We start from the raw sequence: 115,343 nt of genomic DNA on the forward strand, positions 1-115,343 counted from the left end.
TCGATAAAATACATGTATCTATATACACTATATCTATTTTTTGACTTTGCAGGATACAGTTTAATGGCGGTAGGAAGTAGTAACATCTTAGGTATAAAAACACCTATGAACTTCGATAAACCATTTTTAAGTATAGACATAAAAGACTTTTGGAATAGATGGCACATAACACTATCAACATGGTTAAGAGATTTTGTATTCTCAAGAGTCTTTATGGAAGCAACAAAGAAGAAAAGATTTAAGAAGAGACTTAATACAGCGATGTATGCCTATATGGTAAACATGGTACTAATGGGATTCTGGCATGGATTAACTATAAGTTATATAGTATATGGATTCTATCACGGAATATTAATGGCGGGATTTGAATACTATCAGAAGAAAAGTAAATTTTATAAGAAGAATAAAAATGAAACATGGTATAAAGTACTTAGTTGGTTCATAACGATAAATCTAGTAATAATAGGTTTATATATCTTTTCAGGAGAACCATATAAACTAATAAGCCATGTACTAAAAAAATAATATAGAGTTAGGAGAACAAACATGATAAAAGAACAAGTATTAGAGATGTTAGAAGAAATCTGTGAAGATGAAGTTGTAAGAGAAGATTTAGATATAAATATGAAAGAAGAAGGACTAATGGACTCATTAGCTTTCGTAGAAATGTTAGTGAAAATTGAAGAAATATTTGGATTAAGTATAGCGCCAACAGAAGTAACATATGAAGAAATCGATACACCAAATAAAGTAATTGCATATATAGAAAATAGGAAATAGAGATGATAAGATTAAAAGCATTTTTAATATCAATAGTATTGGTATTAATTACACTTGTAATTTTAAATAAGACGTATATAAAAAAGATAGAAGACTATTATAAAGTAAATGATAATAGTGTCAGATATAGTACGGCTTTTGAGAAATATAAGAGTAAGGATATAATCCTTGAGAATATTACTCCTAAAACATTAGTATTATTAGGTTCGTCGGAATTAACTACAACAATAAATGAAGAATATCATCCAAAGAAAATCTTTAACTATGAAGATTTTAATATCATGCAGATTGGGGTAGGTAATTCTCAAAACATTATACATGCGGCAACGATTGGAGCTATAGGAAATGATGTTAGAAATAATGAAATTGTCATGATTCAATCAATTCAGTGGTTCGATAATAAAAATGGTATATTAAAAGATGCATTTTTATCAAGAATTTCTAGTGAACATGTTTATAACACTATGGCTAATGATAAAATTAGTAAAGAAACAAAAGAAAAATTTATCAATAGAGTAATTGAACTTTCATCAACTAATAAAGTTCTTAATAAGAAATATAGAAGTTATAAAAAATATTTTGTACAGGAGCAAGGGAATTTTATCACAGGGGAATTTTTAAAACTGGATAATTACTTTTATAAACTGAAGAATAAGTATGAGTTTTTTAAAAATAAAGGTAGAGAAAATTATCCATTAAGTGGTGAAAAAACACCTGATTATGACTGGAAAGAGTTAGATGAAAAGGTAACTGAACAAGCCAAAGAAAGAACTAATAACAATGATTATCAAATTGACAATACATACTACGATAAGTATATTAAAACAAAATATGATCAATTGAAAAATAGTTCTAAAAATACAAAATATGATGAGTCTAAGGAATATGATGATTTAGATATACTTTTATCAATAGTAAAAGACTTGAATCTAAATATGAAATTCGCAATACTTCCTGCTAATGGTAAATGGAGTGATTATACAGGAATAGATAGTGAAAAAAGACAGGTTGCATATAATAACTTAAAAGAAATTGCTAAAAAGAATAATATAGAAGTAATGGATTATTCTAGTAAAGAATATGAGGAATATTATATGTACGATGCAATGCATTTAGGTTGGAGAGGATGGATTGATTTTGAAAGAGATCTTTACAAGCTTAAAAAATAGAATGAATGAAAACCAAAAATTGATGTTATGGATATTTTTCTTTTATATTATAATAATGGGAATAATAATATATTCATTTATCACTGATTTTTCTAATGTTCAAGAATATGTATACAGTGAATTTTAAGGTGAAAATAACGGGTTGTTTTATGCAATCCGTTTTTGTTTTATTTAGCAATTTATAATAAATTTATATTCAAAATGCATATTCTGTTATGATTTATTATGAAAATAATATGTTAAAATTAATTTTTCAGAAAAAATACAGAAAATAACACTCAATTGATTGATTTTATATGAGAAATATTGTAGAATTATAGCTATAATAATAATTTAAAAGGAAAAAATTAATGAATAGAGATGCGTATTTTTATTTAGAGATGAAGGAGCATGAGTTAAAAGTTCCTTATACGGGGAAAAATCGTCGTATTAGAGTTCTTTTGCCAAAAGGGTATGCTCAAGATGAACATAAACATTATCCAGTAGTTTATATGAATGACGGTCAAAATGTTTTTTATAGTGGAGAATCTTTTAGTGGACACTCATGGAAAGTAATTCCGGCGATAAAAAGAAACCCAGATATGCCAAAAATGATAATAGTTGGTATTGATAATGATAATGAAGGAAGAATGAATGAATATGCACCTTGGAAATTCTCAAGTTTACCTATATTAAATTTTGGTTTAACATTAGGTGGATTAGGATCTGAGTATGCAGACTTTTTTGTAAATGTTGTTAAACCATTTATTGATAGTACATATCGTACAAAACCACAGCGTGAATACACAGCGATGATTGGTAGTTCTTTAGGAGCTAATATTTCACAATATATAGGATTAGAACACAAAGATGTAGTAGGATGTCTAGGAGTATTTTCATCAGCAAACTGGTTAAATAAACCTGAATTTGATAGATATATATCAAAACATAAAGTTTCTGATCAGAGAGTATATATTGAAGTAGGAACAAATGAAGGTGATGATACAGATAAACAATTGGCAAATGGTAATTTAAAACAACTATATATAGATGCAAGTTTAGACTATTATAGACAACTAATTGATGCTGGTTTATCAACCAGTGAGCTTAAGTTAAATGTAGTAGCTAATGGTGAACATAGTGAAGAATGTTGGGCTAAATATTTACCGGAATGTTTAAGGTTTATTAGTGAAAACTGGTAAAAGTATTTTATAGAAAATGGAGGTTATTTAATTTGAATATAGAGAATCTAAGTCATTATAGTGGAAATTTAGGAAGAGAAATGGTTCTTAATAGATATGGACATGCAGGATTACCGATTGTTGTTTTTCCATCATCTGGGGGAACACACAATGAGTATTATGATTTTGGTATGATACATGCTTGTGAAAGATTTATCAATGAAGGGAAAGTACAATTTTTCACATTATCAAGTGTCGATAGCGAATCATGGCTATGTGATTGGAAAAATGGTCATGATAGAGCATTAGCACATACACAATATGAAAAGTATGTAATTGAAGAAGCCATACCATTTATTAAGCATAAAACAGGTTGGTTTGGTCAAATGATGGCTACAGGTTGTAGTATGGGGGGATATCATTCTTTTAATATCTTCTTACAGCATCCGGATGTATTTGGAAAAGTCATTGCTCTAAGTGGAGTTTATGATGCTAGATATTTCGTAGGTGAATATGGTAATGATGAGTTAATCTACAGAAATTCACCTAGTGATAATATTTGGAATCAAAATGATGGATGGTTTATAGATCACTATAGAAATGCAGATATTATTGTTTGTACTGGTTTAGGGCCGTGGGAACAAGATGGTCTACCATCATTTTACAGTTTGAAAAAAGCATTTGAAGAAAAAAATATTCCAGCATGGTTTGATGTTTGGGGCGATGATGTTGCACACGACTGGCCTTGGTGGAGAATCCAAATGCCATACTTTTTAGATAAATTAAATTTATAATAATAAGAGGAGAAAGTATTTATGAATTACATAGTTATATCACCATATTACCCACATAATTTTCAAAAGTTTTCTATAGAATTAAAGAATCAAGGAATAAATGTACTAGGAATTGGAGAAGAACCGTACGATCAACTTGATCAAAGATTAAAAGAAGCTCTAACTGAATATTTTAGAGTTAATAGCTTAGATGATGTTGATGAAGTTAAACGTGCAGTGGCGTTTTTATATCACAAACATGGCCATATTGATAGAATAGAATCGCAAAATGAGCACTGGATGGAACTTGATGCTGCTTTACGTACACAGTTTAATGTATTTGGTTTAAAAGAACATGATCTTAAGAAAACAAAACACAAATCAGAGATGAAAAAATACTTTGAAAAAGCTGGAGTTCCTGTTGTACCAGGTTTCTTAGTGAAAAAAGAAGGAGACATCGAAAAAGGTGTAAAAAAATTGAAACTTCCATTAATTGCTAAGCCTGATAATGGAGTAGGTGCTTCTGCAACTTATAAACTTAAAGATAAGAAAGATGTAGAAAACTTTAAAAAAGAATGGGATGGTACTACTCACTACTTCTTAGAACCTTTCGTTGATAATTCTGACATTGTAACTTTTGATGGATTAGTAGATGCTAAAGGAAATATCGTATTTTATACAAGTATTGTTTACTATCACACTCCATTAGATTTACTGAATAACAATACTCTAGATTGGGTATATTACATTGATAAAGATTTAGATCCAAAATTAGTAGAGTATGGTAAAAATTCTGTTAAAGCCTTTGGAATGAAAGAACGTTTCTTCCATATTGAATTCTTTAAAACTAAAGATGATTATATTGCAATAGAGTATAATAACCGTCCAGCAGGAGCGTTTGCTGTAGATGTTTATAACTTTGCACATTCAACAGATTATTTCAGAGTATATGCTGAGGTGGCTAATGGAACATTTAATGGTTTAAATGTTGATGAAAAATATGGGTTAGCTTCAACACGTCGTGATTATAAAGATTATGTACACTCTGATGAAGAAATTAGAGAAAAATATCAAGATAAACTGAAAGCTGTTCTAAGAATGCCAGAAGCCTTTGCTGAACTTCAAGGAAACACAATGTATGTTCTTGTAGCTGATACACTTGAAGAAATGAAAGAAATGGAAAGATTTGTAGGGAAGTTAAAATAGAGTAAAATATATAAAATAGAAATTAACTCGAAGTTGATTTCTATTTTTTTGTAAAACTATTCTATTAATATACATTATTAAGTTTTAAATTACGAAATAACGTGTAATAATACTTGAATTATATTTGGAAGTATGTTAAGCTTTAACTGAAAAAAGTTAAAAAAAGGAGACCAACATGAATATATCTAGGGAACATTTAGAATTATTATCTCAAAATTTTAAAAATATTGATGAAACTACAAAGGAGATAATAAACTTAGAAGCAATATTAACATTGCCAAAAGGAACAGAACACTTTTTAAGTGATATTCACGGAGAATACGAGGCCTTTGATCATATTTTGAGAAATGGCTCAGGTATTATTAAAGAAAAACTTAAAGAAGTGTTTGGAAACAGACTACCTAAAAAAGATTTGAATTTACTGGCTACTATAATCTATTATCCAGAAGAAAAATTAAATCTTTTAAGAAAAGAATATGATGTATGTGATTATAAAGAATTTCAAAAAATTATTCTTCTTCGTTTATTAGAAGTAACACAGGTAGCCGCAAGGAAGTACACAAGATCTAAAGTAAGAAAAATCTTGCCGAAAGATTTTAAGTATATTATTGAAGAATTACTTTACAAAATGCAAAGTAGTGATAAAAATGACTACTATGATAGAATTCTTGAAAATATAATTGAATTAGGTGCTGGTGATAAATTCATTATTGAATTATCATTAAGTATTCATAAGTTAATCATAGATCATTTACATATTGTAGGTGATATTTATGATAGAGGTCCGTTTCCAGATAAAATTATGGATAGATTGCTGAATTATCATTCGCTTGATATTCAATGGGGAAATCATGATATGCTATGGATAGGGGCTTATCTTGGAGATAGAATATCATTAGCAAATGTTATAAGAATATGTGCGAGATATGATAATTTGGACATTATTGAAGATAGATACGGAATTCCACTTAGAAATTTATTAAATTTTAGTGAAACATATTATAAAGATGATAATTGTAAAGAGTTTTTACCAAAACTATCTAAAAATGATGAGTTAAAATATAGTGAACATGAGATTATGCAAATAGCAAGAATGCATAAAGCTATGGCGATAATTCAATTTAAACTAGAAAAACAAATTATCGACAAACACCCAGAATTTAAATTGCAAAGACGAGCATTACTAGATAAGATAAACTTTAAAAAACAAACAGTAAAAATTAACGGTAAAGAATATCCATTAACTTCATGTAATTTCCCGACAGTAGATGAAAAAAATCCTTATCAATTAACAGAAGAAGAAGAGAAGATTATTAATAGATTAAAAGAATCATTTATAACGAGTGAAAAGTTGAAAAAACATGTTGAATTATTTATTAACAAAGGCGGTATGTATTGTTGCTATAATGGAAACCTGCTGTTACATGGTTGTATGCCAGTAGATGAGAAAGGTAACTTCCAGGAATTTTCTTTTGAAGGATATAAGTATTCTGGAAAAAGATTACTAGACTTTTTTGATAAGAAAATTCGCAGCATATTTTATTGTGATCGTAGAGAAGATAATGGCTTGTTCTTTTATCTTTGGCAAGGACAATTTTCTCCGTTATTTGGTAAATGTGATATGACAACTTTTGAGAGATATTTTATCGAGGATAAGACCACTCATGAGGAAGTAAAAAATGCTTATTACAAACTTAGAGATAATGAAGAGTTTTGTATTAAGTTATTAAATGAGTTTGGTTTAACTAGTGAGGGTCACATTATAAATGGACACACTCCAGTTAAGGAAACAAAAGGAGAAAATCCGATAAAAGCTAATGGTAGAACGATAGTTATCGATGGAGGAATGTCTAGAGCATATCATAAAACAACAGGGCACGGCGGATATACTTTAACTTATAACTCTTATGGTTTACAAATAATGAGTCATGATATATTCCAAAGTAAAGAAGAATCAATCAAAAATGAGACAGATATAATTTCAACTAAGAGAGTAGTAGACAAATTATGTAGAAAAAAAGTGATTGATACTGATAGTGGTGTTAAGATACTTAAACAAATTGAATTATTGAAAATTCTATTAGAGGAGTATAGACAAGGTACGATTTGTGAGAGATAAGTTAATTAAAAGGAGGTTCTAATCTCCTTTTAATTGTATTTATAAAAATAATCGAAAATATCTAAATAGAAGATTTTGGGACTTTCCTATTTTTAGTGAGGTATACTATGTATTTGATTGGAAATATTAAAAAAATAAAATTTTTTATTGACAATATAAGCAAATTATATTATACTAATTTTTAGTTAATTGAATATGTACCTCACAAAATAAGTGAGGTAGAGGTTGCGATTTTTATCAGTAGAGTAATTGAAAGTGTAGGGCTTGATGAGATTACTTGAAAGGAAACGTCGCCGAAATGATATTAATCCTATGTTAATATTGTTGGGCCTATATTGAACTAAGTATAGGACTGTCATAGTCGTGAGGCTATGTTGCGCTACTAATATCTTGTTTTGGAGAGATAATGTGAAGTATAACTCCGTGCAAATATGGTAGAAGTTATGCTTTTTTATTTTATCAAGGAGGTTTTTATTATGACAAACAACAGCAATAACAATAATGCAACAGAAGTAAAAAGAAATTTACGATCACGTCATATTAGTATGATTGCTATCGGTGGATGTATCGGTAGTGGGTTGTTCATGACAAGTGGTCAAGCAATTCAAAGTGCCGGACCTGGGGGAGCTATTGTAGCTTATCTATGTATCGGGCTTATGGTGTATTTCTTAATGACATCATTAGGAGAAATGGCAACATATCTTCCTACATCAGGGTCATTTAGTACATATGCAACACGTTATGTGGATCCTTCATTAGGATTTGCTTTAGGATGGAACTATTGGTTTAACTGGGTAATTACAGTAGCAGCTGACGTAGAGCTATCTGCATTAGCAATTAGTTATTGGGAGCCTATGCGAGTACTTCCTCACTGGGCTTGGAGCTTATTATTCCTAGTTATTATTATCGCTTTAAACTCACTTAGTGTTAAAGTTTATGGTGAAAGTGAATACTGGTTTGCACTTATTAAAGTAGTAGTAGTAATCATTTTCCTAGTAGTTGGATGTTTAACTATCTTCGGGATTTTAGGTGGAGAATACATTGGATTCAAAAACTTAACAATTGGTGATGCACCATTCGTTGGAGAAGATTCTTCATTATCAGGACAAATTCTTGCAACTCTTGGAGTATTCTTAATCGCTGGATATTCATTCCAAGGTACTGAGTTAATCGGTATTACAGCTGGAGAAAGTGAAAACCCAGAGAAAAGTATTCCAAAAGCAGTAAAACAAGTATTCTGGAGAATTTTAATTTTCTACGTACTAGCTATCTTAGTTATCGGATTATTAATTCCTTATACTTCACCAGATTTATTAGGTGCTGCAAGTGCAGAAGAAATTGCTAAATCACCATTTACAATCGTCTTCAAAAATGCAGGATTTGCTCTAGCGGCAAGTGTTATGAATGCGGTAATCTTAACATCAATTTTATCAGCTGGTAACTCAGGTATGTATGCCTCAACAAGAATGCTTTATGCAATGAGTAAAGAAAAACTTGCGTATCCAATTTTTGGACGTGTTACAAAATATGGAACACCGGTTATCTCATTAATCGCAACAGCTGTAGTAGTATTCTTAATCTTCTTAATCCAACTTACAAGTGCTAATGCGTATACTTATATCGTTGCGGCTAGTGGATTAACTGGATTTATCGCTTGGTTAGGTATTGCATTAAGTCACTACAGATTTAGAAGAGCTTATATTGCTCAAGGTAAAGATTTAAATGATCTTAAATATAGAGCAAAATGGTTCCCAGCGGGTCCAATTATCGCTTTAGTATTATGTATTATTGTTATTATCGGTCAAGATACAGAGCTTATTACTAAAGGTGTTGTAAATTGGAGCGGAATGTTAACAACATATATGGGAGTTCCGATTTTCTTATTCTTCTATCTATATCACAAAATTAGATATAAAACAAAAGTGATACCTTTAGATAAAGTAGATTTATCACAAGATGTAGATACTAAATAATAAATAAAAAAGTTCTAGTTCGTGTTGAACTAGAATTTTTTTTGTTTATAAAGTAAAAAGATACATTATAATTTTATTGTCGAGAATTTCTATCAATTGAATCATTAATATAGTTTTTAATAACTAATTAAATAAATTATGAAAATACTATAAAATTGTAATATTTTTAGTTAAATCACGGGAAATTTTCCTTGATTTGTGGTATTATAAAGGGTAGATTAAATTTTGATAGAGGAGGAATTTCTGTGAATCTTGAATATCCATATAGTTATGAAAATGTAGAAGATATGGCGAGTAAATATTTACCAGAAGAGCAAATAAAAACAATAAGAAAAGCTTATGAATTTGCAAAAGTTGCTCATGAAGGACAATTTAGAAAATCAGGGGAACCATACATATTACACCCAGTTCAAGTTGCAGGAATTTTAACTGAGCTTAAATTAGATTATGCAACAATTTGTGCAGGATTTTTACATGATGTAGTGGAAGATACTAAGTATACATTTGATGATATTAAAGAAACATTTGGTGAAGATATAGCTGTAATAGTTGATGGTGTTACAAAATTAGATAAAGTAAAATTCCGCTCTAAAAAACAATCACAAGCAGAAAATCATAGAAAACTATTTGTATCTATAGCAAAGGACTTGCGTGTAATTTTCGTTAAGTTAGCAGATAGGCTACATAATATGAGAACTATGAAATATATGAGAGAGGAAAAACAACGTGAAATCTCTAGTGAAACACTTGAGATTTATGCACCTTTAGCTCATAGACTAGGGATAAGTTCGGTAAAATGGGAGCTAGAAGATACTTCACTTAGGTATTTACATCCATCTCAATATTTCTCAATAGTAGGAATGATGAAACAGAAAAGAAGTGCTAGGGAAGAAAGCATAAAAGATGCATGTTCAAGTATTACCTCGATTTTAGCGGAAAACAATATTAAAGCCCAAGTTACTGGTAGACCAAAACATATTTATAGTATTTATAAAAAAATGGTTAAACAAAATAAAACTTTTGACCAAATTTATGATCTATTAGCTGTTCGTGTATTAGTTGATAGTGTAGCGGATTGTTATGCTACTTTAGGTCTAGTGAATAATCTTTGGGTTCCTATTCCAGGTCGAATAAAAGATTATATTGCTATGCCAAAACCTAATATGTATCAATCATTACATACTACGGTGATAGCACCAGATGGACAAACTCTAGAAGTTCAAATTAGAACTTATGAAATGCATGAGATTGCAGAAAAAGGGATTGCCGCTCACTGGGCTTATAAAGAAGGTAAGAAAGTAAATAAAAATAATAACTTCTATGAAAAATTAAATTGGTTCCAAAAAATCGCTGAAAATGATGAAACTGAAGCGACAGCAGAAAGCTTTATGGAATCATTAAAAGTAGATTTACTAAGTGATAAAATCTATGTATTCACACCAAATAGTGATATTATAGAATTACCAAAAGGATCATGTATTGTGGACTTTGCCTATGCGATTCACTCGGAAGTAGGTAATAAAATGGTAGGGGCAACAGTAAATGATAAAATAGAACCATTTGATTATGTACTTTCTACTGGTGAAATTTGTGATATTCGTACTAGTAAAAACTCTACAGGGCCAAAACGTTCTTGGTTAGAAATTGCGAGATCATCACAAACTAAATCAAAAATTAAAGCATTTTTCAAAAAAGCTGCTCGAGAAGAAAACTTAGTTAAAGGTGAAATATTATTAAAAGATGAGATTAAAGCAAATAACTTTGATGTTGATGAAGTGTTAACGGAAGAAAATATTGCAGTTGCACTTAATAAATATAAATTTGCTAATCTTGAAGAAATGTATGTTGCTATTGGTTATGGTGGTATAACAGCTAATAAGATTTTTGCTAGGTTGACAGAGAAAATCAGAAAAGAAAAGATGACTCAAGAAAAAATTGAGAAACTTTTCAATGCAGAAGAAACTAAAAAAATAGTGACTGAAACAGGTGTTTATGTAAAAGGTGTTGATAATATTCTTGTTAGATTATCAAAATGTTGTCAGCCTATACCTGGAGATGAAATTGTAGGATTTATTACTAAAGGACGTGGTGTTACTGTTCATAGACATAACTGTCCTAATTTAACAGAAGAGGACAAAGCCAGACTACTTGAAGTTGAATGGGTAGAAAGCTTAAATGCTCGTCGTTATAGTGTTACATTGCAAATACACGCTTTTGATAGAGATTTATTATTACAAAATGTACTATTAACATTAAGTGAGAGCAGAGTAGAAATAAAAAAATTAAATTCTGAATCTAAAGTTGATAAAACTTGCGTAATAACTATTGGAATATATGTGAAAAATGTTAGTGAATGTGAATTCATGATTAAAAAACTTAGACAAATTCCAGATGTTTATAGTGTAGAAAGAATAGTTAAATAGGTGGAAATATGAAAATTGTATTGCAAAAGGTTAAAAAAGCTAGTGTAAGTGTAGATAATAAAATAGTGGGAAATATCGATAAAGGATACTGTCTTTTAGTTGGAGTCCATAAAGAATCAACAGAAGAAGATGCTAGATATTTAGCTAAGAAAATAGCTCAAGCTCGTTTATTTGAAGATGAAAATGATAAAATTAATCTAAGTCTAAAAGATGTAGGTGGTAGTATATTATCAGTTTCACAATTTACTTTATATGCCGATACTAAGAAAGGTAATAGACCTAGTTTTACGAGTGCTGCAGGTGCAGAAAAAGCTAATGAATTATATGAAAAATTTAATGAATATCTAAGAGAAGAAGGTGTAAAGGTAGAGACTGGAATTTTTCAAACAATGATGGAAGTGAATATTGTTAATGATGGTCCAGTAACTATTGTTTACGAAAAACTATTAGCAGGAAATTAATATGAGAATAAAAAGAAGAAATGGAAATGGAGTATTATTAGTAATATTTGCACTACTATTATTATTAGTAATAGGAGGGCTTATAAACTTCATTGGAGAAAAAATGAATCCTTCGGCTGGTGCTCAGAATAATATTACTATTTCTAAAGAAATAGAGCTGAGAACAGGTCCGGATGATACATATCCAGTATTAAAAAAAGTAACTGCTGGGGATAATGTTGAAATGCTAAGTAAGTCGGATACTTGGTATGAGATTAAGACAAATGATAGTTTTGTTGGATGGGTACCAGGATGGAGCATTTTGGGAAGTGGACAGAAGAGCCCTGAAGATCAAAATAAAGAAAAGCTAAAATCTTATTCAATATTATTAAATCCAGTAACAAAACAAGATGAAGGTGTTGATTATAAAGGAGTACACGCTAAGTCTTATAATCTAAAAGTCGCTAAACAGTTAAAAGAATTATTAGAAAAAGATGGTATAAAAGTGATTTTAACTAGGGACAATGATGACGTTTCTCCTACAAAAGAAGAAATAACAAAAATTGCCGCAGAAAATTCAATAGAATTGTTAATGGACATAGATACTATAAATACTAGCAATAAAGATAGTTTCGGAGTAAAAATATACTACGGAACTCAACAGTCTGCAATAGTAGCGAGAAGCATCGAGAAAAATCTTTCAGATCACTATTTATCAAAAGTATCGTCTTCTGAAAAACAAGGGAATTTTTCTCAACTTAGTGATAAATTACCACAAGTAAAAGTTATATCAGCAAATTTAGATAAAAAAGTTGATGTAGACCTATTGAATAATGAAACTGTGAATAAGCAGTATATAGATTCATTAAAAGAGGGAATCAAGGGTTACCTATATTATCTAATAAATGTAGATAATTATAATGCTAAGAGAAAAGAACAGCTACTAAACTTACCTCAAAAAGGTCTTTCTGTTCCTATGTATTATATGAAACAAGATGCATATAAAAATATTTCATATGGATTAGATAGTAAGAAAACAATCGAGACTAATGGAGATGCTATTCTTTCACTTGCTATGATTGCAAAGTACATAGGTAAAGATGAAGCAACAGTAGAAGAACTTGCGTCTTGGGCAGGAAATAAATACTATATTAAAAATCAAGGAACACAACCTACAATTGTCCCAGCTTTCGCAGATAAGTATAATCTTAAGGTTGAAAGAGTTGAGATGGACAAATTAATTGAAAATATAGAGAGTGCTATAAAAGACAATAAGCCAGTTCTTGTTAGATTAAAATCTGGTGTATTCGGTGATAGAGTAACGTACAAAGTTATTAGAGGCTTTGAAGATGATAAATTCTATATAAATGATCCAAATGATGATGATGTAAAACTTACAAGTTATAATGGATTTACAGAAAATGATCTAAAAAATAATATTGCTCAAGCATGGGTGTTTAGTAAATAAAAATATAGATTAACTTAGATAATCTCGGTTGTATACTAAATCCGGGGCATGGAAAAATTCCAGCCCCGGATTTCAATTTTTATATACAAAAAGACAAATACCCAATATAATTAAAGTGTAGAAAAATAATTAACTAAGAAAGGATATTTGTCATGTCTAATTTTATCACAAATTTACTATTAATAAAAGACCAAAATATAACTATGGATGATAAACTTGATTTAATTAATGTAGACGGTCAAGATACATTCGTATTTCATGGGACTTTATCATACAATCCAAAGTGTTGTACAAACTGTGGTTGTATAAAAGAAGGAAATAATATAGTTAAAAATGGATTCACAGATCCATTAAAAGTAGCTTTATTAAAGATATCAGAATGCCCTACATATCTACGATTAAAGAAACAACGCTTTAAATGTAAAGAATGTAATTCTAAGTTTTGTGCTGAAACATTATTTGTACAAAAACACTGCAGTATATCTAAAAATCTTATATTTCACATTATGAAGAATCTTTCTAAGACAATATCATTTAAAGATATAGCTGAATTAAGTAATGTATCAGTATCTACAGTAGTAAGAGTAATGAAATCATGTAGAGAAGCCGTAGAAATTAAGACTCATTCAAACCTACCAGAACACCTATGTTTTGATGAGATAAAGTCAACTAAAGACAGTAAAAATGGAATGAGCTTCGTATTCTTAGATGCTAAAACACATGATTTTATAGATATTGTAGATGGAAGAACTCAACATATATTAAAACAGTACTTTATGAGATATCCAAGGAAAGTAAGAAAGAAAGTAAAAACAATCTGTATAGATATTTACCCTCCTTATATGAATATGATTAGAGAGATGTTTCCTAACGCTAAAATAATTATAGATAGATTCCATATGGTACAAAATATTAATAGAGAATTAAATAAAGCTAGAATAAAACTAATGAACCAATATAAGAATAAAAAAAGTTCTACTTACACTATTTTAAAGAACTTCTGGAAAGTAATATTAGAAGATAGAGATAAAGTAAATTCAACAAAAACATTCTATTCTAGAAGCTTTAAACGCTATGTAACTAGAAAAGAAGTATTAGATTATATATTAGCTATAGATGATGAATTTACACCTAGCTATGAGAGAGTGCATGAGATAAGAGAAGCTATTAAGGCTAAAGATTCTGTAGAATTAGAGAAGTATATAGATATGGATACTAGAGGATTATCTAAAGGTGTATCTAAAGCTATAAATACTATGAAAAAGCACAAAGAGTATATGCTTAATGCTGTTAAATATAAGTATTCTAATGGTCCATTAGAAGGATTTAATAATAAAATAAAACTACTAAAGAGAGTATCTTATGGATATTCTAGCTTTAGTAATTTCAGATTACGCATTTTAATTATGTCTAGATTATTTGTTTCTGAGTATAAAAATAATGTCAAACTTAAAGAAAACAAGAAAAAATCTAAGCAGCAAAATGCTGCCTAGATTTCATTTCCTATTTTTCTCCATGCCCCGAATTTGACAAAGAGCCATAATCTCTAGGTTAATCTTTTTTTATTAAAATCAAAATTTCTATTGACTAAAAGTGTAAAATAAAATATAATAGTTAACATGATTAACTAATTAGTTAATATTGTGAACTATTATATTTAATAAAGGAGGTAGAAAATGAGCAAGAGTGAAATATCATATCATCAGGCAATCGATATGATGGAAGAATTCAGACAAATAATGAAAAGAATTCATAAAAAAAATAATGCACCTATTAGAAAACCAGAGTTTCAAGCAATGTTATTTTTATCATGTAAAGAAAAAATTACAATGCAAGAATTGGGTGAAGAATTATGTGTGACAAAGCCTAGGGTAACAGCTCTAGTAAGTGAGCTATTAGAAAAAGATTTTGTAGTTCAAAGTATAGATGAAAAAGATAAAAGGAAAAAATATATAAAGTTATCTGAAAGAGGAATCGAATATCTTGAATCACATAAAAAAGCTTATGAAGTATGGTTCAAATCTATGTGGGATAAATTTGATGCTAGAGAAAAGGAAGCTTTTAATATACTATTAACAAAAACAAATCTAGTATTACGAGAAGAAATACAAGATAAGGAGGATAACAATGAAACTAATTAAATATTTAAAGGGTTTCTTAGTGCCGATGATCTTTCTAGTTGCAATATTGGGGGTTCGTGTTGTTGCAGAGCTTGCGCTTCCAACTTACACAAGTAATATTGTCGATAAAGGTATTCAACAAAGTGGTATTGAAGATGCCGTTCCGGAAAAAATAAGTGAAAAATCATTTAGAGAATTGCAATTATTTATGACTGATGATGAAATTAAAAAAGTTTTATCTAAATATGCAAGAGACGGTGATGTTTATAAACTGGATACTATAAATGATAAAGAACGTAGTGAATTAAATGATATATTAAAAAATACTATGACTGTAGTATCTGGTGCAAAATCTGAAAATCTAGACTTAGCTAAGGTCGAAGAAGGAGTAAAACTAGGTTTAGTTAAAAAAGCTAGCTTAATTGAACAAAAAAATAAATCAATTAGTGATTTAGGAAGTTCAGCCGATATGATTACAAAACAAGCTGGAATTCGTTATGTTAAAGAAGAATATAGAAATAATGTTGGTATTGATACTAATGAAATTAGAAAAAATTATCTAAAAGAAGTTGGAATCATGATGATAATCGTAACATTTATTTCAGGTGTTGGAAGTGTTATTTCGAACTTTATAGCGAGTAGAATTTCTTCAAAGATAGCTTATAATTTACGTGAAAAACTGTATAATAAGGTATTATCATTTTCTAAACAAGATATCGATAAGTTTTCAACTGCTTCATTAATCACAAGAAGTACGAATGATATTCAACAAATTCAGAATGCTTTAAATATGATGTTATTTATTGCAATTTATGCTCCGATGATGGCAGTATACGGAGTATACAAAGTTACACAAACAGATACAGGTATGACATGGATAATTGCGTTAGGTGTAGGTATCCTAGGTTTAACATTAGGAATAATCTCATTCTTAGTAATGCCTAAATTCAAAATTATGCAAAAACTTATTGATAGAGTTAACTTAGTAACTCGTGAAGCATTAACTGGTATATCTGTAATTCGTGTTTTCGGTCGTGAAAAATATGAAGAAGAAAGATTTGATAAAGAAAATATTGTTCTTAAAAATGAACAACTTTTCATCAACAGAACATTGTCAGCACTTATGCCGATGATTATGTTAATAATGAATGGAATTGCATTATTAATAATCTGGGTTGGTGGAAAGAATATAGATGCTGGTAGTATTCAAGTTGGAGATATGATGGCATTTATAACTTATACAATGCAGATAGTAATGTCATTCTTGTTCTTTACATTCTTAATGATGCAACTACCTCGTGCTGAAGTTGCTGCTGGTCGTATCAATGAAGTATTGGCTACTGATGTAACTGTTGTAGATAGCGAAAACATTGATGACAGTAAACTACAAGATGTGAAAGGAAATCTTAAATTTGACAATGTTAGCTTCACATTTGATGGTGCTGATAGTCCAGTGTTAAGTAATATTAGTTTTGAAGCAGAAGCAGGAAAAACTACAGCAATTATAGGAAGTACTGGTAGTGGTAAATCTACATTGCTTCACTTAATCCCAAGATATTTTGATGCTAATGAAGGTGAGATTTCAATTGATGGAGTTAATATCAGAGATATAAGCTTAAGTAAATTAAGAGACATATTAGGATTTGTTCCTCAAAAAGGAGTATTATTCAGTGGTAATATTGAATCAAATATTAAATTTGCTGATGAAAATATTTCAGATGAACAAATGAGAAAAGCTGCTGAAATTGCTCAAGCGATAGAATTTATTAATGAAAAAGAAGATAAATTTAATAGTGAAATTTCACAGGGGGGATCAAATGTTTCTGGAGGACAAAAACAACGTCTTTCAATTGCTCGTGCGCTAGCAAAAAATCCAAAGATTCTACTTTTTGATGATAGTTTCTCAGCATTAGATTACAAAACAGATGTTAAATTAAGAAAAACTTTAAGAGAAGAAATGGCTGGGGTAACTACTATTATAGTAGCTCAACGTATCGCAACAATTCTAAATGCTGATAAGATTATCGTAATGAATGAAGGTAAGATTGTAGGAATTGGAAAACACCAAGAACTTCTAGAAAGTTGTCCAACGTATTTAGAAATTGCAGAAAGTCAACTTAGTGAAGAAGAATTAAAAAAAGGAGGTAAACATCATGGATAGAGATACAAAAATCGAAAAAGCAACTAATTTTTCTGGAACATTAAAAAGAATTATCAAATTGATGTTTACACAGTATAAATTCTCAAGCATATTGATAGTATTCTTTGCATTAGCTAGTACTGTATTTGGTATAGTAGGACCTAAGATTATGGGGAAAGCAACTACAGAACTTTTTGAAGGATTAGTAGCTAAGATTAGTAATGAAGGTAGTATTAACTTTGAGAAAATAGCTGGAATATTGCTTACTGTATTAGGTTTATATATACTTTCATCATTATTTATGTTTATTCAAGGTTGGTTAATGAGTAATATTTCTCAACAAATGACTTATGACATTCGTAAAGATATTAGTAAGAAAATAAATACTTTACCTGTTGAATACTTTGAACAACGTACAGTAGGTGAAACTTTATCACGTGTAACAAACGACGTAGATACGTTAGGTCAATCGCTAAACCAAAGTTTTACACAAATTATTTCTAATACGGCGACTGTATTAGGTGTTCTTGTAATGATGTTTACAATAAGTCCTCTAATGACATTAATTGCGTTAGCTTTAATTCCAGTTTCGGGGATATTATTAGGTGCTATAACAAAATGGAGTCAAAAATATTTCAAAAGCCAGCAAGATATGCTTTCTGATGTCAATGGGCAGGTTGAAGAAAGCTTTGCGGGTCAAAATATCATAGCAGCATTTAACTACAAAGAAAAAAGTGTTAAAGAATTTAATGATAAAAATGAGCAATTATATACATCATCATGGAAAGCAAACTTTTTCTCAGGATTAATGTTCCCTGTGATTAACTTTGTTGGTAACCTTGGTTATGTTGGTATTGTATTCTCTGGTGGATTATTAGTTTCTAAAGGAACTATTGGTGTAGGTGATATTCAAGCCTTTATCCAATATATAAGAAACTTTACTCAGCCGATTGGTCAAATAGCTCAGTCTATGTCAGAAATTCAAAAAATGGCTGCAGCAGGGGAAAGAGTATTTGAGTTCTTGGATGCTAAAGATGAAGAAGATGCAGAAGTTCTTGAAACAGTTACTAATAAAGAAGGTAATGTTGTATTTGATAAAGTTAAATTTGGCTATGTTGAAGACCAAATAATTATTAAAAACTTCACAAGTGATGTTAAAAAAGGTGAGATGATCGCTATAGTTGGTCCTACAGGTGCTGGAAAGACTACAATGGTTAAACTACTTATGAGGTTCTATGATAATAATGGTGGAAATATCTTTATTGATGGAAAAGATATTTCTAAATTAGATAGAGCTGAGCTTCGTTCTTACTTCACAATGGTACTGCAAGACACATGGTTATTTAAAGGGACAATAATGGAAAACCTTCGCTATGGTCGCTTGGATGCGACTGACGAAGAAGTAATAGAAGCGGCAAAAGCAGCACATATTCACCACTTTATTAAAACATTACCGGGTGGATATGATATGGAATTGAATGAAGATGCCTCAAATATATCGCAAGGACAGAAACAATTATTAACAATTGCTCGTGCAATACTTGCTGATAAACCTATATTAATTCTTGACGAGGCAACTTCAAGTGTAGATACACGTACAGAAGTACTAATTCAAAAAGCTATGAATAAACTTATGGAAGGTCGTACTACATTCGTTATAGCTCACCGTTTATCAACAATTAGAAATGCAGATAAGATTCTTGTGTTAAAAGATGGGGATATTATCGAACAAGGAAACCATGATGAGTTATTAGAACAAAAAGGTTTCTATTCAGAATTATATCAAAGTCAATTTGAAGAATAATCAAGAAAGACATTTAGAGAATTATCTCTAGATGTCTTTTAATGTTATTTCTTTGACAATATAAAGTTAATAAAGTATAATTATCTCATATTCGAGATAATTGTTAAAAGAAATATTTATAGTAAAAACAGGAGAATCCTTATGAATAATGAGTTTAAAGCCGTTATCGGAATAATGAGAGCAAGCAATTTATTAGTAGATGATTTAAAGAAAACTTTAAAGAATTATCCAATTAACGCGACTGAATTTTCTGTTATGGAATTTTTATATAGTAAAGGTGAGAAGAGTATTCAAGAAATACGAGATAGAATATTGCTTGCTAGTGGTAGTGCAACTTATGTTGTTGATAGTCTTGAAAAAAAAGGTTATATTACAAGAAATGTTAGTCAAAAAGATAAAAGAGTAACTTATATAAGATTGACTGAAGAAGGAATGAAATTAATCGATGATATTTTTCCAATTCATAAAAAAAATACTAAGAGAATTTTTGAAAAAATAAATGACAAAGAGTTAGTAATATTAAAAGAAATCTTAAAAAAAATAAACTAGAGGCTTACGCCTTTTTTAATAAATAAATATCTTGAAATTGAGATAATATAGGAGGATATAAAATGATAGAGTTAGGAATTAGTACATTTGGTGAAACTACAGAAATTGAAGGTACAGGAATAATACCTGCACATGATGAACGTATTAGAAATATGATTGAGGAAATGAAACTTGCTGATGAAGTTGGTTTAGATCTTTATGCAATCGGTGAGCATCATAGAGAAGATTTTGCAGTATCAGCACCTGAGATATTACTTGCAGCTGGCGCAGCTGTTACTAAGAATATAAAATTAAGTTCAGCGGTAACAGTATTATCATCATCAGACCCAGTAAGAGTTTATCAACAATATGCAACTATTGATGCAATATCTAATGGTAGAGCAGAAGTAATGGTAGGTCGTGGATCATTTACAGAATCATTTCCGTTGTTCGGTTATGATTTAGGTGATTATGAAGAACTATTCGATGAAAAATTAGCAATGTTAGAGAAAATTAAAGCTAATGAAATGTTAACATGGGAAGGAAAACATACACAAAAGGTAGAAAATAAGGGAGTATATCCAAGAAGTGTTCAAGAAGATTTTCCAATTTGGGTAGCGACAGGTGGAAATACAGAGTCTACTATAAAAATTGCTCAAAAAGGATTACCGATAGCATATGCTATAATTGGAGGTCAATACAAAGCTTTCAAAGGTTTAATAGATTATTATAGAGCTATAGGACGTAATGCAGGTCATAGTGAAGATAGATTAAAAGTTGCTTCACATTCTTGGGGATTTGTAGCTGAAACGGATGAAGAAGCGATTAAAAAATATTTCCATCCTACAAAACAGGTTGTTGATGCAATTTCGAAAGATAGACCGTTTTGGAGACCTCTTACTTTCGAACAATATTTAAATAGCGTAGGACCAGATGGATCTATGTTAGTAGGTAGTCCAGAAACAGTTGCAAATAAACTTATCGATATGATAGAAACTTTAGGACTAGATAGATTTATGCTACATTTACCACTTGGCTCTATGCCACATGAAGATATAATGAAAGCTATAAAACTATTTGGAGAAGAAGTAGCTCCACGAGTTCGTGAATATTTTAAAAATAAATAAGTAATTGAAATATAATTTCTAATTCAAGTAAAGCTATTTTTTCTAAAAAATGATACTCTATGTTATAATAAATAGACAATAAAAAGATGGAGAGTACAGATGATTTTAGATAAGTATAAATATTTATTATTTGATTTAGATGATACTTTATTAGATTTCGGTAAAGCACAAGTTTTAGCTTTTAAAAAATTATTGAAAGATGAAAATATTGAGTATAATGATGAGTTGTTTGAAAAATATGAAACGATAAATAAATCTTTATGGAGAAGTTTTGAATGTGGAGAAATATCGAATAAAGAAGTCACTAGTGAAAGATTTATAAGATTTTTTAAGTTGTTTGATAGAAAAGTTGATGGTAGTGAAGTAGATAAAAGATATAGAGGGTATCTTGCTGAAGGAAATCAACTTTTTGATGGAATAATTGAGATGTTAGAGAAACTAACAACAACTCATAAATTATATGTAGCTTCTAATGGAATAGGTGTTACTCAACATACAAGATTAAAAAATAATAATCTTAATAAATACTTTGAGAAGATTTTTATTTCCGAAGAAATTGGAAGTAAAAAGCCAGATAAAGAATTTTTTGATATTATTTTAAAAGAAATCTGTGTTGAAAATAAGGATGAAGTTTTAATGATAGGAGATACTCTTACATCGGATATATTAGGTGCTAATAATGCAGGGATTGATAGTTGTTTAGTAGATATTCATAAAATCTTAAATCCAGAGCTAGTACCTACGTATAAAATTGAGAAGACGATAGATTTATTGGAATTAAAAAAAGGAGTCTAAGTTGAAAAAATATCAACTTAGACTCCTTTTTTTATAAACTATGATTGTTGTATTTAATATTTTCTAGCGCGATAAAGCAATGTTCAATATTATATTCTTCTTTAAGAAGTATTTTTATATTTTCTACTATTGTGTAATCTTTAGCTGTATTATACTCATTTAAAAGAATGTGCATTGCTGCGTTGATTTCATTTGTATCAGTGTGCCAAATGTGAAATTCATGAATATCTACGATGCCTTCTATTTTTTTAATCTTATTGTAAACTTCTTCAGTATCTAGAGTAGTAGCTTCCATTAAAATTACAAATGATGATTTAGTAATTTTATATCCGCCTTTAAATAATATTATACTGATAATAATACTCATAATAACGTCAACAATTTGATAGTTTGTAAAGTAAATAATTGTTGAAGAAATTATAATTCCAATTGAACTAATTAAATCACCAAGGAAATGCCATAAAGCACTTTGAATATTAAGATTATCTTCTTCTTTTAAACTTTTTGTTAAAATTATTGTTACTACAATATTGAAGATTAATCCTATTGTCGATATTATCAGCATTGATTTGAAATCAATGTCTTTAGGATTGAAAAATCTCATAAATCCTTCAAAAATTAAATAAATAGAAATACCAACTAGCATTAAACCGTTAATAAAGGCAGCTAATACTTCTAATCTCACAAAACCAAAAGTGTATTTTTTATTTGGCTTTTTTGAACTGAATATCAAAGCAATTAAACTAAAACCTAATGCGATAACATCAGAGAACATATGGAATGAGTCACCTAATAACGCTAATGAATTAGAAAGAAGCCCCCCGATATATTCTAATAATGCAAAACTTATTGTTAAAATTAATGTTGTATAAAGTACTTTTTTTGAATATGATTGAATTTTATAATGTTTTTTATGATGAAAATTTTTTTGTATCATTTTATCCTCCTTAATTTATAATATTGTTATTATAAATCATGAAGTAGAACTTTACAAAAATACTGCACTGATAACAATTATTAGTACTTTTATCATCTGGCTCTATTGCTTTTTTTATATTAGTTTGATAAAATTAAGAAGAATTTAGATGAAAAAGGTGGAGAAAATTATGCGTATTTTATGTATTGGGGATAGTAACACTTGGGGATATGTTCCAGGTGAGGATGGAGTAAGAACTGATAAACGTTGGACTAAATTACTAGCAGAATTTCGTTCTAATGACACTATTATAGAAGAAGCTCTTTGTGGAAGAACAGTTACTGCAAAAGATACGATTGTACCGGTTAGATGTGGTATTGATACACTACCAATTTTAATGTTAAGTCACGTACCTGTAGATTTAGTAATAATTATGTTAGGGACTAATGATTTGAAAAAACAATTTAATCCGAGTGCGAAACATATTGCTAGAGGGATTGAAGAATATATTAAATATATAAGAAATCCTCATTTAATCGCTGGATATAAAATTCCGAAGATTCTTGTTGTTTCACCTGTTCCATTACGTGATGAAATAGTAGAAAGACAAAGCTTATTTGGAGAATTTGATGAAAACAGTTTAAAACAATCAAAATTCTTAGCTCAAACATTTAAAGAAGTTAGTGATAAATATGAAGTAGACTTTTTAAATGCGGGGCGTGTAGCAGAGACTTCATTAATTGATTGTATTCACTTAGATGAAAAAAATCATGAAAAATTAGCGAAGTATATTGCTAGTAAAGTGTCTGAAGTGTTAGATTACGAAGAAGCAAGATAAGAAGAATCCGATGATAAACTTTCTAAATATGAAAGATTATCATCGGATTTGTTTTTTATATTGTTTAAAAGATAGTTTACTTATATATATTGTTAAAATAGCTAGAAGTATATATATCAAATTGAATTCTGAAATAATAAATTGATTAACAAAAGTTATACTAAATATTGTAAAATATATTCCGATTATGTATGTATTACCAGATTGCTTAGTTAAAGTTCGATCGATAGTTTTGAAAATTCTATTATAGATACTTAGTAAAATAATAAAAATAATACTAATTAACCAATATCTATCCACAGGGATATTAAGATTTAAATCACTTAATATCAGAGAAAGAGTAATAAAATTTGTCATAATAAATAAATGATTAGTTAAATGATTAAAATTAATATCTTTCACATGAATACTTCTAGATATGAAACTTGGGAATAGTTGACTTATCATAAAAGCAAAAAATATAAACCAATAACAATAATCAATAAATAAAAAACCTAAAAAGAGAGCTAATGTTCGACCAGTGTGAATATAACTAAACGGTTCCGTTAATTTTTTTATCATTAATTGTTTATTATCTATGAGAATGTACTCTGTAATATGTTGAACACTTAATATAACTGATAGGAGCACTAATGTTGCAAGAATGAATTTAATATCAAATGTATTTCTTATTAATAAATTTAAGACAACAAGTGTTTGAAAAATTAAAAAGAAATAATTTAGAAAACTATCTTTACCATATCTATTTAAATGAACTACTTCTATTAACCAACTATTAAAGAAAATTGTAAAAAGTAGTATAAAATGAATGAATCCATATATTGACTTATCCATATATAAATAGTCTATTGAGAATTTACTTATTAATAAAGACAATGAAATTGTGTATAAAGTTGTAAGTATAGTTTCTTTTTTTAAAATAAATTTTAACACAAAAACTTCCTCCTTATTTACATTTTACCTCACATGATTTTACAAAAAATATTGAAGTTATCCATAGCAAAATGCTAGGGGGATAACTTCAATCTTCTTTACAAAATGAAAAAAGTTATAATCATATTTTATCAAAAAAAAAATTGAATATCAATAAAATGAATGGACCTTAAAAGTCATTCATTATTAAAGAAAGAATTTTAAGATCCATTTTTTAGTTGAGTATTTGAATTTATATAGTTTAATTAAATAGTTATTTTTTGAATTTTTTATGAGTTTCTGTGTAAAATACTAAACCAAGTAATGTAATAATAACACCACTTATAGCTAATATAAATTGAGTAATAATAGCAGCGAGTACTATGTAAGCTCCACCTATGATAGAAATCCAAGGAACTATAGGGTAAAATGGAACTTTATATGGGCGTGGCATATCAGGTTCTCTTTTTCTAAGGACAAATACAGCGAAAAATGTCGCTATGAAGAAAATCCAAATTGTAAATAAAAGAAAATCTGTAAGAGTATCAAATTCTCCTGTAAACATCATCGCAATAGTTAAAACTAAAGTTACTAAAGCTGAGAAATATGGAATTGAGAATCTATTTAGTTTGATCCAGAAGTTTTTAAATGGAATCTGATCTTTCATTGCCATTGCATAAGGAACGCGAATAGCTGTCATAGTAAAACCATTCATAGTTCCGTAAACACTAATCATAATACCAATGGTTATTATTTTACCACCATTTGGTCCAAATAACTTAGTAGCTACATCATTAGGAACATTACCGTTACCTGCTATTTGTTCCATAGGCATAGTAAGTAGATACGCTACATTTATTAGTAGATAAATTGCTGTTATTACTAGTAAACCATATAAAATTGCGCGTGGTAAATCTTTTTTCGGATTTTTCATTTCACCAGCAATAGTTCCAACATTACTCCATCCGTCATAACCATACATGGCGGCTAACATTGCAGCACCAAGAGCAGCTAGAGGTGTAGAACTAGTTGATGATGAACTACTAGGAAAAAGTTCAATTGTCGTAGGATTAGGTTGTAATAATCCGAAAACAATAATTGCTATAATTGGTATAAGTTTACAAACAGTAGCAATAGTTTGAATATGACCACTCGCCTTACTACCAAGTAAGTTTAAACCTGTTACCGTAGTAGCGGCACATGCTCCTACAAGTATTGAATATTTCTTGTCAACACCAAAAAGATTTAGAAATTGTGTTGAAAAAATAGCGGCGGCTGCAGCTATACTAGCAGGATAATATATTACAGCCTGAGCCCAACCAAGTAAGTATGATATTGTTTTTCCATAAGCCTTTTCAACCCAAACTATCATACCCCCGGTTTCCGGTATAGCGGCAGCAAGCTCAGCAGTAGTTAATCCCGCACAAATACTTATAATTCCAGCAAGAATCCAAGCTAGTAGACCAAGGCTGACGTTTCCTGTAGTTTTATATATAACTGCCGCTTTAAAAAATACCCCTGAACCAATTACTACGCCAACTACTGTAGAAAAAGCTCCAAAAAATCCAATTTCTTTTCTTAAATTTTCCAAAAGAATCCCCCCCTTATATAATATGGAATATTTTTTAATAATATTTAATTTTTAAAATTTTTATGGTTGTTTTTCTTATTAATTTCTAGGCGTACTTATTATATCTTATTTTTTATATCTAAACAATAGTTTCAGAAGAAAAATTTAACAAATTATGTTAGAAAATTTCACAATATATTTATTTATGAGATTATGTTAAATAAAAGATTGAAATTAGAATATTTCAATTAATAGTACAAAGATTAAATGTTAAAAAATTTAGAAAAATTCTTCCTAAAGATTTAACAAAACGGATGAAAATGTGTTATAATAAGGAGTATCTGAATAAAATTACTAGATTATACTAGAAAGGAATTTAACATGACAGAAGAAATTAAAGTAGATGTACAAGATTTAAATGATCAAATGCTTGTTCGTCGTGAAAAAATGGAAGCTATGAGAGAAAGTGGTTTAGATCCATTTGGAACTAAATTTGAAAGAACACATCTTTCAGATCAAATCGTAGCAGAATATGATAAATTTAGTAAAGAAGAATTAGAAGAAAAAAATATTTCTGTAACAATTGCAGGACGTATTATGACTAAACGTGGTAAAGGTAAAGCTGGATTTGCTCACGTTCAAGATTTAGGTGGTCAAGTTCAAATTTACGTTCGTCAAGATAGAGTAGGAGATTCATATGAATACTTCAAAACTCTTGACCTTGGGGATATTGTAGGTGTAACTGGGGTACTATTCAAAACTAACGTAGGTGAATTATCTGTTAAAGCTGATAAATTTGAAATTTTAACAAAAGCACTACGTCCACTACCAGACAAATTCCACGGACTTAAAGATGTTGAAGAGCGTTACAGAAGAAGATACGTAGACTTAATTATGAATGAAGACAGTAAAGAAACATTTATTTTACGTTCTAAAATTATTCAAATTATGCGTAGCTACTTAAATGAACGTGGATACTTAGAAGTAGAAACTCCTATGATGCACTCAGTTGCTGGTGGAGCTGCTGCTCGTCCATTCGTAACTCACCACAATGCACTAGATATGCAGTTATTCATGCGTATTGCACTTGAATTACCTTTAAAACGTTTAATCGTCGGTGGATTAGAAAAAGTATATGAAATTGGTCGTGCATTCCGTAATGAAGGTGTATCAACAAGACATAACCCAGAATTTACAATGATTGAATTATATGAAGCTTATGCAGATTACAATGATATTATGGATTTAACAGAATCTATGATTGCTTACATCTGTAATGAAATTCACGGTACTACAAAAATTATGTATGGTGAAGATGAAATTGATTTAACTCCAAAATGGCGTCGTGTACATATGGTAGATGCTATTAAAGAAGTAACTGGAGTTGATTTCTGGCCAGAAATGACTGATGCAGAGGCTCATGCATTAGCTAAAGAACACAACGTTCCAGTTAGAAAAGATATGAAAGTTGGACACATTATTAATGAATTCTTTGAAACATTTGTAGAAGAAACATTAGTTCAACCAACATTCGTTTACGGTCACCCAGTTGAAGTATCTCCATTAGCTAAAACTAATGCAGAAGACACAAGATTTACTGATCGTTTCGAGTTATTTATCGTTAGACGTGAACATGCAAATGCATTTAGTGAGTTAAACGATCCAATCGATCAAAAAGAAAGATTCTTAGCTCAAATGGATGAAAAAGATGCTGGTAACGAAGAAGTTTATGAAATGGATGAAGACTTCGTTGAAGCATTAGAATACGGTATGCCACCAACAGGTGGATTAGGAATCGGAATTGATAGATTAGTTATGTTATTAACTAACTCAGCTTCAATCCGTGACGTACTGTTATTCCCATACATGAAGCACAAGTAAGTCGATATTGATTTATTAAAATCTGATTAAAAGAACATTATTAGGAATAACAAAAATTAAAACTCCCTAAAATTTAGGAAGCTTTAATAGAAATTAAAGGGAGCTTAGTCTCCCTTTTATTATATAAAAAAGATATATAAGGAGTATCCAATGGCAAGCTTTTTTGAAAAATTAAAAGAAAAATTTTCTGCTAAGGAAGAATTAAATGAAGAACTGATTTCGCTTGATGAATATGAAGAGTTCGTCGAGAGTCAGTTTGTAACTGAAAAATTTAAAAAAGGACTAAAAAAATCACGTGATAACTTCTCTAATGCACTTAATAACTTAATTAGTTCGTATAGAGAAATTAACGAAGAATTTTTTGAAGATTTAGAGGAATTACTTATTCAATCAGATGTTAGTTATAACACTGTATTAGAATTAGTTGATTATCTAAAAGTTGAGTCACAAAGACAAAATTTAAAAGAACCAAGTGAGCTTCAAAGTATGATCATTGAGAAGTTGGTAGATGTTTACATGGAAGGAACAGTAAAATCTGAATTAAACTATGCACCAGAAAAAGAACTTTCAGTGTTCTTATTTGTAGGGGTTAATGGAGTAGGGAAAACTACATCTATTGGTAAATTAGCTCATAACCTTAAGAAAGAAGGAAAAAAAGTACTTATAGCTGCTGGAGATACATTTAGAGCAGGAGCTATTGATCAACTTGATGTTTGGGCAAAACGTAGTGGTGCAGACATTGTAAAATCACATGAGGGAGCTGATTCAGCAGCGATTATCTTTGATGCTATTCAATCTGCTAAAGCAAAAGGTTATGATGTATTACTTTGTGATACTGCGGGTCGTCTACAAAACAAAGATCATCTTATGAAAGAGCTTGAAAAAATTGTCCGTGTAATTAAAAAAGAAGTTCCAGAAGGGCCACATGAAGTACTTTTAACAATAGATGCGACAACAGGTCAAAACGGTATACTACAAGCGAAAACATTTAAAGAAGTAAGTGATGTAACAGGTGTTATTCTTACTAAACTTGATGGAACAGCTAAAGGTGGTATAGTCATCGCTATTAAGAAAGAACTAGGTATTCCAGTTAAACTTGTAGGTTTAGGGGAAAATATCGATGATTTAGAAGTATTTGATCCTGAACAATATATTTATGGACTATTTTATCAAGAAAACTCTGATAAAACTGAAGAACAATCAGAAGCAGAATAGCAATATTGATATAGTTCAATTTATAAACTTAAAAATACTAAAAAGTTATAAAATTTTTTAAAATTTGAAGTTTTAATAAATATTTAAGTGAGATTTTTCATAAATTGGATTTACGAAATCATATTTGGAAAATCTCTCTTTTTTGTATTATTTTAAAATCAATAATTAACATAGAAATATTTTAGTATTAAATTTGAAATTATTTCCGAAAATTAATTGAAAAAATTGTAATAAAAGTATATAATATATATATTAAGAAGGTAATTATATATGGAGGATTAAGATGGGATTTTTATCTAAATTATTCGGAAAAAAAGAAGAGCAAGTAAATGAGGTTGTTTTAAGCTCATACATGAAAGGTAAAGTAGTAGATATTACAGAAGTACCGGACCCAGTATTTGCTCAAAAAATGATGGGAGATGGATTTGCTATTATTCCTGAAGAAGGGAAACTTATTTCACCAGTAGCTGGAGAAATTATCCAAGTATTCCCAACAAAACATGCTTTTGGAATTAAATCAGGAGATGTAGAAATTCTTATTCACGTTGGATTAGAAACAGTTGCTATGAAAGGTGAAGGTTTCGATGTAGCAGTATCTGCAGGAGATAGAGTTGAAGTAGGTCAAACTTTATTAACTTATGACTTAGAGTTAGTTAAAGAAAAAGCTAAGGATATTATTACTCCTTGTGTAATTACAAACATGGATGCAGTAGCAAATATCGAAGTATTAAAATTAAATGAAACTGTTGATTTCTCACAAGAAGTAGCAAAAGTAAAACTTAAATAGACCTAGGTCTATTTAAGTTTTACTATTAGTAACGAATTTATGAATGATAAAAAATTTTGGAAGATTATATACCTGTATATAACGAAATATAATTACAGTATATTATATTATCGTCCAGAAAAAAAAGATGTATGGCTTATTAATGAAGATAATGAATTAATAAGATTTATATACGGAGATAGTTTTAAATCAACAGAAATCGACAGCATTGTTTCTAATGTTATTAGAAATGAAGTTAGACTGAAAAAAATGTTTAAACTGAATAGTTTAAAAATGAAAATCCTTTATGTTTCTCCTGAATTTGATGATATTATAGAAGATTACAAAAAGTATAGAATATCAAATAGCATAATTATCGAACGTATTTTATATAATGAGAAAAATAGTAAGCTGTTTTTAAAAGAAAAAGATAAGAGTTTTATAGAAGGAACGCCTGACACTTTAAGATATAAAAATAGGGTGGTTGAATTATATAAAAGGCAAACATTAGATAGAAATGTATTTAATGTAAAATATAATATATTATCAGGTCTTTATTTAATTTTATTCTTAATAAATTATTTTATAATTTATTTATCGAATAGAAATAGTTCTGCATATCAATATATCGAGTATAGCTATCAGAAAATTATAAGCGGTCAATTTTATAGAGTATTTACTAGTGTTTTTACAGTAGATAACTCTATGAAATTGTTGGTAATATTGGCAACAATCGGGGTTAGTTCAATTCTATTTAATAAGTCTCTTAATATATTGAAAAGCCTTGGAATATTATTAATAGTTTCCTTAGTGTTCAATTTCCTGTTGATATTTGGATATTCAGGGGTGCTAGATATTGCCTTGGTTTCAAATATTGCGCTTTTAGGTTCTATTTTTATGGGACAGCTTAGTAAAAAGAATGATAATTTGAAATTCATGTATTCTAGTGCAATATCAATTGTTTATCTGGCCTTGGTTTCAATATTATTTGATACTTCTATAGTTTTATATATTTTTTCTTTTGTATTAGGAGTATTTATAGAACTATTTTTAGTTAAGAAAAGAGTTTATATAGCACTAATTTGTATGGTAGTCTTTTGTCTCCTTGGTGAAACATTTTTAATCGCAGGTGTTAATACGAAAGGTACAATTAATCGATTTAGAGTTTCGAGAGTTGATAGTAGGTTATTAAAAACATACAATGATGAAGATATATTCAATTTAGAAAAAGAATTAAACTCTAAAAATAAATCCGCTTTAACTTATTATGAGTTAGGTATGGTTAAGATGACTACAGCTACAAAACAAGATGCTAAGAAAGTTTTTCTTGAGGGAATAAATTTTGATGATTCTTTTGCACCGCTTTATTATAATTTAGCAATAATTGAACGCCAAGAAGGTAATTATTCGAAAGCAAAAGAGTATGCAGAAAGAGCTTATGAATTAGACGGAAGAGAAGCTAATAAAAATCTAGTTGATGAATTGAGTAATTTTTAAGGTGATATTAATGAAAAATTTTTATGATTTGCAACAATTTTTGAAATCATTTGGTATAATTATATATATGAAGGATAGAAAACATACATTAAGTATGGTAGAATATGAAGTGAGAGAATTAAGACGTTTAGAATTAATTTCAAAAGAAGATTTTATAAGAGCAATTGCTATAATTAGACATGAAGTTAATTATGAATTATCAAAAGGATAGGTGATAAGAAATGGAAAATAACCTAATATTTATTAAGGTTCGTAGAAGAATAGAAGAAGATGTTGTGAAGATTGAAGAAATGATTAATGCTTGTGTATCGGTAAAAGGTCAGAGAAAATGTCCGCTTTATCAAGATGTTATTGATACTCAAATCTATGGTCTTACTAAAGAAATAAACTTAGCAGTAGAAATAGGTTGCATTTCACAAGAAGCTGGGCGCATAATTCTAGCTGATTTAGAAAATAAAGCTAGCGAAATGTACTCTAATTTAGCAGAAGAAAGTAAAGCAAACTAATATGAATTTTGTAAGAAGAATACATAGATCAATTAAGCATGAACGTAGACATGTGAGATTAGATTGGGTAGTGGCATTAACACTTCTTGTATTGTTAGTCTTAAGTTGTATGATGGTTTATAGTGCTAGTATGATTGGTAATAAGTATGGGACTTTCACATCAGGTATTCCAGTAAGTGAAACATACTTCTTGCAAAGGCAGGCAATGTGGGTAGTACTCGCTTATATAGCGTTTTTAGTATTCTCAGTTGCAATACCTTTTGAAGTTTTTAAAAATAAAAGCTTTTTAATGAATGGATATCTAGTAATAGCGTTTCTACTATTTTTACCTTTGTTTATGCCATCAATCAATGGTGCTAGATCTTGGATAAGAATAGGTGCGTTCAGTTTTCAGCCATCAACTTTAGCACAGTTATTTATCATTATGTATATGGCATATATATTAGAAACTAGAAAAGTAAAATTAAGACAAATTTGTACGAGTTCAGAATTACTGAAAATGTTCGGTATACCTTTAGGATTGGTTACTATAATAGCACTACAAAATGATACTGGAATGATACTTATCACGTTGTCGGTTATGGGTATTATGACTTTATGCTCTAATATGCATTCGCAAAATATAAAAAAAATATTATCACTAGCGATAGTAGCAGGTGTGGTAGTATTAATGTTGTTTATGTTGAAAAGTGCATTATTCAGTAGTGGAACTTCATATAGAACAAATCGTCTAAAAGTATTTTTAAATCCATTTTCTGAGGATTTGGCAGCTGCAGCCGATCAGGTAATAAATTCATATGTTGCATTTGGTAATGGAGGATTATTTGGTAGAGGATTAGGAAATTCTATTCAAAAACTAGGTTATTTACCAGAAGCACATACAGACTTTATACTTGCTATTATAGCTGAGGAGTTAGGTTTTATAGGTGTTTTATTCGTAGTAACTTTATTATTAATAATCATTGGTAAAGTAATATTTTCTGGTACAAAATCAAGAAATACTTTTTCAGCGATGTACTCATTAGGATTCGCAAGTCTACTAGTAGTACAGGGAGTAGTTAATATTGGTGGAGTTACGGCCTCTATCCCGATGACTGGAGTCCCATTACCATTTATAAGTAATGGTGGTAGTTCAATTCTTGTATTAAGTATAGGATTAGGAATAGCTACTAATATCTTGGCTCATGTTAAATATTTAAGAAGTAACAAAAAATAAAATGGAAATTCGAATTGATATTATTTTATAGTATTGATTCGAATTTTTATTTATTAAATTTTAGTATTGCTAGAAATTGAAAAAATTACAATTTATTATGATGATACTTGCTAACTTAAGCTAATCAAGCTATAATAGTAAAGGTAACTTTTAAAGGAGATTATAGATGAAATTAGAACAATTTGATTTTTATTTACCAGAGGAACTTATTGCACAAACTCCTCTTTTAAAAAGAGATACTAGTAAATTACTATGTGTAGATAGAAAAAACAATACACATGAACATAAAGTTTTTTCAGATATTATAGATTATTTTAATCCTGGAGATACTTTGGTATTAAATAATACTAGGGTTATGCCAGCTCGTTTATATGGTGCTAAAAAGGACACTGGAGCTGCAATAGAAGTATTATTATTAAAAAATCTAGGACATAATGATTGGGAATGTCTAGTAAAACCAGCAAAAAGAATAAAAGAGGGAAGTATTGTATCATTTGGTGATGGTATTATGGAAGCTGTGTGTACTAAAGTTCTTGATGATGGATTTAGACATTTTGAATTTGTATATGAAGGAATATTCCAGGAAAGATTAAATGAACTTGGTACAATGCCTTTACCACCATATATTAAAGAACGATTAACTGATAAAGAAAGATATCAAACAGTTTATTCTAAAGAAGTGGGAAGTTCGGCTGCTCCAACTGCCGGTCTTCACTTTACAAATGAACTATTAGATAGAATAAAAGAAAAAGGTGTGAATATAGCATATTTAACTCTTCATGTTGGACTAGGTACATTTAGACCTGTTGCTGTAGAAAATATTGAAGATCATGATATGCACTCAGAATATTATACACTAGATGAAAAAACAGCGGAACTTATTAATAAAACAAAAGAAAATGAGGGAAGAGTATTTTCTGTAGGTACTACTACAACAAGAACATTAGAAACAATTGCTCGAGACAATAATGGAAAAATTGTTGCAGCCTCAGGTTGGACAAATATTTTTATCTATCCGGGATTTGAATTTAAATGTGTTGATGGATTAATTACTAACTTCCATTTACCGAAATCATCATTAATAATGCTTGTAAGTGCATTTTATGATAGAGAAAAAGTTATTGAATTATATAATATAGCAGTTGAAAATAAATATCGTTTCTTCAGTTTTGGGGATGCTATGATAATAATATAATTATTGAAAGGAAATTTTTATATGAGAGATGTAAAAGAAAATGCAGTTTGGTATGAACATATAAAAACATGTAAACAGTCTGGGGCAAGATTAGGTATTGTTCATACACCACACGGTAGCTTCGAAACACCAGTATTTATGCCGGTTGGGACACAAGCTACAGTAAAAGCAATGTCACCAGAAGAAGTAAAAGGTATGGGGGCTGATATTATTTTATCAAATACATATCACCTTTGGTTACGTCCTGGTGAAGAAATTGTTGAAAAAGCAGGTGGACTTCACAAATTTATGAATTGGGATGGAAGTATCCTAACAGATTCAGGAGGATTCCAAGTATTTTCTCTTAGTGAAATGAGAAAAATCGAGGAAGAAGGAGTTCATTTTAAAAACCACCTGTCAGGAGAAAAATTATTCTTATCACCTGAAAAAGCAATGCATATTCAAAATGCTTTAGGTTCAGACATAATGATGGCTTTCGATGAATGTCCTGATTATAATCACGACTATAAATATATCCGTCAATCAGTGGAAAGAACTAGTCGTTGGGCAGAAAGATGTTTAGCAGCACATAAAAATCCAAAAACTCAAAGTATTTTTGGTATAGTTCAAGGTGCAGGGTTCAATGATCTTCGTGAACAAAGTGCTAAGGATCTAGTAAGTATGGATTTTCCAGGATATGCCATTGGAGGTTTATCGGTAGGTGAACCAAAACATGAAATGTATAGAGTTTTAGAACATGTTACACCTTTATTACCAGCTAATAAGGCTAGATATTTAATGGGAGTAGGATCTCCTGATGCTCTATTTGAAGGAGTACTAAGAGGAGTAGATATGTTTGACTGTGTGCTACCTACGCGTATTGCACGTAATGGAACATGTATGACATCTGCTGGACGTGTTGTAGTGAAAAATGCTAAGTATGCAGAGGACTTTACACCACTTGATCCAGAATGTTCATGCTACTGCTGTAAAAATTATACAAAAGCATATCTTCGTCATTTATTTAAAGCTGATGAAATTTTTGGAGCGAGATTAGCAACAACACACAATATCCATTTCTTAATTAATATGATGAAAGATATTAGACAAGCTATTAGAGAAGATAGATTACTAGATTTCAAAGAAGAATTCTTTGAAAAATATGGATTAAACCAAGAAAATCCTAAGAATTTCTAGCAATTTAATAAAAAAAGAATAGAAAAGGTTTATTTTTTACTAAGTATATAGTAGAATAAACATATATTATAAATAAACGGAGGTAAAACATGCAAGGTTCATATATTAATATTATTATGATAGTATTTCTTTTTGGATTCATGTACTTCATGATTATTAGACCACAATCTAAAAGAAATAAAGAATTGAAACTTCTACAAGATTCATTAAAAGAAGGAGATAGAATCGTAACTTTCGCTGGAATTTACGGGGATATCGTTGAAGTAGGGACAGTAACAGTAAAAGTAAGAATTGCACCAAAAGTAGAAATCGAAATAGATCGTAATGCTATTCGTAGCTTGGTTGCAAAATAATAAATATTTAAGCGGATTATATTAATAATCCGCTTATTTTTTGAAAAAATTTTATTAAATAGTAGGGGTTAAGTTAAGTACATAGTATATTAATAATTTTGAAATATTATAATTTATGGAATTTCGGATTTCATTATAATAAGGTGATATTAGAAGTAAAAGTTACTAATTAAATAAATAGTGTAATAAATAAATTAGATACGTAAGAAATATCTTTCATTATCGAAACCGATAAATATAAAAATAAATAAATATTTAAGTTTGCTATATTTGATGTTTTCGTGTATACTTAAACAATGTAGGATATATAGTTAACTAAAAATAATGTTAATTAAATTCTAAATACATATATTTAAGATGGTATCTTGGAGGGAATATGTTTAAAAATAATATTGATAAAAAAATAGTAAAATATGGAATAAAGAAACTTAGTTTTGGTATAGCATCAGTAGCTATTGGTACATTAGTATTTTTAGGTGGAACAGCAAGTGCACATGAGGAAAGTAGTGTAAATAATAATAATAATAATAATTCAATAGTGCAGGAAACTCCTAAAAATGTAGAGTCAACTTCTACAGCTGATAATATTGAAAATAAAAGTGCTAAAGAGATTAAAAATATTTCTAATGATAGTACGACAACTTTAGTAAGTGAAAAAAATACAGAAGATAAAAATATAGCTACGGATTCAACTTTAACTACTGAATTTATAGGGAAAACAGATAAAAAAAAGGTTGAAATAAGCTCAGATTCTCAAAATAGTAATTTAAATGTTATTGACAAACGAGTAGATGATAGTAGTAATATTGCTGACTTATTAACTAAGATAATTAATAAAAATGTAGAAGAAAATAAAGTTACAACTGAAGAAGTAGAAAATACTGTAGAACCTGTAGAAAAAGGAACAAAAATAATTTCTAGACTGACTAGCAAATATGCTGAAGACATAGCAAAAGGTTATATTGGGTTAGAAGGTGGTAAATATGATAGTTTGATCTATAAAAAGGCAATACTAGATCCAGATGGTGATGATGATGGGGATGGTATAGCAAATAAGGATGAATTATATATTTATAAAAAAGATGGTCGTACATATCTTGGATATGATATTCATCCAAGACTTGCTGATACTGATGGAGATGGATTAAACGATAAAGTAGATAAAGATAAACTAGTATGGAATGTATCTGCTAGGGATATGGCTATGTTTATCAATTTAGTTTACGAAAATGATAAAAAAATAGACGATATACTTAATAAACAAGCTCCAATAGAAAAACTTTCAAATAATATCCAAAAGATGACTTTTAATGAACTTGGACCATATTGGAAAGTAAAAGAGACATATCATCAAGATAATGGTCTTGACGCAGTACTTTTCGAAACAACTAATAACTTTCCATTTTTAAAAGGAGATAAGATCCAAGTTCTTGCTTTTGCAGGGACAAACGTTAAACAAGCAGGGGATTTGAAAGCAGATTTAGCATTATTCTTTGGAAATGAGTCAAACCAAAGTGAAGCTGCTATTCAATTAATGAAAAAAATAAAAAATGATAGTACAATTACTAATTTATATATCACTGGACATTCACTAGGTGGATATTTATCATTAAGAGCTACAGCAACGGCTGAAAAGGAAAAATTTGGTAAGTATAAACAAACTTATACGTTTAACGCTCCAAAAGTTAAGAGTGGTTGGTTATGGGGAGTTTCTAAGGATGATGTAAAGATTACTGAGTCACTTGCAAAGAGTGGGAAGATAAAAAATTATTATACTGATAATGATAATATAATCCCTGGGAATCTTCAGCCTGATAGTAAAATTAGTATAGGTAAAAGTGCAGGAGCTCATTCATCAACATCATATTTTGAAAACAGAGTTAATACAAATCCTGATTTTAATTTTGGAAAACGTCAAGGAATGGATGGTGTAGGGTATAGAGATGAAAATATTAACAAGCTAAGCGTAATTGATCCAGAAAAGGGAACATTGAGTAAGACATTTTTACCAACTTTAGTTGATGATAGACCTGTATCTATTATGATAGGAGATAGACTTAAAGATAAGGACATAATTAATAAAGTTAATAGAAATTTATTACCAGTTAATACTAAGTTATCATTAGTCTATAAAGATGAATTGACATCTTTGGGTATGAAGCGTGCTACAGTAAGAATTGAGTATTTAGACGATAATAGTAGTAATGATATTAATGTTCCTATATCAGTAAACGAGGCGGATAAGAAAGAATTGATATCTGTAGTTAATGCTGCTCAAAAATTAGTTGAAACAGTTGTAGATTTATCTGATAAGACTAAAATAACAGCTGAAAAGTATAATTTAGCAAAATTAAGTTTAACAGAAAAATTAAAAGAAGCGGAAGCTACTATTTCGAATGTACTTTCCCCACAGCTAACTATTAATAATATTACTAAAGAACTAGCAGGACTGGGAATGAGTGTTATAAATTCACGTACTGCCTTAGAATTAACAGAAGCAGGAAAATATGAACCTAAGCTTTTAAATGATGAAAAATTATTATTACATCAAGGAAGTAGTTTGAATACAAATGATGTATTTAATAAAATTGTTAAAGAAAATCTTCCACAAAATATAAATTATGAAATACTAAATTCTACAGATTTTGGAGAATTGGGAGATGTCAATGCAAGGGTAAGAGTAACATATTCTGATGGTTCAAATGATATAGTTAATGTACCTATTAGAGTTTATACAGATTCTAAAGGCGAGCCACTAGTACAAGAAGAGAGTCCAGAGCTAGTAATAAGCGAAAAAGGCGAGCCACTAGTACAAGAGGAGAATCCAGAGCTAGTAATAAGCGAGAAGGGCGAACCATTAGTACAAGAGGAGAACCCAGAGCTAGTAATAAGTGAAAAAGGTGAATCGTTAGTTCAACCTGAGTTACCTGAATTTCATGCAGAAAAAGGCGAACCACTAGTGCAAGAAGAGAATCCAGAGCTAGTAATAAGTGAAAAAGGTGAACCACTGGTACAAGAAGAGAATCCAGAATTAGTGATAAGTGAGAAAGGTGAGCCATTAGTGCAAGAGGAGAACCCAGAACTAGTGATAAGTGAAAAAGGTGAATCGTTAGTTCAACCTGAGTTACCTGAATATCATGAAGAAAAAGGCGAGCCTCTAGTACGAGAGGAGAATCCTAAAGCCACTCTTGAATTACTAAAAAGTTCAAAACTTGGTGTGGAAGTCGAGTTGTTATCTAATATCAATAATATTTCATTGAATGTTAAAAAAATTGAAAATAGCAGTCAAATAGAAAGGATTAGTAAAGAATTATCTGTAGAAAAAGATAAAATTAGGGTATTAGACTTAAAATTATCTAAAGATAATAACGAAGTCAAACTTAAGAATGATAGAATAGTTCGCATAGCTTTATTAGAAAATGAAAGTAGTGAGATAAAGATTTATCATGTTGAAAAAAATGGAAGTTTAACATTAATTCCATCAGAAGTTAAAAATGGAATAGTCCAGTTTAATATAAACCATTTTAGTTTATTCGCAATTGTTGATTTTAGTAAAACTGCACCAAGTGATGAAAAGGATAAATCAAAAGAAATTTCATTAGATGTTAAGAAAGAGACAAGCGCTACGAATAAAATAAATAAGCAAGAAAATACAACTATAAATAGTAAAGACTTAAATTCCAAACCAAAAGAAATTTCATTAGATGCTAAGAAAGAGATGAGCACTACAAATAAAATAAATGAACAAGAAAATATAACTACATTTAGTAAATACTTAAATTCTAAACCAAAAGAAGTAACACAGGTTGTTGAGGAAAAATATATTGTAAGAAATAACCGAGAAAACTCTAGAAGTAATTTTAAAGTTTATAAACTTGAATCTTCGAATAATAATTTCAAACAAAGTTCTATACTTCCAAAAACTGGTGAAAATTCTTCAAACACAATTCCTATTGCAACTGGGTTAGGTTTAATTATAGGAGTTCTAGGTATTAGAAAATACAACAGATAAAAAATAAAAATCAAACTGGTAAAAAATATCAGTTTGATTTTTTATTTTAAATTATTTACTAAAAACGTTTTTCCATTCTGAACGTTTTTCTAAGAATTTTTTAGCTTCCATTTGAGCACCTTCTAAAGAGTGAGATGTAGCCCAACCACATTGTACTTCATTACATGCTGGTACTTCAGTAGCAACAAGAACATCTTCTAGTGTTTTTGCTAGAGCTTCTTCAACTTCTTCATAGCTATCATTGTTAATTACTGATAAGTAGAATCCTGTTTGGCATCCCATAGGTCCGAAATCTAATACATTATCAAGGTGATTTCTGATTAATTCAGCGATTAAATGTTCTAAAGAGTGAAGGTTTGGCATTTCTAGATGTTCCTTGTTTGGTTGACAGAATCTAATGTCATATTTATAAATTTTGTCTCCATTATCTCCAGAATAAACCCCAACTAACCTAATATAAGGTGCAACAACTTTAGTGTGATCTAGGTTGAAACTTTCAACATTCATTATCTTCTCAGTCATCTATGCTTCTCCATTTCTTTAATTTTATTAGCAGTTATAATTATACTATATTTTTGATGAATATAAAATTAATAAGAAATGGAGAGACTCAAAAATAGTGATTTTAAGTCCCTCCATTTAAGAATTATTTTTCTAAAGGAATAAGTTTATTCATAATAATCGCTACAATTGCACCAACAGCAATAGGAGAACCTATTAGATATTGTAATAATTGTGGAGCGCTAGCTTTTAATTCTGCTGGAATGAATAATAATCCAATTGTAAACATTAATGGTACTCCGATAATGTATAATTCTCTTTCAGAGAAGTCTAAATTTTTAACCACTCTGAATCCGTTTAGTAAGATGATGATACAAACTACAGAGAATACACCACCGATAACTGCAGAAGGGATTGAATTAATAATTGCAGAAAGTTTACCTAAGAATGATAGTCCGATAAACCAGAAAGAAGCCATAACGAATACTTTTCTACTAGCAACCCCAGTAATAGAAATAATACCAGCATTAGTTGAGTATCCAGTAACAGGAGTTGCACCAACTAAAGCAGCTGCTAAACATCCGATTCCTTCTCCGATTACACCTTTGTTAACTTGAGTATCGCTTAAAGGTTCGTTAATAACTGAACTTACCGCATACCAGGTTCCTGTTGTTTCAGCTAAGAGTACCATGTAGATAATAATCATTGTTATAATAGCAGAGATTTCAAAATGTATATTGTAATCTAAGAATAATAGTTTCGGCATTGAGAAGAAGCTAGCATCCTTAATTCCTTGAGTATTAAAACCACCCATTAAATATGCAGAAAATGTACCGATAGCTAAGGCGATAATTACTGAAGAAATTTGGAAAATTCTTTTGAATTTATCGACATAATTTCCAAATGTAGAAAATAGTATTAATGAAGCTGCTGTTATAAATGCTAATAATACATTTTGTTTCATAGTAAGACCGTTACCTTCAATGTAGATATTACTTACAAATGCTGAAGGAAGTAAAGTTAATCCTACGATCATAATTATTGTTCCACTAACGATAGAAGGTATGTAATTTTTTACTATATATTTATAAATACCAGAATATCCAAGTAAGATAACTAAAATCGCACCAACAATACTAGCTCCTAAAACAGTACCAAGGTTTTTAGTCCCCATATAGATACCAATAATAGCACCTAGGGGAATAAATGATGGACCTTGACATACAGGTAGTTTTAAATAGAATAAAACTTGAATTAATGAGGCAATCCCAGCTCCTAAGAAAGTAGACTGAATTAAACCAGTAGCATCACCAGGTGATAATGCAATAGCTGTTGCTAATATAAAAGGCGGTACATAAACGTCCATAGCTAAGACGTGTTGTAAACCTAAAATTAGGGATTGTGAAAATGGAATATTTTCTTCAACTCCTATTGTTAAATGATTTTTATTTTTTGACATAAAAACTTTTTTTTCTCCTTATGTTAAATTTAATTTTACTATTTTTTAAGAATTTGTTTACCTTGAACCCAAACTTCACGGATATTTTCTGAAGTAGAAAGATATAATATCTTTTGAAGAAGATGTTTATCTTCTTCATTATCTAAATAATTAGGAAGTTTATTGTTAGGTGTATTGATATCAATTACTTGGAAATCACAAATGTAACCTTCTTTAAAAAGACCAAGTGGTAATTTCAATGCTTCTCCTCCACCTGTAGTAGCAAGATAGAATGCTTCAAATACACTAACTTTCGAATCATGAGTACCGCGATTATTAGCATCTAGTTTATTATCGACTCCGTCATTTAGCATTCTACTAACCATGACTGTATGCTTTATATTGTCATAAAGACTAGGGGAGAATCCACCAGAAATATCAGTACCTAAGCAGATATTTAAGCCTTCTTTTTTTAGTTTATTAACAGGTAACACTGCATTGGCGAAATAAGAATTTGAGATAGGACAATGGCAAACTGATGATTTTCTATGATTAAAGATCTTTACGTCATCAGAATTAACAAAGTTGCCGTGAGCCATTATTGATTTGTCAGTTAATAGACCAAAATGATCTAAAACTTCGGTATCTCTTTTTCCAAAACGTTCGAAAACAAAATTGTGTTCCCAATCACTTTCACTACAATGACTTTGAATATAGCAATCATATTTTTTTGCTAATTTTCCTAACTCTAAAAGAGCATCGTCTGTGCAACTTGGAACAAAACGAGGAGTAATTACTGGATATACACCTTGAGGAACATCTTTTGAAAGATTATACACATCATTAATAATCTTCTCAGTATTTTCAATAGCTTCTTTTGTACTATTATCACGGTAAAAGTCAGGATTCATATTTTTATCATCCATAACGACTTTTCCTACAAAGCCTCTTTGACCTAAATTAGCACAAATTTTCGCTAATTCCAAAGTAGCTTCATTATGAATAGTTCCAAAATACATTGCTGAAGTAGTGCCATTTGCTAATAATGTTTTAACTAAATCGGTATACACTTCTCTAGCATAATTGATATCTTTATATTTAGATTCTAAAGGAAACGTGAAATTATGTAACCAATAACTTAATTCATCATCTAATGCGAGACCAGCTTGTGGCCATTGAGGTGCATGGATGTGCAAATCGATAAAACCAGGTAAAAGAACTTTATCTTTAAAATCAAAAAAGTTACTTTCATGTGAGTATTGATTTAATATTTGTTGATAGTTTTCATCTTCTTGTTTAACAATTTTAGAAATGATTCCATTATCTGTAATAAATATTATCGCCTGTTTTAAAAACTCGATTTCTCCGTATTTAGGACTATGGAAAAGAGAGGCTTTGATTATTTTTTTGTTATTCATAATATTAATTTCTCCTAAAGAATTTTTATAAATATAACACAGAAAACGAACGTTGTCAATAAAAAAATATAATATACTAAAATTAATTTAAAATAAACGAACTATTAATTGCTGGATTAAAGTATAAAGTTCGTAAAAAAACGACGAAGAGCGTTTTCTTCGTCGTTTTAAAAATTATTATATCATATTGTTATCTAAATTCTTTTCTTTCTTTAGAAACTAATGCAGTTACTCTTTCTTGAGCTTTTTCCAAATAGCTTTCTCCATTTTTTAGTAAATCACAAATGATATTTGTAATTTCAACAAAATCTTCTTCTACGTATCCTTTAGTAGTCATTGCTGCAGCACCTAGACGTAAACCACTAGTTTTCATCGGAGGTAATGTATCAAATGGAATACCATTTTTATTACATGTAATGTGTGCTTTACTTAATAAATCACTTGCATCATGACCAGTTACATTATAAGTAGAATATGTATCAACTAGACACAGGTGGTTATCACTACCATTTGAAACTACCGGAATATTGTTAGCTTTAAATGCTTCAACCATAGCCTTCATATTTTTAACTACTTGTTGTTGATATACTTTGAATTCAGGTTTAAGAGCTTCTCCAAAACAAATTGCTTTTGCAGCAACAACGTGTTCTAATGGGCCACCTTGAGCTCCTGGGAAAATCATTTTATTTATTTTTACTGCGATTTCCTCGTTATTAGTAAGGATGATTCCTCCACGTGGACCTCTTAGTGTTTTGTGTGTAGTAGATGTAACTACATCAGCATAAGGCACTGGATTAGGATGTAATCCAGCAGCAACAAGACCGGCGATGTGAGCCATATCAACTAATAAATAAGCACCAACCTCATCAGCGATTTCTCTAAATTTTGCAAAGTTAATAATACGAGAGTATGCACTTGAACCAGCAATAATCATTTTAGGCTTATGTTCTTTTGCGATACGTAGTACTTCATCATAATCTATTAAGTGAGTGTCTTTAGTTACACCATATGAAACAGCGTTGAATAATTTTCCAGAGAAGTTTACTTTACTACCATGAGTCAAGTGTCCACCAGCATCCATACTCATTCCTAAAACAGTATCTCCTGGTGTCAGTAGAGATAGATATACAGCAATATTTGCACTTGATCCTGAGTGTGCTTGAACATTCACGAATTTAGCATCGTAAAGTTCTTTAAGTCTCTCAATTGCAAGTGTTTCGATTTCATCAACAATCTCACAACCATCGTAATATCTTTTTCCAGGATATCCTTCAGCATATTTGTTTGTTAAAATACTCCCAGTAGCTTTTAGTATATCTTTAGAAACAAAGTTTTCACTAGCAATAAGCTCAATATTAGTATCTTGTCTATGTTGTTCTTTTTCAATTAATTCAAAAATTTTATCCATAATGATTCTCCTTGTTTTATATTTTTTTAGAATAACTGAGATTTATAATTTTATAAATATAAACTTATAAATAAATGTATGTTTATTAGAAACTATGTTAACTAAAAAATAGTTCTAGTTTTTAAAAATAAATATTTATAAATTAGTTGTTATTCTTTGTCTTATAATAATAGCATAGTATCAAAAATAAATAAACTAGAAAATGGAAAAAATAGTCAAAATTATTAAAAAATTTAATTGATGATGTAAAAATGCGAACATTATATGTAAAATAAGTAAAAAAATTAAAATCACTAGTACAGATTGTGAATTATTTGAAAGATTGAAAGGGGATATGAATAAAATATATAATAGTATAGTTCTATAGAAAGAGGAACATATGTAAATAGTAAAAAATTTAGTGAATTTTAATTGGTCTATACTTGATAACAGTAGAAATTATCAAATATTTATGCTATAATAATTAACGGAATACATCTGTATTACTATCGAACCAAATTTTAAGGAGAAAAGTTTAATATGCTTGTAGATAAACCATTAAAGCTGTTTTCATTAAATGCTAACATTCCATTAGCAAAACAAGTAGCGAAGTCACTAGGAGTAGAATTAAGTAAATGTAGTGTAAAAAAATTCAGTGACGGAGAGGTTTCAATTAATATAGAGGAAAGTGTACGTGGTAGTGAAGTTTTTGTACTACAATCAACTAGTGGTCCTGTAAATGACAATTTAATGACTTTATTAATTATGATAGATGCACTTAAACGTGCGTCAGTGGACACTATTAACGTTGTAATCCCTTATTATGGATATGCACGTCAAGACAGAAAAGCAAGAAGTCGTGAACCAATCACAGCAAAATTAGTAGCTAACTTATTAGAAGTAGCTGGGGCAGATCGTGTAATTGCATTAGATCTTCACGCACTTCAAATTCAAGGATTCTTTGATATTCCAGTTGATCACCTTATGTGTGTACCAATTATTGCGAAATATTTCAAAGAAAAACTTCCAGATATGGAAGAGGTTGTTGTCGTATCACCAGACCACGGTGGTGTAACTCGTGCTAGAAAATTAGCAGATGCATTAAATACGCCAATTGCAATTATCGATAAGAGAAGACCAAAACCAAATGTTGCTGAAGTTATGAATATCGTAGGTAACATTGAAGGGAAAACTTGTATCCTAATAGATGATATTATTGATACAGCAGGAACAATTACTTTAGGTGCTCAAGCACTTAAAGATAGAGGAGCAAAAGAAGTTTATGCAAGTTGCTCACATGCTGTACTTAGTGGACAAGCATTAGATAGAATTGAAAATTCTCCAATTAAAGAACTAGTATATGCTAACACAATTGATATACCAGAAGAGAAAAAATTAGATAAAATGGTACCGTTATGTGTAGGTGATTTAATTGCTAAAGCAATTTACAAAATCCACAATAACGAACCTGTAAGTGTTCTTTTTGAATAATAATTAATTAAATTAATCTTTAAAGAAGGCAGCGGTGTCCGTTGCCTTCTTTAAGTCGTATATTCGATAGTAAAAAAAGTAAAGTGAGGATAATTTATGAAATTAATAGTTGGATTAGGAAATCCAGGTAAACAATATGAAAATACAAGACATAATATCGGATTTATGGTACTTGATGAACTAGCTAAATCTTGGAATGTAAGTTTTGATAAAACAAAATTTAACGCTGAATATGCTATAGCATATCACAATGGAATTAAATATTTATTAGTAAAGCCAACAACTTATATGAATCTTTCAGGAGAAGCGGTAGGTAAGTTTTACGATTATTTTGAAATCGATATTGAAGATATATTAATAATTTATGACGATTTAGATACAAAAACTGCAAACTTTAAATTAAAAGCTAAGGGAAGTAGTGGAGGCCATAATGGTATTAAGAGTATTATAAGCCACTTAGGAACAGAGAAATTCAATAGATTGAAAATTGGAATAGATAGACCAACACCGCCGATGAAGGTAGTTGATTATGTCTTAGGAAGATTCTCAAAAGACGAAATGAGTGAAATTGAAAAAATTTATTCTAAGAGTGTAAACTGTATTGAAGATTTCTCAAAAATGAGTTTCGTAGATTTAATGAATAAATATAATTAAAAATAATCGCAGCAAAAGGTACCGTCCCAGAAGCACTATGTTTCAAAAAGTTTATATGTGAATTTATAGACGAAGTGGACTATAGATATCTAAATATTCTTCAAAAAAGTATGTTGGATAACTAATAACCTAAGTGGAGTCTCAATAAAATCGATTTTTCTGAAATCGTGATTTTTGAATCACTCCCATTTTGCTGCTATTTGTTGTAGAAAGGAGCGTATATGATAAAAGATAGTCTTTTGGAAATTGTTAATTTGCAATTTGATAAAAAGAATAAAAATATAGGTGTATATGGACAAAATTTAACAACACGTGCTTTAGAAATATATAACGAATATAAAAATAGTGGTAAGACAATTGTAGTGTTATCACAAAGCAAAGCAGAAGCTGAAGAATTGTTCGCTATTTTAAATGATTTTGAAGGTGAAACATATATTTATCCAGAAATTGATATATTAAAACGTCACACTTCTAAAAGTAATGATTTAGTGCAGAACTCTATTAAAGTTCTTGAAAATCTTGTACATAATATTCAAAGTATTGTAATTGTACCGATTGAAGCTATCTATAGAACTGTAAAAAATCCTAGTGATTTTAAAAATAATAGCTTTGAGATTAATGAAGAAACTGTTATTAGTTTTGATGAATTACAGAAAAAACTAGTTAATATGGGGTATCGTCGTGTTGAAACTGTCGATGTAGTGGGAGAGTTTTCAAAAAGGGGGAGTATAGTTGATATTTTTAGCCCTCTAAGTGAGAAGCCTATTAGGTTAGATTTTTTTGATGATGAACTTGATAGTATGAGAACTTTTGATGAACTTACACAAAGGTCATTAGAAAAAATAGATAGTGGTGTTATTTATCCTACAAGTGATTTTTTCCTTACATCTGAAGAAAAAGATGTAGTTGTTGAGAGAATACTTACTAAGTTAAACGATACAAAATTAAGAGAAGAAGAAAATTACCAAGAGATTAGTACCTATCTTCAAGAAAAAATTGAAATTTATAAAGCAACTGGTGATTTTAGCGATTTAGAAAGTTTTTCGAATTTAGTTTATGAAAATACATATAGTATTGCCGACTATTTAACAGATGATACTATAATTTTCTATGACAATTATCATAAAATCTTAGAAAAAATAGAAGGACTACGAGAATACTTTTTAACAAGTCTTCAAGAGATGAATAGAAATTATATATATCAAGATGTAATAGATAATGTAGCTTTTGAAAAAATTCAAAACTTAGATGTAAGAAAATTCTATTTATCTACCTTAAAGCTTAATGATAAAATTATAGAAAAAAACTATAATTTAGATATAATTGATTTGGCTTATTACTCAAGTGAAGAATATTTAGCTAAGGAAATACGTGAAAAATTAATGGATAATTATAAGGTAATTATTTCGTTAAATACACAAAAACAAAAGGATTATGTTGAAAAAGTTTTATTCGACAATTACTTCTATGATGATATTTATTATGGTGTTAAAGAAGGGAAAATCTTCATTGATGTGAACAAGTATCATCTAAAAGGATTAGAGGATAGGAAGAATAAAATATTTTTACTTACCCCACGTGAACTTTTTACTGAAGAAGAAAGAAAAAAACGTCGCGTAAAATTTAAATACACAAACTCAGAAAAAATTAGAAATTACCAAGAACTAAATGTTGGTGATTATATCGTTCATGTTAGTCACGGGATAGGACTATACGAAGGTATAGAGAATGTTGAAGTTGGTGGAGTATATAAAGACTTCTTGAAGATTGTCTATGATGGTGGTGATATAATATATGTAGATATAAATAATATGAACTACATCCAAAAATATACCGCTTCTACCGATAATAGAAAACCAGCATTAAATAAACTTGGTACAAAAAACTGGCAGAAGACTAAAAGTAGAGTCCGTAAAGAAATCGAGGATATATCGGAAGATCTTATTAAGTTATATATTAAACGAGAATTAAGTTCAGGTTATGCGTATAGCTTAGATGGAAGTATGCAGTCTGAATTTGAAGCTGATTTTGCATATACACCAACGGATGATCAGGTTAAAGCTACTGAAGAAATTAAAAGGGATATGGAAAAACAACGTCCGATGGATAGACTCCTATGTGGTGATGTTGGTTTCGGTAAAACAGAGGTAGCGATGAGGGTTGCGTTTAAAGCAGTTACTGATAATAAGCAAGTTGCAGTATTAGTTCCGACAACGCTACTTGCTGAACAACACTATGATAACTTTGTAAGTAGATTTGCGAATTTCCCAGTAAATATAGAAGTAGTAAGTAGATTTAAATCTGCAAAAGATATTACTGAAATTTGTAAAAAACTTGAAGAAGGTAAAATTGATATAATTGTTGGAACTCATAAACTATTAAATGACAAATTTAAATACAAAGATTTAGGTTTATTAATTATAGATGAAGAGCAACGTTTTGGAGTTAAACATAAAGAAAAAATTAAACACCTTAAAAATACAGTAGATGTTCTTACCCTTAGTGCAACGCCAATTCCTAGAACATTACATATGAGTTTAATTGGTATTAGAGATTTATCGGTGATTGAGACACCTCCAAGAGAACGTCAACCAATTCAAACTTTTGTAACAGCCCAAAATAAAATGGTTATAAAAGAAGCGGTTATGAATGAGATTAATCGTGGAGGGCAGGTGTTTTATGTTTATAATAGAGTAGAAACTATTGATGAAAAATATCTAGAGCTAAAACGATTATTGCCTGATATAAACATAGCATATGCACATGGTAGAATGAGTCAAAGAGAACTTGAAAATATTATGTCTGACGTTATAGATAGAAAATATGATATGTTAATATCGACGACAATTATTGAAACAGGTATTGATATTTCAAACGTAAATACTTTAATAGTTGAAGATGCAGATCGTTTTGGATTAAGTCAATTGTATCAACTTCGTGGTCGTGTTGGACGTAGTAGTAGAGAAGCTTATGCATACTTGATGTATGAACCGTTTAAGTCGTTAACTGAGAACTCAGAGAAGAGATTATCTGCAATTAAAAACTTTACATCTTTAGGTAGTGGTTTTAAAATTGCTATGCAAGATTTATCTATTAGAGGTGCAGGTGATGTACTTGGGGGAAGACAGCATGGTTTCATTGATTCAGTAGGTTATACATTGTATTCTCAAATGTTAGAACAAGAAATTCAAGAGAAAAAAGGAATTTTAGAACCATTATTAGAACAAGATCGAACACAAGATGTTAGTTACTATGAGAATATAATTAAAGAAGCTGCTCCGAAAATTAAGAAAGATATTTTTGAAGTCAAGACAGATGATCTAGAAATTAAACTTAATGTTGATGCCTTTATTCCAAAAGAGTATATTACTAGTGATGCAGATAAAATAGATTTCTATAAGAGATTAAATAATGTAGTTAGTGATGAGGAGATAGATAGCATTGTTGAAGATTTAATTGATAGATTCTCTGATTTTGGAGAAGAAGTTAATAACTTAATAGATATATGTTATTTGAAAGTTATGGCGAAAAATACTATGGTGACTAGCATTAAAGAGTTAGCCAATAAAGTAGTTGTAACTTTTGATAAAGACATTATGAACAGTCTTAAAGGAAAAGAACTATTTACAGCTTTAACGCCGCATAAGGATACACGTATAGTTGCAAAAGATGGATTCTTTCTTGAAATAGATAAAAAAGAAAGATATAGTATTAGACGCATAAGAGAAATGCTGGCTTTAGTAAACAATAATCTGGAGGGGGAACATGAATAAAAATAGATGCCCTTGGGCGAAAGATCCATTAGATATTGAATATCATGACAATGAATGGGGAAGAGAAACTCATAACGATCAAATGTTATTTGAATATCTAATACTAGAAGGAATGCAAGCTGGATTAAGTTGGTCATTAATACTTAAGAAACGAGAAAATTTCAAACGTGCTTTTGATAATTTTGATTATAGTATTTGTGCTAATTATACTGATGAATACCTAGAATCGTTAAGACAAGATGCTAGTATAATTAGAAATAAATTGAAAATATATTCTGTTAGAAAAAATGCTGTAGCATTTCTTAAGGTTCAAAAAGAATTTGGAAGTTTTGACAAATATATCTGGAGTTTTACAGATTATAAAAAAATCAATAACAAATTAGAAAGCTACAAAGATGCACCGAGCGAAACAGAACTATCTATAAAAATAAGTAAAGATATGAAAAAAAGAGGGTTTAGTTTTGTAGGAAGTACGATAATTTATAGTTACATGCAGGCTATTGGAATGATAAACGATCATGAAAAAGGATGTTTTTGCTATAGAGAATGTTGTTAATAAATTTGATTAAATAGGTATTTTGAATATTGTAATTGATAAGTTAACTTGTCTAATTTAGATATAACTTTACTTTATAGAAAATACCGTCTATAATATATAAGTATGTTTAATTTTAAGATTGGATTTTATAAATGGATAAGAGAACTATTAAAATTGAAGAAATAACAGACAATAAAATTTTTGTCGAAATATTTTTAGAAGAAGTAAAAAAAATACAAGAAATTCCCAAGATGCCTAAATGTGAGTTTTTGCATATAGGAGCTACAAGTACTAAGCAGGTGCTTGGGGAAAAGATTGTTGATATACTTGTTGTTGTAGAAAATTTACATGAGATAACAACATTTGATGAGAAAAGATTAAATAATATCGGTTATCATAGAATAGCTCATAATGGAACAAAAGGTGTAATAAAATATGCTAGAATTACCAATTATCTAACCATGAGCTATGATGTTGTATTAAATGTAGTGCAACGTGATACGGAAATACATAAAGATTTTATAAAAACTAAAGAAATTTTTAATGATGAAGTTTTAAAAAATGAATATAATTCATTTAAAAATAGTAATAAAGAACTTTCGTTTAAAGATTATTCAACGAAAAAAGTAATATTTATAAATGATATGTTAAAAAGGATTGAAAATAATGATTAAAATAAACAATATTGAGGAGATTCTTCAAAATAGCGAAGTACTATATAATGAACCTCTAAGAAAATATAGTTTTACGAAAACTGGTGGGAACGCAGAAGTTTTAGTAAAAATAACAAATGAACAAGATTTACAAAATATTATTAAATATAGTAATGAAAATAACATAGAACTAACTATTTTAGGAAATGGTTCAAACGTATTAATTTCTGATAATGGTATTGCAGGAATTGTAGCAATTACTAGTGATATGAATAAGATTGAATTATTAGACGGTGATGTTATTTCTTGTTATGCAGGATTAACGTTAAAAGAACTTACAGATTTTTGTATTGAAAATAGCTTAACTAATCTTGAGTTTTCATGTGGTATTCCAGGAAGTGTTGGTGGAGCAATCTTCATGAATGCTGGAGCATATGGTGGTGAGATGAAGGAAGTTGTTCAAAAAGTTGAAGTTTTCACTAGAGATGGTGAAAAGAAAATATATACTAATGAACAAATGGAATTTTCATATAGACATTCTTTAATTCAAGAAACTAAAGAAATCATTTCTAGAGTGTATTTCCAAATGAAAAAAGGAAATAAAGAAGAAATTATTTCTAAAGTAGAAGAATTAAATAAAATGCGCTCAGATAAACAACCTTTAGAATACCCTTCATGTGGATCTGTATTTAAACGACCAGAAGGTTACTTTGCAGGAAAATTAATTCAAGATGCAGGATTACAAGGATTAACTGTAGGTGGAGCCCAAGTTTCGAAAAAACACGCAGGATTTATGGTTAATATAGATTCGGCAACTTGTGAAGATTATAAAAACTTAATTAAAGAAGTTCAACAAAAAGTATTAGAAGACTCTGGTGTTGAACTTGAATGTGAAGTTAAAATATTAGGTGAATAAAAAAGGAGTGACTCAAAAATCGTGATTTCGGAGAAATCGATTTTGTCAAGTCACCCTCGCACAGTTTATTAGATATCTAAAAAGCTTTTATAAAGCGAATTTAGATATCAATAAACCACTGCGTCTATGAGTTCACATATGAACTTTGTTAAATTTCAGGGCTGGATTAGCCCTTTTTTTATTTCATATTATCTATAAATTTTTTATATTGTGCGAGATTTTGTTCATTTTTATTATTTATTTTTGGTGTGTAAAATGTTTTTCCTACTAAGTTATCAGGAAGATATTGTTGCTTGATATAGCCTGTAGGATGGCTATGTGGATATTGATAGCCGACACCACGATTAAGTTTATCGGCACCATAATAATGTGCATCTCTTAGATGATCAGGAATAATAAATTTTGGATTTGTTTTAGTTTCATGTAGTGCATTGTCGATTGCCATATAAGCACTATTAGATTTTAATGATAGAGCTAGTTGGATAACCGCATTAGCTAAAGGTATTCTTGCTTCAGGTAACCCAAGCATTTTCGCACTTTCTATAGCGGCGTGAACAAAAGGTCCGATATTTGGATTAGCAAGACCGATGTCTTCATAAGCTATAACACTCATTCTTCTATATATAGTGTCTAAATCGCCACTATCTATCAGTAGTGCTAAATAGTATAGTGAAGCATCAACATCACTTCCACGTATAGACTTTTGAAAAGCGCTAATAATATCATAAAAAGCATCACCATCTTTATCATAGGCTTTGAATTTCCCTAGAGATAAGTTTAATAGCTTCTCTTTTGTGATAATTTCACCTTCATTTGATAAATTATATAAAATTTCAAAAGTATTTAAAGAAAATCTCAAATCACCAGAAGAGTTTAAAGCGATTGTTTTAAATACATCATCTTCTATATTCAACTCTTTAGGGAATATTTCTTTATTGTTTGATATTTTTTTTAGATATTCATAAATATCATCGTTAGAAACTTGTTGTAATTCGAAAATAATTAAACGTGATCTAATCGCAGGATTCACAGTATGATATGGGTTATTTGTTGTGCATCCAATAACGTATATATTATCAAATTCGATTTCAGGAAGTAGAATATCTTGCATAGGTTTAGTTAGTCTATGAAATTCATCAAGTAGTAAAATTACTTTTTTAAATCTTTTAGATTCTTCTATTACTGCAGTTAAATCTTTCTTCGTACAATTTACAGCATTTAATATTTTAAATTTATAGTCTAGTTCATTAGCTAATGCATTAGCGATTGAAGTTTTTCCTGTTCCAGGGGGACCATATAAAATAAATGAGAACATTTTTTTGCTTTCTACTATTTTAGTGAGAACTTTCCCATCTCCAATTAAATGATGTTGACCAATAATATCACTAATTTTATTAGGTCGTAATTTATTGATAAGTGTTTCCATGGTACCTCCTTAGTTTTTATTTTATAATATAAATTATATCATAATTGAATTGGTTGTTGTTAGTAAGTTTAATTGGAAGTCGTGTTGTATTAGAAAATAATAAAATTTTACATAATATCAATTTTATGGTAAAATATAATAATCACAATTAGGGGATGTTTAGGATTCGACAGGGATGCTAGTCTTCTTGGTAGCATGTAGGAGGGTTGTCTCCTTTAACAACATATCAGTTAAATATAACTGGCGAAAAAACAAATTACGCTTTAGCAGCTTAATAAGCTAAAGGCTGATTACTTTGTTTGACTGTGACAAAGCTAATCGGTTCATTCTTAGCAGTCTACGATTTTTTTCTTCCGTTTGTAGAAAAAAATAAGAGATTAATCAAACTCGTTTTTCATTGCCTGTTTATCGGCTTAAGTGGAAAATTAAATTCAATAGGTAAACTAAACATGTAGAAGCTAAGGGGAGGTATTTTTGGACGCGGGTTCAAATCCCGCCATCTCCATTCTATTGAGATTAATCTCAAATAAAAAGTACGCAGTTAGAAACTGTGTCAACGAGACTCAAGATCTTTAAAATAAAGATTTATGAGTCTCCTTTTTTGTATATCTTAATAATATGTTAATTCGACAAATTTTATTACAAAAATCTAATTGTAACCGCTTGAAATATATATATATATATATTATAATATTAATATAGAGATAATAGTAAATTACCAAAAGGGGGAGGTGATTATGATGAAATTATTATCAATGTTTAAATTTACTAATTTAGATAATCAAGATGAGGTTTATGAAGGTGGAGTAATTTCTATTCTTTTAGCGATAGGTAGACATTTATGGTTAGGATTAACTAATATCGTTAAAGCACTAGGATATACATTTTACCTGGTAACTTGGTTATTGTATATAATAGCATTAATTGTAGGAATAGGATTTATTTTCTATTATTTGTATCTCGTTGGATTAGCTCTATTTTAGTAAAAAAAATTTTTTTAAAAACAGCTGTAACTAAAATTTATAAAGGTTTTAGTTGTAGCTGTTTATTTAGTAATGTTGGTTTGTAAATAGTTATTAGGTATGCTATAATGTAACTATAATCAAAAGGAAGTAAAAAGGATGCTAATTAAATTTTCAGATAGATTTTATTATACAAAACAACGATATATGTATTTAGAACCGACACTTGGTTATTTAAAAGGTGAATATTTTTCTGTAATGTTAGATTCAGGGAATGGTCCTATTCAAGTAGAGAATTTTCTTAATGAATTAAAAGAAAATGATTTACCGATGCCAAGTTATGTAATATTGACCCATCATCACTGGGATCATAGCTTTGGAGCGGCCTATCTAGATATTCCTGTAATTTCTACAGATAGAGCTAGAGACTCTTTAATTGAGTTATCACAACTTAAATGGGATGATGAGAGTCTGTATCAAAGGGTAAAAGATGGAACTGAAATAAAATATAGTGCGGATGTAATAAAAAGAGTTTATGAAAATAATGAAATAAAAATTAGAATACCAGATATGCCAAAAATGGCTGATTTCAATTTGAATCTTGGTGGAGTTAAAATAAATTGTATATATAATGATAACTCACATTCTAATGATGCATTTTTAATTTATATTCCAGAGGAAAAACTATTGTTTTTAGGAGATAGTCATGCTAAAAACTATTATACTAAACCGATGGCATATAATAAGCAGAAGCTCCGTGATTATATAGATAGAATATCAATTCTTGATTTTGAATATGCACTTCCTGGTCATGGAAACATATTTACAAGGGAGGAATTGCTAGAATATCTAGAAAAAGAATATACAAAAATGAGGTGATTACATATGAATTTAATGATGTCTCTCGATTGGATTCTTTTAATTACTATGTCATTAACTTTCTGCCAGCAATTATTCTCAAGAAAATTTAATTTATTTGGAATATTGTCAATAGTTAGTTTAGCGACATACATTGCCTTGCATTCTTATTCTACAGGACTTAGTATTTTTGTTCTATTGCTGTTCATTGGTGGACTTTGTTTAATAGGACTTGAAATGTTTGTCCCAGGAGGAATAGTGGGCACTGTAGGTATCATTACCGTAGTATATGCAATAATTTATGTAAATAAATCAACATATTATATTGCATTTATCTTAATAGTTTCTCTAATACTTGCAGTTATACTGTATTATGTAAATAGAAGTGTTTTCCATAAAAAGTTGGTTTTTCTAGATAGACTTGTATTAACTGATGCTATCTCAACAGAAGGTGGCTATGTAGCAAGTGAAAGTAGATTAGAACTTGTAGGTAAGAAACTTCAAGCATATACAGATTTACGTCCGGCAGGCGTCGCTGTATTTGGCGATGAAAAATTGGATGTAGTAACTGATGGAGACTTTATAGAAAAAGGTAATGAAATAGAAATTATACGTGTTGAAGGAATGCGTATAGTAGTTAAAAAAATATAAATATTTTAAGGAGGTAGTATTATGCCAGAATTAGTTTTCTCAGGTATTATCGTGATAGTAGTACTTATTGTACTATCAATATTCTTTACTTTCTTTCCACTTGGTCTTTGGATTAGTGCGATTGCCGCAGGTGTTAAGGTAAGTATCTTCACACTTGTTGGTATGAGATTAAGACGTGTAATACCAAGTAGAGTAATAAATCCAATGATTAAAGCTCACAAAGCTGGGTTAGCTGTTACTATTAATCAATTGGAAAGTCACTATTTAGCAGGGGGGAATGTGGATAGAGTAATTAATGCTCTAATCGCAGCTCACAGAGCTAATATTGTAAGTTTAACTTTTGAACGTTGTGCAGCTATTGATTTAGCAGGACGTGATGTTCTTCAAGCTGTTCAAATGAGTGTTAACCCGAAAGTTATTGAAACTCCATATATCGCTGGGGTTGCAATTAACGGTATCGAAGTTAAAGCGAAAGCTAGAATTACTGTTCGTGCAAACATTGAACGTTTAGTAGGGGGAGCTGGAGAAGAAACAGTTATCGCCCGTGTAGGTGAAGGTATCGTTTCAACAATCGGTTCTTCAGAATCACATACAGTAGTTTTAGAAAATCCTGATCGTATTTCTAAAACAATCTTAGATAAAGGTTTAGATGCAGGTACTGCATTTGAAATCTTATCGATTGATATTTTGGATGTTGACATCGGTCAAAATATCGGAGCTAACTTACAAACTGAGCAAGCTATTGCTGATAAAAACATCGCTCAAGCTAAAGCAGAACAACGTCGTGCAATGGCAGTTGCAGCTGAACAAGAAATGAAAGCAAGAATCCAAGAGATGCGTGCAAAAGTAGTAGAAGCAGAAGCGGAACTACCACTTGCTATGGCTAAAGCTTTCCAACAAGGTAATCTAGGTATTATGGATTATATGAATTATAAAAATATAGAAGCTGATACAGGTATGAGAGATTCAATTAAACGTATGTCACAACCTGAAACAGGAGCAGGTAAATAATTAGATAAAAAGGAGGATGTGAAATGTCATTTTTAATTTTCGCAGCACCAATAACATTTATCATAATTTTTGCTATTTTCGTAATTGTTTTTGCTTCTGACAGTAAAAGATACAGAAAAAATTTAGATAATTCAAAACAAATGGAATTAGACAATGCTCGAGCACAGGCTTTAAAGGCTGTTGAAGAGATGAAAAGAATTAAAGAAGCTACTGATAAAGACTCTGATGCTTTAAGAAATAGACAAAGTTCATTAAGTAATCAGCAAGTATACGAAGAAGATATTTATGAACAACAAGTTGATAGTACATCTATAAATAAATATCAACAATATTATAATGAAAATTATAATAGAGGTAAAAATAAATTTTCAATGCAGAGAAATTTCGATAATACTAATGTTGTTCAAGATAATTCAAAAAAATTAGAGTTTACACAAGAAAATATAGTTCGTGGATTGATTGCTAACGAGTATCTTAATAGGAATTCTAGGAGGGGAAGATGAGTAGTTTATACATCCCGTTAATCTTTCTATTAGTTTCATTTATTATTGATAAAGTAAGAGAAAATAATAAAACAAAAAAGGAGCCTATTAAGAAAGTTAAGAAGAGTAAGACAAAGGTAAAAAATACCATGTCTAAAGCTCAACAGCAAAAAGAAAGTCCTGTAATAAATCAGCAAACTCTAACTCGTAAATCTTTTGAGAAAAAACAAAGAGTTATAGTAGATAGAGAAAAAGAAATATTTTCAAATTCTTTAACTTTTAATAAAGAAAAAGTTGTTAATGATATAATTTTTTCTGAAATTTTGTCTAAACCAAAAAGTAAAAGATAATAAATAGGAGGTATAAGATGAAAAAATCATTTAACTATATTAGTTATTGTATCTATTCATTTATGCCTCTTTATTTTGTTTTACTTATTTATACCTTTGTAAAACAAGATTTGGACGATATATTATTGACTACACTATTAATAATAGTTTCTATTTTTTCTTTAATTATTCAAAATAGTAGTAAACCTACAAATATCTTTGTTTGCAGCAAGAAAGAACTCTCTAAACAAAAAGGAATAGATTACTATTATTTAGTTTTAATGATAATTATTACATTCTTAATTATAAATCAAAAAGTACAATTAATTTTTAAAATAGTCATACTTGTATTTATCTTTTATTTATTATTTTGCATGCTATTTAAGTACAAAAATTATACATTAATATTATTAGGCTACAAAATGTACTTGATTCGTGATAAAATAGTATATAGTAAAAAAGATCAAAAAGAATTATATAAAATATTGAAAGATAAGAAAAGTTTGCAGATATTAGAAATCTCTAATAACATATATATTGAAAACGAAAAATATAGAATGACAAATTTTTATTGTAATGATTTTTAGATGAATCAAGTAATTATATTATCTAATTCAATTAATAAAAAATAAGGAGATTAGCTATGAGAGTTGTTGATATCATAGATAAAAAGAAAAAAAATAATGAGCTAACGAAAGCCGAAATAGAGTTTTTACTGGAAGGATATCTTTCAGGTAAAGTTCCAGATTATCAGATGAGTTCATTTTTAATGTCAGTATATTTTAATAATATGACTAAAGATGAGCTTACAAACTTCACATTAACAATGAGAGATTCAGGAGATACTATTTTCTTTGATGATTTAGATCATTATTTAGTTGATAAGCACTCTACTGGTGGTGTTGGAGATAAAGTAACAGTTGTTTTAGGACCAATTTTATCAGCTGTAGGAATGGCTACAACTAAGCTTTCAGGAAAAGGTCTAGGTCATACAGGAGGGACAATAGATAAATTTGAGTCTATTAGAAACTTTAAATTTAGTACAACGAAAGAAGAGCTAGTAGAAGTTGCAAGTAAAACTGGAGTTGGATTAATGGGTTATAGTGATAATATTGTTCCATTAGATAAAAAAATCTATGCCTTACGTGATGTTACTGCAACAGTTGATAGTATTCCACTAATCGCTAGTAGTATTATGAGTAAAAAATTAGCTATTCAATCAGATTTAATTATTCTTGATGTTAAAGTAGGAGATGGTGCTTTCATGAAGACTATTGAAGATGCAAGAGAACTATCACGTCGAATGGTAGAAATCGGTAATAGTGTTGGAAGAAAAACAATAGCAGTACTAACTAACATGGAAGAACCTTTAGGATATAATATTGGTAATGCTAATGAAATAATTGAAGGTATCGAGGCTTTAAAAGGAAATTGGTCAAGTGATCTTAAGGAAGTTGTATATGAAATTGTTTATCTAGCGTTAAAACATAAAGGTGAAGTGGAGACATTCGAAGAAGCTAGTGAAAAAATAGATGAAGTTATTAATAATGGTCGTGCTTTAGAATTATTAAAACAGTTTATAGAACTTAGTGGTGGAGACGGTGAAGTATTAAATAATTATGAGTTATTACCAACACCAAAATCAGTATTAGAAGTATTTGCGCAAGAAGATGGATATGTTACTAAGATTAAAGCTGAAGAAGTAGGTAAAGCTGCTATGGTAATAGGTGCAGGTCGTGCAACAAAAGAAGATGAAGTAGATCATGCTGTAGGAATAGAGCTTAAGAAAAAAGTAGGAGATAAGGTAGAAAAAGGTGATCTTATCGCTGAAATTTATTACAATGATGATAAGAATGTAGAGTCTAGTAAAAATATGCTATTAGATGCTTATGTTATCGGAAATGAAAAAATAGAAAATATTAAAAATATATTAGAAATTATAGAATAGAGGTAAAAAATGGGATTAAATAAATATATTGATCATACAATCTTAAAAGCTACGGCAAGTAGTACCGATATCCAAAAATTATGTGAAGAAGCTATTGAACATGAATTTTATAGTGTTTGTGTTAATGGTTGTTATGTTGCTGATGCTAAGCATCTTTTACAAGGTACTGATGTTAAAGTAGCAGCAGTTGTTGGATTTCCATTAGGAGCAATGACAACAGCATCAAAAGTTTTTGAAGCAAAAGAAGCAATCGAAAATGGTGCAAGTGAAATAGATATGGTTATTAATGTTGCAAAATTAAAAGATGGTGAATTCGATTATGTAGAGAATGAAATTCGCCTAATTAAAGAAGCGATTGGTGATAATGTCTTGAAAGTTATTATCGAAACATGTTATTTAACTGATGAAGAAAAAGTTAAAGCCTGTGAATTATCGCTAGTTGCCAAAGCTGATTTTGTTAAAACATCAACAGGATTTGGAACTGGTGGTGCAACTTATGAAGATGTAAAATTAATGAAATCAGTAGTCGGAGATAATGCTAAAGTTAAGGCGAGTGGTGGAGTTAGAGATAAAAAAACTGCTCAAAAATATGTTGACTTAGGAGCTGAAAGATTAGGAACAAGCTCAGGAATTGAGATAGTAAAATAATATTATTAAGTGATTCAGAAGATTGTAAAATATTTTCTGAATCACTTTTTTATTTTCAGGAGGAAAATATGTATAGAAAACGAATAATAGGTAATAATACGGTGTTTTTTATAGCTAAATCTATGTATTTATAGTATAATAAAGGATGGTTTATTATGACGTGAAATATAAAAAGTTATTTTCAATCATTTCACGTGGAAATTGAAGATGGGGAAAACTCCCATATATTTAGATAGAAAAATCATAAAGGAGATTTTAAATGTTACCAAAGTCATTTGAACAATATAAATTTAATGAATTTGTAAATAAGGCAGTAATAGATTTAGGATTTGATAATCCGACAAAAATTCAAGAGAGGGTATTCTCACCAGTATTAAAAGGAAAAAATATAGTAGCTAAATCACAAACAGGAAGTGGGAAAAGTCATTCTTTCTTATTACCAATTTTTAGTAAATTAGATGTAGCTAAGAAAAAAACACAAAGTATTATTCTAGCTCCAACAAGAGAACTTTCAAGACAATTGTATGATATGGCATTGCATATTGCTAGTTTTTCTGAAGAAGACATTAAAATAACATTATGTATTGGTGGACAAGATTTAAATAGGGATATTGAAAGAGTATCTAATGCACCACATATTATTATCGGTACTCCAACACGTGTATTAGAGTTAGATAGAGCAAGTGCTTTAGCAATTAAAGAAGTAGAGAGTCTTGTAATCGATGAATGTGATATGATGATAGATTTAGGATTCATGGAAGATGTTGATAAAATTTCTAAGAGAGCAGCAGAAAATTGTCAATTCTTAGTATTCTCTGCAACGATACCAGCGCAAATGAATCACTTCTTGAAAAAATATCTAAAAAATGCTCAATATATCGAAGTTGATAATGCGAAATTCGGTAAAATTGAATATATTTTAATTCCAGAGAAAAGTTCGTCTCGTTTAGAAAAATTACACGAAATTACTACAGTTATTAATCCTTATTTAGCACTTATCTTTGCTAATAAGAAAACTGAGGTAGAGGAAGTAAGTAGCTATTTAATCTCTAAAGGATTAAATGTAGGTGTACTTCACGGAGATTTAACACCACGTGAACGTAAGCAAATGCAAAGAAGAATTAATAATTTAGATTTCACTTATGTTGTAGCTAGTGATTTAATGAGTCGTGGAATTGATATTGAAGGAGTAAGTCATGTAATTAACTTTAATATTCCTAATGATTTAGACTTCTTTATTCACAGAGCAGGACGTACAGGACGTGCTGGATTAAGCGGTGACTGTATTACAATTTATAACAATAAAGATGAAGAAAAATTACAAGATTTAGAAAAACGTGGTATTGAATTTAATCACCAAGATATTAGAAATGGTGAGTTCGTTGAAGCTAAAGACAGAAATAAACGTCAAAGTAGAAAGAAAGTCGTAGCTGACCATAACCTAACTGAAAAACTGAAATCAAAAGTAAAAGTTTCTAAAAAAGTTAAACCAGGATATAAGAAAAAATATAAATATAAAATGGATAAACTTAAACAAAAAGAAAGAAGAAAATTTGCTAAACGTAGTAATAAGGCAAACAGAGGTAAGTAATGAAGAACTTAAAAATTGGATCTCATGTATCAATGTCAGGAAAAGAAATGATGCTAGGTTCTGTAAAAGAAGCGGCTAGTTATAATAGTGATACATTTATGATTTATACAGGTGCTCCTCAAAATACAAGAAGAAAACCTATTGAAGAATTGAGAATCGAAGAAGCACATAAATTAATGAAAGATAAAAATATTAGTGATATAGTAGTGCATGCACCTTATATTATTAATTTAGCAAATACAGTAAAATCGGAAATCTATCAGCTTGCAGTTGATTTCTTAAGATTAGAAATTGAAAGAACTGAAAAAATTGGTGCTAAGAATATTGTTCTTCACCCTGGTTCACACGTTAAGGCAGGTGCTGATGTTGGGATTGCAAGTATCGTTAAAGGGTTAAACGAGGTGCTAACAAAAGATATGAAACCTAATATTGCTTTGGAAGTTATGGCTGGTAAAGGTAGTGAATGTGGAAAAAATTTTGATGAAATTGCACAAATTATTGATGGAGTTACTTTAAACGAAAAATTAACGGTAACTTTTGATACTTGTCACGTATTTGAAGGTGGATATGATATTGTTAATGATTTAGATGGTGTCCTTACAGAATTTGACAAGATTGTGGGATTAGATAGGATTCAAGTGCTTCATATTAATGATAGTAAAAATACATTAGGTGCACATAAAGATCGCCATGAAAATATCGGATATGGTGGCATTGGATTCGATACGATAAATAGAATTGTTCATTTAGATGAATTCGCAAATATTCCTAAAATTTTAGAGACTCCTTGGTATGGAGAAAAGAAAGATATATCACCTTATAAAGATGAAATTGAAATGTTAAGAAACAAGACATTTGTGGACTTTAAAAAATAGACTATGTAGGAGGTACTTATGAAAATATCAGAAGAAAAAGTTGATAGAATAATGAAACTTCTAAAGGAAAAAGGGTATAAATATACTGATAAAAGAAAAGCTATGGTTGAACTTTTAGTAAAAGAAGATAGATATATTAATGCAAAATATGTATCCGAAACAGTAGGTAAAATGTATCCTGGACTAAGTTTTGATACTATTTATAGAAATCTAAGTACTTATGAAGAAATAGGTATTTTGGAAACTACAGAAATTAAAGGGGAAAAATATTTTAAAATTGGATGTTTGGAAACAGATCATCACCATCACCATCACATATGCTTAAAATGTGGAAAAGCAAAAATAATACATGTACACGTATGTGATGATTTAGAAATTGAAGAATTGAAAGGCTATCGAATAGATGGTCATAAATTTGAGGTTTATGGTTTATGCCCAGATTGTTTGAAAAAAGAGGATAATAAATAATGTTTGAAGGTATTTTGCCGATTTATAAAGAACGTGGAATTACTAGTCATGATGTTGTATTCAGAGCTAGAAGAATTCTTCAAATGAAAAAAATAGGTCATTCTGGTACATTAGATCCTGAGGTAGATGGAGTGTTACTTCTCTTATTAGGAGGAGCGACTAAAGTTAGTGAATATGCAATGGATTTAGGTAAAAGTTATAGAGCTGAAGTTTGTTTAGGGATAAAGACAACTACAGAAGATCTTACAGGAGAAGTTGTTGAAGAATGTAATGTTTCAGACATTAGTGTAGATAAAATTAAAGAAATTCTGAAATCTATGATTGGTGAAATAGAACAAAAGCCACCTATATATTCAGCTATTAAAGTTAATGGTAGAAAATTGTATGAGTATGCTAGACGCGGCCAATTTGATGTGGAAATTCCGACTAGAAAAGTAAATATTTATGATATTACATTTATAGAAAATAGTGAATATTATAAAGATGATAAATTTTATTTTTCTATAGATATAAATTGTGGGAAAGGAACATATGTTCGAACTATAGCTACAAGTATCGGAAAAGAATTAAATTTACCAAGTACGATGAGTAAATTAACGAGAACTAGAAGTGGTGAAATAACATTAGATAATTGTTTAACGCTCTCTGAGATAGAACAACATCTAAAAGATGAAACATTAGAAGGAAAACTTCTAAGAAAAGAATATGCTCTAGAAGAATACAAATTTGTAGAAATACCAAAATTTAGAGCAAAACAAGTGATGAATGGTTTGAGATTTAGGAAAAATCAATTTCCAGATCACGATTTTACAGATGGAATAGTTTTTACTTATGAAAATGAAGCGATAGCAATATATTATTTGAAAGATGAAGAGGATGAATTGTTATCTGTAAAAACTACATTTCCAAAAATAATAGAGTAGGTAAATGAAGATGGAAATATTTAATATTTCAGATATTAGTGAAATAAAAAAAGATAATACTAAAAGAGTGGCTGCATTAGGTTTTTTCGATGGTATTCACAATGCTCATCAAAAAATAATAGGTGATGCAGTGAGTGTAGCTACTGAGGGCGTTAAGTCTATTGTAATAACACTTGATAAGAGCCCGAAGGAGTACTTTGGTAAAACTAGTGAAGAGTTATTAACACCGATAAATAAAAAAAATGAACTATTAGAAAGTTTATCTGTAGATGAAGTCTATTATTTAGAATTTAATGAAAAATTACAGAATTTATCTGCTGATGATTTTATAGATAATATTTTGAAAAAACTAAATATAGAAAAAGTATTTTGTGGATTCGATTATAGATTTGGAAATAAAGGTTTAGGAACTCCAAAATTGATTGAAGAAAATGGCATAGAAATTAGTGTTCAAAATGAACAAACTATAGATGGAGAAAAAATATCTACGACAGTTTTGAAGAAATTTGTTCGAGATGGAGAGTTCCAAAAGTATAGAGAATATTCAGGAAGATTTTATTCAATTTCTGGTCTTGTAGTAAAGGGAAGGCAGTTAGGACGAACTATTAATTTTCCAACTGCTAACCTTCAATTATCAGAAAAATATCTTTTACCAGAAACTAATGGGGTTTATATTACGAAATTAAAAGTTCACAGTGAAATATACAAATCAATTACAAATATAGGTTATAATCCAACTGTTTCAACTGAAAAAAATAAGAAATTTATAGAAACGCATATTTTAGATTTTGATGAAGATATTTATGGTGAAAAAATAGAAATTTTCTTTTATGAATTTTTAAGAAAAGAACAAAAATTCGAGAGCTTTGATCACCTAAAAGAACAACTTAAATTGGATAAAAAAACCTCTGAAGAAAAAGATTATTAAAATCATATTTATATACTGATTTTAGAGGTTATCTCTTGAATTATTATAAAAAATAGTGTACAATTACTTATGTTCCTTATTCGTGGTATAGAAACCCTCCAGGTTCTACACTAGGATTAAGGTCGCAAAAATATAATTATATGGAGGAAATTGCAATGGCAGCAATTAGTCAAGAAAGAAAACAAGAAATTATCGCTAAATTCCGTACTCACGAATCAGATACTGGTTCTCCAGAAGTACAAATCGCAGTATTAACTGCAGAAATCGATGCTTTAACTGAGCACTTAAACACTCACAAAAAAGATCACGCAGGTCGTCGTGGATTACTTAAAAAAGTTTTCCGTCGTCGTCACTTACTAGACTACTTAATTAAAAAAGATATCCAAAGATACCGTGAATTAATTAAAGCTCTAGGATTAAGAAGATAATTTTAAAAATACTTATAGGAAAGCCGTTTGAGACACTTCGGCTTTCCTTTTTCTATGAATGTAACAGAAGAGTAATGATATTTCCTCTCAAGTTTTTTATATATTTTTAATATGATTATAAAACATAATATTCTTAGAAAATTACAAATATAACAAATATTTATATTTATATCAAAAAAGTATTGACATAATATTGAAAAATTGATATACTATTAAAGTACTTCAGAGAGAGGTAAGTATATAATATGTCTCAGTAGCTCAGCAGGATAGAGCAACGGCCTTCTAAGCCGTCGGTCAGGGGTTCGAATCCCTTCTGGGACGTCACTTAGAGTAGATGAAAATCTACTCTTTTTTTATTTTTATAGATAATGAAAATAAAAAAAAGAACGTCTAAACAACGCTCATTTTTACTTCTATTACTTTATTCACTTCTGGTATTTTTTCAACAATAGTTTTTTCAATTGCATATTTTAATGTGATATGTGATAGTTCACAATGTGCACATTCACCTAAAAATCTAATTTTTAAAATCCCATTTTTAAAATTAATAAATTCTATGTTTCCACCATCTTTAATAAGTTTAGGGCGTATTTTTTCTAACTCAAATTTAATTTTATCAACAGTTTCATAATACTCTTTATTCAAAACGAATCCACCTCTCTATAAAATATTATACTGTTCGGCAAAAGAAAAGTCAATAAAGCAAGAAGACATAAATATTTGATATTGTAAGTAATTTAAAATAGTTTACATATAAATATTAAATAAAGATAAAGTTTTATTAAATAGGACGAAGGAGAATTGTTTATAGATAGAATATATAATAAAATTAGAAGGAAAATCAACGACAAAAATAAATATTTAAACATTTGCTTAAATCAAAATAATTTTTCAAAAAATGTTTACACATGTAAATTTTATTAACATTATAGTGTTTCGAGATTAATATTAATAGAAGCCTTTAAAATTATATAAGCAACTATACTTATAAAAAAATATTATGTAAATTTAAACGCTTTTAAATAATTCATAAAATATTCACAAATTATTTTATAAAATATAAGCAAGATACTGTTATTTTGTTAGAAAAACAGTTATAATATTAAATAGAAAATAAAAAATAAAGAGGGATACATTTTATGGCTAATACAGATAATCAATTAATTTTGATAACAGATGTAGCGGTTGGTAAATTCCAAGAAATGTTATTTGATGCTGATAAACGTGATAGTTACTTGAAAATTTCTATCGCTTTAGAAGGAACACAAATGCATTACGCTATTGATATTAAGGACGAATTAGAAGATGGTGATAAAGTACTTAACTTTGGTGATCTTAAAGTTCTTGTTAATGAAGAAGATGAGCTTCTTTTAAAAGGTCTTGAAATAGATTATGTTCAAGATGAATACGGTAGTGAGTTTACACTACACAATCCAAATATGATTGAAATCTATGATGATGAAGATGGCGGTTGCTGTGGAAACGGCTGCTGCTGCGGTTAAAATACAAAATAACAGATAAAAGGAGAAATTGATACTATGAAAAACGTAGTTATTTTAGGTGCTGGGTATGCGGGACTTACGACTTTAAAAGGATTAAAAAAAGCTGCTAAAGCTGGAGAGGTAAAAGTTACTTTAGTAAACAAAAATTCTTATCACTATGATACAGTAAACTTACACGAAGTTTCTGCAGGGAATATCCCAGCAAAAGATATTTGTATCGATATTAAAGATTTAGTATCACCAGGTGTAGAATTTGTTCAAGACGAAGTAATTAAAATTGATGTTGAGAAAAAATTAGTATTAACTAAAAAACATGAGCTTGACTATGATGTACTAGTTGTTGGATTAGGATTCCAACCTGAAACATTTGGAATTGAAGGTATGGCTGAAAATGCATTACCAATCGCCAATGTTAATGCTGCAGAAAAAATAGCTGCTACATTAGAAGACAACTTCAGAAAATATGCTACAAGTGAAGAAAAAGATGTAAAAGATATTTCAGTTATCGTAGGTGGAACTGGATTAGCTGGTATGGAATTCTTAGGGGAATTAGTTCACCGTAAAAAAGAATTATGCTCTAAATACGGAATTGATGAAAAATTAGTTAAAATTTACGGATTAGATGCTGCTCCAACATTATTACCAATGTTTACTAAAGAGTACAGTGACTACGCAAGAAAATACTTAGAAGACAATGGAATCGAAATTATCTTAGGTGCTGGTATTAAAGGGGCTACTAAAGATAGCTTCACTATCGAAGTTGATGGAGAAAGAAAAGATTTATATGCTTCTACACTAGTATGGACTGCTGGTGTTCGTGGTAACAAACTTATGGACGAAGCATTCCCAGAACTTGCTAAACGTGGTCGTCTTGTAACTACACAACAATTAACAGTACCTGGACACGATGAGATTTACATCGTAGGTGACTGTGCTGCATTCATCGAAACTGGTCAAGAAAGACCTTATCCAACAACAGCTCAAATCGCTAACCAAATGGGAGCATATGTAGGAGCTAGAATTAGCGGAAAACAAGTTGGAGACTTCAAATACATCAACCGTGGTGTTGTATGTTCATTAGGTCACAAAGATGGTATTGCTGATGTTATGGGTGGTAAAAAAGCTAAAGGATTCAAAGCAGCTAAACTTAAAAAAATTATCGAAGCTAAAGCAATTTATGAATTAACAGACTTCGTTACTGCACTAAAAAACCAACGTATTCTTTAATACAATTATAATAAAAATTATTTAAGAAGGCCCAATTAATTTTGGGTCTTTTTATTTTTGAATATTATTTAAAAGATAAAGTTAATTTAGTATTAAATTTTTTCTAATTATAGTATTTTTAGCCATGTTAATTTGAAAAAAAGTTGTAATTATGGTAAGATATAGTGTAGAGAAAATTTAACCAAATAAAGTTATGGGGAAAAATTATGATATATAAAATAGCAAATACAGCGGAAGAATATGAACAAATTTTCAAGTTGAACTATGAAACATTTGTCGAAGAAATTCCTCAACATGAAAAAAATGAAACTAAAAAATTAAAAGATAAATTTCATGATAAAAACATATATATAATAGCTAAAAAGAAAAACGATGTAGTTGGTATGATTGCATTATCAGATCAGCGTCCGTTTTCTTTAGACTTAAAACTTAATGATATAGATAAATATTACAAAGGTATTTATAAAAAACCTGTAGAAATAAGATTATTATCTATAAAAGAAAAATACAGAAAAACTAAAGTTTTTACAGAATTATTGCAAAGAACATTTAATTATATTATTCAGAATACCTATGATATTGTGTTTATATCAGGAACAACTAGACAAGAAAAACTATACAAGCATATAGGCTTTACAAAATTCCATGAGAACGTAGGAACTAAAGATGCTGAATATATGCCTATGTATCTTTCACTTAAGAGTGAAAATAAGGTTCTTGATAGAATGGCAAAAGCTCAAAGAATTAACTTTTTACCGGGACCAGTAGACTTATCTCAAGATGTTATTGATAAATTATCTAAGCAATTGTACTCACATAGAAGTAATGAATTCGTTAGTTTAACTAAAAATACACTTTCAAAAATAGAGAGAATTTTAGATGTAGAAACAGCGACTATTTTACATGGATCAGCTACATTAGCCAATGAAGCTATAATGGCGCAATTGAAAGGTAGAAATCTTAACAATGGTCTTGTTTTAGCAAATGGTGAATTCGGAAATAGATTAGTTCGTGAAACAAAACGTCACGGCTTAAATATCGAATGTTATTCTGTAGGTTTTGGAGAAAGCTTTGACTTAGAAGTTGTAGCTGAAAAATTAAAATCAGGAAATTATGATTTTGTTTATTTAGTTCATAACGAAACTAGTGTTGGAATATTGAATGATTTAGAAGAAATTACAAAAATCGTTAAACAAAATAATTTAGTACTTGCAGTTGACGCAGTTTCTGCAGTAGGTGCTATTAAATATAGTTATAAAGATGTTGATTATGTAGCTTGTTCATCAGGTAAAGCCTTTTGTTCTGTAGCTGGATTAGCAATTGTAGGTACTAATTGTGAGTTAGTTCCATTGGAAAGCACGCCACTATATCTAGATTTACACTATGCTAATAAAATGACATCGATACCTTTCACTCAACCATCTATTTTAATGGAAGCACTAAATACAGCTTTAGACGCCTTTAAAACAGATGAAAGGTATGAAAAGGTTCAGGAAAAATATTCATATATGAAGGCAGGACTTAAAGAATTGGGTCTTCCAATAATGAAAATAAAAGAAAAAGAAGTTTCACCGGTGATTGTAACTGTAGAATTGCCTGAAAACATTAGTTCACTTAACATTGGAGCTTCACTTGCAATAAATAATATTTTTATTCATTATAAGAGTTCATATCTTCAAGAAAGAAATATTATTCAGTTTTCATTTATAAATATTAATACAACAAAAAATGAATTAGATTACACATTAAATATATTAAAAGAAATGATAGGAGATTATTAATGGCAGTATTTAAAGTATTTTACCAAGAAAATTCAAAGGAAATTCCAGTAAGAGAAAACACACAAGTGTTATATGTAGAAGCTGATGGAGTACCAGCAGTAAGAAAGTATTTAGATGACAGAAACTATAATGTAGAACTTGTTCAAGAATTAAGCGAAGCATATTTAGAGTTTGAAAAACAATCTGAAGACTTTAAAGTGGAGAAAGTTAATGGATAAAATCATTAAAAAAAATGAAGTAGGAGTAGCTGCTATTGGTGGTTTAGGAGAAATCGGTAAAAACACCTATGCTATTCAATACCGCGATGAGATTATAATAATCGACGCTGGAGTTAAGTTCCCTGGAGATAATATTCTGGGAATTGACTATGTAATACCTGATTACTCATATATTGAAAAAAATATTGATAAAATCAAAGCGTTGATTATTACTCATGGTCACGAAGATCATATTGGTGGATTACCATTCTTACTTAGAAAAGTTAATTTACCAATATATGGTGGGCCATTAGCAATTGGATTGATTAGATCAAAATTAGAAGAACACAACTTACTGGCTAAAGCTGAGCTTAATGTTATAGATGAAGATACAGTGTTAAGTTTTAAATATTTAAAAGTATCATTCCATAACACAACTCACTCTATTCCAGATTCATTTGGAGTTATTGTAAATACTCCACAAGGGAATATTGTTCATACAGGTGATTTTAAATTTGACTTTACTCCAGTAGGTCAAGGATCAAATTTACACAAAATGGCAGCAATAGGAGAAAAAGGAGTATTGTGTTTACTTTCTGATTCAACAAACTCAGAAAGAACAGAATTTACTCAAAGTGAAAAAGAAGTAGGTAAAACTATTTCTAATATTCTTCGTAAAGAGAAACATAGAGTAATATTTGCAACTTTCGCTTCAAACGTATATCGTGTAAAACAAGTTGTAGAGGCTTGTATTGAACATGGTAGAAAGATTGTTGTATTCGGCCGTTCTATGGAGAAAGCTATTAAAATTGGTACAGAATTAGGGTATATTAAAGCACCTAAGGAAACATTTGTAAATAGTAAGTACTTAAATCAAGTAGATCCTAATAAACTACTTATTTTATGTACTGGAACTCAAGGAGAAGAATTAGCAGCGTTAAGTAGAATAGCAAATGGAACACATAAGAAAATTACAATAATGCCAACGGATACTGTAATTTTTGCTAGTTCGGCAATTCCAGGGAACACTCTGTCTATTAATAAAAATATAGATTTATTATCAAAACTTGGGGCAAATGTTATTACTTCTAGTGTTAATAATGTTCATACATCTGGGCACGGTTCGAAAGAAGAACAAAAACTAATGTTTAGATTAATCAAACCTAAATATTTCATGCCTATTCACGGCGAATATAGAATGCAGGTTATTCATGCTCAAACAGCAGCAGAATGTGACATTCCACTAGAAAATTCATTTATTATGGAAAATGGTGAGGTATTAGCATTAACTAGCGATAGTGCAAGAATTGCTGGTAAGTTTGATGCATCAGATGTCTATGTAGATGGACTTGGAATTGGAGATATCGGTAGTGTTGTAATTAAAGATAGAAAAGAACTATCTGAAGAAGGTGTTATCGTAGTTTCAATTGCAATTGACTTTGAAAATAAAAAATTAATGAATAATCCCGATATAATAAGTCGTGGATTCGTTAATGTAAATGAATCAACAGAATTATTCGGACAATCTAAAGCAGTTGTTAAAGATGCTGTTTTATCTGTACTATCGAATGAGGAGTGCGGAGTATATCAAGTTAGACAACAAATTTTAGAATCTTTAGGGGAATTTTTAGAAAGTGAAATAGGAAGAAAGCCTGTTATTTTACCAACAATATTGGAGGTGTAAATATGAAATACAGAAGTGTATTTGATATTATAGGTCCGGTAATGGTAGGACCGTCAAGTTCACATACAGCAGGAGCAGTTCGTATCGGTCTATTTACAAGATATATTTTTGGAATGCAACCAGAAGATGTAAAAATAACATTATATGGTTCGTTCAAAGAAACTTATAAAGGACACGGAACAGACATTGCTCTTATCGGTGGATTATTAGGGTATAATACGTCTGATAAGCGTATAAGAACTAGTATGGAAGATGCAAAAGCAGCAGGGATGGAGTTTGAGTTCATAGAGAGTGGAATTGAACATATTCATCCAAATACAGCAAAAATAGAAGTTCAAGCTGGTCGACATAGCCTCGATCTTATTGGGAAATCAATAGGAGGAGGAAAGATGGTTATCTTTGAACTGCTAGGCTTTGATGTGAATTTATCAGGTGACTTCCCCACTTATTTCATTTTTTATAAGTTTAATGATAAAAATAAAGAAGAATTATCACTTAAAATTGTAGAATTGTTTGGTGATAAAAAAGTAAGTGAGAAATATTCTAGTTCTATTTTAGAAGGAACTAATTTACTTGTAGTTGAGTCTCTAGAGAAACTAAATAAAGAAAGCATTCAAAAAATAACTGAACTAGGATTTGTTAATGAAGTAAAATTTGCAGATAAATTGTAGAGGGTACAGAAATGTTTACTAGTTTAGAAGAAATCGTAGAAAAATCAAAATTAGAACAAAAACCTGTTTCTGAGTTGATGATAGAACAAGAAATTGAAGTGAATGGTGTAACTCGTGTTGCAGTAGAAAAATTGATGAAAAGAAATTTAGCTGTCATGATGCAAGCTGTTGAAGAAGGATTAGCAGGAGTAAGTTCAAAAACAGGACTTACAGGTGGAGACGCTAAAAAACTACAAGAGTATATTAATAGTGGTAAATCAATTACTGGTAGTGATTTTTTAAACGGAGTTGCTGCAGCAATTGCAACAAATGAAGTTAATGCATCTTTAGGATTAATTTGTGCAACTCCGACTGCTGGATCGGCTGGAGTACTTCCAGGCTGTATTCATGCGTTAAAGGAAAAATTCAATATTGATGAAGAAACGCAGTTAAGAATGTTATTTACAGCTGGAGCTTTTGGATTCGTAGTAGCTAATAATGCTTCATGTTCAGGAGCAGAAGGTGGATGCCAAGCTGAAATTGGTTCAGCAAGTGCAATGGCAGCGGCAGCTATAGTAGAAGCCATGGGAGGAGATGCCGAGATGAGTGCTCATGCATTTGCCATTGCTTTAAAAAATATGTTAGGACTTGTTTGTGATCCAGTAGCAGGATTAGTAGAGGTACCTTGTGTAAAAAGAAATGCGGCTGGAGCTTCTACAGCTTTAATGGCAGCAGATTTAGCTCTAGCAGGAATAAAAAGTCGTATTCCAGCTGACGAAGTGTTAGAAGCAATGTATAAGATAGGACTTGAAATGTCTACTACATTAAAAGAAACTGCTAAGGGTGGTTTAGCAATCACAAAAACTGGAGAAAAATATAGGAGTTTATTATTCGGTAATGATTAATATTTTAGAAAAATCGGTAGGAACTATAAAAGGTGTTGGAAAGAAATATTTACAGGCATTAAATGAATTAGAAATATATACGATTCGTGATATTCTGTACAATATTCCTTACAGAGTATCTAGTTCTACTGATTTTTCTTCTTCTGTAAAAGATAATGAGAAAGTAATAACTACAGGAAAAGTAGAAACTAGAGTAAGTACACAGTTTTACGGAAATAGAAGAAGTAGATCTTTTTTTACATTATCAACTTCATCGGGAAGTATTAAAATAGTATTTTTTAATCAACATTATTTAAAGAAGAATCTTGTTGAAGGTAGAGATGTAGTAGTTAAAGGAACATACAATGCAGCTAATAATACAATTACTGCTTCTAGCGTAAGTTTCAATATAATGGAAGAAAAAACTAAAGGTGATACTATCGAAGTTTTTTATCATCTGAAACAAGGAATTACACAAAAAAAGTTTATAAAACTTGTTGAAGAATCATTTAAAATGATAGATGGAGAAAATGTAATATTAGATTTGGTTCCTGAAAATTTTAAAGGGATTTGGAAGTTAGAAAGAATACTTTACACTTTACATTACCCAAAAAATTCAGAAGAGTTTGATAAGGCAAGAAAGATGTTTGCGTTTCACGAATTGTTTAATTATCAGCTAAAACTACAACTTCAAAATATAAATAGCAGAATTGAAGATACTAGATATAGTGTAGGAGTGAACAATAAAGATATTAAAGTATTTAAAGATAGTTTACCTTTTACTCTAACGGGTGCACAAAGTAGAGTTATAGATGAAATAGTAACAGACTTAAATGAACCTTATAAAATGGACAGATTACTGCAAGGTGATGTTGGAAGTGGTAAAACCGCAGTTGCAGCTGCAACTTTATATGCAACTATTAAAGCAGGTTATCAAACTGCAATTATGGCGCCGACAGAGATTCTAGCAAATCAGCACTTTGAAACATTCTTTGAGTTTTTTAAAGATTTAAATATTTCCGTAGCATTGTTGACAAGTAGTACTCCCAAAAAAGAAAGGAATACTATTTTAAGTCTACTTGAAGTAGGTGAGATAGAATTATTAATTGGAACACATTCTTTAATACAAGAAGATGTAAAGTTTAATAATTTGAAATATGTAATTACAGACGAACAACATCGTTTCGGAGTAAGACAACGTCAATTATTAAGTAATAAAGGTGAAGCTGTTAATTCATTAATGATGACAGCAACGCCAATACCAAGAAGTTTAGCAATCACTTTAATCACAGATATTAAGGTATCAACAATAGACGAGTTGCCAGCGGGTAGAAAAAAAGTTCAAACTTATAAAGCAAATAATAAGAGTTTTTATAAAGTACTTGATAATATTCGGATGGAACTTGATAATGGTAGACAAGGTTATGTGGTTTGTCCATTGATTGAAGAATCTGAGAAGATAGATCTTCAAAATATAGAAGAAACCTATGAAAATATTAAGAATTATCTACCAGATGACTATAAAATTGCAATACTTCATGGTAAAATGAGTAATAAGGAAAAAGACGCAATTGTTGAAAAATTTTTAGCTAAAGAAATACACATATTAATCTCTACAACTGTTATAGAAGTTGGTGTAAATGTACCTAATGCTACATTTATGATAATTGTGGATGCTCATAGATTTGGGCTTGCTACATTACATCAACTTAGAGGACGTGTAGGAAGAAGTAAGTATCAATCGTACTGTATCTTAGTAACTGATTCTAAGAGTGAGCGTATTGATATTATGTGTTTAGAAAATGATGGTTTTAAAATTGCGGAATTTGACTTAAAACAACGAGGACCAGGTGATTTCTTCGGTACGAAACAAAGTGGTGTTCCTAGTTTTAAAGTTGCTGATTTAATAAATGATGTAGACTTAATGTATCTAGCCAAAAAATTGGCTGTGAAAATTATAGAAGTAACAGATAATAAGCAACGGCTATTACAGTATGTAGGATTAGAAGAGACAATTATTTAGGAGGATTAGATGAATAAAAAATTAAAAAATACATTACTAAATATTCTTATCGTAGTATTGCTATGTACGTCAGTAGTGCTAATATTCAAAAATCAAATTAGAGAATATCTAACAGGAAATGCTAACGATAAGATAATAACAGCTTATAAAAATGGTAAAGGTGAAGTAGACATACCATGGTGGCAAAAAATGTTTACGGATAATGAATCAAAAATTAAACTGACAGACTCAATGTTAGGAATTTTAAAAATTGATAGTGTACAAATAGAAGAACCAATTTTCCAAGATGTTACTGAAATTAACTTAATTAATGGAGTAGCAACATCACAAGAACCATCAACTTTAGATGCGCAAAACGTAGTTATCGCAGGTCACAGTGTGCAAGGTGTTGGTATAAGATTTAATAATTTAAACAAAATAAAAAATGGAGCTAAGATTCAAATTATTTCAAAAGATAAATTACGTACATATGAAGTAAATAAACTTTATGATGTAGTGCCAACACAAGTGGAAATTTTAGAACAGCATGAAAATGAACCGAAGATATTAAAATTATTTACATGTGATAATTTCAATCCGCAAACAGGTGTATGGGAAAGTAGATTTGTAGTCGAAGCAAAATTAATAGGAGAAGAAAGTGCATAATATTATGAAAATAGGTATTGATATATTAGGTGTTGATGAACCTAGTAGAATTGTTAACTTTGTAAATAGTTATAAAGATGAAGAAGTAGAACTTTATGTTTATGGACTTGAAGAAAACTTAAATCAAATAACTAAAACAGAAAATATTATTAAGAATGTTTGTACTGAAGAGGTGTTAATGTCTGATGATGCAGCACGTGTTCACAGAAAGAAAAAAGATGCCTCAATGATCAGAATGTTATCTGATTTGAATAATGATGTTATTGACGTAGCAATTTCTGGTGGAAGTACTGGAGCTTTCATGGCGAGTTCACTATTTATGTTAGGTCGCATAGAGGGAATTTCGAAACCAGGATTAGCGTCACTATTACCTACAAAAAGCGAACATAAGTTTTTACTTACAGATTTAGGAGCTAATGTAGAAGCTAAACCTGATGATTTAGTAAATTATGCTAAACTAGGCCAATTATATATGAAATATATTTATAATATAGAAACACCATCTGTAGCATTACTAAATGTAGGTGTAGAAGAATCAAAAGGAAACAAAGTATATAAAGAAGCTCATAAGTTACTTAAAGAAGATATTAATAACTTCAAAGGAAATATAGAAGCTAGAGAGATTCTTGAGCATAAATATGACATTGTTATTTCAGATGGTTTTGCAGGAAATGTGTTATTAAAAACTATAGAAGGTGTTGCTAGTACATTAGGTTCTATGATTAAAGGAATCTTTATGGAAAACATTAAAACTAAAATTTCAGCATTACTTGTAAAAAGTGGAATTACAAAATTTAAAAAGAAATTTGATTATAGTGAATATGGTGGAGCATTCCTACTAGGGATTAAGAAACCAAGTATAAAAGTTCATGGTTCAGCTGATGAAAATGCATTATATTATGCAGTTCAACAAGCAAAACAAATACACAAAACAAAACTTTATGATATAATGATAGAAACGATGGAAAAAGGAGAATAAAAGCAATGGCAATTTTCGAAGAAGTAAAAGAAATTATTACTAAATATATTAAAGTTGATGCAGATAAAATTACATTAGAATCAAGATTAAACGAAGATCTAGATGCTGATTCAATTGATGTAGCAGATGTAGTAATGGATATTGAAGAAAAATATGATTTTGAATTTTCAGATGAAGATGCAGAAAACATTGTAAAAATCAAAGACTTAGTAAGAGTTATTGAAGAAAGAAAATAATATAAATAAGAGCTAGAGTTTTACTTTAAGTATGACTCTAGTTTTTTATAAAATTTGTTTTATTAGAATTATAGGACATATTATTTAAACTAGTTGTAAGTTTTATATGATAAGATAATTTTCAATATTATTTATATCATATAGAATTTATCTTTTTAGCTATTAACTAAAAGTAAAATATGATATAATTTATTAGAAAATAAATAAAAAGGAGAATAGTTTATATATGGATATGTTATTTAAACTATTAGCTGAACATGTATATTTAATATTATTTGTGTCACTTATTTTAGAATTTGCAGCTTTACCTTTACCAGGTGAAACTATGATGGTTGTAGCTGGAATAATGGCATATAATAATCATGGTAGTTATATAGGGATGATTATTGCAAGTGCGTTAGGAACTGTAATAGGGATGCAATTTTCTTATGAAGTTGGTAGAAGATTGGGAACTAGAGCAGTTGATAAATATGGTTCATATATTGGACTGACGCCGTATAGAATGACGAAAGCGGCTGAATTTTTCAATAAATTCGGCAACATAGTAATAGTAATTGCATACTTCTTACCAGGAGTTAGACATATACTTGGATATTTCTCAGGTATTTCACGAATTGATGCCAAAAGATTCCATCTATATTCAACAATCGGAGGGATTTTCTGGGTAGTAGTATTTATTACTTTAGGATATGTATTAGGACCAAGTGCTCCACATGCATTTAAATTATTACATAAATATGGAACAATGTTGTTCATTATTGGTATAGCTGCGTTGTTTATCTACTTAATCTTTAAAAAATTAGGTGCAAAAGATTTTGCGATCTTCTTTAAAAAACGATTTAAATATCTAGTGGTACTGCTTATTGTAGAGGCTGCGGTACTAATTAAATTTGTAGTATTAGATGAAAGAGCACACCCTAAATTAAAATCTGATATTATATTTTATTGCTTAGGATTTTTAGCATTTGTAGCATTTTTACTATATCTAAGAGTAACTTTAAAACATGATACATCTGAGAAATTACTTGTAGTTGTTGATTATCAAAAAGATTTTGTTGATGGTGCATTAGGGTTTGAAACTGCTGATCAATTAGATAAAGTCATTGCTAATAAAATTGATGAATATTTAAAAGCTGGACAAGATGTAATATTTACTAAAGATACTCATTACACAAACTATCTTTCAACTCGTGAAGGTAAACATTTACCAATTGAGCATTGTATTATTGATAGTGAAGGTCATAATTTATATGGAGATGTTGCTAATTATGAAAGTTATGCGAAAAGAGTATTTAATAAAACATCTTTTGGTAGTATCGATTTAGCACATTATATCTCACGTAGTGACTATAAAGAAGTGGAATTTTGTGGTTTAGTTTCTAATATTTGTGTATTAAGTAATATTATTATGACGCAAACATATAACGAGAAAGTAGAAATTACTGTAGACTTAAATGCGACAAAAGGATTAAGTGAAGAGGTTAACTCGACATTTAAGACTTATCTACAGAATTTAACAGTAAATGTAAAAGAATAGAATATAATATGAATCATTTTCCGAACATTTAGAAAGTGGTTCATATTTTTTTTATGTTTTTATTGGAAATTTAGTGAACTTTATGATAAACTAATGAATAATATTAGGAAGGAAGGGACTGTTATGAATTATTTATTAGTATCACCAAATTTTCCAAGTTCACAGGAAAATTTTGCAAGAAAGTTAGTAGAAAAAGGAGTTAAAGTATTAGGAATAGGGAGTGAGAGTTACGATAGTCTTTCTAGTGTTTTAAAAGATGCTTTAACTGAATATTATAAAGTAAATGATTTAGAAAACTATGGGGAAGTTTTAAGAGGAGTAGCATTTTTAATCTATAAACATGGAGTTATAGATAGAGTGGAGTCTAATAATGAGCATTGGTTATTTTTAGATTCAATAATTAGAGAACAGTTTAATATAACTGGTGTGAAACCGAAAAAACTAGATTTTACAAAATATAAATCGAAAATGAAAGAAAGATTTATAAAAGCTAATGTTCCAGTTGCTAAGGGGCGTGCTGTAAAAAATATTAGAGAACTTGAAAAAGCAATTAAAGAGATAAAATTACCAGTAATTGCTAAACCAGATAATGGAGTAGGAGCAAATAATACTTATAAACTTTTATCAAAAAAAGATGTAGAAAACTTTAAAAAACAATGGACTCAAGAAGTTGTATACTTTATTGAAAGTTATGTAGACAATGGGATTCTTTGTACGTATGATGGACTAATTGACTCTAAAGGAAAAGTTGTTTTTGAAACTAGTTTCTATTACACAAAACCTACATTAGATTTATTGAACGATAGCCTAGATTATGGAAATATTATTCCAAAAGAAATTGATCCTAAACTAAAAGAATATGGAAGAAAAATTGTTAAAGAATTTGGAATGAAGGAAAGGTTCTTCCATATCGAATTTTTCAAATTACCTAGTAACGATTATATTGCTTTAGAATATAATAATCGTATAGCTGGAGGATATACAATAGATTTATATAATCATACATATGAGTGTGATTTGTTTGAAATGTATGCGGATGTTGTCGTAGGAAATGAACCGAAGAAAGTCCAAAATAATTATAATGGAATAGCTCTGTCAAGACGAGATAAATATATATATAAGTATACGAATGAGGATATTTATAATAAATACTCAAAAGAAATTCGCTTAGTAGATAGAGTGCCAGCGGTTTTTGCAACAGCTATGGGAGAATGGATGTATATATTGGTAGATGAAAATATTGAAAACATCAGTGATATGATGAATTATATTCACGAAAAATATGAATAGGAGGATTATTTGTGAAAAATAAATTTATTAGTGGTCTTTTACAAATTTTAGGAATTATGATTGTTGGGGCTATAATAGGATATTCTGTCGGTAAGATTGCTGGAGACTCACTTTCAAGAGTTGGTGCTCCAAATATAATATTGTTATTAATAGCAGGAGTAATAGCTTTTATTTTACAAGTTATAGTTCATGAAGCGGGGCATTTAGTTTTTGGATTGCTATCGGGATATAAATTTATAAGTTTTAGAGTATTTGATTTCAAAATAATAAAAGATGAAAATGGAAAACTTAAAATTAGATATGAAAGATTACCAGGTACTGGTGGTCAGTGTCTGATGAGAGCACCTGAATATGTTGAAGGAAAGTTTAAGTATAAATTATATCTTCTAGGTGGTGTAATATTTAATATTGTATTTTCTATTGTTTCTTGGCTAATCCTACCAAGTTATTATACATTATTATTTGCTTTAATAGGATTTACATTAGCTTTTCTAAACCTGATTCCGATGGGATTTAATGATGGTATGACGTTCTACCACGCTAGTAAAGATGAAACTACTAGATTTGTTCTATACTTACAATTAGAATACGTATATTATCAAAGTATTGGTAAGAATTTATTAATAGAAAAAACAGAAGTAGTGGAGAAAATAAATTCATTAGAAATAACTAATACAAATTATCTAACTGACTCATTAGAATTTATAAAATTAGATGGTTTAGAATATTTCTTTGAGTTTGAGGCTTTATATAACGAATCAAGAAAATTATATATTGAAAGAGAGGATTTGTTACCGGTTTATAAAGTAGAACTAATGGCATTGTTAGTGAAATTAATAAGCTTGGTAAATCCTGAAGATGAATTATTGGAAGAACTAATGAATGATAAAAGTTTGAAAGTTCGACTTAAACAAAAAAATCCACAGACAAAGAATATACTCGCGACTTATGAATGGGGAATAAAATTTGATGATGAAAAAGCTATGATCCTAATTGAAGAAGCTAGAAAATTAAAAAATAAAGCACCAAATTTATATGTTCAGAATATAGAGATGAAATATTGTAATTATTTAGAAAATAAAATCTTAAAGTAAACAGAAAAGATATCAAGGGCTATATAGAGCTGTTGATATCTTTTTGTAATAATATATTATTAAATAAATTGGAAGCGATGTGTTCTTAGAAATATAACTGTATAAAGAATTATTTTATTTAGGTTTCTTCGATATTAAAGCTGAAAAGTCTAAATCATCGTATTTACTTTTGTTTAGACCAGTTAATGAATCGAAATCAGTATCTGGAAATAAGGGATCGAAATCATCAAGTTCAGTGTTTGAAGAGGTAGTCTTTAAAACAGTATCAGAAGACTTAGAAATCAAATTATCTATCTTAATATCATTATTGGCATATTCTTCAATATTAAATTCCTTAGTTTGAATAGCCTTATTAATAGATTGTGGGGTTATTTCATCACCATTATCATAATTATATTCAATAGAAACTTCTCCGAAATTAGAATCAACAGCGTCTTGTTGATTGTAAAATAATACTCCATACTCTTCTAAGAGTTCTTCTTTTGAATAATTCTTTAGTGGATCTTCTATAGGCGATATTGTACTTTCGTAAACTTTCTTAACTAGATTTTCATCTGTTTGAATTTTATTGTCCTTAATATTCCAAGAAGAAATAAGTCTATGAATAATATCTAATTGTTCACTTGAAAGAAAATGAAGTTTTGATTTGATTTCATTTAGTTTATCCATAGTATTATACTGCTTCTCTATTTTCTTTTAAGTAATTAATGTAGTCATTTCCCCAGATTTCTAATTCATTAAGTACTGATTGGAATTTTTTTCCAATATCTGTCAGACTGTATTCAACTTTAGGTGGAATTTGAGCATAAACTTTACGGTTTATTAATCCATCTTGTTCTAATTGCTTTAATTGTTTTGTTAATGTAGCTTGGGTAATTGTCCCTAGTGATCTTTGTAACTCATTAAATCTAACACTTTTATCTTCTAGAAGATGAAGAATAAGGATTGTCCATTTTCCAGATAATATTTTTTGAGTTGTAAAAAAAGGGCATTTTCCAAAAGGTTCTTGTTGTTCCATAAAAAAATCTCCTTAAAATTCCATTGATATTATACAATTCTATCTATAAAGATACTTACTATTATAAAAAAACGTACTTGTTATTTTTTGGGTAAATATTATAATAATATATATAACAATTATAAAACAAATAATAAAGTTTAGCAATAGCTAAAAAATGGAGGACATAATAATGACAGAAGCAAAAAATTTATATCAAAATAGAAGAAGTGTATATGCGTTAGGTAAGAACTTACCAATTTCAGAACAAGAAGCATTAGAAATTATTGATAATGCGGTTAAGCATTCACCAAGTGCTTTTAACTCACAAACTGCACACGCTGTAGTATTATTAGGAGAAAATCACCAAAAACTTTGGGATATTACTTTTGGAGAATTAGAAAAATTCTTACCAAATGAAGAAGCTAAAGCAGCTACAAAAGGTAAAATTGACAGTTTCGCAGCAGCTTACGGAACAATTTTATTCTTCGAAGATCACGATGTAGTGAAAGGTCTTCAAGAACAATTCCCATCATATGCTGATAACTTCCCAATTTGGTCAGAACAATCAACAGGGATTGCATCATTTGCAGTTTGGAATGCATTAGCAGAAGCTGGAGTTGGAGCTAACATTCAACACTATAACCCAGTAATTGATGAAAAAGTTGCTGCAGAATGGGATATTCCAGCTAACTTAGTACTACGTGCTCAAATGCCATTTGGTGAAAAATTACAAGAAGTTGCACCAATTGAAAGAACTTCAAGAGTAAGAGTAGTAAAATAATATTTAATTTAACAACAGATTAAATGAGTAATAATAACAGTGCTTACTCAAAAGTACTAGATTTTAAAAATAGTTTACATGAAAACTCATAGACGCAGTGGTTTATTGATATCTAAATTCGCTTTGCAAAAGCTTTTTAGATATCTAATAAACTGTGTGGGAGTGACTCTACAAAATTGATTTCAAAGAAATCACGTTTTATGAGTCACTCCCATTTTTTTACGTTACTAATTACGCTGTTAGTTGTTGGAATATACTGGTAAATATGGTATTATAGTAGATGGTAAATAAATTAAAAATTTAGAAGGTTTAACAATGTTAAAAATAGTTATAAGAGATTTAGAAGATACTAAACGTTTAGCGAAAATTGTTAGTGAAGGTATAAAAGGTAGATTAGTACTTTTATTAAATGGTGATCTTGCCGCAGGTAAAACAACATTTACGAAATATTTAGCAGAATATTTAGGAGTAAGAAGTGTAGTTAATTCACCAACTTTTAATATAATGAAAGAGTATAAGTATCCTAATGGAAAATTATATCATATTGATGCTTATCGTTTAGAGGATAGTGATGAGGACTTAGGATTTGAAGATATTTTCTTTGAAGATAATGTTAGTATTATTGAATGGGGAAAATTTATTGAAGAATTCTTACCAAATGAAAGATTAATTTTCAATATTCGCTTAGTAGAAGATTACAGAGAAGTTGAAATTATTTCTAGTGGTGAATATAAAAAAATTGAAGAAAGGATTCGTGAAAATTGGTAAGTTTAATAGTAGAGGCTTCTAATGGAGTATGTTCAATAGCATGCTTTGATAATGAAACAGTATTGGCAGAAAAAAGCTTTGTATGTAGTAATAATTTATCAGCAGTAATTTTAGAAGAAATCGATAATTGTTTAAAAGAAGCGGATAAGAAAAAAACGGATTTAACTGAAATTATATCAAGTGAAGGACCAGGATCGTATACAGCAATTCGTGTAGTCGCAGCTGTTTGTAAGACTTTAGCTTACACACTGAAGATTAATTTGAAGAAAGTATCTTCTTTAAAATTACAGGCTTTATTAGAGTTTGATAGTAACAAATTATTAGTTCCATTTATCGATGCTCGTCGTGGTAATGTTTTTGGAGCTGTATATAAAAATGAAGAAGGAAAATTAGTAGAGATACTGAAAGAAGGATACTACTCTCTTGAAGAAATTAATAACTTTTTATCATCTCAAAGTGATGAATTTGTCTATATTAGTAAAGATATAGAAAAGTTAAATGATCTTCTTTTAGAAGGTTCAAAAAATAATGATATGGTTCGTGCAGCTAATGTTTTAAAAATTTATGATTCATTAGAAGATGTGGATTGTTATAATATGAAACCACAATACTTAAGAAAAACTGAAGCAGAAAGGGAACTTGAAAATGATAAAAATAAATAAAGTTGATGTTAATGATTTAGATGTATTATCGAGAATAGATGTAGATAATTTTGAAGATGCATGGACAAAAGAAATGTTTAAGTCTGAGCTGGAACATGAGAACGCAGAGTATTACGGATTATTTAATGATGGTGAAATCATTGGATTCTGTGGTGGTTGGCTTGTTGCTGATGAATATCAGGTTAATAAGATAGTTGTTGATAAACCGCATCAAAATAAAAAATTAGGACAAATTTTCTTCACTTATGTAATGCAACTTTTAAAATTAAAAGGTGTAAAAAAAGCGATCGTTGAAGTTCGTGTAAGTAACATGCCTGCGATAACTGTTTATGAAAAATCTGGCTTCACAACAGTTGATATGAGAAAAAATTATTACAAAAACAATGGCGAAAATGCTTTTGTAATGGTAAGGGATTTTAGTAATGAAAGAATTTAAAAATTTAGATAATGTAACTATCTTAGCTATAGAAACAAGTTGTGATGAGACAAGTGTAGCGGTAGTTAAAAATGGAAAAGAAGTGCTTTCGAATATCGTAAGTAGTCAAATTGAAACTCATAAGCAATTTGGAGGAGTTGTTCCTGAAATAGCAAGTAGACAACATATAGAAGTAGTAATGCAAATAGTTGAAGAAGCTTTGGAAGAAGCGCAAACTGCTCTGAGTGATGTAGACGCAATTTGTGTAACACAAGGACCTGGATTGATAGGTTCATTACTAGTTGGTGTTAATGTTGCGAAAACATTAAGTTATGCTTTAGATAAACCATTAATAGGTGCACATCATATTGCAGGACATATTTATGCTAGTAATATAGACAATGATATAGTTTATCCATCATTAGCTCTTGTTGTAAGTGGGGGACATACAGAACTAGTTTATTTAAAAGATGAACTTGATTTTGAAATAATCGGTTCTACTCACGATGATGCTGTAGGTGAAGCGTACGATAAGGTCGCGAGACAGTTAAACCTTGAGTATCCTGGTGGTCCTAAAGTAGACAAACTAGCCAAGTTGGGTGAAGATAAGTATAAATTCCCGCGTGCAATGATTGATAGTGATGATTATAATTTTAGTTTTTCAGGTATGAAATCAGCGGTGATTAATTTTGTACATAATGCAAAACAACGTGGTGAAGAGATTGTACCTGAAGATTTAGCTTGCAGTTTCCAAACGGCGGTAGTAGAAGTTTTAATCGCAAAAACTAAAAAAGCTATTGCGAATCTAGGTGTTAAACAGTTGATTTTAGCAGGTGGGGTTGCAGGTAATAGCGAACTTCGTAAGCAAGTCATAGAGCTAGAACAACAATTAGGGGTAGAAGTACTTATTCCAAAAATGAGTTATTGTAGTGATAATGCGGCGATGATGGGAGCGGCGGGATATTATTATTATAAAAATAATATATTTGCAAATCCATTAACGCTAAATGCGAAGTCAACATTAGATTTAGAAGAAGTTAGAGGATAAACATTAGAAGGGAACTGACTCGACAAAATTGATTTTTTCAAAAGCATGATTTTTGAGTCACTCCCTTTTTATAACTGTTTTGGTGTAATTATGAAAAGACAACTTGAAGAATTATTAGATACTAATTTGCAACAAATAAATCATATTTCTGAAAATAAGCATTTTATAGGATTTTCTAAAAGATTAGGACAACGAGTATTCGTTAAAATTTTTAAAGATCCATTGAAATATAGACCAGAGTATAAGTTTTTAAGAAATAAAAGTAATTTTTTACTAAATTTTCCTGAGTATTTTGCACTAGTATTGAAATATGAAGACTTTACCCCACTAAATAAGGAAAGCATAAATGATGAAGATATAATAAAAATAGCAGAGCTAATATCTGATTTTCATAGAGGAAATTGGCTCTCAATTGAAAATGACAAAGAAATTTCATTGGAAAAAGTTCTAGAAAAAAATGTATATAGATTAGCTGATAGAAAAGAGTATACTAAAATAAGTGAGTTTCATTCTAAGTTTCTAAAAAATATTAGTAAATTAGATGAAGAGTATGAAAAAACATTAGTTTTAATTCATGGAGATTTTGGTCTTAGAAATATTATGAGAAAAGACGATAATTTAGTATTAATAGATTTCGAAAGAGTTAAATATGCTAGTTATTATTTAGATTTCATTAAATATTTTTATCAAGATTTAGATAATGATAAATTAAAAAAAGAGCTTTTTTTAAAACATTATTATGAACATTCAAATGAGGAAGTGCTTTCTGAGGAACTAGAGTACTGCATGATTTTTATCTCGGCATTAGGTATTTTAAACTATACCAAACGTGTTAAAGATAAAGAATTTGAGGAGTTAGGATTAAAAATGTTAGAAGATGTTGAAAATTATTTTTTTAAATAACTATTAAGGAATAGGAGAGTTTAAGAGTGAATAGAATTAGTGAAGAAAAACTAGAAGAAAGTCGTAGACAAGCATTACTTTTAGTTGATAAGTTGAAAGAAAACGTTAATGATTTAAAAAGTATGAGAGAACTGTCAAAAATAGTTTCTAAGGATTCAGAAATGAATGATGATTTTTGGACAGAAATATGTAATATAGATTTTACAAAAATTGAATTTTTCCCTGTAAGATCTTTGTTGGCTGGTATATTAAAAAATAAACAAGATAATTCAAATATTTCAAATATATATAATTATTTAGTAGTAGAAAATACAGAATATCTTAATAAATACGGGCAGAGTGCTTCTAAAAATTCACCAGCAATGATGGTGATATATTTTGCAGGTTTCTTGGGAGTCGGATTGTTTGTAATTGTTAATTTTATAATGTTAATGTTAGCTCGTGGAAATTTTGAAGAGGTTCTTTTTAATTTAATAGCAGGAACATTTTTAAATGCCCTTGTTCTTGAAGTAATTGATAGACAGTACATCTGGGAATGGGAAGTACCATATTTTGAAAATAGTAAATTCCTAGCGTATGTTTGGACATATATTCCGATTATAATAATGTACATATATATGAATATTTCAACATTTATTACACAAGGATCTAACTACAATATTAGTAATGAAATTAAACTTACTATAAGTACTTATATTTTAATTTTAATTATTGTTAATGGTTTATTCAAATTAAAAAATTCTGCGGATTTTATGTATAAAGTATACATAATAATCTTTAAAATAATAGCTTTCATAAGTTTTATTTGTATTATACATGCCTACTTTTTCAGAAAACTACCAATTGATTGGATGTATATTCTGATAACTGTTCTGATTGTAAGTAGTGTTAGAGTATTAGAGAAAATTAATGATACAAGATCTGCAAAACTTCTATTTTATCCAATGACGTTTTGTTATTTAGCATACACTCAACCACGAGTGATTAATACTCCTATTTTAGAGGAACAAAATATATTGTTGTATGTTTCAGGAGTATTAGCAATCTTAATAATAGTCATAAGTAAACTTAGAGAAATAACTAAATAAAATTAATATTACTCCCTTTCTATATTGATAAGAAAGGGAGTGATAATTTTTATAACTAATAAATTTATATTACAAAGTGGTTTTGATTTTATTTGACCATTATTTATGTTAAAATATAATATGATTAATATTAGGAGGCGATGATATGGCGAATATTTATTTAGATTACGCAGCAACATCAAGGAAACATTTTGATATTATAGAAAAGAATATGAATATACTAAAAGAAATCTATGCTAATCCAAGTAGTAGCCATACTCTAGGAAAGAAAAATGATAGGCTAGCTCGTGAAGGCCGCGAGAAAATAGCTAAAACTCTAAATGCAAGTAGTAATGAAATAATTTTTAATTCTGGGGGTACTGAAAGTAATAATACAGTATTTAATCATGTATTAACTAGATTTGAAACAGGAGAAATAATAATTTCATCTATAGAACATCCATCTGTTAAAGCTAGTGCTAAGAGACTTGAAAGATTTGGATTTAAGGTTCATGAATTATCAGTAGATAAAAGTGGTGCTATATCACTAGAGGAATTAAAAGATAAGATTAATTCCAAGACGGTGTTAATTTCAATTATGTTAGCAAATAATGAAACAGGGGTATTAAATCCTATAAAAGAGGTTTCAGAACTTATTGTAGATAAAAATATACTATTACATAGTGATATTGTTCAAGCATTAGGAAAAGTTGAAATTAATGTGAAAGAATTAGGATTGGATTTTGCCTCTGCGTCAGCGCATAAATTAGGTTCACTTAATAACTTTGGATTTTTATATGCAAAAGATGGAGACGTTGAACCATTATTATTAGGTGGAGGTCAGGAAAATGGTCTTCGTTCCGGGACGACCGATTTATTAGGTATATTAGTTCTTAAGGACTGTTTGTCAGAGACATTAAATTCAATTCCAGCTCTTAGAGAACTGAAGAACTACTTTATTTCAGAACTTGAAAAAAATGGAGTTGAATTTGAAGTAAACGGATCTATAGAGAATTCATTGCCGAATATATTGAATATATACTTTAAAAATATTGAAGCACAACGACTTATTACGTATCTAGATGCTCGTGACATTTATATTTCTGGTGGATCAGCTTGTAGTTCAGGGAACATTAAAGGAAGTCGTATAATTACAGAAATGTATGATATTGAACGTGCTGCACATTCTGTTAGAATTAGTGTAGGATTTGATACTAGCAGAGAATTAATTGATGAAGTTATTGAAAAGATTGTAACTTTAGAGAAAAGAATAAAAGAAAGGAACTAATAATGAATAGCAACAAAAAAGTAGTAGTTGGAATGAGTGGTGGAGTAGATTCATCTGTAACAGCATATCTTTTGAAACAACAAGGTTATGATGTTATCGGTGTTTTTATGAAAAACTGGGAAGAAAAAGATGATAGAGGAGTTTGTCTTGCAGAAAAAGATTACGAAGATGTAATTAAAGTATGTGAACAATTAGATATTCCTTATTACTCTATTAACTTTGAAAAAGAATACTGGGATAAAGTATTTACTTACTTCTTAGATGAATATAAAAAAGGTCGTACACCAAATCCAGATATTATGTGTAATAAAGAAATTAAATTTAAAGTTTTCTTAGAATATGCTGAAGACTTAGGTGCAGACTACGTGGCGACTGGACATTATGCACGAGTAAAAGATGTGGATGGAGAACGTTTAATGTTACGTGGTGTTGATAATAATAAAGATCAAACTTACTTCTTATCTCAATTAAAACAACACCAAATTAAAAATATTTTATTCCCTGTAGGAGAACTTGAGAAAAAAGATGTTCGTAAAATTGCTGAAGAAGCGGGTCTTGCTACAGCGAAGAAAAAAGACTCAACGGGTATTTGTTTTATCGGTGAGAAAAACTTTAGAGAATTTTTATCTCAATACCTACCAGCTCAAGGTGGCAAAATGGTTGACTTAGATGGTAATATCCGTGGAGAACACATCGGTTTAATGCACTATACAATCGGTCAACGTCATGGATTAGGTATTGGTGGAACTAAAGATACTGAAGGTGAAGCATGGTTTGCATGTGGTAAAGACCTTGAAAATAATGTACTGTATGTTTGCCAAGGTTTCCACAATGAAAAACTATATTCAGATAGCTTACTAGCAAGTTCACTATCATTTACAACTAAAAATCCACAACCTAATAAATTTACATGTACTGCAAAATTCAGATATCGTCAACCAGATACTGAAGTAGAAGTAGAAGTATTAGAGGATAACAAAGTAAAAGTTGTTTATAAAGAGCCTGTGCGTGCTGTTACTCCAGGACAAGCGGTTGTTTTCTATGATGGTGATGTATGTCTAGGTGGAGCAATTATTGACGAAGTATATAAAGACGGAAAAAAACTTCAACTTTAATAATTAATAAAATCCTAAAAGTTAGAGGAAATCTCTAATTTTTAGGATTTTTAGTTTTTTAATTTTAAGTAATAAGATTATAGTATGTATTGAGCTAATAGTGTATCGAATCTTCGAATATCTATATCTTTTTTTAGATTAATTTTTATTTTTCCAACTTTAGTCCAAAGTTCTACTTCAGCATTTAGGTCGAAGATTTTACCTGCATTTTCAGTTGACCACATTAATATCGAAGAGTACGGTAGAGAATAGATTTCTACTTTTTTCCCTGTTAATCCTTGGGCATCTTTTACAATAAGTCTTTTATCTGTAAATACTGCAACATCTCTTATTGTTGCAAATGCAGCAACTGGTTGTTCGCCGTTTATCAATAAGTTTGCAATATCTTGTGGAATAGCGACTTCTCTGAAGAATGTCCAATTTAATAAATTCATTTCGTTAGCCATAGTAACTCTCCTATCTATTGTATGATAATGTTTATTTTTACCTTAGTATAGCATAAATTATAAATAATAAGAAGGTTAAGTTTTCAGTATTATTATAATAAATTTAATGATATAATATTAGTACTAGGGGGGGAGAAATATGAAAATTAATAAAGAAGACGTTGTTTTATTTTTTAAACAAAATGTTAAGGCGATTGTTTTGGCATTACTCTGTAGTTTACTTGTTATAATTGGAGGACTTTTGTATTTTGGTCATGATAAAACAGAGGAATATAATGATGTAACCTTTTCTAATTCTCAAAATTCAGAAGTAAGTAAGGATGACAAAAAAGAAAAACAAGATTCCAAAATTTTTGTTGATGTAAAAGGGGCGGTTAAACACCCTGGAGTATTTGAAACAACGAAGGATAAAAGGGTAAAAGATTTAATTGAAGAAGCTGGTGGCTTATTAGAAGATGCTGATACTTCTACTTTGAATTTAAGTCAAAAAGTTAAAGATCAGATGGTTATTTATGTTCTTAAACACGGTGAAAAACCAAAACAAATATCCGATGGTGTTACTAGTTCATCTAGTGGAGATGTAATTAACATAAATACTGCTAATAAAGAGCAACTTATGAAAATCTCAGGAGTTGGAAAGACTAAAGCTGAAGCAATTATTTCATATAGAGAAAAAAATGGGGATTTCAAAAAGAAAGAAGATATAACAAAAGTAAAAGGAATAGGAAAAGCTACTTTTGAAAAAATTAAAGATAAAATAGAGGTATAGTTATGCAAAGAATTAGTTGGGATGAGTACTTTATGGCTCAAAGTCACCTGCTTTCGCTTAGATCGACTTGCAGCAGGTTATCTGTTGGGGCGACAATAGTTAAAGATAAACGAATAGTTTCAGGTGGTTATAATGGTTCGATTAAGGGTGATGAACATTGTATAGACGTTGGTTGCAAAGTAGTGGAAGGGCATTGTGTTAGAACGATTCATGCCGAAATAAACGCTATTTTACAATGTTCTAAATTCGGTGTTGGAACTGAAGGTGCAACAATTTATGTTACACACTTCCCATGTTTGAATTGTACAAAATCTATCATTCAAGCAGGGATAAAGGAAATTTGCTATGCAAATGATTATAGAAATAATGAATATGCTCGAGAGTTATTAGAAAAATCAGGAGTTGTCGTAAGAAAAATAGATTACGACGTAAATAATGTAGTAGAAAGGTTACTAGATAAATAGTAATGATATATTTACAACTTTCTTTACTAGCATTAGGGGCGATATTATTAAATTATAATTTAATGATATCTATGCTATGTATTGTTATTTTTCTACTAATAACTTGGAAAAATAAAAATCTTAATGCTAGGAAAACTATTATTTGTGTAATAGTCTTCTTAGCTTTTTTTATTCGGGGAGCATATGAACAAAAAACTAATATTTCTCATTTAAATAATGTTGAAAATAATAATCTAGAACTAGTGATTTCTGACAGGTTCAGTATTAATGGGGATTATATGTCGGGAATTGGATGTATTGGAGGAGAGAATGTACTAATTAATTATAAAATTAAGAGTGAAGAAGAGAAGAGATTTTTTAAAGAAAAATTTTGGGGAGGAAAATTATCTGTAGTTGCTAATATTGAAGATGTTCCAAGTAAAACTAATTATTATTCTTTTGATTATAAAAAGTATAATGAAAACAGAGGAATTTTTAAAAAAGTTTCTATTAATGAAATATCTGAGGTTAAGCATTTAGATTCTCTTTTTTTTAAATTCAAAACCTTTAGGAACAGAATGAGTTTGAAGATAGATAGAGATCTTATCTTTGATAAAAGTGGATATTTTCAAGCTTTGATATTTGGTGATAAAGGATATTTGTTGAGAGATGAAATTAATTCTTTTAAAAACCTAGGTACTAGTCATTTATTAGCAATTTCTGGCTTACATATTGGGGTACTTATATCACTAATATATTTAATTTTATTGAAACTTAAAGTGAGTGTTGATCATATCGAAAAAATAATCTTAATTATAATTCCGTTATATATGCTATTAAGTGGGGTTAGTGCATCTGTTCTTAGAGCGGGTTTTATGATTATATTATATATAATTTTCAGAATAAAAAGTATTGATAAATTGGATAGTTTACTTCTTACATTTTTAATCTTATTATTCTACAATCCGTTATATGCTTTTAATATTGGTTTTCAATTATCCTTTTTTATAACATTTAGTTTATTGATGTCAGAAAGTTATATTAAAACTTCTAGAAATAAACTACATATGTCTTTGAGGATTAGTATTATTTCTACATTAGCAAGTGTGCCGATATTACTTTATAATTTTTATACTATAGTTTATATTTCTGTACTAAGTAATATAGTTTTAGTTCCAATATTCAGTATAGTATTGTTCCCGTTAGTATTAATAAGTTATATTATATTTTTAATAAGTATTCCTATATTCAATATTTTGTGTAAACCGTTATTGAATTTTACCTTTACTATTTTCGATAAACTTCAAGAAGTATTCTTATATGTAAAACCGTTAAGAATTGGAAAGCAAAGTATATTTGTAATAATTGTTATTTTTATAGTAATTGTATATATTATGGTAGAATTAAATAGATCTAAATATTTAAGAGCTGCAACTGGAGTTATGACAGTCACTATAATATTACTTATTACAAGTTATATTCCTAGAAATTATATAGAGGAGCTAAAAATAGGAAAAGAGAATGTTTATTATATTAGAGAAAATAGAAATAATATGATAATAAATACATCAAGTAATATGAAAAATTTTTATACAGATTACAGAAAAAAAGATAGAGATTATGATATAATGAATGAATATGATTCACTCTTGAATTATGAAGGTAAGGATAGATTCAATTACTTACTACTTACTTCAGCCAAGAAAAATAAAAGTGAATATGCGACAAATTTATTAGCAGATGGCTTAGTAAATAAGATTGTTGTAGTAGATAGTGTGAATAGAAAATTATTAGAATTAAAAGATATAACTCAATATAAGAAAACAGATTATATCGTTTTGAATAATGGAACTGAGATGAAATTGGATAATACTTCTGTTTATTATTATGATAAAAAAGTAAAGGTGAAAAATCAGTATAGAGAATTTGAGATTGAGGTAGATGATTGATGAAAAATATCTATGTGATATATGGAGAAAATTTTGAAGCTATTAATGATTACGAGAAAAGTTTAGCGAAAAAATATCTTAAAGAACTAGATGAATTTAATTATGTAAAAATTAATATGCATGAAAATACAATAGAAACATTAGTCTATGAATGTAGAAGTAGTGGATTATTTGGGAATGAAAAAGTTGTTGTTGCCGAAAATTGTAATTTCTTATTAGCGAAACCTAAAAAAATTAAAGTAGAACATAACGTTGATGCATTGATGAATTATTTAGAGAATATTAATGAAGAGGTTGTGCTAATTTTAAAAATACCGGATAAGATTGATAGTAGAAAGAAAATAATAAAGAAGATTAAAGAAGCGGGAGAAGTTAAAGAATTTTCTAACTTTAATGAGAAGGAGATTTCAGAGTACATCGTGAAAACAGTGGCAGTGCATGATATGAAAATTTCTAAAGTAGATGCGGAATTTCTAGTGAATTACACTCGTTTGGATTTTGCAAATATAAAAAAAGAATTGGAAAAACTACTTTTATATTGTGATGAGAAGAAGATAATAACTCGAGATGATATAGAATTATTAGCAACTAGAAGTTTAGAATATGATGTTTTTAGCTTAACCAATGAATTGTTTGGGAAGAATTATGCTAAATTGAGAGTTGTATATAATTCATTAGTATTAAAAAAAGAAGAACCAATATTCTTGCTATCTTTAATTAGCGGTCAATTAAGAATGTATTATAAGGTGAAAGTACTTCTAAATGAACATTATTCACAAAAAGACATAGCGAAGGAGTTAGCTGTCCATCCGTATAGAGTGCAGTTGGCAGCACAAGGGATCAGAAATTATAGTGTCGATAAAATTATGAAAACATTAATATTATCAGCTGATTATGATAAATTATTGAAATCTTCATATATGGATAAATACATAATATTAGATCTTTATATTAATAAATTGATAGATGAATTAAAATAAAAATAAATTTTTGGAGTACTAGTTACCCTGAATATTTTAAATTTTTTAAATGGTTTATCGGTATCTAAATTTACATAATAAATGGTTATTTGAAACAAGTTCAGATAATCATTTATTTTTTATTCAGATAATTGATTGGTGATTAATAAATAATATTTCGAAAAAAACAAAAAATTCAGATAAATTTATTTATTATAATTTGATATAGTGATATAATAATAATGTTAAAATAGAAAAATAAAATGAGGTATTGTTTAATGAAGAAAATAGAAACTAAATTAGCTCAATTAGGAAACAGAAAAGATAAGGTGACTGGAGCAATAGTGACACCGATATATTTATCGACAGCTTATGCTCACCCTGGATTAGGAGAAAGTACAGGATATGATTATACGAGAACTAAAAATCCAACTCGTACAATTTTAGAAGAAGGTTTATGTGAACTTGAAGAAGGGTGTAGTGCGATAGCGACTAGTTCAGGGATGAGTGCTATTCAACTAGTTTTTGAACTATTTGATTTAAATAGTGAATTCTTAGTGTCTAGAGACTTATATGGAGGAAGTTTTAGATATTTTGATGAGTTAGAACGTAAAGGTGCACAAAAATTTATTTATTTTACAGATGAAAAAGATCTTGAAGATAAAATCACAGATAATACTAAAGCAGTATTTATAGAAACACCAACTAATCCATTAATGCAGGAAGTTGATATAGAGAAGGTTGCACAGATTTCTAAATCAAAAAATGCGTTGTTAATAGTCGACAATACATTATTAACACCATTAAGACAAAAACCATTAGCTTTGGGGGCTGATATTGTAGTTCATTCAGCAACTAAATATTTAACAGGTCACAACGATATACTTGCTGGTGCTGTTATTACAAATGACGAACAAATTGGAGAAAGATTAGCGTGGATTTCTAATACGACTGGAGCAGTCTTATCGGCATTCGATAGCTGGTTATTTGTTAGAAGTTTAAAAACATTACCACTTCGTTTTAATCAACAAGAAAAAAATGCTAAAATATTAGCAGAAGAATTAGCGAAACATCCTGAAGTGAAAGAAGTATTATATCCTAAAAAAGGAGCTATGCTAAGTTTCAAATTAAATGATGCTACTAAAATTGATAAATTTTTACGTTCATTAAGAGTTGCTACTTTTGCTGAAAGTTTAGGTGGTGTGGAAACATTAGTAACTTATCCTACTACTCAAACTCATTTTGATATACCAGAAGAACTACGTTTATCTTATGGACTTACTCCAGATTTACTAAGAATTTCTGTAGGTGTAGAAGATGCTGAAGATTTAGTTGAAGATTTTCTAAGAGCATTAGAAGCATAGGGGGAGAAAAAATGACTAGAGTAGAAGAATTTGTAAAAAAATACTATGTTGAAAGAAGAAATACAAATAGTTTAAAATGGGATGCTTTGGAAGAACGATTTGGTGATCCTGAATTACTAGCTTTATGGGTAGCTGATATGGAATTCAAAACTCCCGAAAGTATTAGAGAAGCGTTGAGTGAACGTGTTGCTCATGGAGTGTTTGGTTATACTAAATTACCAGAAAGTTACTATTATGAATATAAAAACTGGCATAAAGAAAAATACGATTTCGAAGTAGATAAACAATGGATAAGATTTGCTCCTGGTATAGTTCAAGCTATATTATGGGTGATTAAAGCGTATACTAGAAAAGAAGATGCAGTTATTATAATGCCACCAGTATACTATCCTTTTGCTAATTCTATAAGAAATAGTGGTAGAAAGTTAGTGGAATCTCCATTACTAGAAGAAGACGGTAAATTCAAGATAGATTTTGAAACTTTCGAAAAAGAGATTCGAGAAAATGATGTTAAATTATATATTCATTGTTCACCTCATAATCCAGTCGGAAGAGTGTGGACGTTCGAAGAGCAGAAAAGAGTATTTGAAATTTGCGAAAAACACGATGTTCTTGTATTATCTGATGAAATCCACCAAGATTTCACATATGGAAACCATAAACAAATTTCAGCATTAGCATTAGAAGGTGGTAGATATAACAATCGTTTAATAGTAGCTAATTCAGGATCAAAAACTTTTAACCTTGCTTCACTAGTACATGCGACACTTTTAATACCGGATAGTAATGTTCGTGAACAATTTGATAAATTTAGTAAAGAAAATTTAGGAGCGGAGCCAAGTTTATTAGGACAAATAGCTCTTGAAGCTGGTTATAGAGATGGAAAAGATTGGGTAGAAGGATTAAAAGCGACAATTTTACACAATTATAATTTAATTCATGATACATTAGCTCAAAAAGTACCAGAAATTAAAGTTTATCCATTGGAAGGAACATATTTAGTATTTTTAAACCTTGAGAATGTTTTAAATGGAAAAAGCACGAAACAATTCATTCAAGATGAATGTGGACTAGCAATTGACTTTGGACATTGGTTTGGAAAAGGGTATAATAGTTATGTAAGGATTAATCTTGCTACTAGTCCAGAAAATATACAAGAAGCTGTTGAAAGAATCATAAAAAATTGTAATAGATAGTATTAATTTTAAAGAAGGATGTAGACAACATGTCTATATTCTTCTTTTTTTGAGGAAATAAAAAAAACTACTCAGAAGTCTGAGTAGTCTTTAAATTATTTAGCTAGGTTTGATTTATATCTAGCAGCTGCGTTTTTGTGGATTAAATTAGTTTTAGCAGCTTTATCGATTTTTTTGTAAGCAAGGTTTACTAACTCTGCAGCGTTAGCAGCACCTTCAGATTTAGCTACTTTAGCTTTTTTAATAGCTGTACGCATTTCAGATTTTTTAGCTGTGTTAGCAGCGTTTGTTTTAGCATCTTTTCTTACGCTTAATACTGATGATTTAATGTTTGGCATTCGATTCACCTCCTGGTCCTTATTTTTATTACTAAGAAATATTAATTAATATTCTTAATTACAATGAATTAAGTGTTGTTAGATACAACTACCTCATTTTAACATATTAAAATTGTAAATGCAAGATATTTTTATACTTTTTTTGCTATAAGTTATTTTTTAGAATTTTTTATATTTTAGTTGACTAATGACTATAATGTATGTTAGTATATATGACGTTGATATTTAATTTTACATAGGTAAGATTATTTGTCTTCTGACTTTATTATAATAAAAGATGTTTGAGAGATCCATCTATAAAAAAAACCTGAAGTACTGGTTTCTCAAATCAGTACTTTTTTATTTTCTCTTGAACAAGATAAGGAGATATAATGAGAAATAATACAGTTAAAGTTTTAACTATTCAAGCGTTAATCGCAGCTATTTATGTTGTATTAACATTAGCTATCGCACCATTCTCATACGGTGCTATCCAATTTCGTATAAGTGAATCACTTTCACAATTAGTAGTGTTTAGTAAAAAATATTGGTTCCCAATTACTTTAGGAGTGGCAATTGCTAATATCTTTAGTCCACTTGGTATAGTAGATGTGTTCTTTGGAACTTTAGGAACAGGATTAGCTTTAGCAATCAGTATTTTTGTTTTTAAATTTGTAAAAAATAGAATTGCTAGACACATCATTAATATTATTTTATACCTAGTTATTTGTATGCCAATTATTGCATATGAAATTACTATTTTTAGTGGTGATAATTCAGCTAGAGTACCATTCGAGTTTGGTGCATTTACAGCTATCTACGGATCACTTCTATTATCACAAGTAATCGTTATGGTTATCGGTATTGTTATTACTGAAGCATTAAACAAAGCGATTGATCTAAAAAAAGTATTCGAATAATATTTATATAGAATCGTTAGGAAAACTCCTAGCGATTTTTTTATTATAAATTATTGACTCTCACGTAACGTCATAGTATATAATAAGAATATCACTAGTGAAATATTATAAATTATAGAGGAATGATTATGAGGATAAATGAAGTTGTGAAAATTACTGGAGTAAGTGCAAGAACATTACAATATTATGATGAAATTGGTTTACTAATTCCTCAAAAGTTAGATAATGGTTATAGAGATTATTCTGAGGAAAATTTAGAGAAATTACAAAAAATATTGTTTTATAGATTTCTTAAGTTTAAGTTAAATGATATAAGAGAATTATTGGAAGGTGATTTTGATAATTTAAAAATACTTGAACAACAACGTGAATTAATTTTAAGAGAAAAAGAAAAGTTTGAAGTGATTTTACATAATATAGAAAAAACGATTAGAAATTATAAAGGAGAACAAACAATGACAATAGAAGAAAAATTTAATGGATTTAAAAAAGAGGATTTAAATAAGTATGAAAATCAAGCAGTAGAAAAATATGGTAAAGATACAATTGAAGAATCTAAAAAGCGTCAAAGTGGAAGAGAGGAAATAGTAACCGAGGAATTTAATGAAGTATTTCGTTCAATGGCAAAATTCAAAGATGAAAATGTAGATGTAGCTGAGAAAGAAGTACAATCTAAGGTAGAAGATTTATATAATAATATGAATGAATATGCTTTTGATTGTAGTATAGAAGTTTTTTCTTATATAGGAAAAGGATATGTTCATAATCCAGAGTTTAAAAAAAATATAGATAAGTTTGGTGAAGGTGTAGCAGAGTATACATCTAAAGCAATAGAAAAGTACTGCAGTGACAGATTAAATAAATAAGAACATAAAAAAATGCTAAAAAGAGTTTAAAAAAAAAAATTAAAAAAACTATTGACAAATAAAACTATATATATTAAAATAACTAAGTCAGTTGAAAATGTACCGTAGACAGTAGGGGGAGAAATCCTTAATTAACCTACCGAGGACAAAATTCGAAAAGAAACTTATGTGCCTTTTTGTATGTTCTCGCATGCAAGAAGGTTTTTTTAATGGTACTGAAATTGATAAATCTACTTAGGAGGAAGTTCAATGTCAAAAGCTATTGAGAGAAAACAAGAGTTAGTAAATCAAATCGCAGAAGAAATTAAAGCAAGTTCTTCAGTTGTTATCGCTGACTACCGTGGATTAAACGTTGCGGAAGTAACAGAATTACGTAACAACATGCGTAACGAAGGTTTAACTTTTAAAGTTTATAAAAACTCATTAGTTCGTCGTGCGATGGAGCAAGCAGGAATTGAAGGATTAGACGAAGTTCTAACTGGACCAAATGCTTTTGCTTTCTCAACAGACGATGCTGTAGCTCCTGCTAGAGTTTTAAACGATTTCGCTAAAGAACACGAAAACTTAGAACTAAAAGCTGGTGTTATAGAAGGAAAAGTTGCAGATCAAGCTGAAATTAAAGCTATCGCTACATTACCAAGTCGCGAAGGATTACTTTCAATGTTACTATCTGTATTAACAGCGCCAATGCGCAATACTGCTTTAGCTGTTAAAGCTGTTGCAGACCAAAAAGCTGAACAAGAAGCTTAATAAACAACAATATTAAAAATATATAATTTAAAAATCGGAGGAAATTTATAATGACTAAAGAACAAATTTTAGACGCTATCAAAGAAATGTCAGTTTTAGAATTAAACGACTTAGTAAAAGCAATTGAAGAAGAATTCGGAGTAACTGCTGCTGCACCTGTAGCTGTAGTTGGTGGAGCTGCTGCTGGAGCTGCTGAAGAAAAAACTGAATTTGACGTAGTTTTAGCTAACGCTGGAGACTCAAAAATTAAAGTAATCAAAGTTGTTCGTGAAATCACTGGAGACGGACTAAAAGAAGCTAAAGAAAAAGTTGATGGTGCGCCAGCAACACTTAAAGAAGGAGTTTCTAAAGAAGAAGCTGAAGAAATCAAAGCTAAATTAGAAGAAGTTGGAGCAACTGTAGAAGTTAAATAATTTCTAATCTAAGTAGATAAAAAGATAGATGTAAATAAACAATAATATTCTATTTGAGAATATTTGATACGATGATAATAACAAAAATAGTATATCTCAAGTGTCTAACTGTGGGATATACTATTTTCTTTCATTTTAAGAGGTGTCTTTATTATGGAACATTATTATACAAATAATCCGACAACAGAAAGTCGTGAAAAAATTATTAACTCAACAATAGCAAATGAGAATTTGAAGTTCTATACAGATAACGGGGTATTTTCAAAAGAAAGTGTTGATTTTGGAACTAAAACAATGTTAGAAAGTTTTAGTACAGAAAAGGAAAATGCTAAAGTTGCTGATATTGGATGTGGTTATGGAGTCATATCTATATTTTTAGCAAAAAAATATCCGACGTTTAAGTTTACTATGGTAGATGTAAATAATAGAGTTTTAGAACTATCTAAAAAAAATATTGAACTTAATAAAATAAATAATGAAGTAGAAGTACTAGAAAGTAGTTCCTTTGATAATGTCGAAGGGAACTTTGATATAGTATTAACAAACCCACCGATAAGAGCTGGGAAAAAAATCGTACATAAAATAATGACAGATAGTTATGAACATCTAAATGCTTCGGGGGAGCTTTGGGTGGTTATACAAAAAAAACAAGGAATGGCTAGTTGTAAAAAATTATTAGAAGAGACTTTTTCTATGGTAGAAGTAGTTACTAAAAATAAAGGTTACTATATACTGAAAGCCGTAAAATAATTGACAACTTGCTATGACTATGATAAAATGATATATTGCAAGTAATTCTATTTTCTTTTAGATGGAATTACCTAAATTATATAAGTAAGTAAGAGAAAATGTATATATTTTCTTTTTAGTTTTTAAGAGAAAAGCTGAGAGGTGACACAGTTGCAAAAAGTTAAATTTGGTAAGCACAGACAAAGACGTAGCTATGCTAGAATATCAGAGGTAATTGATTTACCGGACTTAATTGAAATTCAAACGTTATCTTATGATAAATTTTTAGAAACTGGTCTAAAAGATGTTTTTAAAGATGTATCACCAATTGAAGGTAATAATGATAAATTAAGTTTAGAATTTATCGACTATAAATTAGGAACACCTAAGTATGATGTAGATGAATCTAAAGAACGAGATGCTACATATTCAGCACCTTTAAGAGTGCGCGTACGTTTAATCAATAAAGAACGTGACGAAATTAAAGAACAAGAAGTATTTATGGGTGAATTACCGTTGATGACTGAAACTGGAACGTTTATTATCAATGGTGCAGAGCGTGTAATTGTATCTCAATTAGTACGTTCGCCTTCTGTATATTTTACAGAAGATGACAAACTTAAAGTTAAAAATATCCCAAATGCCTATAAAACAACTGTTATTCCTAACAGAGGAGCTTGGTTGGAATTTGAAAAAGATATTAAAGGATTAGTTTACGCTCGTATCGATAGAACTAGAAAAATTCCTTTAACAACGCTTATTAGAGCGTTAGGTTTTGAATCTGATGAATCAATTATTAAATTATTCGGTGAAGATGCAGAACTATTAAATACATTAGAAAAAGATGAAAACTTAGACACAGGAACTGCGTTAAAAGTAATTTATGATAAATTACGTCCTGGTGAACCAGCTAACGTAGAAACTGCTAAAGCTACTTTACACGGAAGATTCTTCGATCCAAGAAGATATGACCTAGCTAAAGTAGGACGTTACAAATTAAATAACAAACTTCACGTTGGTGAACGCCTAGAAAATCAAATTTTAGTTGAGCCAATCGTTGATACAGAAACAGGAGAAATCTTAGTAGAAAAAGGTACTAAGTTAACACGAGAAATCATTGATGGAATTTATGAAGAATTAGGAACTACAGCTAACGTAGTTGAATTCGATATGAATGAAAGTCTTGATGGAAGTGATAGCCTTAAATTACAATTATTCAAAGTTGTAAATCAAGTTAAAGTAGGTAATGACTTCGATATCGATGAATTAACTGATGATCAAGTATTACATGTAATTGGTAATGGAGCACCTAATAAAGATGTTCTTACATTAACAATTTCTGATATCGTAGCAAGTATTAACTACTACCTATTATTAATTAAAAACCGTAGAAATAACGATGGATTTGAATTTGAATTAATCGGTCGTGTAGATGATATTGACCACCTTGGTAACCGTCGTCTACGTTGTATTGGTGAATTATTACAAAACCAAATTCGTGTAGGTATTTCTCGTATGGAGCGTGTTGTACGTGAACGTATGAGTATCCAAGATACTAATGAAATCACGCCACAACAACTTATTAACGTAAGACCAGTTACAGCAATTATTAAAGAGTTCTTCGGAAGTTCACAACTTTCACAATTCATGGACCAAGTAAACCCACTAAGTGAGCTTACTCACAAACGTCGTTTATCTGCACTTGGACCTGGTGGTTTAACAAGAGAACGTGCAGGGATGGAAGTTCGTGACGTTCACTATTCACACTATGGTCGTATGTGTCCGATTGAAACACCAGAGGGACCAAACATCGGTCTTATTAACTCACTTTCATCATTTGCCCGTATAAATGAGTTTGGATTCATTATGACTCCATACAGAAAAGTTGAGTTTGATGCGAAAGGACGTCCATACGTAACTGAAAATGTACAATACTTAACTGCTGATCAAGAAGATAAATACGTAGTAGCGCAATCAACTGCGAATGTTGATGAAAAAGGTTACTTCGTTGATGATGAAGTAGTATGTCGTTTTAGAGGAGATAATACAGTTAAACCTCGTGAAATGATGAACTTCATGGACGTATCACCTAAGCAAGTAGTATCTGCTGCCACTGCATGTATTCCGTTCTTAGAGAATGACGACTCTAACCGTGCACTTATGGGAGCGAACATGCAACGTCAAGCAGTACCTCTAATGATTACAGAAGCGCCATTCGTTGGTACTGGTATGGAGCACCTTGCAGCACGTGACTCAGGAGCGGCTGTTATCGCTAAATATCCAGGTATCGTAGAATACGTAGACGGAGCGAAAATTAAAGTACGTCGAATTGAAACTCTAGAAGGTAAAGAGATTAAAGGTGACTTAGATACATATGTAATTCATAAATTCGTACGTTCTAACCACTCTACAGCTTATAACCAAAAACCAATCGTTAAAGTTGGAGATAGAGTAGAACCTAAAGATATCCTTGCGGATGGTCCATCAATGGATAAAGGAGAGTTAGCTTTAGGTAAAAACCTTGTAGTAGCATTCGTTAACTGGGATGGTTATAACTATGAGGATGCTGTTATCATGAGTGAGCGTCTTGTAAAAGATGATGTTTATACTTCTATTCACGTAGAAGAATACGAAACTGATGCTCGTGATACTAAACTAGGGCCTGAAGAAATTACTCGTGAAATTCCTAACGTAGGTGAAAATGCACTTAGAAACTTAGATGCACGAGGAATTATTAGAATCGGGGCTGAAGTTAAAGATGGAGATATCTTAGTAGGTAAAGTTACACCGAAAGGATTAACTGAACAAACTCCAGAAGAAAAATTATTATATGCTATCTTTGGAGCTAAATCTAAAGAAGTACGTGATACATCATTACGTGTACCTCACGGTGCAGATGGAGTAGTTGCTGATGTTAAAATCTTTAAACGTGAAGATGGTGCAGAATTACCTAACGGTGTAAATGAACTTGTACGTGTATTCATCGTACAAAAACGTAAAATCCGCGTAGGGGATAAAATGGCCGGTCGTCACGGTAATAAAGGGGTTATCTCAAATATCTTACCAGAAGAAGATATGCCTTACCTACCAGACGGTACACCAGTTGACGTAATGTTAAACCCACTTGGGGTTCCATCTCGTATGAACATCGGACAAGTATTAGAGCTACACTTAGGTATGGCTGCTAAACAATTAGGAATCCACGTTGCTACACCAGTATTCGATGGAGCTACTGATGAAGATGTTTGGTCTACAGTTGCTGAGGCTGGAATGGCTAAAGATGCTAAAACAGTTCTTTATGATGGACGTACAGGTGAACCATTCGATAGCCGTGTATCTGTAGGGGTAATGTATATGATTAAACTTGCACACATGGTTGATGATAAACTTCATGCACGTTCAATTGGACCATACTCATTAGTAACTCAACAACCACTTGGAGGTAAAGCTCAGTTCGGTGGACAAAGATTTGGTGAGATGGAGGTATGGGCACTTGAAGCTTATGGTGCTGCATATACTCTTCAAGAAATCTTGACATACAAATCAGATGATACTAATGGTCGTGTTAAAACTTACGAAGCTATCGTTAAAGGTGAAAACATTCCACGTCCAGGTGTACCTGAATCATTCCGAGTGCTTATGAAAGAACTTCAAGCTTTAGGTATGGACTTTAGAGTAATGGATAATGAAGATAACGAAGTAGATATGGGTGATATCGATTTAGGAGATACAATTGACTTCCACGAATCACATAACCATGATCACAACGAAGAAAATTCAGAAGAAGCTAAAGAAACAAAAGAAGCTTCTGAACAAAGTACTGAAGAAGGATATCAAGGTTTAGCAAACTTACTTCTATCTGATACAGATGAATATGAAGATGTAGAAGAAGAAGCTGAAGAAGAAACTTCAGGATATCAAGCTTTAGCAAGTCTTTTAATGTCAGATACAGATGAGTATGAAGATGTAGAAGACGATACAGATGAAGAATAATAAAAATTTGACAATCAATCACAAAGAACTATTCAAGGCATTTATACAAAAAAATAAAGGAGGTATGCTCCTTGATAGACGTAAATAATTTTGCATATATGAAAATTAGTTTAGCTTCTCCTGAAAAAATCAGAAGTTGGTCTTATGGAGAGGTTAAAAAACCTGAAACTATTAACTATAGAACTTTAAAACCAGAAAATGATGGACTATTCTGTGAAAGAATCTTTGGTCCAACTAAAGACTGGGAATGTGCTTGTGGAAAGTACAAACGAGTAAGATATAAAAACATAAAATGTGATAAATGTGGAGTTGACGTAACTTTAGCTAAAGTTCGTCGTGAAAGAATGGGGCACTTAGAATTAGCTGCCCCAGTCAGCCACATTTGGTATTTCAAAGGTATTCCAAGTAGAATGGGTCTTCTACTTGACCTTAGTCCAAGACAATTAGAAGAAGTAATTTACTTTGCTTCTTATATTGTTATCGATCCAGGTGAAACTGACTTCATGAAAAAACAAATCGTTTCTGAACGTGAAGTACGTGAAGCACGTAGCACATTTGGAGCAAACTCTTTCGTAGCTAAAATGGGTGCTGAAGCTATTCGTGACCTTTTAGCTGAGTTAGACATTGAAAAAGAACTTAAAGACCTTAAAAATGAACTTAAAGAATTAAGTGAAAGTAACTATAAATCAGGTCAAAAAGTTGTAAAAATTATCAAACGTGTTGAAGTATTCGAAGCGTTTAAACACTCTGGAAATAAACCAGAATGGATGATTATGACTGTATTACCAGTTATCCCACCAGAATTAAGACCAATGGTTCAATTAGATGGTGGACGTTTTGCAACAAGTGACTTAAACGATTTATACAGACGTGTAATTAACCGTAACAACCGTCTGAAAAAGCTTATCGAACTTAAAGCACCAGGGCTAATCGTACAAAACGAAAAACGTATGTTACAAGAAGCAGTTGATGCATTAATCGATAACGGACGTCGTGGCCGTCCTGTAACAGGTCCAGGTAACAGAACATTAAAATCATTATCTAATATGTTAAAAGGTAAACACGGTCGTTTCCGTCAAAACTTATTAGGTAAACGTGTTGACTATTCTGGACGTTCAGTAATCGTAGTTGGTCCAAACCTAAAAATGTACCAATGTGGATTACCTAAAGAAATGGCTCTTGAATTATTCAAACCATTTGTTATGCGTGAATTAGTTAAACGTGAATTAGCTAATAACATTAAAAATGCTAAAAACCAAATCGAAAGAATGGAAGATCATGTTTGGGATATCTTAGAAGATATTATTCGTGAGCACCCAGTATTACTTAACCGTGCCCCGACTCTTCACAGACTTGGTATCCAAGCATTCGAACCAATCTTAGTTGAAGGCCGTGCTATTCGACTTCACCCTCTTGTAACAACAGCATTTAACGCCGACTTCGATGGTGACCAAATGGCCGTTCACGTTCCTTTATCAAAAGAAGCTCAAGCAGAAGCACGTATGCTAATGTTAGCTGCACAAAACATCCTTAACCCTAAAGATGGTAAACCAGTAGTTACACCGTCTCAGGATATGGTATTAGGTAACTACTACCTAACACTAGAAAGACCTGGAGCAGTAGGGGAAGGTATGATTTTCAAAGATGCTGATGAAGCAAGAATTGCATACCAAAATGGATATATTCACCTTCACACTCGTGTAGGTATTGCAGCTAAATCTTTTGAAAACCCAACGTTTACAGAAGAACAAAACAAAAAATTACTTGTTACTACAATTGGTAAAGTAATTTTCAACGATATATTACCAGAAGGATTCCCATTCTTAAATGAACCTACTAAGGAAAACTTAGAAACAGCGACTCCTGATAAATATTTCGTAGCACCATCTGACTTAACAGAAGGTGGATTAAAAGCTTATATAGCTGAACAAGAACCAGCGACACCATTTAAAAAAGGATTCTTATCAAAAATCATTTCTGAAATCTTCAATAGATTCCACATCACAGAAACATCTATGATGTTAGACAGAATGAAAGACTTAGGATTCAAATACTCTTCAAGAGCTGGTATTACAGTTGGGGTAAGTGACGTATTCGTCCTACCTAACAAATATGAAATCTTAGCAGACTCACAAGCTAATGTTGATAAGATTACAACATTATATAGACGTGGTCTATTAACAGAAGAAGAAAGATATCAAAACGTTATTGCTCAATGGGCAAAAGCAAAAGATATTATCCAAGATCAACTTATGGACTCTCTTCCAGCTACTAACCCAATTTATATGATGAGTGACTCTGGAGCCCGTGGTAACGCGTCAAACTTTACTCAGTTAGCCGGAATGCGTGGTCTGATGGCTTCTCCATCAGGACGTATTATGGAGATGCCAGTACGTTCATCATTTAAAGAAGGATTAACAGTATTAGAGTTCTTCATTTCCTCTCACGGTGCGCGTAAAGGTCTTGCCGATACAGCCCTTAAAACAGCCGATTCAGGTTACTTAACTCGTCGTCTTGTTGACGTTGCACAAGATGTTATCGTTCGCGAAAACGACTGTGGTACATCTCGTGGATTAAGAGTTGCAGCACTTAAAAATGGAACAGATGAAATCGAAAGCTTACAAGAACGTCTTGAAGGTAGATACAGTAAAGAAACTGTTGTTCACCCAGAGACTGGAAAAGTTATCGTTGAAGATGGTCAATTAATTACATTAGATACAGCTAAAGAAATTGAAGCAGCTGGAATCGAAAGTGTTGTTATTAGATCAGCATTTACATGTAACTCACGTCACGGTGTTTGTGAGAAATGTTACGGTAAAAACTTAGCAACAGGTGAAAAAGTAGAAGTTGGGGAAGCAGTTGGTACAATTGCCGCTCAATCTATCGGAGAACCTGGTACACAGCTTACAATGCGTACGTTCCACACAGGTGGGGTTGCCGGTGCCGATATCACACAAGGTTTACCTCGTATTCAAGAGTTATTTGAAGCACGTAATCCTAAAGGTAAGGCATTAATCTCAGAAGTTGATGGAACAGTTACAAAAGTAGAAATCGATAATAACCACGTACGTAGAATTTACGTATTAAGTGAAATCGGTGAAGAAAGAGAATATCAAGACTATGGTGCAAGCCGTATGTTAGTTAAAGAAGATGATAAAGTTAAACGTGGTCAAGCTTTAACAGAAGGTTCTATTGAACCAAAAGAATTGCTATCAATTGCAGGGTTAGAAGCTGTTCAAAGCTATCTATTAACTGAGGTACAAAAAGTTTACCGTATGCAAGGGGTAGAAATCAGTGATAAACACGTTGAGGTTATGGTACGTCAAATGTTAAGAAAAGTACGTGTAATCAATGCTGGAGATACTGATTTACTTCCAGGTTCATTAGTTGATATTCACAAATTTACAGATGAAAACAAAAAAATTCTTGAAGCAAGAGGTAATATGGCGACAGCTAAACCTGTTATCCTAGGTATCACTAAAGCTTCATTAGAAACAGAAAGTTTCTTATCTGCAGCCTCATTCCAAGAAACAACTCGTGTTCTTACAGATGCAGCTGTTAAAGGAAAAGTTGATAAACTTATGGGACTTAAAGAGAACGTTATTATTGGTAAGCTAATTCCAGCAGGAACAGGAATGCCAAGATACAATGATGTTGATATTAAAGCAGAAAAATCATTAGAAACTGAAGTTAATAATGAATTAAGTAGACCAATTGAAGAAGAATTACACGAAGAATTAGGTTCTATTTAATAAAAAATAGATAAAAGTTAATAGGAATATAAAAAAAATATTATATTCCTATTGACAAATCTAGAAAAAATATGTAAAATAAATAATGTTGAATACAAAAGTAGAAGCACCCGTTTCTCACCTGCCAATTTTGATTGTACAGGTTAATGTAGATGAAATGTAGAATTTTATGCTGGGTGTTTTGCACTCAGTTTTTTTTTAATGCTTTTAGTATTTAATGAATTTATAAATAGGAGGTGCTGATCATTAGTAAAGATACTGCACAAGTAAATGAAGGTATTAAAGCGAAAGAGTTTCTTTTAATTAGCCAAAATGGAGAACAATTAGGAGTTAAAACTAAGGCAGAAGCTATGCAAATTGCAGAGCGTATGAACCTAGATGTTGTTCTAGTAGCTCCAAATGCTAAAACACCAGTTGCAAAAATTATGAACTACGGTAAGTTCAAATTTGAACAACAGAAGAAAGAAAAAGAAGCACGTAAGAAACAAAAAATCGTAACAACAAAAGAGATAAGATTATCTCCAACAATTGAAAAGCACGATTTTGAAACTAAGTTGAAAAATGCACGTAAATTCTTAGCAAAAGAAGACAAAGTTAAAGTTTCTATTCGTTTTAAAGGGAGAGCAATCACCCACAAAGAAATTGGACAGAAAGTTTTAGAAAACTTTTCTAACGAAGCTAGCGATATAGCTACTGTCGAACAAAAACCTAAAATGGAAGGTCGCAGTATGTTCTTAGTTCTAGCACCAAAAAAAGAGAAATAAAGGTTTAATATAGGAGGAATTTGATAATGCCAAAAATGAAATCTCACCGTGGTTTAGCAAAACGTGTGAAAAAAACAGCTAGCGGTAAATTAAAACGTAGCCGTGCTTATACTTCTCACTGGTTTTCAAGAAAAACTACTAAACAAAAACGTCACTTACGTAAAGCTTCATTAGTATCTCGTGGTGATTACAAACGTATTAGAACTTTATTAGTTAAATAATATTAAAGAAGATTAATTATAGCGTAAATACTTATTTAAGTTATACATAAGGAGGAATTAGATATGCCACGTGTTAAAGGTGGAACTGTGACTCGTCGTCGCCGTAAAAAAGTTTTAAAACTAGCTAAAGGATATTTTGGTTCAAAACATACATTATTCAAAGTTGCTAAGCAACAAGTAATGAAATCAGGAATGTATGCTTTCAGAGACCGTCGTCAAACAAAACGTAACTTCAGAAGATTATGGATCGTTCGTATTAATGCAGCTGCAAGATTAAACGGATTATCTTACAGCCGTCTAATGAACGGACTTAAAGTTGCTGGAATCGATATTAACAGAAAAATGTTATCAGAAATCGCTATCCACGACGCAGCTGGATTCGCAAGTATTTGTGAACAAGCTAAAGCAGCTTTAGCTAAATAATAAAAATTAATTAAAAGGTTACTTACATAATTTTGTAAGTAACCTTTTTTCTTAGGATAAATTTAAGATATAATGAAACTCAAGTTAAGAAAATAATTCTTATCTTGAGTTTTTGTCATATTTATTAGTTAGTAGACTATTTTTCTTGGATTCTTTAATCTATGAAGCTTATCTTTAGCTATTTCATTATATATTTCTTCATTTCTTTTTTCATATAACAGTGTAGCCCATGTATACCAAAGTAAATCACAAAATTTTAAGAAGACTTTTAATTTATTATAATTACATTCTTCATCAGTAAAATATGATTTTAAGAACGTTATTGTTTCTTCATAGCTTAAATCATTTTCAGAGATGAAACTTGCAATATCAAAGTAGTAATCATTATATCCAGCATATTCAAAATCGATTAAGTATAAAGCATCTTTAGAGAATAGGAAATTACCTTCTACTAAATCGTTATGGCATAGTCTATCAGCTTTGTATAGTATTTTGAATTCATCTATTATATACATATAATCGTCTAATCCGTAAGGCAATTCATCGATTTGATTATAGTAACTATTAAATTGATCTATAGGATTAAAAGTATTTTCAGCTTGGAATTTTTTTGAATGAAACTCTTTTAAAAGTTTTCCTATTCTTACAATATTTGATAAACTTCTTTGTGAAATAAAAGTTTTAGGATTTGTTTGGAACACAGTTATTAAATTATTGTTGTTAATATAGACTGGTTTTAAAAAATAGGGTTCATTTGATAATAACATTAGTGCCTCTTTTTCATTTTCTTTATTAACTATTTTTGTTGAATCTTTCGATGTTCTATAGAAGTATTTATTTTTATCAGTAGTAACAATATAATTATTATTAGTAACTCCATAGCTTGTTTCTTCGATAGAATACACTTTTTCATTTAGTATTTTTTCCAATTTCTCTATGCTGTACATAAAATACCCCTCCTTTATTTCAGAAATTTAATATACTTTTCACTTTTATTATACAATATAGGTAATAAATATGAAAGAAAAACGATTTCAATATATTCATTAAGAAAAATAAATTTTTGTATTAAAATACTATTTATTTTATAATAACTTTCAAAAAATAGTAATTTATAATCATAAATTTTTATGATGTTTTTTATGTGAACTATTATAGTTTCTAAACTGTGAGAATAGCTGATATATATAGTTAATTTTGAATTACATAATAATAAAATAAATGGAGTATTGTTGAAAAAAACGTAGAAATTTGGTATAATTAAAGTATATAAAATATATTTATATACATAGAGTTTCATTTTTAAATACTTAGGAGGTGTAAAATGAAAGAAGTTTTTATTAATAGTGAATATATCACATTAGCACAATTTTTAAAGTTAGAAGGTTTCATAGGTTCTGGAGGAGAGGCTAAGTACTTTTTACAAGATGTAGAAGTTGAGTTAAACGGAGAACTAGAAAATAGACGAGGGAAAAAGTTATATTCAAACGATATTATTAAATTAGAAGGAAATGAATTCATAATTATTAATGAGAATTAAGAGTTTAAAATTACTGTACTTTCGAAATTATTTATCAATGAATATAGATGTACATCCCTCGCTTAATGTTTTAGTAGGAAACAATGCGAATGGAAAAACTAATATTATAGAATCTATTTTTTGTTTAGCGCTTGGACGCAGTTACCGAACAAAAAGTGATAGTGAATGCATAATGTTTGGCGAAACTGCCACTGCGATGTCATGTGTAGTTAATAAAAATGACAAGAATCTCGATATTATGTTAGGTATAAGTAATAAAGGAAAAAGTGCTAAAATTGCAGGAGTAAAGAAGACTAAACTAACAGATTTTGTAGGAGAGCTTAATGTAGTATTATTTTCTCCAGAAGATTTACAATTAGTAAAAGGATCTCCGTCACTTAGAAGAGAGTTTATAAACAGAGAATTTTATCAGTTCTCACGTATTTATCATAAGTATTATTTAATGTACCAACATTTATTAAAGCAGAGAAATTCTTATTTAAAAGATATGAGGAAAAATCCAAAGGATGAGATGTCTCTTGCGTATTTAGAGACGCTTACTTCTCAATTAGCTAAAGTGGCTATATATATAACAAAAGAAAGAGTATCGTTTGTTCAAGATATTTCAGAATTGACCTATAAAAATATGATGAATATATCTAATGGTCAAGAATCACTAAAAATCAGATACAAAAGTTCAGTTCTAGAATCCTTAAATATAGCTGATATAACAGATGAAGGATTTACTGAAGAGAATTTAACTAAAGTTATGATGAAAAAATTCTTTGATGATATAATGCGCGGTAGTACTAAAATAGGACCGCATCAAGATGACCTTGAATTCTATATAAATGATCTTGATGCAAAAATGTATGCATCACAAGGACAACAACGAAGCATCGTATTATCACTTAAATTAGCTGAGATAAATTATCTAAAATCGAAAACAGGTACTTATCCAGTTTTACTTTTAGATGATGTACTAAGTGAATTAGATAAAAATAGACAACTAAAATTATTAGATGCAATTAATGAAAATGTACAAACATTCATTACAACACCTTCGATATCAGATATTAAAGAAGATTTATTAAAAAAAGCTAAAGTTTTCAAAATAGAAAATGGAAATATTAGTGAATTAATCTAGAAAATTTATTTTATAAATTTACTAAAATGAAAGGAAAAATCATGGTAGAAAAAAAACAAATACAAGAATATAATGCCGATCAGATTCAGGTTCTTGAAGGACTTGAAGCCGTTAGGGTAAGACCAGGTATGTATATCGGTTCTACATCTAGTAAAGGTCTACACCACCTTGTTTGGGAAATTGTAGATAACTCTATAGATGAAGCCTTAGCCGGATATTGTGACACAATAACAGTTGCAATTGAAAAAGGAAATTGGATAAGAGTAGAAGATAATGGACGTGGTATTCCAGTAGATATTCAAGAACAAACTGGAAAACCAGCGCTTGAAGTAATTCTTACAGTACTTCACGCCGGAGGTAAATTCGGTGGAGGCGGATATAAAGTATCAGGTGGTCTTCACGGGGTAGGTGCCAGTGTAGTAAATGCTTTATCTACGAATCTAGAAGCTTCAGTTCATCGTGATGGGAAAATCCATACAATGAAGTTTGAACGAGGAGATGTAGTTCAAGGAATTACAGTAGTAGGAAATACTGATAGAACTGGAACGACTATTCGTTTTAAAGCAGATCCAGAAATTTTCCAAGAAACAACAGTATATGATTACGATATTTTAAGAACACGTATTAGAGAACTTGCTTTCTTAAATAAAGGTATAACAATTATACTTAAAGATGAAAGAGAAGGACAAGAAAAAGAAGAGACTTTCTACTATGAAGGTGGATTATTAGAATATGTAGAAATGTTAAATGAAAATAAAGATGCTTTACACGAAGCAATTTATGTGCATGGTGAGATGGATGGAAAAGAAGTTGAAATCTCAATGCAATATAACACAGGATATTCTAGCAATGTATTAAGTTATGCTAATAACATTAATACACATGAGGGTGGAACTCACGAAAGTGGATTTAAAACAGCACTTACAAGAATCATCAACTCGTATGGTAAAAAGAATAAACTTATTAAAGACAAAGAGTCATTAACAGGTGATGACGTTCGTGAAGGACTTGTTGCGATTATCTCAATTAAACACCCAAATCCACAGTTCGAAGGACAAACAAAAACTAAACTAGGTAACTCAGAGATGAGTACAATTACTAATAAGTTATTCTCTGAAGAATTAGATAGATTCTTACTAGAAAATCCAAAAATAGCAAAAATAATAGTTGAAAAAGGACTTCAAGCATCACGTGCTAGAATTGCAGCTAAAAAAGCTCGTGAATCTACACGTCGTAAAAATGCTTTAGAATT

107 protein-coding genes, 1 tRNA gene, 1 other RNA gene, 1 riboswitch and 1 other annotated feature (2 of these 111 running past the window's edge) are annotated in these 115,343 nt (G+C 29.8%); of the genes, 95 read left to right on the forward strand and 14 right to left on the reverse strand.

The window, feature by feature from the left end:
• From dltB to FOC48_RS02350, 18 genes are all read left to right on the forward strand, one after another.
• On the forward strand, positions 1-525 hold the 3' portion of the coding sequence (gene dltB / locus FOC48_RS02265; protein ID WP_003146478.1) for a D-alanyl-lipoteichoic acid biosynthesis protein DltB. Its footprint begins 633 nt before the window's first position; the window shows 525 of its 1,158 coding nt (coding positions 634-1,158); the start codon falls outside the window, past its left edge; the stop codon is at positions 523-525.
• A gap of 21 nt (positions 526-546) precedes the next feature.
• Positions 547-780, forward strand: coding sequence for a D-alanine--poly(phosphoribitol) ligase subunit DltC (gene dltC / locus FOC48_RS02270; protein WP_003146477.1), 234 nt, complete (start codon positions 547-549; stop codon positions 778-780).
• 2 nt (positions 781-782) lie between these two features.
• Positions 783-1,949, forward strand: a complete 1,167-nt coding sequence (gene dltD / locus FOC48_RS02275; RefSeq protein ID WP_003146475.1) for a D-alanyl-lipoteichoic acid biosynthesis protein DltD — start codon at positions 783-785, stop codon at positions 1,947-1,949.
• Positions 1,950-2,299: 350 nt separating this feature from the next.
• Positions 2,300-3,130 (forward strand): alpha/beta hydrolase, encoded by an 831-nt coding sequence (locus FOC48_RS02280; RefSeq protein ID WP_003146474.1) that lies wholly within the window; start codon positions 2,300-2,302, stop codon positions 3,128-3,130.
• 32 nt (positions 3,131-3,162) lie between these two features.
• Entirely contained in the window at positions 3,163-3,903 is a 741-nt protein-coding gene (locus FOC48_RS02285) for an esterase family protein (RefSeq protein ID WP_003146471.1), read from the forward strand.
• Positions 3,904-3,924: 21 nt separating this feature from the next.
• On the forward strand, positions 3,925-5,088 hold the full coding sequence (locus FOC48_RS02290) for an ATP-grasp domain-containing protein (RefSeq protein WP_003146470.1): 1,164 nt from the start codon (positions 3,925-3,927) through the stop codon (positions 5,086-5,088).
• A gap of 175 nt (positions 5,089-5,263) precedes the next feature.
• On the forward strand, positions 5,264-7,207 hold the full coding sequence (locus FOC48_RS02295) for a fructose-bisphosphatase class III (RefSeq protein WP_003146468.1): 1,944 nt from the start codon (positions 5,264-5,266) through the stop codon (positions 7,205-7,207).
• A 211-nt stretch (positions 7,208-7,418) separates the two neighbouring features.
• A riboswitch (Lysine riboswitch) is annotated at positions 7,419-7,597 on the forward strand.
• A gap of 86 nt (positions 7,598-7,683) precedes the next feature.
• Entirely contained in the window at positions 7,684-9,180 is a 1,497-nt protein-coding gene (locus FOC48_RS02300) for an amino acid permease (protein WP_003146466.1), read from the forward strand.
• A 245-nt stretch (positions 9,181-9,425) separates the two neighbouring features.
• Positions 9,426-11,603, forward strand: a complete 2,178-nt coding sequence (locus FOC48_RS02305; RefSeq protein WP_003146465.1) for a RelA/SpoT family protein — start codon at positions 9,426-9,428, stop codon at positions 11,601-11,603.
• A gap of 8 nt (positions 11,604-11,611) precedes the next feature.
• Positions 11,612-12,064 (forward strand): D-aminoacyl-tRNA deacylase, encoded by a 453-nt coding sequence (gene dtd / locus FOC48_RS02310; RefSeq protein WP_003146463.1) that lies wholly within the window; start codon positions 11,612-11,614, stop codon positions 12,062-12,064.
• Position 12,065: 1 nt separating this feature from the next.
• Positions 12,066-13,511, forward strand: a complete 1,446-nt coding sequence (locus FOC48_RS02315) for an N-acetylmuramoyl-L-alanine amidase (RefSeq protein WP_003146461.1) — start codon at positions 12,066-12,068, stop codon at positions 13,509-13,511.
• Between the two features lie 152 nt (positions 13,512-13,663).
• A complete protein-coding gene (locus FOC48_RS02320; protein WP_003148113.1) occupies positions 13,664-15,004 on the forward strand; it encodes an ISL3 family transposase in 1,341 nt (446 codons plus the stop codon).
• A gap of 183 nt (positions 15,005-15,187) precedes the next feature.
• Positions 15,188-15,652 (forward strand): MarR family winged helix-turn-helix transcriptional regulator, encoded by a 465-nt coding sequence (locus FOC48_RS02325; protein WP_003146455.1) that lies wholly within the window; start codon positions 15,188-15,190, stop codon positions 15,650-15,652.
• On the forward strand, positions 15,639-17,792 hold the full coding sequence (locus FOC48_RS02330; protein WP_003146452.1) for an ABC transporter ATP-binding protein: 2,154 nt from the start codon (positions 15,639-15,641) through the stop codon (positions 17,790-17,792). The genes FOC48_RS02325 and FOC48_RS02330 overlap by 14 nt, the downstream gene beginning before the upstream one ends.
• The gene (locus FOC48_RS02335; RefSeq protein WP_003146451.1) at positions 17,785-19,575 is read left to right on the forward strand and encodes an ABC transporter ATP-binding protein; all 1,791 of its coding nucleotides are present in this window, start codon (positions 17,785-17,787) and stop codon (positions 19,573-19,575) included. The genes FOC48_RS02330 and FOC48_RS02335 overlap by 8 nt, the downstream gene beginning before the upstream one ends.
• A gap of 141 nt (positions 19,576-19,716) precedes the next feature.
• A complete protein-coding gene (locus FOC48_RS02340) occupies positions 19,717-20,124 on the forward strand; it encodes a MarR family winged helix-turn-helix transcriptional regulator (RefSeq protein WP_003146450.1) in 408 nt (135 codons plus the stop codon).
• 62 nt (positions 20,125-20,186) lie between these two features.
• Positions 20,187-21,230, forward strand: a complete 1,044-nt coding sequence (locus FOC48_RS02345; protein ID WP_003146449.1) for an LLM class flavin-dependent oxidoreductase — start codon at positions 20,187-20,189, stop codon at positions 21,228-21,230.
• A gap of 99 nt (positions 21,231-21,329) precedes the next feature.
• Complete coding sequence (locus tag FOC48_RS02350) at positions 21,330-22,025, forward strand: YjjG family noncanonical pyrimidine nucleotidase (RefSeq protein WP_003146448.1); 696 nt, start codon at positions 21,330-21,332, stop codon at positions 22,023-22,025.
• 31 nt (positions 22,026-22,056) lie between these two features.
• Here FOC48_RS02350 and FOC48_RS02355 read toward each other — a convergent pair whose 3' ends face one another.
• Positions 22,057-22,962 carry a cation diffusion facilitator family transporter gene (locus FOC48_RS02355; protein WP_003146447.1) on the reverse strand — a complete coding sequence of 302 codons (906 nt, stop codon included), beginning with the start codon at positions 22,960-22,962 and terminating at the stop codon, positions 22,057-22,059.
• Positions 22,963-23,131: 169 nt separating this feature from the next.
• Here FOC48_RS02355 and FOC48_RS02360 point away from each other — a divergent pair, with 169 nt between their 5' ends.
• Positions 23,132-23,779 (forward strand): GDSL-type esterase/lipase family protein, encoded by a 648-nt coding sequence (locus tag FOC48_RS02360; protein WP_003146446.1) that lies wholly within the window; start codon positions 23,132-23,134, stop codon positions 23,777-23,779.
• A gap of 39 nt (positions 23,780-23,818) precedes the next feature.
• Here FOC48_RS02360 and FOC48_RS02365 read toward each other — a convergent pair whose 3' ends face one another.
• Positions 23,819-24,712, reverse strand: a complete 894-nt coding sequence (locus FOC48_RS02365; RefSeq protein ID WP_003146445.1) for a hypothetical protein — start codon at positions 24,710-24,712, stop codon at positions 23,819-23,821.
• A gap of 253 nt (positions 24,713-24,965) precedes the next feature.
• Entirely contained in the window at positions 24,966-26,282 is a 1,317-nt protein-coding gene (locus FOC48_RS02370) for an APC family permease (RefSeq protein WP_003146444.1), read from the reverse strand.
• Between the two features lie 360 nt (positions 26,283-26,642).
• Between FOC48_RS02370 and lysS the strand changes: the two genes are divergently transcribed.
• The 11 genes from lysS (at position 26,643) to FOC48_RS02425 (ending at position 40,078) form a co-directional block, all read left to right on the forward strand.
• Positions 26,643-28,142: a lysine--tRNA ligase gene (gene lysS / locus FOC48_RS02375; protein WP_003146443.1), complete on the forward strand. Its 1,500-nt coding sequence runs from the start codon at positions 26,643-26,645 to the stop codon at positions 28,140-28,142.
• 150 nt (positions 28,143-28,292) lie between these two features.
• A complete protein-coding gene (gene ftsY, locus FOC48_RS02380) occupies positions 28,293-29,357 on the forward strand; it encodes a signal recognition particle-docking protein FtsY (protein WP_003146442.1) in 1,065 nt (354 codons plus the stop codon).
• A gap of 283 nt (positions 29,358-29,640) precedes the next feature.
• Positions 29,641-30,144 carry a PTS sugar transporter subunit IIA gene (locus tag FOC48_RS02385; RefSeq protein WP_003146441.1) on the forward strand — a complete coding sequence of 168 codons (504 nt, stop codon included), beginning with the start codon at positions 29,641-29,643 and terminating at the stop codon, positions 30,142-30,144.
• A 39-nt stretch (positions 30,145-30,183) separates the two neighbouring features.
• Positions 30,184-31,620, forward strand: coding sequence for a tetratricopeptide repeat protein (locus FOC48_RS02390; RefSeq protein WP_003146439.1), 1,437 nt, complete (start codon positions 30,184-30,186; stop codon positions 31,618-31,620).
• A gap of 10 nt (positions 31,621-31,630) precedes the next feature.
• Positions 31,631-31,831 carry a YqgQ family protein gene (locus tag FOC48_RS02395; RefSeq protein WP_003146438.1) on the forward strand — a complete coding sequence of 67 codons (201 nt, stop codon included), beginning with the start codon at positions 31,631-31,633 and terminating at the stop codon, positions 31,829-31,831.
• 10 nt (positions 31,832-31,841) lie between these two features.
• Positions 31,842-32,126 carry a DUF1507 family protein gene (locus FOC48_RS02400; RefSeq protein WP_003146436.1) on the forward strand — a complete coding sequence of 95 codons (285 nt, stop codon included), beginning with the start codon at positions 31,842-31,844 and terminating at the stop codon, positions 32,124-32,126.
• Between the two features lie 52 nt (positions 32,127-32,178).
• A complete protein-coding gene (locus tag FOC48_RS02405; RefSeq protein WP_254263191.1) occupies positions 32,179-33,342 on the forward strand; it encodes an FtsW/RodA/SpoVE family cell cycle protein in 1,164 nt (387 codons plus the stop codon).
• Positions 33,343-33,508: 166 nt separating this feature from the next.
• Positions 33,509-34,537, forward strand: a complete 1,029-nt coding sequence (gene queA / locus FOC48_RS02410; protein WP_003146433.1) for a tRNA preQ1(34) S-adenosylmethionine ribosyltransferase-isomerase QueA — start codon at positions 33,509-33,511, stop codon at positions 34,535-34,537.
• A gap of 21 nt (positions 34,538-34,558) precedes the next feature.
• The gene (gene tgt / locus FOC48_RS02415) at positions 34,559-35,713 is read left to right on the forward strand and encodes a tRNA guanosine(34) transglycosylase Tgt (protein ID WP_003146431.1); all 1,155 of its coding nucleotides are present in this window, start codon (positions 34,559-34,561) and stop codon (positions 35,711-35,713) included.
• A gap of 89 nt (positions 35,714-35,802) precedes the next feature.
• Positions 35,803-36,066 carry a preprotein translocase subunit YajC gene (yajC, locus tag FOC48_RS02420; protein WP_003146429.1) on the forward strand — a complete coding sequence of 88 codons (264 nt, stop codon included), beginning with the start codon at positions 35,803-35,805 and terminating at the stop codon, positions 36,064-36,066.
• A gap of 376 nt (positions 36,067-36,442) precedes the next feature.
• Positions 36,443-40,078: a Rib/alpha-like domain-containing protein gene (locus tag FOC48_RS02425; protein WP_172497831.1), complete on the forward strand. Its 3,636-nt coding sequence runs from the start codon at positions 36,443-36,445 to the stop codon at positions 40,076-40,078.
• A 51-nt stretch (positions 40,079-40,129) separates the two neighbouring features.
• Here FOC48_RS02425 and FOC48_RS02430 read toward each other — a convergent pair whose 3' ends face one another.
• The 4 genes from FOC48_RS02430 to glyA form a co-directional block, all read right to left on the reverse strand.
• The gene (locus FOC48_RS02430) at positions 40,130-40,600 is read right to left on the reverse strand and encodes an S-ribosylhomocysteine lyase (RefSeq protein ID WP_003146424.1); all 471 of its coding nucleotides are present in this window, start codon (positions 40,598-40,600) and stop codon (positions 40,130-40,132) included.
• Between the two features lie 124 nt (positions 40,601-40,724).
• Positions 40,725-42,038 (reverse strand): uracil-xanthine permease family protein, encoded by a 1,314-nt coding sequence (locus tag FOC48_RS02435; protein ID WP_003146422.1) that lies wholly within the window; start codon positions 42,036-42,038, stop codon positions 40,725-40,727.
• 38 nt (positions 42,039-42,076) lie between these two features.
• The gene (gene guaD, locus FOC48_RS02440) at positions 42,077-43,435 is read right to left on the reverse strand and encodes a guanine deaminase (RefSeq protein WP_003146420.1); all 1,359 of its coding nucleotides are present in this window, start codon (positions 43,433-43,435) and stop codon (positions 42,077-42,079) included.
• A 190-nt stretch (positions 43,436-43,625) separates the two neighbouring features.
• Positions 43,626-44,843 (reverse strand): serine hydroxymethyltransferase, encoded by a 1,218-nt coding sequence (gene glyA / locus FOC48_RS02445; RefSeq protein WP_003146419.1) that lies wholly within the window; start codon positions 44,841-44,843, stop codon positions 43,626-43,628.
• Between the two features lie 519 nt (positions 44,844-45,362).
• Here glyA and FOC48_RS02450 point away from each other — a divergent pair.
• The 6 genes from FOC48_RS02450 (at position 45,363) to murB (ending at position 52,847) form a co-directional block, all read left to right on the forward strand.
• Positions 45,363-46,313, forward strand: a complete 951-nt coding sequence (locus FOC48_RS02450; RefSeq protein WP_003146418.1) for a ribose-phosphate diphosphokinase — start codon at positions 45,363-45,365, stop codon at positions 46,311-46,313.
• A gap of 96 nt (positions 46,314-46,409) precedes the next feature.
• Complete coding sequence (gene pth, locus FOC48_RS02455; protein ID WP_003146417.1) at positions 46,410-46,967, forward strand: aminoacyl-tRNA hydrolase; 558 nt, start codon at positions 46,410-46,412, stop codon at positions 46,965-46,967.
• A 221-nt stretch (positions 46,968-47,188) separates the two neighbouring features.
• Complete coding sequence (gene mfd, locus FOC48_RS02460) at positions 47,189-50,740, forward strand: transcription-repair coupling factor (RefSeq protein ID WP_003146416.1); 3,552 nt, start codon at positions 47,189-47,191, stop codon at positions 50,738-50,740.
• Positions 50,733-51,296 carry a DNA-3-methyladenine glycosylase I gene (locus FOC48_RS02465; protein WP_003146414.1) on the forward strand — a complete coding sequence of 188 codons (564 nt, stop codon included), beginning with the start codon at positions 50,733-50,735 and terminating at the stop codon, positions 51,294-51,296. The genes mfd and FOC48_RS02465 overlap by 8 nt, the downstream gene beginning before the upstream one ends.
• Before the next feature lie 134 nt (positions 51,297-51,430).
• Positions 51,431-51,952, forward strand: coding sequence for a GrpB family protein (locus tag FOC48_RS02470; protein WP_003146412.1), 522 nt, complete (start codon positions 51,431-51,433; stop codon positions 51,950-51,952).
• Positions 51,945-52,847 carry a UDP-N-acetylmuramate dehydrogenase gene (gene murB / locus FOC48_RS02475; protein ID WP_003146410.1) on the forward strand — a complete coding sequence of 301 codons (903 nt, stop codon included), beginning with the start codon at positions 51,945-51,947 and terminating at the stop codon, positions 52,845-52,847. The genes FOC48_RS02470 and murB overlap by 8 nt, the downstream gene beginning before the upstream one ends.
• A gap of 178 nt (positions 52,848-53,025) precedes the next feature.
• Here the strand turns inward: murB and FOC48_RS02480 are convergent, their stop codons facing one another.
• Complete coding sequence (locus tag FOC48_RS02480; RefSeq protein WP_003146409.1) at positions 53,026-54,273, reverse strand: replication-associated recombination protein A; 1,248 nt, start codon at positions 54,271-54,273, stop codon at positions 53,026-53,028.
• Between the two features lie 151 nt (positions 54,274-54,424).
• Here FOC48_RS02480 and ssrA point away from each other — a divergent pair.
• The 17 genes from ssrA to FOC48_RS02565 all read left to right on the forward strand — a co-directional run bounded on the left by ssrA (position 54,425) and on the right by FOC48_RS02565 (position 66,696).
• Positions 54,425-54,781, forward strand: a transfer-messenger RNA (tmRNA) gene (gene ssrA / locus FOC48_RS02485).
• A 229-nt stretch (positions 54,782-55,010) separates the two neighbouring features.
• Positions 55,011-55,256: a hypothetical protein gene (locus FOC48_RS02490; RefSeq protein ID WP_003146408.1), complete on the forward strand. Its 246-nt coding sequence runs from the start codon at positions 55,011-55,013 to the stop codon at positions 55,254-55,256.
• A 138-nt stretch (positions 55,257-55,394) separates the two neighbouring features.
• Positions 55,395-56,114, forward strand: coding sequence for an MBL fold metallo-hydrolase (locus FOC48_RS02495; protein WP_003146406.1), 720 nt, complete (start codon positions 55,395-55,397; stop codon positions 56,112-56,114).
• Positions 56,115-56,120: 6 nt separating this feature from the next.
• The gene (locus tag FOC48_RS02500) at positions 56,121-56,744 is read left to right on the forward strand and encodes an NfeD family protein (RefSeq protein WP_003146404.1); all 624 of its coding nucleotides are present in this window, start codon (positions 56,121-56,123) and stop codon (positions 56,742-56,744) included.
• Positions 56,745-56,765: 21 nt separating this feature from the next.
• On the forward strand, positions 56,766-57,755 hold the full coding sequence (floA, locus tag FOC48_RS02505; protein WP_003146403.1) for a flotillin-like protein FloA: 990 nt from the start codon (positions 56,766-56,768) through the stop codon (positions 57,753-57,755).
• A gap of 23 nt (positions 57,756-57,778) precedes the next feature.
• The gene (locus tag FOC48_RS02510) at positions 57,779-58,258 is read left to right on the forward strand and encodes a crotonobetainyl-CoA--carnitine CoA-transferase (RefSeq protein WP_003146402.1); all 480 of its coding nucleotides are present in this window, start codon (positions 57,779-57,781) and stop codon (positions 58,256-58,258) included.
• Positions 58,255-58,587, forward strand: coding sequence for a hypothetical protein (locus tag FOC48_RS02515; RefSeq protein WP_003146399.1), 333 nt, complete (start codon positions 58,255-58,257; stop codon positions 58,585-58,587). The genes FOC48_RS02510 and FOC48_RS02515 overlap by 4 nt, the downstream gene beginning before the upstream one ends.
• A gap of 17 nt (positions 58,588-58,604) precedes the next feature.
• Positions 58,605-59,153, forward strand: a complete 549-nt coding sequence (locus FOC48_RS02520) for a hypothetical protein (RefSeq protein WP_003146397.1) — start codon at positions 58,605-58,607, stop codon at positions 59,151-59,153.
• Positions 59,154-59,209: 56 nt separating this feature from the next.
• A complete protein-coding gene (locus FOC48_RS02525; protein WP_003146396.1) occupies positions 59,210-60,514 on the forward strand; it encodes a thymidine phosphorylase in 1,305 nt (434 codons plus the stop codon).
• Positions 60,515-60,523: 9 nt separating this feature from the next.
• Positions 60,524-61,162 (forward strand): deoxyribose-phosphate aldolase, encoded by a 639-nt coding sequence (gene deoC / locus FOC48_RS02530; RefSeq protein WP_003146395.1) that lies wholly within the window; start codon positions 60,524-60,526, stop codon positions 61,160-61,162.
• Between the two features lie 259 nt (positions 61,163-61,421).
• The gene (locus FOC48_RS02535) at positions 61,422-62,753 is read left to right on the forward strand and encodes a DEAD/DEAH box helicase (RefSeq protein ID WP_003146394.1); all 1,332 of its coding nucleotides are present in this window, start codon (positions 61,422-61,424) and stop codon (positions 62,751-62,753) included.
• Entirely contained in the window at positions 62,753-63,628 is an 876-nt protein-coding gene (locus FOC48_RS02540; RefSeq protein WP_003146393.1) for a deoxyribonuclease IV, read from the forward strand. The genes FOC48_RS02535 and FOC48_RS02540 overlap by 1 nt, the downstream gene beginning before the upstream one ends.
• Before the next feature lie 18 nt (positions 63,629-63,646).
• Positions 63,647-64,096: a Fur family transcriptional regulator gene (locus FOC48_RS02545; RefSeq protein ID WP_003146392.1), complete on the forward strand. Its 450-nt coding sequence runs from the start codon at positions 63,647-63,649 to the stop codon at positions 64,094-64,096.
• Positions 64,096-65,019 carry a tRNA pseudouridine(55) synthase TruB gene (truB, locus tag FOC48_RS02550; RefSeq protein ID WP_003146391.1) on the forward strand — a complete coding sequence of 308 codons (924 nt, stop codon included), beginning with the start codon at positions 64,096-64,098 and terminating at the stop codon, positions 65,017-65,019. The genes FOC48_RS02545 and truB overlap by 1 nt, the downstream gene beginning before the upstream one ends.
• A gap of 10 nt (positions 65,020-65,029) precedes the next feature.
• Positions 65,030-65,947 carry a bifunctional riboflavin kinase/FAD synthetase gene (locus FOC48_RS02555; RefSeq protein WP_172497833.1) on the forward strand — a complete coding sequence of 306 codons (918 nt, stop codon included), beginning with the start codon at positions 65,030-65,032 and terminating at the stop codon, positions 65,945-65,947.
• Between the two features lie 155 nt (positions 65,948-66,102).
• Entirely contained in the window at positions 66,103-66,375 is a 273-nt protein-coding gene (gene rpsO / locus FOC48_RS02560; RefSeq protein WP_003146386.1) for a 30S ribosomal protein S15, read from the forward strand.
• 247 nt (positions 66,376-66,622) lie between these two features.
• Positions 66,623-66,696 (forward strand) — tRNA-Arg (locus tag FOC48_RS02565).
• Positions 66,697-66,765: 69 nt separating this feature from the next.
• Here the strand turns inward: FOC48_RS02565 and FOC48_RS02570 are convergent.
• Complete coding sequence (locus tag FOC48_RS02570; RefSeq protein WP_003146384.1) at positions 66,766-67,020, reverse strand: NifU family protein; 255 nt, start codon at positions 67,018-67,020, stop codon at positions 66,766-66,768.
• Between the two features lie 494 nt (positions 67,021-67,514).
• Here FOC48_RS02570 and FOC48_RS02575 point away from each other — a divergent pair, with 494 nt between their 5' ends.
• The 14 genes from FOC48_RS02575 (at position 67,515) to FOC48_RS02640 (ending at position 82,104) form a co-directional block, all read left to right on the forward strand.
• Positions 67,515-67,877 carry a HesB/IscA family protein gene (locus FOC48_RS02575; RefSeq protein ID WP_003146382.1) on the forward strand — a complete coding sequence of 121 codons (363 nt, stop codon included), beginning with the start codon at positions 67,515-67,517 and terminating at the stop codon, positions 67,875-67,877.
• A 36-nt stretch (positions 67,878-67,913) separates the two neighbouring features.
• On the forward strand, positions 67,914-69,104 hold the full coding sequence (locus tag FOC48_RS02580; protein ID WP_003146381.1) for an NAD(P)/FAD-dependent oxidoreductase: 1,191 nt from the start codon (positions 67,914-67,916) through the stop codon (positions 69,102-69,104).
• A 206-nt stretch (positions 69,105-69,310) separates the two neighbouring features.
• A complete protein-coding gene (locus FOC48_RS02585) occupies positions 69,311-70,885 on the forward strand; it encodes an aminotransferase class V-fold PLP-dependent enzyme (protein WP_003146379.1) in 1,575 nt (524 codons plus the stop codon).
• Complete coding sequence (locus FOC48_RS02590; protein WP_003144942.1) at positions 70,885-71,103, forward strand: DNA-dependent RNA polymerase subunit epsilon; 219 nt, start codon at positions 70,885-70,887, stop codon at positions 71,101-71,103. The genes FOC48_RS02585 and FOC48_RS02590 overlap by 1 nt, the downstream gene beginning before the upstream one ends.
• Entirely contained in the window at positions 71,096-72,766 is a 1,671-nt protein-coding gene (rnjA, locus tag FOC48_RS02595; protein ID WP_172497835.1) for a ribonuclease J1, read from the forward strand. Before FOC48_RS02590 ends, rnjA begins: the two co-directional genes overlap by 8 nt.
• Positions 72,767-72,768: 2 nt before the next feature.
• A complete protein-coding gene (gene sdaAB, locus FOC48_RS02600; protein ID WP_003146376.1) occupies positions 72,769-73,437 on the forward strand; it encodes an L-serine ammonia-lyase, iron-sulfur-dependent subunit beta in 669 nt (222 codons plus the stop codon).
• Positions 73,438-73,448: 11 nt separating this feature from the next.
• The gene (gene sdaAA / locus FOC48_RS02605; protein ID WP_003146375.1) at positions 73,449-74,321 is read left to right on the forward strand and encodes an L-serine ammonia-lyase, iron-sulfur-dependent, subunit alpha; all 873 of its coding nucleotides are present in this window, start codon (positions 73,449-73,451) and stop codon (positions 74,319-74,321) included.
• Complete coding sequence (recG, locus tag FOC48_RS02610) at positions 74,314-76,323, forward strand: ATP-dependent DNA helicase RecG (protein WP_003146374.1); 2,010 nt, start codon at positions 74,314-74,316, stop codon at positions 76,321-76,323. The genes sdaAA and recG overlap by 8 nt, the downstream gene beginning before the upstream one ends.
• 9 nt (positions 76,324-76,332) lie before the next feature.
• Entirely contained in the window at positions 76,333-76,968 is a 636-nt protein-coding gene (locus FOC48_RS02615; RefSeq protein WP_003146373.1) for a class A sortase, read from the forward strand.
• On the forward strand, positions 76,961-77,947 hold the full coding sequence (gene plsX, locus FOC48_RS02620) for a phosphate acyltransferase PlsX (RefSeq protein ID WP_003146372.1): 987 nt from the start codon (positions 76,961-76,963) through the stop codon (positions 77,945-77,947). Before FOC48_RS02615 ends, plsX begins: the two co-directional genes overlap by 8 nt.
• A gap of 5 nt (positions 77,948-77,952) precedes the next feature.
• Positions 77,953-78,183: an acyl carrier protein gene (locus tag FOC48_RS02625; protein WP_003146370.1), complete on the forward strand. Its 231-nt coding sequence runs from the start codon at positions 77,953-77,955 to the stop codon at positions 78,181-78,183.
• A gap of 226 nt (positions 78,184-78,409) precedes the next feature.
• Complete coding sequence (locus tag FOC48_RS02630; protein ID WP_003146369.1) at positions 78,410-79,720, forward strand: isochorismatase family protein; 1,311 nt, start codon at positions 78,410-78,412, stop codon at positions 79,718-79,720.
• Positions 79,721-79,843: 123 nt separating this feature from the next.
• Positions 79,844-81,010 (forward strand): ATP-grasp domain-containing protein, encoded by a 1,167-nt coding sequence (locus tag FOC48_RS02635; protein ID WP_003146367.1) that lies wholly within the window; start codon positions 79,844-79,846, stop codon positions 81,008-81,010.
• A gap of 11 nt (positions 81,011-81,021) precedes the next feature.
• Complete coding sequence (locus FOC48_RS02640; RefSeq protein ID WP_003146365.1) at positions 81,022-82,104, forward strand: zinc metalloprotease; 1,083 nt, start codon at positions 81,022-81,024, stop codon at positions 82,102-82,104.
• Positions 82,105-82,218: 114 nt separating this feature from the next.
• Here the strand turns inward: FOC48_RS02640 and FOC48_RS02645 are convergent, their stop codons facing one another.
• A complete protein-coding gene (locus tag FOC48_RS02645; RefSeq protein WP_003146363.1) occupies positions 82,219-82,773 on the reverse strand; it encodes a hypothetical protein in 555 nt (184 codons plus the stop codon).
• 4 nt (positions 82,774-82,777) lie between these two features.
• A complete protein-coding gene (locus FOC48_RS02650; RefSeq protein ID WP_003146362.1) occupies positions 82,778-83,122 on the reverse strand; it encodes a winged helix-turn-helix transcriptional regulator in 345 nt (114 codons plus the stop codon).
• A 172-nt stretch (positions 83,123-83,294) separates the two neighbouring features.
• On the opposite strand from FOC48_RS02650, the gene FOC48_RS02655 reads away from it, so the two are divergent.
• From FOC48_RS02655 to mnmA, 9 genes are all read left to right on the forward strand, one after another.
• Positions 83,295-83,885 (forward strand): nitroreductase family protein, encoded by a 591-nt coding sequence (locus tag FOC48_RS02655; RefSeq protein ID WP_003146360.1) that lies wholly within the window; start codon positions 83,295-83,297, stop codon positions 83,883-83,885.
• Positions 83,886-84,200: 315 nt separating this feature from the next.
• Complete coding sequence (tsaE, locus tag FOC48_RS02660; protein ID WP_003146358.1) at positions 84,201-84,653, forward strand: tRNA (adenosine(37)-N6)-threonylcarbamoyltransferase complex ATPase subunit type 1 TsaE; 453 nt, start codon at positions 84,201-84,203, stop codon at positions 84,651-84,653.
• Complete coding sequence (tsaB, locus tag FOC48_RS02665; RefSeq protein WP_003146356.1) at positions 84,647-85,315, forward strand: tRNA (adenosine(37)-N6)-threonylcarbamoyltransferase complex dimerization subunit type 1 TsaB; 669 nt, start codon at positions 84,647-84,649, stop codon at positions 85,313-85,315. Before tsaE ends, tsaB begins: the two co-directional genes overlap by 7 nt.
• Complete coding sequence (rimI, locus tag FOC48_RS02670) at positions 85,299-85,751, forward strand: ribosomal protein S18-alanine N-acetyltransferase (protein ID WP_003146355.1); 453 nt, start codon at positions 85,299-85,301, stop codon at positions 85,749-85,751. Before tsaB ends, rimI begins: the two co-directional genes overlap by 17 nt.
• Entirely contained in the window at positions 85,738-86,778 is a 1,041-nt protein-coding gene (gene tsaD / locus FOC48_RS02675) for a tRNA (adenosine(37)-N6)-threonylcarbamoyltransferase complex transferase subunit TsaD (RefSeq protein WP_003146353.1), read from the forward strand. The genes rimI and tsaD overlap by 14 nt, the downstream gene beginning before the upstream one ends.
• 90 nt (positions 86,779-86,868) lie before the next feature.
• Entirely contained in the window at positions 86,869-87,681 is an 813-nt protein-coding gene (locus FOC48_RS02680) for a phosphotransferase family protein (RefSeq protein WP_155801189.1), read from the forward strand.
• A gap of 26 nt (positions 87,682-87,707) precedes the next feature.
• Positions 87,708-88,769, forward strand: a complete 1,062-nt coding sequence (locus tag FOC48_RS02685; protein ID WP_003146350.1) for a hypothetical protein — start codon at positions 87,708-87,710, stop codon at positions 88,767-88,769.
• A gap of 145 nt (positions 88,770-88,914) precedes the next feature.
• A complete protein-coding gene (locus FOC48_RS02690; protein WP_003146349.1) occupies positions 88,915-90,036 on the forward strand; it encodes a cysteine desulfurase family protein in 1,122 nt (373 codons plus the stop codon).
• Between the two features lie 2 nt (positions 90,037-90,038).
• A complete protein-coding gene (gene mnmA, locus FOC48_RS02695; protein ID WP_003146347.1) occupies positions 90,039-91,151 on the forward strand; it encodes a tRNA 2-thiouridine(34) synthase MnmA in 1,113 nt (370 codons plus the stop codon).
• A 77-nt stretch (positions 91,152-91,228) separates the two neighbouring features.
• Here the strand turns inward: mnmA and FOC48_RS02700 are convergent, their stop codons facing one another.
• Positions 91,229-91,597 (reverse strand): PH domain-containing protein, encoded by a 369-nt coding sequence (locus FOC48_RS02700; RefSeq protein WP_003146345.1) that lies wholly within the window; start codon positions 91,595-91,597, stop codon positions 91,229-91,231.
• A 139-nt stretch (positions 91,598-91,736) separates the two neighbouring features.
• On the opposite strand from FOC48_RS02700, the gene FOC48_RS02705 reads away from it, so the two are divergent.
• From FOC48_RS02705 to FOC48_RS02730, 6 genes are all read left to right on the forward strand, one after another.
• Complete coding sequence (locus FOC48_RS02705; RefSeq protein WP_003146344.1) at positions 91,737-92,366, forward strand: helix-hairpin-helix domain-containing protein; 630 nt, start codon at positions 91,737-91,739, stop codon at positions 92,364-92,366.
• Positions 92,367-92,368: 2 nt separating this feature from the next.
• Complete coding sequence (locus FOC48_RS02710; protein ID WP_003146342.1) at positions 92,369-92,830, forward strand: ComE operon protein 2; 462 nt, start codon at positions 92,369-92,371, stop codon at positions 92,828-92,830.
• Positions 92,831-92,832: 2 nt separating this feature from the next.
• Positions 92,833-94,758: a ComEC/Rec2 family competence protein gene (locus tag FOC48_RS02715; RefSeq protein WP_003146340.1), complete on the forward strand. Its 1,926-nt coding sequence runs from the start codon at positions 92,833-92,835 to the stop codon at positions 94,756-94,758.
• Positions 94,758-95,738: a DNA polymerase III subunit delta gene (holA, locus tag FOC48_RS02720; RefSeq protein ID WP_003146338.1), complete on the forward strand. Its 981-nt coding sequence runs from the start codon at positions 94,758-94,760 to the stop codon at positions 95,736-95,738. The genes FOC48_RS02715 and holA overlap by 1 nt, the downstream gene beginning before the upstream one ends.
• Positions 95,739-95,995: 257 nt before the next feature.
• Positions 95,996-97,081: a PLP-dependent transferase gene (locus tag FOC48_RS02725; RefSeq protein ID WP_003146336.1), complete on the forward strand. Its 1,086-nt coding sequence runs from the start codon at positions 95,996-95,998 to the stop codon at positions 97,079-97,081.
• 11 nt (positions 97,082-97,092) lie between these two features.
• Positions 97,093-98,277: a MalY/PatB family protein gene (locus tag FOC48_RS02730; protein ID WP_003146335.1), complete on the forward strand. Its 1,185-nt coding sequence runs from the start codon at positions 97,093-97,095 to the stop codon at positions 98,275-98,277.
• A gap of 95 nt (positions 98,278-98,372) precedes the next feature.
• On the opposite strand, the gene rpsT is transcribed toward FOC48_RS02730, so the two are convergent.
• Positions 98,373-98,615, reverse strand: coding sequence for a 30S ribosomal protein S20 (gene rpsT, locus FOC48_RS02735; RefSeq protein ID WP_003145397.1), 243 nt, complete (start codon positions 98,613-98,615; stop codon positions 98,373-98,375).
• A gap of 371 nt (positions 98,616-98,986) precedes the next feature.
• On the opposite strand from rpsT, the gene FOC48_RS02740 reads away from it, so the two are divergent.
• From FOC48_RS02740 to rplT, 10 genes are all read left to right on the forward strand, one after another.
• Complete coding sequence (locus FOC48_RS02740) at positions 98,987-99,514, forward strand: QueT transporter family protein (RefSeq protein ID WP_003146333.1); 528 nt, start codon at positions 98,987-98,989, stop codon at positions 99,512-99,514.
• A gap of 128 nt (positions 99,515-99,642) precedes the next feature.
• Positions 99,643-100,380, forward strand: coding sequence for a MerR family transcriptional regulator (locus FOC48_RS02745; RefSeq protein ID WP_003146332.1), 738 nt, complete (start codon positions 99,643-99,645; stop codon positions 100,378-100,380).
• 84 nt (positions 100,381-100,464) lie between these two features.
• Positions 100,465-100,597, forward strand: a sequence feature (ribosomal protein L10 leader region).
• 32 nt (positions 100,598-100,629) lie between these two features.
• The gene (rplJ, locus tag FOC48_RS02750) at positions 100,630-101,130 is read left to right on the forward strand and encodes a 50S ribosomal protein L10 (protein ID WP_003146331.1); all 501 of its coding nucleotides are present in this window, start codon (positions 100,630-100,632) and stop codon (positions 101,128-101,130) included.
• A gap of 50 nt (positions 101,131-101,180) precedes the next feature.
• Entirely contained in the window at positions 101,181-101,543 is a 363-nt protein-coding gene (gene rplL / locus FOC48_RS02755) for a 50S ribosomal protein L7/L12 (RefSeq protein ID WP_003146330.1), read from the forward strand.
• Between the two features lie 153 nt (positions 101,544-101,696).
• Positions 101,697-102,293, forward strand: a complete 597-nt coding sequence (locus FOC48_RS02760; protein WP_003146329.1) for a class I SAM-dependent methyltransferase — start codon at positions 101,697-101,699, stop codon at positions 102,291-102,293.
• Between the two features lie 150 nt (positions 102,294-102,443).
• On the forward strand, positions 102,444-106,265 hold the full coding sequence (rpoB, locus tag FOC48_RS02765) for a DNA-directed RNA polymerase subunit beta (protein WP_003146328.1): 3,822 nt from the start codon (positions 102,444-102,446) through the stop codon (positions 106,263-106,265).
• Between the two features lie 71 nt (positions 106,266-106,336).
• A complete protein-coding gene (gene rpoC / locus FOC48_RS02770) occupies positions 106,337-110,017 on the forward strand; it encodes a DNA-directed RNA polymerase subunit beta' (protein ID WP_003146327.1) in 3,681 nt (1,226 codons plus the stop codon).
• A gap of 236 nt (positions 110,018-110,253) precedes the next feature.
• The gene (gene infC / locus FOC48_RS02775; protein WP_003145601.1) at positions 110,254-110,781 is read left to right on the forward strand and encodes a translation initiation factor IF-3; all 528 of its coding nucleotides are present in this window, start codon (positions 110,254-110,256) and stop codon (positions 110,779-110,781) included.
• Positions 110,782-110,807: 26 nt separating this feature from the next.
• Positions 110,808-111,002: a 50S ribosomal protein L35 gene (gene rpmI / locus FOC48_RS02780; protein ID WP_003145690.1), complete on the forward strand. Its 195-nt coding sequence runs from the start codon at positions 110,808-110,810 to the stop codon at positions 111,000-111,002.
• Positions 111,003-111,065: 63 nt separating this feature from the next.
• On the forward strand, positions 111,066-111,425 hold the full coding sequence (gene rplT / locus FOC48_RS02785; RefSeq protein WP_003146326.1) for a 50S ribosomal protein L20: 360 nt from the start codon (positions 111,066-111,068) through the stop codon (positions 111,423-111,425).
• 128 nt (positions 111,426-111,553) lie between these two features.
• Here the strand turns inward: rplT and FOC48_RS02790 are convergent, their stop codons facing one another.
• On the reverse strand, positions 111,554-112,372 hold the full coding sequence (locus FOC48_RS02790; RefSeq protein ID WP_003146325.1) for a choline/ethanolamine kinase family protein: 819 nt from the start codon (positions 112,370-112,372) through the stop codon (positions 111,554-111,556).
• Positions 112,373-112,749: 377 nt separating this feature from the next.
• Here FOC48_RS02790 and yaaA point away from each other — a divergent pair, with 377 nt between their 5' ends.
• The 3 genes in view from yaaA to gyrB are tightly spaced (at most 41 nt apart) and all read left to right on the forward strand, a layout consistent with a single transcriptional unit that may run on beyond the window.
• Positions 112,750-112,965 (forward strand): S4 domain-containing protein YaaA, encoded by a 216-nt coding sequence (gene yaaA, locus FOC48_RS02795; protein WP_003146324.1) that lies wholly within the window; start codon positions 112,750-112,752, stop codon positions 112,963-112,965.
• A 37-nt stretch (positions 112,966-113,002) separates the two neighbouring features.
• Positions 113,003-114,091, forward strand: a complete 1,089-nt coding sequence (gene recF / locus FOC48_RS02800; protein WP_231291932.1) for a DNA replication/repair protein RecF — start codon at positions 113,003-113,005, stop codon at positions 114,089-114,091.
• A gap of 41 nt (positions 114,092-114,132) precedes the next feature.
• Positions 114,133-115,343, forward strand: the 5' portion of a protein-coding gene (gyrB, locus tag FOC48_RS02805; RefSeq protein WP_003146322.1) for a DNA topoisomerase (ATP-hydrolyzing) subunit B. Its footprint extends 706 nt past the window's final position; the window shows 1,211 of its 1,917 coding nt (coding positions 1-1,211); the start codon lies at positions 114,133-114,135; its stop codon lies off the right edge, out of view.

This window comes from Gemella haemolysans (genome assembly GCF_012273215.1).
GTDB classification, from domain to species: Bacteria; Bacillota; Bacilli; order Staphylococcales; family Gemellaceae; genus Gemella; species Gemella haemolysans_A.

What these genes read in the sequence shown, in the direction of transcription:
- FOC48_RS02340 (WP_003146450.1), top strand. Translation starts at nt 19,717, where the DNA reads ATGAATAATGAGTTTAAAGCCGTTATCGGAATAATGAGAGCAAGCAAT.
- FOC48_RS02435 (WP_003146422.1), bottom strand. Translation starts at nt 42,038, where the DNA reads ATGTCAAAAAATAAAAATCATTTAACAATAGGAGTTGAAGAAAATATT.
- FOC48_RS02645 (WP_003146363.1), bottom strand. Translation starts at nt 82,773, where the DNA reads ATGGATAAACTAAATGAAATCAAATCAAAACTTCATTTTCTTTCAAGT.
- FOC48_RS02450 (WP_003146418.1), top strand. Translation starts at nt 45,363, where the DNA reads ATGCTTGTAGATAAACCATTAAAGCTGTTTTCATTAAATGCTAACATT.
- deoC (WP_003146395.1), top strand. Translation starts at nt 60,524, where the DNA reads ATGGGATTAAATAAATATATTGATCATACAATCTTAAAAGCTACGGCA.
- mnmA (WP_003146347.1), top strand. Translation starts at nt 90,039, where the DNA reads ATGAATAGCAACAAAAAAGTAGTAGTTGGAATGAGTGGTGGAGTAGAT.
- FOC48_RS02525 (WP_003146396.1), top strand. Translation starts at nt 59,210, where the DNA reads ATGAGAGTTGTTGATATCATAGATAAAAAGAAAAAAAATAATGAGCTA.
- FOC48_RS02430 (WP_003146424.1), bottom strand. Translation starts at nt 40,600, where the DNA reads ATGACTGAGAAGATAATGAATGTTGAAAGTTTCAACCTAGATCACACT.
- sdaAA (WP_003146375.1), top strand. Translation starts at nt 73,449, where the DNA reads ATGTTTACTAGTTTAGAAGAAATCGTAGAAAAATCAAAATTAGAACAA.
- dtd (WP_003146463.1), top strand. Translation starts at nt 11,612, where the DNA reads ATGAAAATTGTATTGCAAAAGGTTAAAAAAGCTAGTGTAAGTGTAGAT.
- FOC48_RS02790 (WP_003146325.1), bottom strand. Translation starts at nt 112,372, where the DNA reads ATGTACAGCATAGAGAAATTGGAAAAAATACTAAATGAAAAAGTGTAT.
- recG (WP_003146374.1), top strand. Translation starts at nt 74,314, where the DNA reads ATGATTAATATTTTAGAAAAATCGGTAGGAACTATAAAAGGTGTTGGA.
- rpsO (WP_003146386.1), top strand. Translation starts at nt 66,103, where the DNA reads ATGGCAGCAATTAGTCAAGAAAGAAAACAAGAAATTATCGCTAAATTC.
- FOC48_RS02590 (WP_003144942.1), top strand. Translation starts at nt 70,885, where the DNA reads ATGGCAGTATTTAAAGTATTTTACCAAGAAAATTCAAAGGAAATTCCA.
- FOC48_RS02490 (WP_003146408.1), top strand. Translation starts at nt 55,011, where the DNA reads ATGATGAAATTATTATCAATGTTTAAATTTACTAATTTAGATAATCAA.
- mfd (WP_003146416.1), top strand. Translation starts at nt 47,189, where the DNA reads ATGATAAAAGATAGTCTTTTGGAAATTGTTAATTTGCAATTTGATAAA.
- FOC48_RS02510 (WP_003146402.1), top strand. Translation starts at nt 57,779, where the DNA reads ATGTCATTTTTAATTTTCGCAGCACCAATAACATTTATCATAATTTTT.
- rnjA (WP_172497835.1), top strand. Translation starts at nt 71,096, where the DNA reads ATGGATAAAATCATTAAAAAAAATGAAGTAGGAGTAGCTGCTATTGGT.
- FOC48_RS02680 (WP_155801189.1), top strand. Translation starts at nt 86,869, where the DNA reads ATGAAAAGACAACTTGAAGAATTATTAGATACTAATTTGCAACAAATA.
- FOC48_RS02480 (WP_003146409.1), bottom strand. Translation starts at nt 54,273, where the DNA reads ATGGAAACACTTATCAATAAATTACGACCTAATAAAATTAGTGATATT.
- dltC (WP_003146477.1), top strand. Translation starts at nt 547, where the DNA reads ATGATAAAAGAACAAGTATTAGAGATGTTAGAAGAAATCTGTGAAGAT.
- sdaAB (WP_003146376.1), top strand. Translation starts at nt 72,769, where the DNA reads ATGAAATACAGAAGTGTATTTGATATTATAGGTCCGGTAATGGTAGGA.
- FOC48_RS02385 (WP_003146441.1), top strand. Translation starts at nt 29,641, where the DNA reads ATGGGATTTTTATCTAAATTATTCGGAAAAAAAGAAGAGCAAGTAAAT.
- murB (WP_003146410.1), top strand. Translation starts at nt 51,945, where the DNA reads ATGATTAAAATAAACAATATTGAGGAGATTCTTCAAAATAGCGAAGTA.
- FOC48_RS02330 (WP_003146452.1), top strand. Translation starts at nt 15,639, where the DNA reads ATGAAACTAATTAAATATTTAAAGGGTTTCTTAGTGCCGATGATCTTT.
- FOC48_RS02615 (WP_003146373.1), top strand. Translation starts at nt 76,333, where the DNA reads ATGAATAAAAAATTAAAAAATACATTACTAAATATTCTTATCGTAGTA.
- FOC48_RS02690 (WP_003146349.1), top strand. Translation starts at nt 88,915, where the DNA reads ATGGCGAATATTTATTTAGATTACGCAGCAACATCAAGGAAACATTTT.
- rplT (WP_003146326.1), top strand. Translation starts at nt 111,066, where the DNA reads ATGCCACGTGTTAAAGGTGGAACTGTGACTCGTCGTCGCCGTAAAAAA.
- FOC48_RS02730 (WP_003146335.1), top strand. Translation starts at nt 97,093, where the DNA reads ATGACTAGAGTAGAAGAATTTGTAAAAAAATACTATGTTGAAAGAAGA.
- rpsT (WP_003145397.1), bottom strand. Translation starts at nt 98,615, where the DNA reads ATGCCAAACATTAAATCATCAGTATTAAGCGTAAGAAAAGATGCTAAA.
- FOC48_RS02315 (WP_003146461.1), top strand. Translation starts at nt 12,066, where the DNA reads ATGAGAATAAAAAGAAGAAATGGAAATGGAGTATTATTAGTAATATTT.
- FOC48_RS02290 (WP_003146470.1), top strand. Translation starts at nt 3,925, where the DNA reads ATGAATTACATAGTTATATCACCATATTACCCACATAATTTTCAAAAG.
- truB (WP_003146391.1), top strand. Translation starts at nt 64,096, where the DNA reads ATGTTTGAAGGTATTTTGCCGATTTATAAAGAACGTGGAATTACTAGT.
- FOC48_RS02350 (WP_003146448.1), top strand. Translation starts at nt 21,330, where the DNA reads ATGATTTTAGATAAGTATAAATATTTATTATTTGATTTAGATGATACT.
- recF (WP_231291932.1), top strand. Translation starts at nt 113,003, where the DNA reads ATGAATATAGATGTACATCCCTCGCTTAATGTTTTAGTAGGAAACAAT.
- FOC48_RS02390 (WP_003146439.1), top strand. Translation starts at nt 30,184, where the DNA reads ATGAATGATAAAAAATTTTGGAAGATTATATACCTGTATATAACGAAA.
- FOC48_RS02705 (WP_003146344.1), top strand. Translation starts at nt 91,737, where the DNA reads ATGAAAATTAATAAAGAAGACGTTGTTTTATTTTTTAAACAAAATGTT.
- FOC48_RS02635 (WP_003146367.1), top strand. Translation starts at nt 79,844, where the DNA reads ATGAATTATTTATTAGTATCACCAAATTTTCCAAGTTCACAGGAAAAT.
- yajC (WP_003146429.1), top strand. Translation starts at nt 35,803, where the DNA reads ATGCAAGGTTCATATATTAATATTATTATGATAGTATTTCTTTTTGGA.
- FOC48_RS02625 (WP_003146370.1), top strand. Translation starts at nt 77,953, where the DNA reads ATGGCAATTTTCGAAGAAGTAAAAGAAATTATTACTAAATATATTAAA.
- FOC48_RS02515 (WP_003146399.1), top strand. Translation starts at nt 58,255, where the DNA reads ATGAGTAGTTTATACATCCCGTTAATCTTTCTATTAGTTTCATTTATT.
- FOC48_RS02760 (WP_003146329.1), top strand. Translation starts at nt 101,697, where the DNA reads ATGGAACATTATTATACAAATAATCCGACAACAGAAAGTCGTGAAAAA.
- FOC48_RS02540 (WP_003146393.1), top strand. Translation starts at nt 62,753, where the DNA reads ATGAAGAACTTAAAAATTGGATCTCATGTATCAATGTCAGGAAAAGAA.
- rpmI (WP_003145690.1), top strand. Translation starts at nt 110,808, where the DNA reads ATGCCAAAAATGAAATCTCACCGTGGTTTAGCAAAACGTGTGAAAAAA.
- FOC48_RS02425 (WP_172497831.1), top strand. Translation starts at nt 36,443, where the DNA reads ATGTTTAAAAATAATATTGATAAAAAAATAGTAAAATATGGAATAAAG.
- rplL (WP_003146330.1), top strand. Translation starts at nt 101,181, where the DNA reads ATGACTAAAGAACAAATTTTAGACGCTATCAAAGAAATGTCAGTTTTA.
- FOC48_RS02465 (WP_003146414.1), top strand. Translation starts at nt 50,733, where the DNA reads ATGAATAAAAATAGATGCCCTTGGGCGAAAGATCCATTAGATATTGAA.
- FOC48_RS02630 (WP_003146369.1), top strand. Translation starts at nt 78,410, where the DNA reads ATGGATATGTTATTTAAACTATTAGCTGAACATGTATATTTAATATTA.
- rplJ (WP_003146331.1), top strand. Translation starts at nt 100,630, where the DNA reads ATGTCAAAAGCTATTGAGAGAAAACAAGAGTTAGTAAATCAAATCGCA.
- FOC48_RS02295 (WP_003146468.1), top strand. Translation starts at nt 5,264, where the DNA reads ATGAATATATCTAGGGAACATTTAGAATTATTATCTCAAAATTTTAAA.
- FOC48_RS02655 (WP_003146360.1), top strand. Translation starts at nt 83,295, where the DNA reads ATGACAGAAGCAAAAAATTTATATCAAAATAGAAGAAGTGTATATGCG.
- FOC48_RS02400 (WP_003146436.1), top strand. Translation starts at nt 31,842, where the DNA reads ATGGAAAATAACCTAATATTTATTAAGGTTCGTAGAAGAATAGAAGAA.
- FOC48_RS02585 (WP_003146379.1), top strand. Translation starts at nt 69,311, where the DNA reads ATGATATATAAAATAGCAAATACAGCGGAAGAATATGAACAAATTTTC.
- FOC48_RS02320 (WP_003148113.1), top strand. Translation starts at nt 13,664, where the DNA reads ATGTCTAATTTTATCACAAATTTACTATTAATAAAAGACCAAAATATA.
- FOC48_RS02335 (WP_003146451.1), top strand. Translation starts at nt 17,785, where the DNA reads ATGGATAGAGATACAAAAATCGAAAAAGCAACTAATTTTTCTGGAACA.
- pth (WP_003146417.1), top strand. Translation starts at nt 46,410, where the DNA reads ATGAAATTAATAGTTGGATTAGGAAATCCAGGTAAACAATATGAAAAT.
- FOC48_RS02715 (WP_003146340.1), top strand. Translation starts at nt 92,833, where the DNA reads ATGATATATTTACAACTTTCTTTACTAGCATTAGGGGCGATATTATTA.
- FOC48_RS02520 (WP_003146397.1), top strand. Translation starts at nt 58,605, where the DNA reads ATGAAAAAATCATTTAACTATATTAGTTATTGTATCTATTCATTTATG.
- FOC48_RS02700 (WP_003146345.1), bottom strand. Translation starts at nt 91,597, where the DNA reads ATGGCTAACGAAATGAATTTATTAAATTGGACATTCTTCAGAGAAGTC.
- tgt (WP_003146431.1), top strand. Translation starts at nt 34,559, where the DNA reads ATGAGAGATGTAAAAGAAAATGCAGTTTGGTATGAACATATAAAAACA.
- FOC48_RS02650 (WP_003146362.1), bottom strand. Translation starts at nt 83,122, where the DNA reads ATGGAACAACAAGAACCTTTTGGAAAATGCCCTTTTTTTACAACTCAA.
- FOC48_RS02535 (WP_003146394.1), top strand. Translation starts at nt 61,422, where the DNA reads ATGTTACCAAAGTCATTTGAACAATATAAATTTAATGAATTTGTAAAT.
- FOC48_RS02345 (WP_003146449.1), top strand. Translation starts at nt 20,187, where the DNA reads ATGATAGAGTTAGGAATTAGTACATTTGGTGAAACTACAGAAATTGAA.
- queA (WP_003146433.1), top strand. Translation starts at nt 33,509, where the DNA reads ATGAAATTAGAACAATTTGATTTTTATTTACCAGAGGAACTTATTGCA.
- FOC48_RS02470 (WP_003146412.1), top strand. Translation starts at nt 51,431, where the DNA reads ATGGATAAGAGAACTATTAAAATTGAAGAAATAACAGACAATAAAATT.
- FOC48_RS02395 (WP_003146438.1), top strand. Translation starts at nt 31,631, where the DNA reads ATGAAAAATTTTTATGATTTGCAACAATTTTTGAAATCATTTGGTATA.
- FOC48_RS02300 (WP_003146466.1), top strand. Translation starts at nt 7,684, where the DNA reads ATGACAAACAACAGCAATAACAATAATGCAACAGAAGTAAAAAGAAAT.
- tsaE (WP_003146358.1), top strand. Translation starts at nt 84,201, where the DNA reads ATGTTAAAAATAGTTATAAGAGATTTAGAAGATACTAAACGTTTAGCG.
- FOC48_RS02580 (WP_003146381.1), top strand. Translation starts at nt 67,914, where the DNA reads ATGAAAAACGTAGTTATTTTAGGTGCTGGGTATGCGGGACTTACGACT.
- dltD (WP_003146475.1), top strand. Translation starts at nt 783, where the DNA reads ATGATAAGATTAAAAGCATTTTTAATATCAATAGTATTGGTATTAATT.
- ftsY (WP_003146442.1), top strand. Translation starts at nt 28,293, where the DNA reads ATGGCAAGCTTTTTTGAAAAATTAAAAGAAAAATTTTCTGCTAAGGAA.
- rimI (WP_003146355.1), top strand. Translation starts at nt 85,299, where the DNA reads ATGATAAAAATAAATAAAGTTGATGTTAATGATTTAGATGTATTATCG.
- FOC48_RS02360 (WP_003146446.1), top strand. Translation starts at nt 23,132, where the DNA reads ATGCGTATTTTATGTATTGGGGATAGTAACACTTGGGGATATGTTCCA.
- holA (WP_003146338.1), top strand. Translation starts at nt 94,758, where the DNA reads ATGAAAAATATCTATGTGATATATGGAGAAAATTTTGAAGCTATTAAT.
- FOC48_RS02500 (WP_003146404.1), top strand. Translation starts at nt 56,121, where the DNA reads ATGAATTTAATGATGTCTCTCGATTGGATTCTTTTAATTACTATGTCA.
- lysS (WP_003146443.1), top strand. Translation starts at nt 26,643, where the DNA reads ATGACAGAAGAAATTAAAGTAGATGTACAAGATTTAAATGATCAAATG.
- FOC48_RS02495 (WP_003146406.1), top strand. Translation starts at nt 55,395, where the DNA reads ATGCTAATTAAATTTTCAGATAGATTTTATTATACAAAACAACGATAT.
- FOC48_RS02575 (WP_003146382.1), top strand. Translation starts at nt 67,515, where the DNA reads ATGGCTAATACAGATAATCAATTAATTTTGATAACAGATGTAGCGGTT.
- FOC48_RS02280 (WP_003146474.1), top strand. Translation starts at nt 2,300, where the DNA reads ATGAATAGAGATGCGTATTTTTATTTAGAGATGAAGGAGCATGAGTTA.
- FOC48_RS02725 (WP_003146336.1), top strand. Translation starts at nt 95,996, where the DNA reads ATGAAGAAAATAGAAACTAAATTAGCTCAATTAGGAAACAGAAAAGAT.
- guaD (WP_003146420.1), bottom strand. Translation starts at nt 43,435, where the DNA reads ATGAATAACAAAAAAATAATCAAAGCCTCTCTTTTCCATAGTCCTAAA.
- tsaD (WP_003146353.1), top strand. Translation starts at nt 85,738, where the DNA reads ATGAAAGAATTTAAAAATTTAGATAATGTAACTATCTTAGCTATAGAA.
- FOC48_RS02545 (WP_003146392.1), top strand. Translation starts at nt 63,647, where the DNA reads ATGAAAATATCAGAAGAAAAAGTTGATAGAATAATGAAACTTCTAAAG.
- yaaA (WP_003146324.1), top strand. Translation starts at nt 112,750, where the DNA reads ATGAAAGAAGTTTTTATTAATAGTGAATATATCACATTAGCACAATTT.
- FOC48_RS02355 (WP_003146447.1), bottom strand. Translation starts at nt 22,962, where the DNA reads ATGATACAAAAAAATTTTCATCATAAAAAACATTATAAAATTCAATCA.
- FOC48_RS02325 (WP_003146455.1), top strand. Translation starts at nt 15,188, where the DNA reads ATGAGCAAGAGTGAAATATCATATCATCAGGCAATCGATATGATGGAA.
- glyA (WP_003146419.1), bottom strand. Translation starts at nt 44,843, where the DNA reads ATGGATAAAATTTTTGAATTAATTGAAAAAGAACAACATAGACAAGAT.
- FOC48_RS02710 (WP_003146342.1), top strand. Translation starts at nt 92,369, where the DNA reads ATGCAAAGAATTAGTTGGGATGAGTACTTTATGGCTCAAAGTCACCTG.
- FOC48_RS02555 (WP_172497833.1), top strand. Translation starts at nt 65,030, where the DNA reads ATGGAAATATTTAATATTTCAGATATTAGTGAAATAAAAAAAGATAAT.
- FOC48_RS02740 (WP_003146333.1), top strand. Translation starts at nt 98,987, where the DNA reads ATGAGAAATAATACAGTTAAAGTTTTAACTATTCAAGCGTTAATCGCA.
- floA (WP_003146403.1), top strand. Translation starts at nt 56,766, where the DNA reads ATGCCAGAATTAGTTTTCTCAGGTATTATCGTGATAGTAGTACTTATT.
- FOC48_RS02745 (WP_003146332.1), top strand. Translation starts at nt 99,643, where the DNA reads ATGAGGATAAATGAAGTTGTGAAAATTACTGGAGTAAGTGCAAGAACA.